Below are 111,644 nucleotides of genomic sequence, written 5' to 3'. Positions count from 1 at the left end.
CTTTCCGTTAGGCACCGACCAGATCGGCCGGGATATCCTGTCCCGCCTGATCTACGGCGCCCAGAACACGGTGGGCATCGCCTTTGCCACCACGGTGCTGGCCTTTGTCCTTGGCGGCACCTTCGGGTTCCTTGCCGCCACCCTGCGCGGCTGGATGGACCAGGCGCTGAGCCGACTGGTCGACGTGCTGATGGCGATCCCCTCGCTGATCTTCTCGCTCTTGCTGATCACCGTGGCCTCGGCCTGGGTGTCCGGCTTTGGCCTGACGGTGGCGATGGTGGTCATCATCGCGGTGATCGATTCGACGCGGGTGTTCCGCCTGGCGCGCGCCGTGGGCATGAACATCGTCGTGATGGATTACATCGAGGCGGCCAAGCTGCGCGGCGAGGGCCTGCCCTATCTCATCTTCCGCGAGATCCTGCCCAATGCCACCGCGCCCTTGCTGGCGGAATTCGGGCTGCGGTTCTGTTTCGTCTTCCTGACGATTTCCGCCCTTAGCTTCCTTGGGCTGGGCATCCAGCCGCCGCTGGCGGACTGGGGCACGATGGTCAAGGACCTCTCGGCCTTCATCAACTACGCCAGCTTTGCGCCGCTGGCGGCCAGCGTGCCGCTCTTGGCGGCGGGGGCCATCGCCCTGTTGACGGTTGCGGTGAATTTCGTCGTCGACTGGATGCTGAACCGCTCCTCGGGGCTGAAGGATTGAGCCATGTCTGACTTCCTTGTCGAAATGCGCGACGTTCGGATCGAGGGCCGCTCGGACGAAACCTGGATGCCGATCATCAACGGTGTCGACCTGACCCTGAAAAAGGGCGAGGTGCTGGGTCTCATCGGCGAATCGGGCGCCGGGAAATCGACGTTGGGCCTTGCCGCTATGGGCTTTTGCCGCGACGGGGTGCGCATCTCGGGTGGCAGCGTGATGTTCGACGGGATCGACCTGCTGGCCGCCAGTGCCGAGCAGAAGCGCCAGCTTCTGGGCAAGCGCATCGCCTATGTCGCGCAATCCGCCGCCGCCAGCTTTAACCCCGCACACAAGCTGATCGACCAGCACACAGAGGCGCCGGTGCAGCATGGCATTGCCGGCAAGGCTGAAAGCGCTGCCGACGGGGTGGAACTGTACCGCAAACTGCGCCTGCCCAACCCGGACGAAATCGGCTTTCGCTATCCGCACCAGGTCTCTGGCGGGCAGCTACAGCGGGCGATGACCGCGATGGCGATGGCCTGTCGCCCCGATCTGATCATCTTTGATGAGCCGACCACCGCGCTGGACGTGACCACCCAGATCGAGGTGTTGGCCAGCATCCGGCAGATTGTCGAGGAATTCGACACCGCCGCGATCTACATCACGCATGACCTTGCCGTGGTCGCGCAGATGGCCGACCGCATCAAGGTGCTGCTGAAAGGCGACGAGGTCGAAGAGGCCGACACGCGCACCATGCTCAGCGAGCCGACGCAGGAATATACGAAAAGTCTCTGGGCCGTGCGTGCCTTTGAACGGCCCGAGAAACCGCCTGTCGCCAGTGACGCGACGCCGGTGATTTCCGTTCAGGGGATCACGGCGGCCTATGGCACGGTGGACGTGCTGAGTGATGTCAGCTTTGACATCCACGCGGGCCGCACGGTGGCGGTGGTGGGCGAATCCGGTTCCGGCAAATCGACAACCGCGCGCTGTATCACCGGCCTTCTGCCGCCGCGCATCGGCACGATCGAGCTGGACGGCGAGCCCTTGCCGCTGGACTATCGCAAGCGCAGCAAGGAACAGCTGCGGCAGGTTCAGATGATCTACCAGATGGCGGATACGGCACTGAACCCGCGCAAATCCATCGGTGAGATCATCGGCCGCCCGGTCGAATTCTACATGGGCCTGCGCGGCGGCGCCAAGCGCAAGCGCGTGGCCGAGCTGATGGATCAGATCGAACTGCCCGCGGATCAATACATCGACCGCCTGCCCTCGGAATTGTCGGGCGGCCAGAAACAGCGCATCGGCATCGCCCGCGCCTTGGCCGCCGAGCCAAAATTCATCATCTGCGACGAGGTCACCAGTGCGCTGGACCAGCTGGTGGCCGAGGGCATCCTCAAACTGCTGGCCCGGCTGCAGGACGAGCTTGGCCTCAGCTACATGTTCATCACCCATGACCTGGCCACCGTACGCGCCATCGCGGACGAGGTTGTGGTGATGAAGGATGGGGTGGTGGTCGAACAGGGCCCGAAACGCGACATGTTCAAGCCGCCGCATCACGCCTATACAGATCTTCTGCTGTCTTCGGTCCCCGAGATGGACCCGGATTGGCTGACGAATCTGTTGAAGGAACGCGGAGTTGATAACATTGGCGATGCCGCAGTTGGTAAAATGTCGTAGGAATCGCCACAACGAGACAAGACCTGCCGGAAGACGACCCACGGCGGGCAATGACCAAGGGAGACTGACATGACCAGAATTAGCAGACGCGGACTTCTGACCACCGGCGCCGCTGCCGGTGTGCTCGCCGCCAGCGGCCTGCCGCTGCGCGCCCAGGCCAAGCGGGGCGGCCGCCTGCGCGCCGCTCTGTCGGGGGCCAACACCTCGGACAGCTGGGATGCCCGTACGCATTCCGACCTGTTCATGATCGCTTCGGCCCAGGGGTCGGTCTTTGACAACCTCACCGAGGTTGGCGCCGATGGCACGCTCAAGGGTGAGCTGGCCACCTCCTGGGAGGCGTCCCCGGATGCCAAGACCTGGACCTTCAACCTGCGTCAGGGCGTGACCTTCCACAACGGCAAGGCCTTCGGCGCGGATGACGTCATCGCCTCGTTGCAGATGCACGTGGCCGAGGGTGCGAAATCGGCGGCCAAGCCGATCATCGAATCCATCACCGAGATGAAGAAGATCACCGACCACCAGGTGCAGTTCACGTTGGAGGCCGGCAACGCCGACTTCCCCTACCTGCTGTCGGATTATCACCTGCTGATCTACCCGGCCGGCCAGATCGAAGAGGCCATCGCCAAGGGCATCGGTACCGGGCTGTACAAGGTCCAGAGCTTTGAGCCCGGCGTGCGCATGGTCGCGACGCGGGTCGACAGCCACTACAAGGACGGCAACGCCGGGTTCTTTGACGAGATCGAATATATCGCCGTCAATGACAACACCGCCCGGATGAACGCGCTGCTGACCGGCCAGGTCGACGCGATCAACCGCATCGACCTCAAGACAGAGGCGCTGCTCAAGGCGAACCCGATGGTGCGCATCCAGGAAGTGTCCTGCAACCAGCAGTACACCTTCCCGATGTTGACGGACGTGGCGCCCTTCAACGACGTCAACGTGCGCCGGGCGCTGAAATTCGCCATCAACCGCCAGGAGATGGTCGACAAGATCCTGCTGGGCCACGGTCGTGTGGGCAACGATACGCCCATCGGCCCCGCCAACCAGTATTTCGCCGCCGACATGGAGCAGAACAGCTACGATCCGGACAAGGCGAAGTTCTACCTCAAGGAGGCGGGTCTTTCGTCGCTGGACATCGACCTTTCCGCCTCCAGCGCGGCTTTCGAGGGCGCGGTCGACGCGGCGCAGCTGTACCAGGCCTCGGCCAAGTCTTCTGGCATCAACATCAACGTGGTGCAGGAACCGGCGGATGGCTACTGGTCGAACGTCTGGCTGAAAAAGCCCTTCTGCGCCTGCTACTGGTCAGGCCGTGCCACCGAGGACTGGATGTTCTCCAGCGCCTACGAGGAAGGCGTTCCGTGGAACGACACCCAGTGGGGCCGCGAGGACAGCGAGCGCTTCCAGGATCTTCTGGTCGAGGCCCGCGCCGAGCTGGACCCGACCAAGCGTCGCGAGATGTACACGGAAATGCAGCAGATCCTGCGCACCGATGGCGGTGTCGTGCTGCCGATGTTTGCCAACTACGTCCAGGCGGTGTCCAACAAGATCGCCAACCCGGAAAAAGTGGGCAATCTCTGGCAGATGGACAACGCCCGCATGGCCGAGCGTTGGTGGACGGCCTAAGCGCGCCCTCGTCCCGGGCCTGAACCGGGACCTCGTTGCATCAAACGAAACGCCCCGCAGGATCTGCGGGGCGTTTTTCATTGTGCGGCTTGGTGCGGCCTGGCGAATCCCGCCTTTGGATGGTCTTGCGGCTCGGTCCCTTGGCCCGTGTTCAAAGAACGTAGCGGCTCAGGTCTGTCGAGCGGGTCAGTTCGCCCAGGTGCTCTTCGACAAAATCCGCGTTCACCGTGACCTCGGCCCCGGCCTGGTCCGGCGCATTAAAGCTCAGTTCCTCGAAGACCCGTTCCATCACCGTATAGAGGCGCCGGGCGCCGATGTTCTCGACGCTGGTGTTCACCTCGGCGGCGATCTTGGCCAGGGCGGCGATGCCTTCCTCGGTAAAGCTGACCTTGACCTCCTCGGTCGCCATCAGCGCGGTGTACTGGCGGGTCAGGGCATTGTCCGTCTCGGTCAGGATGCGGACGAAATCCGCTTCGGTCAGCGCCCGCAGGTTCACCCGGATCGGCAGGCGGCCCTGGAGTTCGGGCAAAAGGTCCGAAGGTTTTGCGATGTGGAAGGCGCCCGAGGCGATGAACAGGATATGGTCGGTCTTGACCGCGCCGTGCTTGGTGCTGACCGTCGTGCCCTCGATCAGTGGCAGCAGGTCGCGCTGCACACCCTCGCGGCTGACATCACCGCCGCGCGCCTCTTGCCGGGCGGCGACCTTGTCGATCTCGTCCAGGAAGACGATGCCGTTCTGTTCCACGGACTCAAGCGCCGCCGCCTTGACGACCTCGTCGTCCAGCAGCTTGTCCGCCTCTTCGGAAATCAGCACCCCGTAGCTTTCGGCCACGGTCATGCGCTTGCGCGTCGTACGCCCGCCAAAGGCCTTTCCGAACATCTCGCCCAGGTTCATCATCCCCATGTTGGCGCCGGGCTGGCCGGGGATCTCCATCGTCGGAAAGGGAGAGCTTGTCTCGGCCACGTCCAGTTCGATTTCCGTGTCGTCCAGCTCGCCGTTCTTCAGCTTGCGGCGGAACATCTCGCGCGTGCCTTCGCGCGCGTCGGTGCCGGCAATGGCGGTGATGACCCGTTCTTCGGCGGCTTCATGGGCGCGCGCCTTGACCTCTTCGCGCATGTGCTCGCGCGTGTCGACGATGGCGGTGTCCACCAGGTCACGGATGATCTGTTCCACGTCGCGGCCGACATAGCCGACCTCGGTGAACTTTGTGGCCTCTACCTTGATGAAAGGCGCACGGGCCAGTTTCGCCAGGCGGCGGCTGATCTCGGTCTTGCCGACGCCGGTGGGGCCGATCATCAGGATGTTCTTGGGATAGACTTCGTCGCGCAGGTCGTCGGACAGTTGCTTGCGCCGCCAGCGGTTGCGCAGGGCCACGGCGGTGGCGCGCTTGGCCTCTTGCTGGCCGATGATGAAACGGTCGAGTTCCGAGACGATTTCGCGGGGGGTGAGGTCGGTCATGCGTCTTGTTCCTTGTGCCGCGCCAGAAAGCGTGGGTTTCGGCGTGAGATATACATGTGACGCCAGAATCCAAGCCCTTTCCGGGAACCGCCCCTGTCACCGGGGGGTTCCTGTCAAGGAAAGCGAGGGCGCGATGCGGGATACGGGCACGATGCAGGATCAGAAGGAGGTGGCGGCGCTCGGGCGGATCTGCATTGTTGCCAACCTGAAATCCGGGCGCAACTCGCGCGATGCGGCGGCGGTCGAGGCCGCCGCGCAGGTGCTGGGGGCAGAGGTGCTGGCCTGCACTCGTCCCGACCGACTGGGCGCGACATTGGACAAGGCCGTGGCAAACCGGCCCGACATGATCGTTTCCGCCGGGGGTGATGGCACCGCCGTCGCGACAGCGGGCAAGCTGCTGGGCACCGGGATCGCGATGGCGGTCCTGCCGCTGGGCACCTTCAATTATTTCGCGCGTGGCCTGGGGCTGGACCCGGACCCGGCCGAGGCCGCCCGCCAGATCGTGACGGGCCGGATCGAGCCGCGCAGGCTGGGACAGGTGAACGGGCAGATCTTTCTCAACAACGCCAGCGTGGGCGTCTATCCCCGTATCCTGAAAGAGCGCGAAGCGATCTATCGCCGCTGGGGTCGCCGCCGCCTGATGGCGCATTGGTCGGTGATCCGCAGTTTCCTGCGCTTTCGCCGTCCGATGCGGGTGCGTCTGGACACCGGCGACGGCGGTCATATCCGCAAGACGGCGCTTGTCTTTGTTGGACGCTCGGACTTTCAACTGGCGCGCTTTGGGCTGGCTGGCGGCGAGGCGATCAAGGCGGGCGGCTTTGCGGTGCTGGTGGTTCGCGCAGAAAGCCGGGGAGAGCTGTTCCGGCGGGTGGCCCGCCTTGCCGCAGGCGCGGTCGAGGAAGGCGTGGACTACGACCTGATCCAAGGCGATCGGCTGGACCTCGACCAGCCCGGAAAACGGCGGATGCTGTTGGCCTATGACGGGGAAAAACGCAAGATGGACGGGCCGTTGCGTTTTGCCATGACGGCGGAGGAATTGCGGCTGGTGATGCCGCGGGAGAGGGAATGAAGCGAATACTCCACCTGTCGGACCTGCACTACGGGCGCGCGCGGGAGGATCTGGAAGAGCCGCTGCTAGAGGTGATCGACCGGTTGAGGCCGGACCTGGTGGTGATCTCGGGCGATTTCACCCAGCGCGCGCGTCGGGGACAGTTTGCCCGCGCGCGCGCCTTTCTGGACCGTCTTGATCCGCCCTGGCTGGCGGTGCCGGGCAACCATGACACGCCGCTCGACAATCTGTGGCTGCGGATGGTCGCCCCGTGGCGGCGCTATCGTCGGGCCGTCCACCACGACCTGGAGCCGCGATATGCTGACGACGGCATGGTGGTGGTCGGCGTGAACACGGTCAACCGCTTTGCCTGGCAACGCGGGCGCCTGTCCGAACGGCGGATCACACGGGCCTGCGAGGGTTTCAACGCGGCAGGAGACCGAACGCGGGTCGCGGTGCTGCATCATCCGCTGCAACACGGTGCCGGGGTTCGGAAACGGTTGATGCAGGGGGCCGAGGCAGGGCTGAGGGGGTTTGCGGACTGTGGTGCGCAGATCGTCCTGTCGGGACATCTGCACAACACGGTGATCGCGCCGATGCGGGCCTTTCCCGAACTGCTCTTCGTGCAGGCGGGCACTTGCCTGTCCAGCCGCGTGCGGGGCGAACCCAACACCTTCAACCTGCTCGACCTCGACGGGCCGGACGTGCGGATCGCACGCTGGGCCGCGGACGACGCGGAATTTTTGGAAAGCGACGCCGTCAGCTATGTCCGGCGCGACGGCGTCTGGATTCGCAGCGGCTGAACCAGGTTCAGCCCAGGGTTTCCACGGTCAGGTTGCCATTGGTGTAGACACAGATGTCGGCGGCAATGGCCATCGCGGTGCGGGCGACCTCCTCTGCCGACTTGTCGGTGTCCATCATGGCGCGCGCCGCCGCCAGGGCAAAGTTCCCGCCCGAACCGATGGCCGCCACGTCATGTTCCGGCTCCAGCACGTCCCCGGCGCCGGTGATGACGTAAAGATCCTTGCCGTCGGTCACGATCAGCATGGCCTCGAGTTTCTGCAGGTACTTGTCGGTGCGCCAGTCCTTGGCCAGTTCGACACAGCCGCGTTGCAGCTGTCCCGGGGCAGATTCCAGCTTTTTTTCCAGCCGTTCCAACAGTGTGAACGCATCCGCCGTGGACCCGGCGAACCCGCAAAGCACGTCATGCCCACCGGGCGACAGACGACGCACTTTGCGCGCACTGCCCTTGATCACGGTCTGGCCAAGGCTGACCTGGCCATCGCCCGCGATGACAACCTGCCCGCCTTTGCGGACGCCGATGATCGTGGTGCCGTGCCAGCCGGGAAACTCGTCGGACATGAAAACGCTCCTTGTCGGTTGTGGCCCGATATGGGCCATGCCGCGCAAAACGACAAGGGCGCCCGAAGGCGCCCTTGCGAAGTCAAATGGTTACGCGGCTCAGATCGAGTCTTCGATCCAGCTCTGCAGCGCCGCCTTGGGGCGGGCACCGGCGAGGTTCGACACCGCCTGACCGTCCTTGAAGACAAACAGCGCGGGGATGCCGCGCACGCCCATCGCGGCGGCAGTGTTGGGGTTCTGGTCAACGTCGACCTTGGCGATCTTGACCTTGCCTTCCATCTCGGTCGCCAGCTCTTCGAGGGCGGGGCCGATCTGTTTGCAGGGGCCGCACCACTCGGCCCAGAAATCGACGACGACGGGGATGTCGGAATTCTTCACTTCGGCGTCGAAGGTGTCATCGGTGACGGCGACGGTGGCCATTGGGGAATCTCCTAAGGGTTTGAGGCAGCCTTTTCAGGTGTGGGAAGTTATGGAGGGGTCGCCAGCGCGTCAAGATGCGGCGGCCCGACCGAGTGCTTGTGTCACAAGATCGTGCGGCAGCGGCATATAGTGTGCGCTGGCGGTCCAGACCAGGGCAGTGTCGATATGCCGCCCGGGATAGACCTGTGCCAGCGCGGCGGCATAGGCTCCCATCTGGCGCAAGATCCCCTCTGGCACCTGCTCGGCGCTGGCGGGCACCGTGCGGTTGGACTTGAAGTCGACAGCGGTGATCCGGTCGGGCGCGATCAGCAGCCGGTCGATGATGCCATGCATCCGCCCCAGCCCTGGCAGATCGGCAGTGACGGGCACCTCGGCCAGCGCATCGGGGGCAAAGACCTGCGCCAGCGTGGGCGCCTCCAGCACCGCCAGCGCCTCGTCCCGGATCTCGGGCAGCAGGGGTGTGACAAGGATCAGATCGGGGTCACTTTCCATCTGCGTGCAGAGCGCGTCAGCGGCCCCGGCGCGGTGGTCCGTGGGCAGGGGTGCGAGGTTTTCCAGCAGGTGGTGCAAGGCGGTGCCGCGCGCCTTGGCCAAGTCCTCGGCATCGCCGGCGGCCCCGGGCAGCGCCTTGGCGCCGCCGAGGTCAGAGGGCGACAGGGATTTCGCCGCTGCCACCGGATCGGGGGCGGGGGCCAGCAGCGCGGCGGGCAGGTCCACCGGCGCGGGTGCGGGTTTCTCGGCCATGTCCAGCGGCAGGTGCGCCCAGTCCGACAATCCCAGCCGCAGCCCTTCGCCGCTGCCCAGGTCGCCAAAGTCGAACGTGAAACGCTCTGGCCCCGACTCCTCCATCCCGCGCGCGACCTTGTCGTACCAGGCTTCGCCGGATTTCCCCAGGTCGCCGGCGGCCGCGACGATCAGCCATTTCTCGGCCCGGGTCATGGCAACGTACAGCAGGCGGTCCTTTTCCTGCGCGGCCTTCTCCTTGGCCGCGTCGATCACTGCCTGCTGGCGCGGCGGCAAAGCGTCGGAGGCCGCCTTCCACATCGGGCCATGCTCGTCGGCGAACAGGTCGTCACGCAGCTTGGTGTCAGGCTCGGCGCAGTCGGGCAGGATGACCACGGGCGCCTCCAGCCCCTTGGACCCATGCACCGTCATCACCCGCAGCGTCTCCCCCGCGCTGTCCGGGGCGCGCTTGATCTTGAGGTTGTCCGACCGCGCCCATTCCAGGAACCCCGTCAGCGAAGGCACGGCGCTTTGTTCATAGGCCAGCGCCTGCTGCAGCAGCGCGTTGATCCCGTCCTCGGCCTCTGGCCCCAGCCGTCCGATCAGCAGGCGGCGGCCCTCGTGGCGGGTCAGGATACGGTCGATCAGGTCAAAGGGACGCAGGAAATCGGTCTGCCCGCGCAGATCGTCGAGCACGTGCAGCACCTCGGGGAAATCGTCGCGCCGGGCGCGCAGTTCCTCCCAGAGGTATTTCTTCTGCCGCCGGTGGGCGAGGTCGAACAGTGCCTGTTCCGACAGGCCAAACAGAGGTGAGCGCAGCAGGGTGGCTAGCGACAGGTCGTCCTCGGGCGTGGCCAGGAAACTGAGCAGGGCGATGATGTCCTTGACCGCAAGTTCCGCCATGACCTTGAGCACGTCGGCCCCGGCGATGGGCAGGTCCTGCTGTTTGCAGGCGCGGATGATCTCCTTGAACAGGCGCCCGCGTTTCTGGACGAGGATCAGGAAATCGCCCGCGTGCACGGGACGCGCGCGGTAGGTGCCGGTGTGGCCGACCTCCTCGGGCAGGGGGGTGCCGCTTTCAATGCTCTGCTTGATGAAATGCGCGATGCGCTGGGCCAGTTGCACGGTGTGATGCGTGGCGCTGGGCCGATCGACGGGTTCATGCCAGGCGCCGTCCTCTTCGTCGCCGACCTTCTCTACCAGCGGCCAGAGGTCGACCCGACCGGGCATGGCGTCCTTGAAGGCGCGGTGCCCATCCCCGACAAAGCCCGAGGCCTCGGCACCGCGAAAGGTGTTGTCGACCAGCCGCAGGATCGGCTCTGCCGAGCGGAAACTGTAATCGAGGCTCGCAGGCACCAGCGGCGCGTCGGTCCGTGCCAGGCGGTTCGCGAAATCGTCGCGCATCCGGTCGAATTCCGACGGATCGGCCCCCTGGAAGGAATAGATCGACTGTTTCTTGTCCCCGACGACAAAGATCGTGCGCCGGACGTCGGCCCGGGCGCCCTCACCGGCGGTGAATTCCTGCGCCAGCCGTTCGATCACCTGCCATTGCACCGGGGATGTGTCCTGCGCCTCATCGACAAGGATATGGTCGATGCCGCCATCCAGCCGGTACAGCACCCATTCCGCCACGCCGGGATCGCTGAGCAGGTCGCGCGCGCGGGTGATGAGATCGTCGAAATCCAGCCAGCCGCGGCGCTGCTTTTCGGCGTCGTAGTCGCGCAGGAAGGCGCCCGCGAAACCGTGCAAAGCCGTGTCGCGGTCGGCGGCGGCCAGCGCGCGCTGCATCGCAAGCGCATCCTCGACCCGCGCCGCCAATTGGTCCAGCGACTCGAAAAGATCGGCAGCCGCTTTGCGCACGCCCTTGGTGCCCAGCGTCTTCCGGATGGTGCCCGCCTGCGTCAGCAAGGCCGCCTGCACCTGCGCCAGCCCGGTGCGGTCCATCGCCTCGACGGCCCCCAGCTGGCCCGAGAGCGTCTGGTCGGTCTTGCCGCCCGTGGCGAGGATCTCTACCAGCGCCCCGAAAAGATCCAGCTCGGACCCCAGGAACACCTGGTCCAGCAGCGTATCCTCACCGTCCGTTTCGCGCAGACCATAGGCGGCGCGGATCTCGCCCGCCCCTTTTGGCGGGGCAAAGGCATCGCGGTGGCGGCAGACCTGCGCCGCGATGCTGTCCACGTCATCGCCCGAGACATAGGGCGAGATGGCGCGGATCAGATGCGCCTCCGGCCCTTCGGCCAGCCGGTCCAGCACCTCGGCGCGCAACAGCTCGGCGGCGCGATCCTCCATCTCCTGGAACTGGGGGGTGACGCGGGCCTCCAGCGGGAACCGCCGCAACAGGGACGCGCAGAAAGAGTGGATGGTCTGGATGCGCAGCCCGCCCGGCGTCTCGATGGCGCGGGCGAACAGCGTGCGTGCCTCGCGCAGGAAATCGCCCGACAGCTCCGTTTCGACGCCAAGGTCGCGCAGTTCGCCGCGCAGGGCGCCTTTGTCCAGCATCGCCCAGCTGCCCAGCCGCTTGAACAGGCGGTTCTGCATCTCGGAGGCGGCGGCCTTGGTATAGGTCAGGCAGAGGATGTGCGACGGATCCACCCCATCCAGCAACAGCCGCGCCACACGGTCGGTCAGCACGCGGGTCTTGCCCGACCCGGCGTTGGCGGCCAGCCAGGTGGAATGGCCCGGCTCGGCGGCACGTACCTGTGCCTCTGTCGCGTCATCCCGCCTCATGTCAGCACCTCCTTGACCGGCGCATCGGTCACGTCCCATTCGCCGTAACGCGCGAGGTGATCGAAATCCCCGGCATCGCTGTCCTTTTGCAGGGCACGGCGGGCGGTGAACCCGGTTTCGGCGGCGTGATAGGCGGTGATGAGGGCGACGAACTCCTGCCAGACCTGTTCGGGCGGCGCGTCCTCCAGCGGGGCCAGCACCTCACGCGGGTTCGAGGGCTGCAACGAGATGAAGACCGCGCGTTCCACATGCGGCGGGTCCAGCGGGGGAAATCCGCCCTCGTCCAGCATCGCTGCCTCCAAGAGCAGTTGCTTGTCAAAGGACCGCTGTTCCTTGGCCGAGGGCGCGGCGCCGGTCTTGTAGTCGTAGATATGCGCCCCGCCGCGCCCGTCGATGTCGATCCGGTCGGCGGTGGCGCTCAGGGTAAAGCCCAGCGCGGCGATCTCGCGGGTGCCCTTGATCTCGTACTTGCTGGGGGTGGCGCGGCCTTGTCGGTCCACCTCTGTCTCGACGAACCAGGGGGCGATGCGGGCCATGCGCGCCTGCCAGAGGGCGCGGACGGTGGGAAAGGGCACTTGGTCCGGGTCGCCGATGATCTGTTCGGCCAGAGCCATCAGACGCTCGGGCCGCAAGTCCAGCGGTTCTTCCTGCGTGGCTTTCACGAAGTCTTCCAGCACCTTGTGGGTGAGGATGCCGCGCATCAGCGCATCGGGCGCCTGCATCAGCGGATCCAGCGGCCGCAGTCGCAGGACGTGTTTGGCGTAGATGGCAAAGGGGTCACGCACCAGCCGCTTGATTTCCGTGACCGAGAGTTTCGCAGGCCTGGTCCCGGCGGGCGGCGCGGGCGAGGGGCGCGGCACCGGCGTGGCCTCGATCGGTGTTTCCGAGGCACGGGCCAGCGCCAGCCAGTGGTTGCCGCGCGCCTGCATGGCGGCGATGGTCTCCTTGCCGCCCTGCGCCTCCAGTCCGCGCATCAGGTTCAGCAGCCGGTTGACCCAGCGCGAGGGCACGGTTTCCGCCTCGTCCGATTTCAGCGACCGCGACAGCCAGACCTCTGGCGCACCGGCGGCCTGCTGAAAGTCATGTGCCGACAGGCCGATGCGCCGTTCGGGCAAGAGCAGCCCCGCCTTGGCCCGCATCTGCCGGTTCAGCCAGGGATCGGCGCCGGGCAGTTCCGGCCAGGCGCCCTCATTGAGGCCTGCAAGGATCACCAGGTCGGCATCCATGACCCGGGCCTCCAGCGTGCCCCAGATCAGGATATCCGGGTGCGGGGCGTCGCGGTCGCGCACCTCTTCGCGCGACAGGAGTGCGCCCAGCAGGTCGGCGAAATCGCGGGCGCTCATCTCGGCGCCATGCTCCGCCTCTCGTTCCAGCCCTGCCATGACGCCCTGCAGCTTGCGGCCCGCCGCCTCCTGCCACAGCCCGCCGGTCCCCTCGGTGCCCGACCCGGCACAGATGGCGCCTGCCAGCGCCAGCAGATCCGCGATCCAGTCCGCCAGCGGGCGTTTTCCGGACCGTTCTTGCCCGCAGAACCGTGCGCCCACCCAGGCCGCCCAGTCGCCCTGCGACCGCTTTTCGCCCCAGAGGGCAAGCGGTTCGGGCTGGGGATAGGGCATGCCCTTGCGGCGGATGAACAGTTCCAACTCGCGGGTATTCAGCAGGTGCGGCCCCCGGTCGGCCCCGCTGTGGGTCAGCGGATGCTTGAGCAGGGTCAGCAGCATTTCCGCTGTCAGCGGTTTGACAAACAGTTCCGCCACATGGCGTAGCAGCCGCCCGGGCGGGGTCAGCTGCGCAGGCGTGCCGCCGCTGTCGTCCGGCAGGATGTTCCAGCGGTCCAGTGCAGAGGTCACGCGCCGGGTCAGCATCCGGTCGGGGGTGATGACGGCGGCGCGCTGGCCTTCCGCCACCGCCTGCCGCAGGCGCAGGGCGATGGCCAGCGCCTCGTCCCGCTGGCTGGGAGCCTCCAAAAGGGTCACATCCTGCATCGCCGCGTCCAGCGGCGGCAGTGACGGTCCCTCGGACAGCCACTGGTGCGTGACCGGCGCGGGACGGAGGGCCAGCGACAACACGCGGTTGCGCACCGGGCTGGGCGGGGGCGTGTCGGTCCAGGGGCGGACTTGCCCCGGGGTCAGGTCCAGCGCCTGCATCAGCCGGGCAAAGCGGAACTGCGGGTGATCCTCGCCGGTCAGCGCGGTATCCAGCCGGTCCCAGACGTGATCGGGCGTATCGGTGTCAAAGCCGGGCAGGATCACCGCCCCTTGCGGCAGCCGCGCCACCGCCTCCATGAAGGCCGCCGTTGTCCCGCGCGATCCTGTGGACCCCGCGACAAGGATCGGGTGCTGCGGCGGGCTCTCCTGCCATTGCCGCAGCCGCAGATCCAGCGCGCGGCGGGCATAGGCCTGTGGGTCCGGCGCGCTGTCGGCCTCAAAATACTGTTGCACGATGCGCAGGAAGGTCAGCGCGCGTTGCCAGTGGCCGGACTGGTCCGAGACGTCGAGGTTTTCGATCACCTCGGGCGCCACGCCTTCGCCCTGCATTTCCTCCATCAGGGTCGCCAGGCTGTCGGCCAGGTCAAAAAGCGCCGCGCGCGGCGCAAGGTCGGGCGCCTGGTCCAGCAGTTTGGACACCAACCCCGTCAGTTCCAGCCGCCGGCGCAGCGGCGGCACCGGCGCGGGCAGCGCCGCCTTTGTCAGCGGGTCGGCCAGGTCGGTCACAAGGCGGATGCGTGGCAAGAGGCTGGCAGGACCCGTGTCGAAAACCTCGCGCAGGCGGCGGGCCATACGGTCGGAGTTGACGTAGATTTCCACCTGCGCCAGGGCCTCGGGCAGGGTATCGCCCAGACGGGCGCGCAGGCCCGCCACCAGTTCACTCGCAAAATCGGCGCCCGGCGGCAGGCCGAACAGGCGCGGTCCCGTGTCGTCAAACATTCAGCAGTCCTTCGGCCAGGGCGATGCCTTCGGGGTGGCCCACGTCGCACCATTGGCCCGGGTAGGTGAGGCCGCAGAGGCGACCCGTTTCCGCCTGCGCGTTCCACAGGCGATTGAGCGAAAAGGCTTTCTCGGGGATGGCATGCAGCCCCTCGGTCTTGATGATCTGCGCGCCGGTATAGACAAGATCGCCCTGCCGGGTCAGCTGCCCGTCCGGCTGCAGGCTGAAATCCCCCGGTGTTTTACGGCCCACGGCCCGGGCCAGCGGTACGCAGAGCAAGAGCGCATCCATCCGGTCCGGGTCCCATGCGGCGCGCAGCAGCTCCAAGGGGTTCGGACCGTTCCAGACGGCATCAGTGTTCAACGTGTATACAGGCTGTGTACCAAGTCTCGACAAGGCAAAACGCAAGCCGCCGCCGGTGTCGAGGATGTCAGGCTGTTCGACAGAGACATGCACGCCTGTCCCGTTCAGGTGCGCCGTGATCTGGTCCGACAGGTAATGCGCGTTCACGACGCGGGTCGGGATACCGGCGGTCAGCTCCAGCGCATGATCGAGCAGGGGTTGGCCTGCGACCTTGATCAGCGGTTTGGGGCGCGATGCCGTCAACGCGCCCATGCGGGTGCCGAACCCGGCGGCAAAGAGCATCACGGCGTCGGGCATCGGGACTTCAACCTTGTCAGGTGATCGGGGGTGGGCGCGGGCAGGGCAGCGTCGAGGATCTCTTTTACCGGGGACAGCAGCGGGTGCGAAAGATCGGTCTGCAGATGTCCCCAGACGCGCGGAATCAGGTCGATGTACTGCGGCTTGCCGCGCGTCGCGGCGAGGCGGGCAAAGACGCCGAGGATGCGCAGGTTGCGCTGGGCACCCAGCACCGCAAGCGACGTGCGGAAAGCCTCTTTCGCCTGGCCGGTGGCGGCGCAGTAATGCCGGATACAGGCCTCGGCGGTGTCCGCCCGCACATCGCGGCGCGCGTCCTGGATCAGCGACACGAGGTCATAGGCGCGGTGCCCCAGAAGCGCGTCCTGGAAATCCAGTAACCCGGCGCGTGCGGTACCGGAGCGATCGGGCAATACCAGGATGTTCTCGGCGTGGTAGTCGCGCAGCACCATGACATCGGCGGGTTGTGCGTGGGCCTCGAGCAGGGGGCGGAAGGCGGCGATGGCGTCGGGCAGACCCTTTGGCGCATGCGTGTAGTGGATGAAGGCAAGGTCGATCTGCCGGGCGAGGTGATCCGGAGTGGCGATGGGCAGGTCGGGCGCTGCCGGATGGCGGTGCAGTTCGATGAGCGCATCCGTCGCCAGCAGGTAGAGGTCCCGCTCAATCGCGGGAGTGTTGGCCAGCCGCGCGATCAACCCGTCGCCAAGATCCTCGATCAGCAACAGGCCGCTGGCGTTGTCCTCGGCCAGGATACGCGGCGCGCTGAGGCCCGCGCCTGACAGGTGCCGGGCAAGACGGGCAAAAAGCGCCACGTCGCCCTCGGGGTCCTGCATCAGGATGGCGGTTTTGTCCCCCCGAAACAGCCGTGTGTAGCGCCGGGCCGAGGCATCTCCGGCCAGCGCCTCTTGCCGGACGGCGCCCCATCCAGCGGCGTCGAGGAAATCGGTCACGCCGCCTGCTCCGCGATCAGCGCGTCCCAGCGCGGCGCCTCCCAGTCCAGGACCAGCGCGCGGGCGTCCTCGGCCGGTCCGGCGGTCAAGCTCAGACGCAGGGCGTCGCGCGGGGCCAGTTCTTGCAGCCGGTCGGGCCATTCGACAAGGCAGATGGCCGTTTCGAAGGCCTCTGTCAGGCCCAGTTCCACGCTCTCGTCCGGGCCGGTGAGCCGGTAGAGATCCGCGTGCCAGAGCTCTCCGGCGGTGGTGTCATAGATCTGCACCAGGGTGAAGGTGGGCGAGGGCACGTCCTCGGGCACCTCCAGCAGGGACTGGATCAGGCAGCGCGCGAAATGGGTTTTTCCGGCGCCGATTTCACCGGTCAGCAACAACACGTCGCCGGGTCGCAGACCGGCGCCGATGCGGCGGGCCAGGTCGCAGGTGGCCTCTGGTGTGGGCAGGGTGAGGGCGGTCTGGCGGGCTGTCATGGCGGCGAGGATACCGGCGCCCTGCCGGGACCTGCAAGCGGCTATCCCACCGCCTTTTGGCGATTGTCGGGCTGCGCCGATTCCTCTACCTGAACGGGCAGTCTGGTAAAGCGGACAAGGGTCGCCCCGGCGGCCACGGGCTGGACCCGGCAGCGCAGGATTTCACCGGATTTGCGGGTCAATTGCGCCTCCCAGCCCTGCCGGTCGCGCAGGGTCAGGACAAATTCGCGCAGGTTGGCCCAGATCGGGCTGGGCTGGCAATCCTGCTGCCATTCCTTGGTGGCGTCGACGATGGTGATCTCGGCAAAGGCGCTGTCGGGATCGCATTTCCACTGTGACCGGTAGGCGGCGTTGGAAAAGGTCAGCACACCCAGACGCGAGAAGACGGCCACCGCGTCCTCGAAACAATCCAGCACCGATTGCGTCAGTTCCAGTTCCGAGCGGAAGCGCCGTGTCAGCGAGATCTCGGCGCTGATGTCCTCGATCAGGAAGGCGACGGCGCCGTCAGGATGCGGGCGGCCGGTGATCTTGTAGGTGAGGCCCGAGGGCAGGTTCCAGGTCTCGCAATACCGGTCTTCGCGCGCGGCAGAGACCACGTCATAGAGCTTGTCCCGCCAGGAGGAGTAATTCTTGGGCTCTGGCATCATGCGGTTTTCCCGCATGTGATCGAAAAAGGACAGGAGGTTGGGCTTGGCCGACAGGAAATCCACGGGCAAATGTGTCAGGTCCACCAGCGCGGGGTTGAACAGCACCAGCTGCCGGTCACGGTCGAATACGGCAAGGCCGATGGGCAGGTGAGCAAAGGTCTTGGTCAGCGTCTGGACGAAGTTGCGCTGCGCCATTTCCGCGTTGACGAGACTGTCGATACTGGTGGCGTAATGCACCCAGCCGTGTTCGACCGGGCGCGAAACAACCTCCAGCCAGCGCTGCGGGTGATCCTCGGGCTTGATGCTGATACGGGTGCTGCGTTCGACGCGTTTGGCAGGCAGTTCGATGTCGATGGGGCAGGTGCCGTCGATTTCGTGCCCGGTGCTGTCGCACAGCTGTTCATAGGCTTCGTTGTACCAGATCAGCCGCCCGTGATCGTCGGTCTGCCAAAGCGCGTCCGGGGCGTTGCGCGACATTTCCGTAAGGCGGTGATACTCGTCGCTCTGGCAGCGGGCGCGAAAGAGGGTGGCGGCGCCGTCGGGTGTGCATTGCAGACGCAGGTGTAACCGGCTGCCCGCGGGATCGGCCCAAAGCTCGGCATTGGCCACACCGGGTGAATGCCAGTGCCCCGGTCGGTCCGGCAGGTCTGCGGGCAGGTCCGGGAATGCCGGCAACAGTGTTTCGCGCACCTCGTCCCAGCCCATGCCGGTCAGCACCGTGCGATCAAACAGCTCTGCCGCGTCCTGGGTAAAATCGACAACTTCGCCGTGTCGGAACAGCAGCACGGTTTCGGGTGTGCCGGAGTGCTGCAACTGCGAGCGGCGCGGGCGCAACGTGAACAGGATCAGGACGGCGGCCAACAATGCCGCGGCGGCACCGGCGCCGATTGCCAGAAATAAGAGATCCTCCAAGGTCCTGCCTCTTGTCCGTGTCCCGTTATCCGTGTCCCGCGGATTGATCTTGAGGTTGATTTTAGTTTGGTTAATTTCCCGTTAAGCGGAAAACATAAACGTTAAATTCACCTTAAATCTCAATTGGTCGGTTTTCTCCCAGCGCGGTGCCCGGCTTGGCGGCATCGGCAACGATCTTGCTATGCGGCCAGACCACCTCGACGATGGCCCCTCGGCGTTCGGACTGGTCCGAAAGCGCCGAGTAGGGGTCCGATCCGTTGGCAAAGCTCAGCTCTGCCCCGGTGCGTTCCAGCAGGGTCTTGGCAATGAAAAGACCCAGGCCCATGCCCTCGTATTCCGGTCGGGCGCGCTTTTCGCTTTCGCTGCGGCGGCGGCGCACGAAAGGATCGCCGATGCGGCCGATCAGGTGCTGGGGAAAGCCGCGTCCGTCATCCACGATGCGGATCGAGATCACGTCATCCGTCCACATCGCCTCGACCCAGACCTTGGTGCGGGCAAAATCGACGGCGTTCTGCACCAGATTGCGCAGCCCGTGGATCACCTCGGGGCGGCGCAGGATCTGCGGCTGGGTATAGTCGCCCCCGGGGCCCGGGCCGTCCTCGATCAGGATTTCCTTGCCACGGTCCTGGTGTGGTTCGGCGGCCTCGCGGATCACCTCGATCAGGGGCGCGTGGCGCATGTGCAGGTCGTCCTTGCCCGCCCGTCCCATGCTGCGCAGGATGTCGCGGCAGCGGTCGGCCTGTTCGCGGATCAGCAGGGCGTCCTCCTTGAGATCGACGAGGTCGGGGTGATCGTCCAGTTCCTCGGCCAGTTCCGACGAGGTCAGCTTGATCGTGGCCAGCGGCGTGCCCAGCTCATGCGCCGCCGCGGCCACCACGCCGCCCAGATCGTTCAGCTTTTGCGCCCGGGCCAGCGCCATCTGCGTTGCCGCAAGTGCGTCGGACATCGAGTTCATCTCGCGCGTGATGCGGCGCGAATAGACAGAGATAAAGACCAGCGCGATGCAGATTGCCGCCCACTGGCCATAGACGAAGATGTCGGGGATGCGCAGGATGAACCCCTGTTCGGTGCGCAGGGGCAGGTGGTAATAGACCATGCCCGTGACCAGCGCGAAGGCGGTGAAGCCCAGCAGAAAGGTCGACCGCAGGCTGAGCACCGCCGCCGAGACCGTGACCGGCGCCAGCACCAGCAGCGAAAACGGGTTGTGCAGCCCGCCCGTCAGGTACAGCAGGAAACACAGCTGCAAGAGGTCGAACATCACCATCATGAAGTTCTCGGTCTCGCTCAGCCGCTTGTTTTCGGGAAACACCGAAATCGCGATCAGGTTGCCGACGATCGAGACGCCCACGGCCAGGTAACACAGGCCCAGTTCCAGTTGCAGGTTGTAAAGGCGCTGCGCCAGCGTGATTGCGACCAGCTGGCCGATCACCGCGAACCAGCGCAACAGGATCATCGTGCGCAAACGGATCCAGTTGCTGCGCTGCTCGTCACCGATCAGTCCAAGATCGCCCTGCGCCATCTGCGCCCTTTCGTCCCTCTTGCGTCCAGCCCCTCAATGGATAGCTAAAGCTAAACCATTCCAGAGGAAGAAAGTCATGCAGCGTCTTGCCGCAATCGCCGCCTTCGCCGGTCTCGTCGCCGTCAGCGCCGGTGTCTGGGTCTACACTCAGCAGTCCGCGACAGCCGATCCCTTTGCCCAGTGCCGAACCAGCAAGATCGCCGGAGGCGCAGAAGCCATTGGCGGGCCTTTCGAGCTGTTGAACAAGAACGGCGAGACCGTGACCGACAAGGACGTGATCACAAAGCCAAGCCTGGTGTATTTCGGTTACACGTTTTGTCCCGATGTCTGCCCCTTCGACACCGCGCGCAACGCCGATGCCGTCGATGTGCTGGCAGAGCGGGGCTATGACGTGACCCCGATCTTCATTTCCATCGACCCCGAGCGGGACACCCCTGAGGTGGTCGGCGAATTCGCCGAGGTGATCCACGACAAGATGATCGGGCTGACCGGCTCTGCCGAACAGGTCAAGGCGGCAAGCAAGGCCTACCGGACCTACTATCGCAAGGAGACGGACGCGGACCCCGAATACTATCTCGTCGATCACTCGACCTTCACCTATCTGGTGCTGCCCGAGCAGGGCTTTGTCGAGTTCTTCCGTCGCGAGGTCACGCCGGAGCAGATGGCCGACCGCACGGCCTGCTTCATCGAGGCATCTTGACTTGTCCGGATGCGTTTGACCGCCGGGACTTAGCCCGCTAATACTCGTTTTCACGCAGTGGTGGCCGGAGGAAGTCTATTGGCGGAACGCAGCATCGAAGAACTGGGAGCTGACCGCTCATTGCTCCTGGTCGATGACGACGAACCTTTCCTGAGACGCCTCGCCAAGGCCATGGAAAAACGCGGTTTCGAGGTCGAGATGGCCGGATCCGTCGCGGCCGGCACGGCCATCGCCACCGCCCGGCCACCGGCCTATGCGGTGGTTGACCTGCGGCTGGAGGACGGCAACGGGTTGGACGTGGTCGAGGTGCTGCGCGAAAAGCGCCCCGACAGCCGCGTGGTCGTGCTGACAGGCTATGGCGCCATCGCCACCGCCGTTGCCGCGGTCAAGATCGGGGCGACGGACTATTTGTCGAAACCCGCGGATGCGACCGACATCACCAACGCGCTGCTGGCCAAGGGCGATGATCTGCCCCCGCCGCCGGAAAACCCGATGAGCGCGGACCGCGTGCGCTGGGAGCATATCCAGCGGGTCTACGAGCTTTGTGATCGCAATGTCTCGGAAACCGCGCGGCGGCTGAACATGCACCGCCGGACCCTGCAGCGGATCCTGGCGAAACGCTCGCCGCGCTAGGCGGTGAGGCTGGTCTTCAACCAATCCACGAAGGTGCGCACCGACGGTCTCACCGGGCCACTGGGCAGGATAACGTGATAGACCGCCCTGTGCGGGTACGTCAGGTCCAGTTTTACCAGCGACCCGTCGTCCAGGTGACGGCGCACAATGACATCTGTCGCCATGATTGCGCCGATGCCGCGCCGCGCCGCTTCGATTTCCAGTGAAATCTCGCCGATATTGCGGCGTTCCACCTTTTCCACGTCGATCCCGGTTTCCGCCAGCATGCGGGCGTCGGGGCGCTCTGGTGCTCCAAGGATCCAGGGCAGGTCCTGCGGTGGCGCAGAGGCCGCGAGGTCCGGCGAGGCGACGAAGATCGTTTCGCATTCGATCAGGGGCTCGCAGCGGTAGTCCGGCCAATCCTCGGGTGTCCCGATACGGATGCCGATGTCGAAGCCGTCGAAATCCACGGGCGAAAGGCAGGCGCCCGGCACAAAGGACACCGGAATTTCCGGGTGCGCGCACCAGAAGTCGCAGAGTTTCGGCAGGATGACCGCGTCCACGATAAAGGTGGTGGTTGTCGCGCGGATGCCACGGCTGGCCTCACGCTGTCGCAGACCGTCGATGCCATCCGCCAGCAGGGAAAATGCCTCGCTCATCGGTTTGGCCAGTTGTTGACCCGCCTCCGTCAGGATCAGGCCGCGCCCCTCGCGCTTTACCAGTTTTGCACCGATCTCTGATTCCAGCGACCGCACCTGCTGGGCCACGGCGGCAGGGGTCACATTCAGCGCGCGTGCGGCGGCGGAAAAGCCCTCCAGCCGCGCGGTCGCCTCGAAAGCGCGCAGGCTGGCAAGCGGTGGGAGGCGGTGCCAGTCGATCTCGACCATCTATTAGCTCCCCTTAAAGGTTGCAATAAATTCCTGACTCGGGATCGAGAGAAACTCAAGCTATTTATGGCCCTGGGCCGAAGGTGCCCCAGGAGAAAACGATGCTTCAGTTATCAGAAGACATGATGCGCGCAACGCGCCGCTACGATGCCGCTGGCCGTGGCATGCGCCGGGACATCGAACAGGAAGACGCCGCCATGAGACTGGCCATGACCCGGCCGGTCGGCTGGGTCCCGGGGGCGTGGCTGCGGTACGTCCTTGCCGGGGTGCGGGGGGCCGCTCCGCGCCCGGCACTGCACCGTCAGAGATCGTAACGTTTCAGAACTTTGTCGACGGTCAGGCCATCGTCCAGCCGGACGCCGCGCTTGGCCCCATAATCCTCGAACCCCCGGCTCTGATAGTAGGCCAGCCCGCCGGTGTTGTCGGCCCGGATGTTGGCACTGATCCAGCGATAGCCCAGCGCGCGGGCGGCATTTTCGGTTTCACGGAAAAGCGCCGAGCCGATGCCAAGCCCGGTCCGGCCCCGCCGCGCAAAGGTGGCGATCTGGGCGGCCTCATCCGGCAGGTCGTCCCCGGGTTCGATCCACTGGAATCCCAGCACCTCGCCGGCGTCATCCTCGGCCAGGTGCCAGGCGGCGCGGTCGGGACAAAGTGTCATCCAGTCCCGCATTTCCTCGGTGCTGATCGGGCGGGTCAAGGCGGTGGTGCCGCCCGCGGCGATGATCTCGTTCAACAGGTCGGCAAGGGGACGGGCGTCCAGCGGACCGGCGCGGCGTACGGAAATTGTCATCTGGGCATCTCCTGCAACAGGGCCGCGTGGCGGGCTGTGAAATCGGCGCGCACCTCGACCGGCGGGCGCAGGTGGATCGACAGGTCGGCGATCATGTCCATGTCCGGGGCGCCAAAGAACCTGTCCGCCTCGGCGCGGGTGAACCCGGCGATCTGCGTGGCTTCCATCCAGGCGCTGATGCGGTCGGCCTTCTTGATCTGCTTCTTCAGCCGCTGTGGCGTGATGGCGGGCAGGCCGAACCGGATGTGGATCGCGGCGGACAGCCGCTTGTCCAGCTCTTCGTAGTCGGGGCCCACGGCGGCCTTCACCGGTGAGATCATGTCGCCGATGACGTATTCCGGCGCGTCGTGCAGCAGCGCGGTCAGCCGATCCGCGACGCGCGCCTGCGGGCAGAGCCGTCCGAAAATCACCTCGACCAGTAGCGAATGTTCGGCGACCGAATAGGCATAGTCGCCACGCGTCTGCCCGTTCCAGCGGGCGACAAAGGCCAGCCCGTGTGCGATGTCCTCGATCTCGATGTCCACCGGCGTCGGGTCCAGCAGGTCCAGCCTGCGCCCCGAAAGCATCCGTTGCCAGGCTCGCGTCTGTTTCGCCATTCTCTTCCCCGGGGTCCTGCTGCGCGGCCCTGACTAAGACGCGAATTCCTGCTTGTAAATCGGGCGTCGGCCGGAACGTCACGGCCCTGCGGCGGAGTATGACATTGTACGCGCAGGCCTCTGGTGCTACCTGCTGGCCAGAGCATCGCCGCCCCCGACAAGGGGCGCGCCACCGCATTCGAAGGAACCGAGATGACCCAGGATTACATCGTCAAGGACATTGCACTGGCCGCGTTCGGCCGCAAGGAACTCGACATCGCTGAAACCGAAATGCCGGGCCTCATGGCGCTGCGCGAGGAATACGGCGAGGCGAAACCGCTGGTCGGCGCGCGCATCGTCGGATCCTTGCACATGACGATCCAGACCGCTGTCTTGATCGAAACGCTGACGGCACTTGGCGCCGATGTGCGCTGGGCCTCGTGCAACATCTTTTCGACCCAGGACCATGCCGCCGCCGCCATCGCCGAGGCCGGCGTGCCGGTCTTCGCGATCAAGGGTCAGACGCTGGAAGAGCACTGGGACTACCTCGACAAGTCGTTCATGTTCGAAGACGGCCCCAACATGATCCTCGACGATGGCGGCGACGCCACCCTGTATGTCCTGCTGGGCGCGCGCGCCGAGGCGGGTGAGGACATCATCGCCGTGCCGACCTCGGAAGAAGAGGAAGTCATCAAGGCGCAGATCAAGAAACGCATGGCGGCAAGCCCGGGCTGGTTCACCAAGACGCGCGACCAGATCATGGGCGTGTCCGAGGAAACCACCACCGGCGTCAACCGCCTGTACCAGCTGTTCCGCGACGGCCAGCTGCCCTTCCCGGCGATCAACGTCAATGACAGCGTGACCAAGTCGAAGTTCGACAACAAGTACGGCTGCAAGGAATCGCTGGTCGACGGCATCCGCCGCGCCACCGACACGATGATGGCCGGAAAGGTCGCCGTGGTCTGCGGTTACGGCGATGTGGGCAAGGGCTCTGCCGCGTCCCTGCGTGGCGCCGGCGCCCGCGTGAAAGTGACCGAGATCGACCCGATCTGCGCCCTGCAGGCGGCGATGGACGGGTTTGAGGTGACGACGCTGGAGGACGTGATTTCCACCGCCGACATCTTCATCACCACCACCGGCAACAAGGACGTGATCCGCATCGAGCACATGCGCGAGATGAAGGACATGGCCATCGTCGGCAACATCGGCCACTTCGACAACGAGATCCAGGTTGCCGCGCTGAAGAACCACAAGTGGACCAACATCAAGGAACAGGTGGACATGATCGAGTTGCCCAACGGGCACCGCATCATCCTGCTGTCCGAAGGCCGTCTGCTGAACCTTGGCAACGCCACCGGTCACCCGTCCTTCGTGATGTCGGCCTCCTTCACCAACCAGGTTCTGGCGCAGATCGAGCTCTACAAGAACGGCGACCAGTACGAGAACAAGGTCTACATCCTGCCCAAGCACCTGGATGAAAAGGTGGCTCGCCTGCACCTGGAACGGATCGGCGTCAAGCTGAGCGAACTGTCTAAGGACCAGGCGGATTACATCGGCGTGGCGCCCGAGGGCCCCTTCAAGCCCGAGCACTACCGCTACTAAAGGATCGCGCCATCCGGCGCCCGTGCAACCGCTGGCCGAAAGGCTGGCGGTTGTCTTTTTTCAGGCGCTGAATGCAACGCCTGCCAAAAGTTTCATCCAATCCAAAGGAAACGGGTTTGAGGATCTGGACGATTTGCCGTCTTGATAGATGCCTGTATGGAACGGCACCCTGACTTGGGCCGTTGCCGAATTGTTGCCATTGCAAGAAAGGTCCCGAATGTTCACCCGACGCCAGTTCGTTGCCTCTGCCGCCGCGCTGACCATGCCGGCAATCGCCCGTCCCGCCTTTGCCGCGCCCGGAGACTGGGCCCAGTGGGACGCCCAGGTGACGCCACCCGATTTCGATCTGGAAACGTCGAATCCCTGGGGTCTGCACCCGCGCTTTCTGCCGCGCAGGGTCTCTGCCAACCCGGGCCTGAAACCGGGCGACATCCACGTCGATGCTGTTGCGCGCTACCTTTACCACATCCAGGCCGACGGGACCGCGATGCGCTATGGGGTGGCGATCGGGCGTGACGGGTTATACGGGCCCGGTGTCTATACGATCAAGCGCAAGGCGAAATGGCCGCGCTGGACGCCCACCGACTCCATGATTGCCCGAGAGCCGGAGAAATATGCTGCCTGGGCAGAGGGTCAGCCCCCTGGCCCGGACAATGCGCTGGGGTCCCGTGCCCTGTATCTCTATGTCGGCAACCGGGACAGTTATCTGCGCATTCACGGCACACCCGCCCCGCGCTCTGTCGGGACACGGGCCAGCTCGGGCTGTGTGCGGATGGTGATGCCGCATATCAACTACCTGTACGAACAGGTCTCCAAAGGCGTGACCGCCTACCTGTATCCTACCGACGGTAGTCCGCTATAGGTCCGCGATGGCCGTGCCCGGAACCGGCACGGCCACTACGGATCCGATTTCAGGATTGAGGCCGCGTGCAGATCGGATTGCCTTCGCTGGTGCGCAGGGGCAATTCCGTCGTCTCGACCGGGCCGGTATGGGTGTACCAATAACACCCGTCTTCTGACCGCAGCCGCACCTTGGTCAGATCCTGATAAGGCGCGGCGATGGCGGCCACGGCTTCGGGGGCCGTGGACGTGGGGCCAGAGGGGCCGTCGCCTCCGGGGACAGGCTCGCAGGCAGAAAGCGCCACAAGGATGAGCGGGCTGGCGATCAAGGCTAAGGGTCGTGTCATGGCGGGATAATCCGGTACTGAGGTCACCCGGACAGTCGCATCCCGGTCCCCGGGCTTCAAGCCGCCTCGGACGGGGATGGGCCTTACCGCGACAAGGATGAGACATACCCCTCGCGGATCACCTGCGGGTCATAGGCCTTGCGGGCAAAGACCTCGCGCACCAGCGGTTCGAAATGCTCCAGCGGCAGGGTATCGTACTCGGGCTCGAAACTCGACTGGTCCCAGCGTTCGCAGAAGGCGGCGCAACTGTCGTAGCAGGGGTGGTCCTTGAACTGGTCGCGCGCGTTGCGGTCCCATCCGTAGTGATGGCCGTAGTAGAAGCTTTGAAAGATGCCGTGGTGTTCGACGACCCAGGCCACGTCCCAGCGAACGAAGGGGCGGATCACCTCGGCGGAAAACCGGTCATGGTTCTGTGGCGCCAGCCCGTCGCCCACATCATGCAAGAGCGCGCCGACGATCCAGTCGATATCGGCGCCGTCGCGTTCCGCGCGGGTGGCCGATTGCAGCCCGTGGGTCAGCCGGGTGATGCGATACCCTTCGAGCGTGACTTCGCCCTGGCGGCGCAATTCATCCAGCACCCGGTCGGGGGTCAGCGCCAGGTAGGGTTTTTCCAACCGTTCGAGAAGCTCGTAATCTTCCCGGGTGCCATCCTTCATCTGGGTAAAGCTGACGGTGCCGGTCTCGGTCATGCGGTGCCCTCCTGTGGTGAGGCGCCGGAACGGCGCCTGCCTGTCCCGATCTGGGCCCAAATTGCCACAGAGCGCAAGCTGACTTCACGGAATACCCTCCGCGCTCCGATCAGGGGGAAGAGAGAGGCCGCATTTCCCTTGCCAATAACGGGAATGTGCGGTCACCATGCGGATGCACGGTCGCTTTGGCCGCAAAACAGCAAGGACAGCGCCTGCGGAACGCGGCGCATGACACGAGGGAGTGAACATGGGACGTCGCGACGAACTGATCGCCAAATACGCCGAAGACCTGAAGAACAAGTGCGGCATGGACCCGGACATGGACCTGCTGACCAAGGTCACCATCGGCTGTGGTCCGGCCATCTATGACGCGGATGCCTCTACCGTTGCCTCGTCGCAGGAGAGCGAGCTTGAGACCGTCAAGGACAAGTTCCTGGTCAAGAAGCTGGGCCTTGCGGACGGTCCCGAGCTGATGGAGGCAATCAACAAGGTGGTCGACACCTACGGCAAGTCCGAGCGCAACAAGTATCGCGCCGTGGTCTACTACATGCTGACCAAGCATTTCGGCAAGGAAGCTGTCTACGGCTGAGCCGCAGCACCAGGATTTCTCTGGCACGGGGCCTCCGCATCGCGGGGGCCTTTGTTCTTTCCAGGGTCCTTTTCGGGGTGATGATCCTCTGCAATTGATTGAAATTGCAGGTAGTTCAGGATTGCCGGACAGCGGTGGACGCCGTAAGGTCCTTAGGACTGGCCAGAAAGGCCGGAACCGTAGATTTCATAACACATGTGGTGCGTAGGGAGCATGTGGGGTGGACGGAGGGTTTCGGTTTTTCCGGGACCCTCCGTTTCTGTTGAGGGGATGCGCACCCTGCTCAGAAGAGCGTCAGCACCAGTCCCATCAACCCGCAGGCCAGCGTCGCATAGCCGCCGTCGACCAGCGTGAGCGTCATGGGACGCATGGCATTGGCGTTGTTGAGCGCGATCCAGGGCGCGATCAGGAACAACCCGATCCCAAGGCCCGACACCAGCCCGGCCCCCGGCGTTTCGACGCCACTGGCGGCAAAGACATGGCGCATCATCCCGGCAACGACCACCTGCATGACAAACGTCAGGATCATGACCCGCGCACTCATGCTCCCCTTGGGGTTTCCGTCCGTGTCCAGTTCCACGCCAGAGGCGGTTTTCCAAGGCCCAGCAAGGGCCATGTACCAGACGGCCCCGGCCGCAAAGGCGACGATTGCGGCGGCAAGACTATTGACGAATTCCAGCATGGTCATTTCTCCGACGTGGTTTTTCCCGGTAAAATTGAGGCCTTAGATAAAAGGTTTATCCAAAAATCCTGTTTTTGCGCGGAATATGCTATAGTTTACAGTGAGCGAAATCTTGAGTCCCCGCAACTTTGACGAGCATTCACCATACCTGTTGACCTGAAATACTTCCCCGATCTGGACCTCGTGTGGATACGTCATAAAGGTGATGTCACGCGTTTTGAACTGCGTGAATTATTCGAGCGTTTACATGGGGAAAACGCGCCAGAGGCGCCGAGCAAGAACTTTACCGACCTGGCCCGGATCAAGGATGTGGAGTTCGGGTTCAAAGAGCTGCACTGGCATTCACTTCGCCTGCAAGAGCGGCTTCGCTCTCGCAACCAGAGGTTGATCGACTCGGTCCATGCCCCTGACGGTGTTTCTTTTGGACTTGCCCGAATCTACCAACAGGTCGTGGACCCGGACGGACCGCTGCAGGTCCATGTCCATGACGAGCGCAAACAGGCCCTTGCGGCGCTCGCCCTGCCACATATCCCGGAAGAACTGCTTTGACGCGGATCAGGCGGACAGGCCCGCCAGCCCGCAGATGACCTGCCATTCCTCTTCGGTGACCGGCTGGACAGACAGGCGCGAATTCTTCACCAGCACCATTTCCGCCAGCCGGGGATCTTCTTTGATCTGGTCCAGCGTGACCGGGGTCGTGGCGGATTCCAGCGCCTTGATGTCCACGCATTCCCAGCGATCGTCATCGGTGGTGCTGTCGGGATGGGCCTCGGCGATCACCTCGACCGTGCCGACAATCGCTTTTTCCTTTTGCGAATGGTAGAAAAACCCCCGGTCTCCCTTTTCCATCTCACGCATGAAATTGCGCGCCTGGTAGTTGCGGACGCCATCCCATTCCTCACCCGCGTCGCCCTTGGCCTGCTGGTCCTGCCAGGACCAGGTCGAGGGTTCGGATTTGAAAAGCCAGTAGCGCATCAGATCACCTTTTTCCACGCGGTCAGGGTGACGCTTTGGAACAGGCCGGCCTTGGAATAGGGATCGTTCGCGGCCCAGTCCTCGGCCGTGGCCTTGTCGGCCACGTCAAGGATCACCAGAGACCCGATCATCCCGCCTTCGTCGTCCAGCAGCGGCCCGGCCTGCGAGACGACCCCGGTGGATTTCAGGTAGTCCAGGTGCGCATCGCGGGTGTCCTTGCGGATCTGCAGGGCATCGGGTTTGTCGTGGGCGATCAGGGCAATCAGCATGTCATTCATCCTTGAGTGGTCGGGAAAGCAGGGTGTCCATCGCCTGGCGCACGGTCAGCCGGCCCTGTGACAGGTCGGCCACCACCGAACAGACGGGCAGGGGCAGGTCCAGGTCGATGGACAGGCGGGCGGCGGCGCGGGCGGTGGCGGCGCCTTCGACGGTCACGGAGGGGTCGAACGCTTCGCCCCGCCCCAGCGCCAGGCCAAAACGATAGTTGCGCGACCCGTCAGAAGTGCAGGTCAGCGTCAGGTCGCCCAGGCCAGAGAGGCCGGTCAACGTTTCTGGCTGCGCGCCCAGCCGGGCCGACAGGCGCATCATCTCGGCAAAGCCACGGGTCATCAGGGCCGCGCGGGCGCTGTCGCCCAGGCCCGCGCCGATACAGGCGCCGCAGGCGATGGCGATCACGTTCTTCAGCGCGCCGCCCAGTTCCGCGCCGATCATGTCGTCGCTGCGATAGAGCCGCAGGACCGGCGTCGACAGTTGTTCCTGCAGGGCCCGCCCCTTGGATTCGTCACCACAGGCCAGCGTCAGCGCCGTGGGCAGGCCGCGCGCGATGTCCCCGGCAAAGCTGGGGCCGGTCAGGACGGCGGGTACCGCGCCGGGTTGGTGCCGGGCGATCAGGGCCGAGGGGCCGACGCCCTCGGCCAGGTCGATCCCCTTGCAGCAGGCGACCAGCGCCTGCCCGTCCAGCGGCGTGGCAATCCGGTCCAGCAGCGTCGACAGTTGTTGCATCGGGACCGACAGCAACAGCGTGTCGCAGGTGGCGGCCCTATCCAGATCGCCTGCGACGGTCACGTTTTCCGGCAGGGTCACACCGGGCAGGCGCGGGCTTTGCCGCCTGTCCTGCAGCGCAGAGACGTCCCGCGCCCAAAGCGTCACCTCGCGCTTGCGCCCGAGTGCCACGGCCAGAGCCGTGCCAAAGGCGCCTCCTCCAAGGACTGCGATGCTCATGCCTTGGCGCCTTTCTTGCCAGAGCCGACCAGCGGCGCGGCGGATGTGTCCAGCGGCCAGCGGGGCCGTGCCGACAGGCTCATGTCATGGGTGACACCGGCGGCCAGCAATTCGCCACCGGCATAGGCGATCATCGCCGCGTTGTCGGTGCACAGCCGCAACGGCGGCGCCGTGAACCGCACACCGGTGTCCGCGCAAAGCGCCTGCAGCGATCCGCGCAGCGCCTGGTTGGCAGCCACGCCCCCGGCCACGGCCAGGGCGGGGTCCGCCGGGGTTTCCTGCAGGTAGAGCGCAATCGCCCTTCGCGCCTTTTCGGTCAGGACGTCCCGCACCGCCGCCTGGAACCCGGCACACAGGTCCGACACATCCTGCGCGTGCAAGCCACCCTGATCGGCGATCAACTGGTTGCGCTGCCGCAACAGCGCGGTTTTCAGCCCCGAAAAGCTCATGTCACAGCCGGGACGGTCCAGCAGCGGGCGGGGAAAACGGAACCGCCTTTCGTTGCCCTCGCGGGCACGCACCTCGACCGAGGGGCCGCCCGGTTGCGCCAGGCCCAAAAGGCGGGCGGTCTTGTCAAAGGCCTCTCCGGGGGCGTCGTCGATGGTGCCGCCCAGGCGGGTGAAATCCTGGGCGCCGCGCACGATCAGGAATTGGCAATGCCCGCCAGAGACCAGCAGCATCAGGTAGGGAAATTCCAGCCCGTCGGTCAGCCGGGGCGTCAGTGCGTGCCCGGCAAGGTGGTTGACCCCCACCAGCGGCACGCCCAGTCCCGTTGCCAGCCCCTTGGCCAGCATCACGCCCGACAGGACCCCGCCGATCAACCCCGGGCCGGCGGTCACCGCGACGGCATCGACCTGGTTCAGCGCCACGCCCGCCTGGGCCAGTGCCTCTTCGACACAAAGGTCGAGCCGCTCGGCATGGGCGCGGGCGGCGATTTCCGGAACGACGCCGCCGAAATCCGCGTGCAGGTCATTCTGACCTTTCACGACAGAGGCCAGCACCTCGCGCCCGCGCAGAAGCGCGGCGGCGCTGTCGTCACAGCTGCTTTCCAGTCCAAGGATCAGGGGAGAGGTCATCCGGCGTTCCCGTTGCGCTTTGCGGCGTCTGCAAGTACCACCCGTAAAGGCGCCCCACAATCCCGGAGGCCCATGCCCGACGCCCTGCCTGTTCTCCTGTTGACCCGGCCGCACGCCGCGTCAGAGCGTTTCGCCGCGCGTCTGCGGCAGGACGGGCTGCAATTCCGCACCGTCATCTCTCCGCTTTTCACTGTCGAGGTGACCGGGCCGCTGCCGGATGTGTCGCTGGCACGCGGGCTGATCTTTACCTCGGCCAACGGCGTCATGGCCTGGCAGGCGCTGGGCGGACGGACCGATCTGCCGGTGCTTGCGGTGGGACCGGCGACGGCACGCGCCGCCGAAGCGGCGGGGATGCGCGCGCAGGACGGGGGCGGCTCGGCAGAGGAGCTGATCCGCCATATCCTTGCAGGCAGGCCCGCGGCCCCGCTGGTGCATCTGCACGGGACCCATGTGCGCGGCGACATCGCCGCCCGGTTGAGCGCGGCAGGCATCCCCTGCACGGGCGCCGCGATCTACGATCAACCGCCTTGCCCCTTGAATGCAGAGGCCCGCGCGGCACTTTGTGGACAGGTTCCAGTGGTGGCCCCCGTGTTCTCACCCCGGACGGGTGAATTGCTGGCCAAGGAATGCGCAAAGGCGCCGCTTCTTGTCGCGGCGATGAGTCAAGCTGTGGTCAACGCGCTTTCGCCGCTGCATAAAAGGAACCTGAAAGTGGCCCAGCGGCCCGAGTCGGAGGCAATGAGGGAGGTTGTCTCGGACCTTCTGAACCGGGCGCTGGCAGGAGACTATTGACCCGGTCCATCTGCCCGGACCGATGAGTATTCGAGGGGAAGCAATATAGTGGCGAAGTCTAAGAAGGATACCCCGACCGACAAGGGTAGCGCCGAGGACAGCCTGCCCGAGGCGGACACCCTGACATCCGGCGCCGAGGATACGGCGGAGGACAGTCTTGCCGCTGCCGCCGGCGAGGACAGTCTGGACGGGACGGACCTGCCTGACGCAGAGGGCGGCGACAGCCTCGCGCCCGGTGATGACACCCTGTCCGCGGATATGACGGAAACCGGCGATCCCGCCGACACCGACCCGGATGCGGACCCCGCCGCGCCCGATGAGGATGTCCCGCACGAGGGCGGCGATGTCGCTTCGGGTGCCTCGGACGATACGCTTTCCGCCGAAGCCGCGCCTTTCGAGGACACGCTGGATGTGGCTGCCGCCCCACCGGCAGAGCCGCAGGTCGTCCGCGAGACCGTGGTCGAGCGCAAGGGCGGCTTTGTCCCCATGCTGCTGGGGGGCGTTGTCGCCGCCGGGCTGGGGTATGCCGCCGGGGCCTATCCCGACCTGCCCTTCATCGGGTCGCAATCCGCCGAAGAAGACCCCTTCGTCACCCAGACCCTTGCCGCACTTCGCGACCAGGACGGTCGGATCGTGGCGCTGGCCAAGCGCGCCGATGCCACGGATGACGCCATCGCGGCGGTTGACCTTGGCCCGTTGGGCACCAGCGTGACCGGGCTGGAAACCGGATTGGGCGCATTGAAGACGGACCTGACAGAGACTCAGGCCCAGCTGACCGGGCTTGGCACCCTGATCACCGACCTGGACCGCCGGCTGACCACGCTGGAGAAACAGCCGCTCAAGGATGCCGTCTCGCCCGAGACCGTGGCTGCCTACGAACGTGAACTGGAGGCGCTCAAGGCGCAGGTCACGGCGCAACAGGCCGACCTGCTGGCCGCGCAGAAGGAACAGCAGGCGGCGATGGATGCCGCGCGCAAGGAAGTCGAGGCGATGGCCGCCCGCGCCCGCGCCTCGGAACAAAGCGCCGAGGCCCGCGCGAAACTGGCCGCCAGCCGCGCTGCGCTGGCTGATCTGACGACCCGCGCGCGTGACGGCCAGCCCTATGCCGATCCGCTGGCGGTGCTGACCGGGAACGGCGTGGATGTGCCCGCGCCGCTGGTCGAAGGCGCCGAAGAGGGTCTGCCCACGGCCTCTGCCCTGATCTCGTCCTTCCCCGACGCTGCCCGCGATGCGCTGGCGGCGGCGCGGGCAAGCGGCGCGGATGGCGCCGAGGCGGGCAGCGTTGCCGGGTTCTTCCGCAGCCAGCTTGGCGCCCGCTCGGTCACGCCGCGTGAAGGGGACGACCCTGATGCGGTGCTGTCGCGGGCCGAGGCCGCGCTGCGCGGCGGCGACCTGGACACCACGCTTACGGAAATCGAAAGCCTGCCCGAGACGGCACGCGCTGAAATGTCAGACTGGGTGGCCCAGGCCACGCTGCGGCGCGATGCTCTCGCCGCCGCGGCCGATCTCTCCCAGCAACTGAACCAGGAATAAGGGTCGGCATCATGCTTTGGTCACTCATCAAGATCGTTGTCTTCGTTGCGCTGGTCGGCGCGCTGACCTTTGGCGCGGGCTACCTGCTCGAAAGCCAGGGCGGGGTGCAGATCACCGTTGCCGGGATGGAATACACGCTTGGCCCGCTGCAATCGGTCTTGGCCGCCATTGTCCTGGTCTTTGCCGTCTGGCTGTTCTTCAAGCTGTTCACCCTGATCATCGCCACGCTGAAATTCATCAACGGAGACGACACCGCGCTCAGCCGCTATTTCGACCGCAACCGTGAGCGCAAGGGATACCAGGCGCTCTCCGAGGGGATGATGGCGCTGTCGTCGGGCGAGGGGCGGCTGGCCATCGCCAAGGCCACCAAGGCCGAGAAATACCTGCACAAGCCGGAACTGACCGACCTCGTCACCGCGCAGGCGGCAGAGATGGTCGGCGACAACCGCAAGGCCGAGGAAGTCTACAAGCGCCTGCTGAAAAACGACACCACGCGCTTTGTCGGGATCCGCGGGATCATGAAGCAGAAACTGGCCTCGGGCGACACGGACACGGCGCTGCAGCTGGCGGAACGCGCCTTTGCGATCAAGCCCAAGCACGTCGAGGTGCAGGACACCTTGCTGCAACTGCAGGCCGAGAAACACGATTGGTCCGGCGCCCGCAAGACGCTGCAGGCCAAGCTGAAACACGGTGCCCTGCCGCGCGACGTCTACAAACGGCGTGACGCGGTGCTGGCGCTGTCCGCCGCCACCGACATCGACGATGCCGAGGCCAGCGGCAAGGCGGCAGAGATGGCGATCGAGGCCAACCGCGCCTCGCCCGACCTGGTGCCTGCCGCCGCGTTGGCCGCCCGCTCCTATATCGAACAGGGGCGCAAGCGCAACGCCACCAAGGTGCTCAAGAAGGCCTGGGAGGCGCATCCGCACCCCGATCTGGCCGCCGCCTTCGCCGAGATCGAGCCTGAGGAGACACCGGATCAGCGTATCCAGCGGTTTGTCCAGCTGACCCGCATTCAGCCGGATCACCGCGAGACCAAGCTGCTCAAGGCCGAGCTGAACCTCGCGGCCGAACACTTCCCCGAGGCGCGCCGCGCGCTGGGCGACCTGCCGGAGAAGGATCCGGATGCCCGCGTTCTGGCCATCATGGCCGCCATCGAAAAGGGCGAAGGCGCCAAGGATGCGGTGGTGCGTGGCTACCTTGCCAAGGCCCTGACAGCATCGCGCGGCCCGCAGTGGGTCTGTGACAAGTGCAACACGATCCACGCGGTTTGGACGCCGATCTGTTCCAACTGTTCGGCCTTCGACACGCTCAGCTGGACGACCCCGCCGCAGTCCGAGGTCGTGTTGCCGGCAGGGGCCGACATGCTGCCGCTGCTCATCGGCGGCGCGCTGGAGGACAAGAGCGAGGATGCCGGCGAAGAGGACGGGCCCGAGGTGATCGACGTGGGCCCCGAGGCGCCTGCCTCCGCCGCCCCGACCGATGCCAAAGCCCCGGATGCGGAACCCGAGGATGCCGAGGTGATCACGTCCGAAGAGCCGAAGAAGGAAGGCGCAAAATAGCCCTTCCCCTCGTGCGGCCCGTTTGCTATGAGGCCGCGCACTGAGACCGATCAGCCCCGCTTTGGGCGGCTTTGATCGGTGCAGGGAAGATGGCCGGTGTAGCTCAGCTGGTAGAGCACGTCATTCGTAATGATGGGGTCGTAGGTTCGAGTCCTATCACCGGCACCATTCTTCTCGACAGAGTGAACGGTTCAGATCAATTTGCGTGTATGTTGTTCCGCCTGCACGGAGGCATGGTCCGGCTGTTCCTTGCCGCCATGCCGTCTCGCGCCGCGCCATGTTGACCCTGTCTGTTTTTTCCAGCTCAAGGGGATTGGTTTTACAGGTTCGGTCATCGGGTATCCGATCCGGGCAGACATCCCCTGATCGGCTCTTTGTCTATGACAGGCCAGCGTGCCTCACCTGGCCTCGGAATGGCGGCTTGGCGGTTCGCCAAACCAGCGCGAGAAGGCGCGGGAAAAGGCCGTCTGATCGGAATACCCGAGGGAAAAGGCCACATCGCTTTGTGACAATGTCGGTCGTTTCAGCAGCGCCAGCGCCATCGACCGGCGGCAATCCTCGCGGATTTCATGAAAACATGTGTCTTCTGCCGCAAGGGCCCGGCGCAGCGTCCGTTCCGACATGCCCAGCTCGCAGGCGATTTCCGTCTGCCCGATCGAGCCCTGGCCGATCCGCTGCAGTATCACTTGCCGGACCCTGCGAGAGACGGGCAGGTGCCGCAAGTGGCTGGCCAGTTGCCGATCCGGCGCCGTGACGTCGCGTGGCACGCTGTGCATGGGGACACTCTCGGCGTCCGGCCGGGGCAGGCCCAGAAAGCGCGCCGGGAAGACCAGGTAATTCTCGCTCTCGTCGCAATGCGCACCGGTGCGGTTGTAGCGCTCAACCGAATGCGTCCCGCGATCCTGGGCATGTTCGAATCCGACATCCAGCAGCGCCTGTCGGTCCATCCCGAACCGCATGCAGACCGAATGAATCACGGCCAGGGTCAGTTCCGCATCCGCCCGCCGGGGCCAGATGTCAGGGTCGAGAATGCGGTAGCCAACCCGAACCTTGTCATCGTGGACCTTCATCGTCAGCGTGGTGTTGCTCTGGACCAAGGGTATCCCGTGGACAAAGCATCGCAGGGCGGAGCCAAGGGTCGGCGCCCGTACGATTGCATCGCCCATGACCCCGAGGCTTTCCAAGGGCAGCTGTTCCCCCGATTGCCAGGCCGATGGCACATCACCCTGTCTCGCGCGTTGTCGTTCCAGTCCCGATACGAAAGAGGTCAGGGGCACATCCGCGCCGGACGCCCGGGCAGTCGACAATGGCCCGGCAAAGACGAAACGGGAAACGGACGAAGAGATGACCGACGAGTCCATGCCAGTGCCTCATTGCTTTCTCTGCCAGTTCAAGGACTCCACAGTAGCATATTTCCTCGGCTGTCGCAGAATCCGTAATTTGGGAACCGCAGCACGCCACGCGGCAGTGTGCCGGTTTTGAAGAAAACTGCCAAAAAATCGGACAGGGTTGAAATCCACCGCTCAGATCGCCTGCACGAATCGTGCCGGTGACTCCGGAAATTCCGCGCCCGACTCTTCGACCGATAGGCGGAGCGTTCGGTCAAATGTCATGGCGCGCACAGGCCCGGCATGGGCGACGAAGACGCATATGGCGTCGCCGAGGTACGTATCGATCGCGGACAGGATGGTGCGGCAGCAGTCTGCGTCGATCTCGGACAGGCTCTCGTCGAAAATATAGACTTGCGAGGATCTCAGCAGCGCCCGCGCCAGCGTGATGCGCTGCAGCATTCCGCCCGACAGGTTGCAGCCGGTTTCCTGAAGATCCGTGTCCAGGCCATCCAGTCCCTGCGCCCAGTCCGCCAGGCCGACCACACCCAGCACCCGCCACAGCCCAGCATCATCCGGATCGTCGTTGCCCAGCCCCAGGTTGTCGCGCAGGGTTCCCCGGATCAGGCAGGGCCGTTGCGGCAGAAAGGTGATGACCCGGCGCAGGCTGGACGGGCTGAAGCCTTCGATATTCGTCCCGTCGATTTCGATGCGGCCTTCGGCCAGGGGACTTTCACCGATGATCGCCGCCAGCAGACGGGATTTACCGATGCCAGAGCGTCCGTCGATCAGCACCCGGTCGCCCGCGTCCAGCGTCGCGGTCAGTGGAACATGGGCGCCGTCCGGACCGCGCGCCTCGACAAAGGTCAGACGCTCGAACCGATCCGGGCATGCGGCCCCTGTGTCCGGCTCGGTGGCGTTTCGCACAACCGCGTCCAGCCGGTCCAGCGCCACGCGCGCCCGCGCTTGGGCATGATAAAGTCCCAGCAGGTTGCGCAGGGGCCCCGACATCATCGTCGCATAGGCCAGGAAGGCAACCAGCGAGCCAATCTGCCAGTCGCCCCGGATGACCAGCCATCCACCCACCAGCAAAACGACAGAGCGCATTACCGCCGTCAGCAACTGACCAACCGCGCTGACGCCCTCGGTCCAGAGCTTTTGCTGCGCCTGGGCATCGAACAGCGCAGACTGCTGCCGGCCAAAGCCGTGGACACGGGTCTCCAAGGCGCCAAGCGCCCTCAGCCCGCTGACCTGCATGAAACTTTCGGCGAGTTGCCCGTTCAGGCCGCCGCGTTCGGTGCGGACGGATTCGGCGCGCGCCTGCGTCCCGGGGCGCGCCCAGGACAGGAACCACAATTCGAAAGGCGCTGCCAGCAGCGGCAGCAGCGCAAGCCGCCAGTCCAGCAGGAACATCAGGACGATGCCGCCCGCCAGCCGAAACAGAGCCGTCACCGCGACCAGAACGGAATCGAACAGGAACTTCTGGATTTCTGCGGTGTCGCCGTCGATCCGGGTCTGGATTTCACCCACGGTCAAGGCGGGCATGGCGGAATTGCGGTTCAACGCGCAGCCCAGGATCGTCATCCGCAAATCGCCCAGCATCCGCATTGAGGCGCGTAGATGCTGCATGCCGTTGAAGATCCCCAGCGCCACCACGCCCAGCCCGACGGCAAAACTGACCGCCGCCCAGAATAGCAGCGCCCTCATGTCACCGCCCATGATCCCCTGGTCGATCACCGCCTTGGTGATCATTGGCGCGGCCAGCCCGGCCCCGGCGGCCAGCAGGGACAGAGCCAGAACCATCGCGGTGCTGGGCAGCGCCCGCGCCATGACCGGCGTCAACCAATCCGCCCCAAAGAAGGCGCGCCGGATCATCATGTCTGACAGCCTGTGCCGAAGCGTCATGCGCAGCGCCTTTCCCGGCCAACAAAAGCGGCCTCGTGCGCCAGTGTTGCCATGATCGCCGATGGTTCGCGTCCGTGGCCCCCGGCCAACAGTGCCGCAATGTGGCCGGTCAGGCGGGCCGCGCCAAGGCTGGCCCCCGCCATGCCCTGCCCGCCGCGTTCGGGCGAATTGCACCAGGCACCGAACAGATTGTCACGCAAGCGCGACACTTCTTCCCAGCCGCAGCGCGCATCGCCCGTCGCGGCGATCACCGATGGATACCCGGCGGGAAAGGGCGATGCCCCCTGCGCCGGATGCGCGGCGACCAGCACGACACCGGCGGAAATCGCCCGCGCCACCGCCTCGGCCAGAACCGCGCGGTCGGCGGCAAGGCCCAGGCTGAGGCCGACCACATCCACATCACCCGACGCAACCATCCAATCCAAAGCCGCGGCCACCCGCAGCGCCGAGGTGACAGCCCGATCGTCGAACACCTGCGCATGGCGCATCTGTGCCTCCGGGCAGGCCTGTAGGATGACCCGCTCTACCGCGCTGCCATGGCCCAAACGGTCAGGCCGGGCTGCAACAGCCCGGCCATCACCGTCAAAGCCCATCGCGTCGGCCCCGCGCAATTCGGCGGGGCCGCTGTCGATGATGCCGACCCGCACCATCACTCGTCGCGCTGGAAGATGCGGATGCTGGCCAGCGACATGGCGGCACCGCCCGGCATGTCCACCTGCCCTTTCTTTTCCAGCGTCTCGGCGTCGTAGGCGGCCAGGTCCGACAGCGCGCCACCCAGCCAGACGGTCTGCCCGTCCGACGAGACGTTGACCGAGTAATAGCTGTGCGGCAGCGGCACCCGCTTGATCGGCTCGCCGGTTTCAAGGTCAAAGCTTTCCAGCACGTTATAGGCGCCATAGGCGCGCGTCCGGTCCGGGTTGGCGGCGGTCGAGAAATAGAACACGTCCAGCGTGCGCACGTCGCGCATCTCCATCTCGCCGCTGCGCAGGTCCATGGTCAGCAGGCCAGTGCGATAGGCCTCTGGGTCCTCCAGACTCATGTCGCTGCGTGCCGTGTAAAAGGGCGTCACCAGCATGTCCGATGTTTCGAACTGGCTCCACGCGTCCAGCACGTCCGAAGGGTAATAGTTGGCGTCGGTCTTCCAGTCCTGGATCGGGTAGTCGTCCACGTGTTCGCCGGTCGCCACGTCAAAGACATGCATCGACCGGCCCAGCCCGTAGACCTTGCTGCCATCGGTCGAGAACATCACAACCGTGATCTGGCGCGGCACTTCAAAGGTCTTCAGCGTCTCCAGCGTCCCGGTGTCGATCAGCGACATCCGCGTCGGCAGCACCTCGAAATGTGACAGGTGCTTTTTCATCGGCGTCTCGAAGACGACCAGTTTGCTGCCATCCGGGGCAAGGTCCATGCCGAACATGGTCTTGACCTGCACGTCCTTCGTGCTCAGGTCGCGCCGCGCCACCGTCTCGCCCGTGGTCAGGTTCACCTTCACGATGCTTTCGGACTTGTTGACCGTGACATAGGCGAATTCGCCCGCCGCATCGACAACCGGGATCATCGGCGTCGGCCCGGCGTCTTGCAGGGTGATCACCTTGTCGACCGTCATTTCCTCGGCATCGACGATCACCAGCTTGTCGGGACGCGCCGGGGCCAGAAGGTAATCCTTGGCCGCCACCGGCGCCGCCAACAGAAGGCTGCCCGCCACGCACAAAAGGGGGAGTTTCGTCAGCATCTGTTTCATCATTTCGGCTCCGGAAAGACGGATTGCAGTTTGCGCCAGTCTTCGCCGACATTGTCGGCGCCCGCGCTCCAGTCCGGGTAGGTGTTCAGCGTGTCGGCCACCTGTGCGGGCCACCAGCAGGGGTCGGCGCAGCCGTACAGGTCCGCCTCCATCGGCTGGCACAGGTTGGACACCGCGCCAAAGGCGTCGACCTCCCAACCGGGATCGAAAGAGGTGGTGCAGCCGACCAGGCTGTTCATCGCCACAACCTCGTCTTCGCGGCCCTCGGCCTGCGCCTCGACAAAGGCCTTGGCCTTGGCATTCGCGGGGGTGAGATGTTTCATTGGGCAATCTCCTGAACGGTATCAGTGGCTTGGTCACGCGCGGGGTCGGGTTTCGACAGTCCCGGTTTCGACAGGCGCGGTTCCAGTTGCGAGCGAAAGAAATCCGGGTTGGCCTGCATGATGCGGACGTAGGATTCGACGCCGAAATCGACCCAGTCGCGCATCAGGTCGCAGTAGTGATAGACCGGCGCAAAGGCGTCGCCCTGCCGGGCATAGCTTTCGTGGTAACACCCCCCGGCACAGATCGACCGGATGTGGCAGGTCTTGCAGCCATAGGCCGACCGGTCCTGCGCGGTCTCGATGAAATCAGCCAGTTTCGGCACGTCGATGCCGGTGTCGACATTGCCATAGGTCGGCTCATCCGACCCGACAAAGCGGTGACACAGGTGCAGGTCGCCCTCCTTGTCCACCGCCAGCATCCCCAGGCCCGCGCCACAGGGCACCGCCTTTTTCGTGCCCTGCGCGATGTCGGTCAGCAGCTGATGCATGTTGGAAAAGCCGATGTTCTCGCCCCGGCAGGCGGCCTCTGTATAGCGGCGGCCCAGGGCCTTCATGTCCTCGAACACCCGTTTCAGCGCGCCGTCGTCCAGGTTGAACACCGCGATCGGGCCGGATGTGGCAGGGCCAAAGCCGACCTCGTGAAAGCCAAGGTCGTTCTTCAGGTGGTCATGGATGCCGATCACATCCGTCACGCCGCGCGTCAGCGTCACGCGCACGCCCACGGGCCGCGCGGTGTAACGTTCCAGGAGCATCCGCACCTTGCGTTCCACCACGTCATAGGTGCCCTTGCCGCCCACGGTCTTGCGGTTCTTGTCGTGCAGCGCCTTGGGCCCGTCCATCGAGACGGTCAGGGCAAAGCGATGCGCGTTGAACCAGTCGACCATCTCCTCGGTCAGCAGGGTGGCATTGGTGGTCAGGCTGAAATCCACCACCTTGCCCAGTTCCGCCGCGCGCGGCACCGCGTAGGCGACAACCTCGCGGATCAGCGGCATGTTCGACAGCGGTTCGCCGCCAAAGAACACCACGTTCACCCGGTCGCGGTCATGCGCCTGCTTCAGCAGCATCTCAAAGCTTTGCCGCGCGGTTTCGAACGCCATCTTTTCTCCCTTCGACGGGATGGCGAGGTCTTCCTTGTAGCAATAGGTGCAGGCCAGGTTGCAGCCCGTGTTCACGTTCAGAATGATCGTGGACAGCGGGATTTCCTCGACCTTGACGATCTTGCGCGGGACTTCGGGCTCTGCCGCGTCGCGCAGGATGTCGAGGTCAAGAAAGCTTTGCACGCAGTCCGACAGCTCTGACGGCGCGTGCTGCGCGCCCAGCGACTGCTGCATGGCCACGGCGTCAACCGCCGCGCTGCCGTGGAACAGGTCGTAGACGTCCTGCGACACCCGGTCGAGTTCGAACAGCGACGAGCTGGGCACATGCATCAGCATCGCGTGGCCATCCACGTCGACCCGGTGCGCATTGTGCTTGATTAGGGTCAGTTCTCCCATGATGCCTCCTCAGCGGATCGGGGTGTCGACAAAGCGCTGCACGGTTGCGTACAGATGCGCCTCGGCGGTCAGGGGGGTGGCACCGGCGTCATAGGTCGCGATGACCTTCAGGTTGCCGGTGTTGTTGGTGCCCATGAAGCGTTCGGGGTTCGGCCCCGCGTCGCCGGGGGTGAACAGGCCGGTTTGATCGATAGAGCCTGCGTATTTTGCATCCTGGATCGCGGCGGCGGCCTCGTCCCAGTTGTCGACGGCCCAGCTGACCTTGACCACGCCCAGCGGCAGATCGTCATCGGTGCCTGGTTCGCCATCCGGGCCATCGGTCCATCCCATCGCCTGGAACTGCGCCGGCACCTTGGGGATCGGGCCGCCGTTGCCGCCAACCCGCGCGATGGAGACCTCTGGCACGATGGAGATGCGATCAACGCCGTCATGCGCCACCAACTCGGCGGGCGCGGCCAGATCACCCAGCCCGATGGTCAGCGGCCCTTCGGCCTGTGCCGTCACCGACAGCACCACCTTGTTCGGCCCGCTTTCGATGACCTCTGCCGTCACGCCCTCGGGCAGGACCGGATCGCCGGTCAGCCCGCTGCCGATCAGCGTGACCTCGGTCGCCTTACCCACGGGGACGGAGGCCGGGTTCATCGCCAGGATCTGCGGCGCGGCCTCAGCAGGCAGCGCGCTCAGGCGTCCGCCCACCGGGTCCTGGTCGGCTACAAACCAGCGTCCCGACAGCGCGCCGTCCTGCAGCGCCATCACCTGCCGGATCATCACGTCACCGGATGTCAGCGTCGCGCGCCATTCGCCGGCGCCGTAGACGATCCCGCTGCCGGTATAGGTCTCTGACCCATCCGCGAAATCCAACGTCATACTGACGTCATAGCCGTCGTCGCTCGCCGTCAGGTCCAGCGTGCCGGAATAATCGCCCCGCCCCGGTTCATGTCCGGCCACGACATAGCTACCCGACAGATCGCCGGTGAAAGCCTCGGGCGTATCGCCCAGCGGGAAGGTTTCGGCCAGGTAGGGAATGATCTGCTCATTGGCGATGCCCCACCAGTCGCGGTCCCGCGCCAGCGCCTGATATTCAAGCGAGGGGAACTGCCCGAGGTGGAAGTTGATCAGGTGATCCCAGTCCTCTGCCGTGCGCCGCTGCAGCGCGACCCGGGCGTAGGAGTGACAGCGCCCGCAGGTCTCCGACATCAACTGGTCTGGTCCGGCATCCGACGCGACCGGCTCTTTTTCAAGGATGTAACGCCAGCCCTCAGTTTCGGCGATGGACAGCCCGCGGGTGTCGGAAAGATAGGTGACGATGGTCCGCCGTTCCTCTGGCGTAAGCGCGACATCGTGGTTGCGCATCATCCGCACCACCGTCATGTCCCAGGCTTCCGGCGTCTTGCGGACGGCGTCGATCCGTTCAATCGACCCGTCCTCTCTTGTCGCATGGCAGGTCGCGCATATGTTGCCTAGTATCTCCTCGCCGGACTGGGCAAAGGCGGGCATCGCGGTGCCTCCGCACAGGACCGCGCTGGCGGTTGTGAGTGAGAGGGCTAAGCGCTTTCTGGATGTCATTCTTGTGGTCCTCCGGCGGATCGAAAGGCCGTTTGCCTTCGATGTGGCTGTGATCCGCATAGGCTGGCGAAAAGCCCGGCAACGCGTCCTGACATTTCCGGCCACAGCGCGATTTTGGCCGGAAATGTCAGGACGGGCCGCCGTTCCGCCCGGTTCAGTGGTCACATGACAGGCAAGCCGGACATCACCGCGCTGACGCGGCCCGACATGATTGTGCTCGGCGGCGGGCCTGCGGGTGCGATTTCGGCCTGGCTGGCAGCCGGGGACGGGGTGCGCGTGCTGCTGATCGACCCGTGCAAGGCCTCGAATCGGATCGAGGGGCTCAGCCCCCGTCTTCACCGCTGGTTGCACGCCACCGGGATTGGCGACGGCGGGGCCGCGATTGGCCCCTTTCCGCGCTCCGTGGATTGGGGAAGTCAGCCGCAGGCCACCAATAGCGAACATGCTGTCGATCGTGACCGTTTCGATGCGCATCTGCGCCAGACCGCTCAAAAGGCGGGTGCGCATCTGCTGGAGGGCAGCGCAAAACTGTCTGGCAAGGAGGTCACGCTGCCGGATGGACGCTGCCTTGCGCCGCGCTGGATCGTCGATGCGAGGGGGCGTCAGGGTGGACCCAAAGACAGGGACGCCGCCCCTTTTGCAACCCTCTCGATCTGTGGTTGGTACAGGCAGTACGACGCGCGGCAGCCGGGCTTTGACATTGCGGCCTTGCCGGAGGGCTGGCTATGGCGTGCCACCCTGCCGGGAAACCGGACCTGGGCTCAGTTGACGACCGATGCGCGCAGCAGTTCCTCGATGGAGGACCGCCTGACGCGGGCACTCATCCGGACCGGGCTGTCCCCCGACCGGTTCACCCTGCAACTGCCGCTGGTTGCGCGCGCGTCGGCGCCGCTCTTGCCCGCGCCGATCACGGATCTCGACTGTTTGCCGGTGGGCGATGCGTTGGCCGCCATGGACCCGTTGTCCGGGCACGGGCTTTTCTGGGCGGTGTCCAGCGCCCTTGCCGTCGCTGCTGTACGTCGCACACGCACGGCCCGTCCCGGTTCGGAAACCGACGCGCTCTGCCGCCGTTTCCTGGCGGAACGCGCCAGTGAAACCTACCTGCGCAATGCCCGGATCGGGCGCGACTTCATCCGCTTGGAAGGCAGGTACAGGGTCGAGCCGTTCTGGACGGCGCGCCGGGATTTTCCTGACGAGGCCCCGATCCACGACACATCCGAGGGGTTCGAGGTTGTGGCATCGACGGTGGTGCGTGACGGCCTGCTGGAAGAGATGGACGTTCTGCGTACACCGCAATCGCCCGCCGGCATCGCCTGGCTCAATGGCGTTCCCGCTGTCGAGGCATGGCGTATGCTCGACGAGGGCAAGAGCCTGAATGACCTGGTGGCCCGCTGGGGCCGCGCCGCAGCTGCCTTGCCCGGGTTGTTTGCCCGCGAAGCCGCGGCAGGACCGGTCGCGTCCCAAGGCGGGGCGTAGCTTCGGGCCGCGCCCTCGGGAAGGCTCTGCCCGCTGTCGTTCAGAAGGCACGGGCCAGAGGGTCGAATCCTGTCACTCCGACTTGGTTTTTCGTGGATCCCGTTTCGGTCCTGTGGGGTCGAGTCAGCACCCCGCATCAAAGCGCAGGACCGCGAGGTGTTGCCTTGCGATGACCTTTAATTCGAATATACATGAATTATGGAAAAGATGGGTGCCATTGCCACGCTCTCTGCCCTGGCGCATGACGCGCGGATCGACGTGTTCCGCCTGCTGGTCAACGCTGGCCCCGAAGGTGTGACTGCAGGCCAGATCGCGGACCGGCTGAACATCCGTCCCAACACGCTGTCCAACAATCTCAACATCCTGTCCGGCGCGGGCCTTGTGCGGTCTTTGCGTGAGGGGCGGTCGGTGCGCTATTTCGCGAATTTCGATGCGATGCGCGGCTTGCTGTCCTTCCTGATGGAGGACTGTTGCGGCGGTCGGCCCGACCTTTGCCAGCCGATTCTGGACCGGACCACCTGTGCGCCGACGACGCCAGCCGACATGGAGGCAGACCAATGACCGACACAACCGCCGATCCCAAGATGGGCACCTTTGAACGCTATCTCAGCCTCTGGGTGGCGCTGGCCATGCTGGTGGGGCTGGGCATCGGCGTGATGACGCCCGGACTGGTGCAGGCCATCGCGGCGGCCGAGGTCGCCAGCATCAACCTCGTCGTTGCGGTGCTGATCTGGGCGATGGTCTACCCGATGATGGTCGGCGTGGATTTCGGTGCAATTTCCGGCGTGGCGCGTCAGCCGAAGGGGCTGATCGTGACGCTGACGGTCAACTGGCTGATCAAGCCCTTCACGATGGCGCTGCTGGCGGTCCTGTTCTTCGATGTCGTCTTTGCGCCCTGGATCGCGCCCGAGGATGCCGCGCAATACACCGCCGGGCTGATCCTGCTGGGGGCGGCGCCCTGTACGGCGATGGTTTTTGTCTGGTCGCAACTGACCCGGGGCGACGCGACCTACACGCTGGTGCAGGTTTCGGTGAACGACATCATCATGGTCTTTGCCTTTGCGCCCATCGTCGCTTTCCTGCTGGGCGTGACAGAGATATCGGTGCCTTGGGAAACGCTGGTTCTGGCGACGGTTCTATACGTCGTGCTGCCGCTCATCGCGGGATTGCTGACGCGGCGGGCGCTGGGCAGCCCTCAGGCGGTCGAGCGGTTCACCGCGCGGGTCAAACCCTGGTCGGTGGTCGGGCTGATCGCCACGGTGGCCATTCTCTTTGGCCTGCAGGGAGAGGTGATCCTGTCCCGGCCTCTGGTCATCGTCCTGATCGCCGTGCCGATCCTGGTACAAAGCTATGGCATCTTCGCGCTGGCCTATGGCGCGGCCTATGCGCTGAAGGTCCCGCACCGGATCGCGGCGCCCTGCGCGATGATCGGCACGTCGAACTTCTTTGAACTGGCGGTGGCCGTCGCCATCAGCCTCTTTGGCCTCAATTCGGGCGCGGCGCTGGCGACGGTCGTGGGCGTGCTGGTCGAGGTGCCGGTGATGCTGTCGCTGGTGGCCTTCGCCAACCGCACACGTGCCCGGTTTCCCGCCGCCAAAGCCTAGATCGAGGCGGTGATCCCGCCATCGACGAACAGCGTGTGCCCGTTGACAAAGCTGGAGGCGTCCGAGGACAGGAAGACACAGGCGCCCACCAGTTCCTCGACCTTGCCCCAGCGGCCCGCCGGGGTGCGTTTTTCCAGCCAGGCGGAAAACTCGGGGTCCTTGACCAGCGCCTCGTTCAGCGGCGTGTCGAAATAGCCCGGCGCGATGGCGTTGCACTGCAATCCGTGGCGTGCCCAGTCGGTTGCCATGCCCTTGGTCAGGTTGCCCACGGCGCCCTTGGTCGTCGTGTAGGGGGCGATGCCCGGACGGGCCAGCGAGGTCTGGACCGAGGCGATGTTGATGATCTTGCCGCGCCCGCGCCCGATCATGTGGCGCGCGCAGGCCTGCCCGACGTGAAAGACGCTGGCGACATTGGTCTGCAGCAGCTTTTCGAACATCTCGGCCGGGAAATCCTCCAGCGGGGTGCGGTACTGCATGCCCGCGTTGTTCACCAGGATGTCGATGGCGCCATGCTCGGCCTCGAACCCGTCGATGGCCGCGCGCACGCCCTCGTGGTCGGTGGCATCGAAGGCAAGCTCGTGGACCGTCGCGCCGGTGCCGCGCAGGGTCTCGGCGGCCTTGGCCAGTTTGCCCGCGTCGCGCCCGTTCAGGACGATCTCGGCGCCAGCCTCGGCCAGACCGCGCGCAAGGGCATATCCGATCCCCTGCGAAGATCCGGTGACAAGGGCGCGTCGGTCGGCAAGCGAGAAAAGCTGGGACATTGGGTCTCCTCCGGTCGTGTTTCGGGCGATAGCGCGCGCTTCGGACAGCGATGTCAACCCGCGCGGGGCTTGCATCCGGGCGCGGGGCGGGGTCATTGAAGGGGCCGGGCCTGGTCCGGCGCAAGGATCGGAAGGGAGCAGGGACCATGTCGACAGATGCACTCTCGTGGATTGCCGTGGACTGGGGAACCTCGCGGTTGCGAGTCTGGCCGATGGATGCGGAGGATCATCCGATGGAGCTGATCGAGTCCGACCGTGGCATGTCGCGCCTGACGCCCGACGCCTTCGAGCCGACCTTGCTGGATCTCCTCGGCGACCGTCTGCCGGATAGGGCCGTGCCGGTTGTGATCTGCGGCATGGCGGGCGCGCGGCAAGGCTGGGCAGAGGCGCCCTATGCCGCCATCCCCTGCGAGCCGCCGGTGCAGGGCATCCGCCCCCCGGTAGGCGACCCACGCCTGTCGGTGCAGATCCTGCCGGGGGTCCAGCAGGATCGCCCCGCCGATGTCATGCGCGGCGAGGAAACGCAGATCGCCGGGTTCCTTGCGCAGGAACCGCGCTTTGACGGCGTGCTGTGCCTGCCGGGGACTCATACGAAATGGGTTCACATCAGCGCGCGCGAGATCGTTTCCTTTCGGACCTTCATGACCGGAGAGCTGTTTGCCCTGCTGGGACAACAGTCGGTCCTGCGCCACACGATGACCGAAGAGGGCTGGGACGCAGAGGTCTTTGCCAGCGCAGTGGGCGACTCGCTGTCCCGGCCCGCCGGTCTTGCGGCTTCTCTGTTTACCCTGCGTGCCGATGCGCTCTTGCACGGGACCGGATCGGCGGCATCGCGGGCGCGCCTGTCGGGCCTCTTGATCGGGGCAGAGCTTGCCGCCGCGCGGCCCTACTGGCTGGGTCAGGAGGTCGTGATCCTGGGCGAGGACGCGCTTGCCACGGCTTATGCCACGGCGCTTGAACCGCAGGGGGTGCAGCCCCGGCTGTTGCCCGCCGGTGACATCACGCTGGCCGGCCTGACCGCCGCCTACCACCAGATGAAAGACCCGACATGACCCGAGAGCTTATCGCCATCCTGCGCGGCCTGACCCCGGACGAGGCCGCCCCCGTCACCGAGGCGCTGATTGCTGCCGGGATCACAAAGATCGAGGTGCCGCTGAACTCGCCCCAGCCATTCGAGAGCATCCGGCGGATGATTGCCCAGGCGGGCGATACCGCGCTCATCGGGGCCGGGACGGTGCTGGACCCGGTCGAGGTCGGGCAACTGGCGGCTCTGGGGGCGGGCATGGTCGTATCGCCCGATTGCAACCCGCGCGTGATCGTAGCGGCCAAGTCGGCGGGGCTCTTGTCCTATCCCGGCGTGTTCACCGCGACAGAGGCCTTTACCGCCCTGCGCAACGGCGCTGACGGGCTGAAGTTTTTTCCCGCGTTCAAACTGGGTCTCGACGGCTACTCGGCGCTCAAGGCGGTGCTGCCGACAGAGGCCGCTACCTATGCCGTGGGCGGTGTCGGGCCGGAGGATTTCGCCGACTGGCAAAAGGCGGGGATCACCGGGTTCGGTATCGGATCGAGCCTGTACAAACCGGGCCGGTCCGCAGGTGACGTCAAGGCGCGCGCCGACGACCTGGTGGCCGCCTACGATGCCGCCTGCGGGTGAGACTTGACAGTCAAGGCACGGAATGTACGTTATAACATAACGAAACGGGCGGAGGATCTTCGCCCCAATTGGAATGCCGTGTCGCCACATGCCGCCCCAGACCTCTGTTCCCGCCCAAGCAAGCGTCCCGTCCGAACACGGGCTCGGTGACACCAGGCGCAACGGCATGACAGGCGCGGTGTCCTGATGGCGCTGCCCCTGCAAATCTCTGACCTGGAGGTGCGGGCGGGTGCCCGGACACTGTTGAAGGTTGCGGATCTTTCCGCCCCGGCGGGTGCGCTGATCGGTATTCGCGGACCATCGGGCGCCGGGAAATCGACATTCTTGCACGCGCTCAGCGGTCTGATCGAGGCCCGCGGTCGCCTGTGCTGGGGCGAGGTCGATCTGATCCGCCTGCGGCCCGAAGGCCGGACCGCCTTTCGCGCCAAAAACATGGGTCTGATCTTTCAGGACTTCCTGTTGTTCGACGAACTGTCGCCGCAGGCCAATGCGGGGCTTGCGGGCCTTTTCCGGGTGCGCCACGACCGCCCCCCGATCAGCGCCCGCGCCGCCGAGGCGCTGGCACGCCTGGGTGTCCCGGAGGGCCGCCGCACGGTTGGGTCTTTCTCGGGCGGAGAGCGGCAACGGGTGGCGATCGCCCGGGCAATGGCGACCGATCCGGGCCTGCTGCTGGCCGATGAGCCGACGGCGAGCCTGGACCGCCGGGCCGCCGATACATTGATCGACGACCTGACCAGCCTTGTGCGCGCCAGCGGCAAAACCCTGATTGCGGTCAGCCACGACCCGCACCTGCTCGACCGGCTGGACCGCATCCTGACGATTGAGGACGGGCGGGTGACGGGTGATACAGGGGCGCAGGCGGCATGAGAGAGATTTGGGACGGCCTGCCGGTTCTGGCGCAGGATCTCATGAGCGCCGGGGCGCTTTTGCTGCCCTTGCTGGTGGTCGGGGGCGTTCTGCTGCGGGGGTTTCGCCCCTGGTCCCTGATCCGCGCGCTGATGTGGCGGTTTCGCTGGGCCAACCTGCTGTTTGTGCTGCTGATCGCGGTGTCGACGGGCATGGGCATCGGTCTGATCGCGCAGGAACGGGGGCTGCGGACCGGCAGCGCGCAGGCGGCGGAGAAATTCGACCTGGTGGTGACGGCGCCCGGATCGGAACTGACCATGATGCTGGCGGCGGTTTTCCTGCAACCCAGTGCGGTCCCCCTGCTGGACGGGGCGGCCTATGACCGGATCGCCAACCACCCACAGGTGCAGATCGCGGCGCCCGTCGCCTTTGGCGACAGCCACGACGGCGCGCCGGTGGTCGGAACCATCGCCGATTTCGTCACCTACCTCAGTGACGGCGAGATCGAGGGGCGGATATTCACCCGATCCGGTGAGGCCGTGGCAGGGGCGGCCATCGACCTGCAGATCGGCGACAGGTTCACGCCCGCGCACGGCCGCGGAGGCGGCGCTGACGCCGAGGCCCATGACGGAGTCCAGATAGAGATCGTCGGGCGCATGGCCCGCAGCGGTTCGCCCTGGGATCGCGCTATTCTGATACCTATCGAGACCGTCTGGGAGGTGCATGGGCTGGCCAATGGCCACCCCTTCGAAGAGGGCGACAGGATCGGTCCGCCCTTCGCCCCTGACCTGTTTCCGGGCACCCCTGCGGTGATCGTTCACGCAGACGAGCTCTGGGCCAACTACGCCCTTCGGTCGGAATTCACCGAGGCGGGTGAGACGATGGCCTTTTTCCCCGGCACCGTGCTGGCCGATCTCTACCGTGTCATGGGAGATGTGCGGCAGGCGATGTCGGTCATGTCCGTTGTGACCCAGGTGCTGGTGGCGGCCTCTGTCCTATTGGGGCTGTTCATCCTGACGCGCCTCTTCCAGCGGCAATTGGCCATGCTGCGCGCGCTGGGGGCGCCCCGCCGCTTTGTCATGGCGGTGGTCTGGGGCTATGGCGTCTCGCTCCTGCTGGCAGGAACGGTGCTTGGCCTTGCGTTCGGCTATGCCGCGGTCCTGGTCCTGTCGCGGATCGTGACCGAAAGGACGGATATTCTTGTGACCGCTTCGATCTCCTGGGCCGAGGTGACCCTGGCGCTGGGCTTTCTGTCGGCCATGTCTCTCTTGTCGCTTGTTCCGGCGCTTGTCGTTCTGACGCGCCCTGTTGTGGAGAATCTACGTCAATGAAACACCTGCTTGCCGCGCTGCTGATGATGGCGACCCCGGTTCTTGCCGAAGACGGGCATGACCATGATGCGCCGGCCCATGCCTTCGAGATCGGGGGGTTGGACATCCTGCATCCCTGGACCAATGCCACCGACCACGGCCCTGCGCTGCTTTTCATGGAACTGCACAACGAGGGCTCTGCCCCGGTCGAGATTCTGGGTGCGCGGCTGGACAGCGGTGTTGAAGGCCAGTTGGTGGGCTTTCGCATGAAGGGCGGCGAGATGGGGTTCGAGACGCTGCCGCCGATCCCTGTGGCCCCGGACCGGCAGCTGGCACTGGCGCCGGATGGGCTGGCGATCCGTTTTGACGGGCTGCAGGTGGCGCTGGAAGAGGGGCACCATTGGCAGGTGATCCTGATGACCTCGGCGGGGGAGCTGGAGATCGACGTCATGATCGAGGCAGATGACGCGCGCCAGCACAGTCACGCGGGTCACTCGCATTGAGGGGGCTTTAGGGGACGGGGGCGGACGCTCGTCCCGTCCTGCGGACGGAACAACGCCCCGCCCACCGTCCCTTTGGGTGTTCTTGTCTGTTTTTGCGTGCGATGACTTCCGTGCAGGGGTATTTTTCCCAAAACGAAGCCCGGGATGGCGTGACCTCTTGCCGATACATTTTGTATACTTTCGGTATGCAGGGTGTCATCAAGCGGAGGGGGAAACGCTATGAATGCCAGTCCTAAGGAGATCTGCCGCGAAGCCCTGCGTGAGCGGATCCTGTTGCAGGAACTGACCCCGGGGGCAGAACTGGACGAAGGCCGGATTGCCGCCGAATACGGCCTGTCGCGTACGCCGCTGCGCGAAGTCTTTCAGGTGTTGGCCGGTGAGGGATACCTGCGGCTGGAGGTAAATCGCGGCGCGCGGGTTGCCTCGTTGGAACTTGGCACGTTGCGCGCGTTCCTGCAGAGCGCGCCGTTGATCCTGGCCACGACGGCGCGGCTGGCGGCAGAGGTCCGGGGTGGCGAGGAGCTGGAGGGGTTGAAGGCGGCGCAGCTGCGGTTCCAGGCGGCCCTGGACAGCGGCGACGACGTGGCGGCGGGTCTTGCGGACCACGGGTTTCACGCCCAGGTCGGCGAGATGGCGGCGAATCCTTACATGCTGCCCGCGTTGAACCGGTTGCTGATCGACCAGACACGCCTGAGCCGTGGGCTTTACAGCCCGGGCACCAAGAAGGAACGCAAGCTGGTCAAGAAGGCCGTGCAGCAGCACGAGGCCCTGATTGCCGCCATCGAGAGCGGGGCGCCGGATCAGGCCGCTGACCTGACGCTGCAGCATTGGGAGCTGTCGCGCGGCCACCTGGAAGGCGCCCTGCGCCCCGATCCCTTGCCGATGGTTCCGGTGGCCCCGGGAGAGGGCGCCGCCTAACGCCCTTCGGCCAGATCCTTGAGGATCGGGCAATCGGGCCGGTCGTCGCCGTGGCAGGCGTGAACCAGGGTCGCCAGCGTGTCCCGCATCCCCTGCAACTGGGCGATCTTTTCGTCGATGCGGGTGAGGTGTTCCTCGGCCACGCGTTTGACGTCGGCGCTGGCGCGGTGATCGTCCTGGTACAGGCCGACAAGGACGCGGCAATCCTCGATCGAGAAGCCCAGTGCGCGGGCGCGCGCCAGAAAGGCCAGCTTGTGCAAGTCGCTTTCGCGGAAGGCGCGATAGCCGTTGGCATCCCGCGGCGGTTTCACGAGGCCGATGTCCTCGTAATAGCGGATCGTCTTGGCCGGCAGCCCGGCCCGGTCCGCGACCTCTCCGATATTCATGCGGTCACCTCGCGCGGCTGGGGCGCCGGGGCAGTGGCGGGGGCGTCGCCAAGCGCCCCCTTGAGCCCGCGCAGGCGCAGTGCGTTGGTCAGGACAAAGACCGAGGACAGCGCCATCGCGCCCGCCGCCAGCATGGGCGAGAGCATCATGCCGGTGAGCGGGTAGAGCAGGCCCGCCGCCACCGGGATCAGCGCCACGTTGTATCCGAAGGCCCAGACCAGGTTCTGACGGATGTTGCGCATCACGGCACGGCTGACGTGCAAGGCGTTCGCAGCCCCGGCGACCGCCCCGGAGGACAGCACCACGTCGGCACTTTCGATGGCCACATCGGTGCCTGTGCCGATGGCCAGACCCACATCGGCCTCTGCCAGCGCGGGGGCGTCGTTGATGCCGTCCCCCACGAAGATCACCGGGCCGAAACGCTCGCGCAGCGCGCGCACGGCGTCCAGCTTGCCTTCGGGCAGGATCTCGGCCTCGATCTGGTCGATGCCCAGGTCCGCGCCGATGGCCTCGGCCACGGGTCGCGCATCGCCCGAGATCATGGCCACGCGCAAGCCCGACTGTTTCAAGGCGTCCACGGCGGCGCGGGCGCCGGGCTTGATCCGGTCGGCCACGGCAAAGGCGCCCGCCAGCTTGCCGTCCACGGAGACCAGAACCGGGGTCTGGGCGGCGCGTTCCATCTGGTGCAGGACGTCGGAGAGCGGGGTAATGTCGACTGTCTCGCGCGCCATCAGCCGCGCGTTGCCGACCAGCACGGCGTGGCCCTCGACCCGGGCGCGCAACCCGTGTCCGGGAATGGCCTCGACCTCTTCGGGGGCCGGGGTGGCACCTGCGGCCTGTTCCAACGCGCGGGCGATGGGATGTTCCGACCCCTGTTCGGCGCCAGCGGCCAGGCGCAGCACCGTTTCCGCGTCAAATCCGGGTGCGGTTTCGCTGCGGACCAGTGCCGGGCGGCCTTCGGTCAGCGTGCCGGTCTTGTCGAAGGCGATCACCTTGGCGCCGTCCAGCCGTTGCAGCGCCTCACCCTTGCGAAAGAGGATGCCCAGTTCGGCGGCACGTCCCGTGCCCACCATGATGGAAACCGGCGTGGCCAGGCCCATTGCGCAGGGACAGGCAATGATGAGGACAGAGACACCCGCGACCAAGGCAAAGGTCAGGCCGGGACCGAAGAGCAGCCAGGCCAGGACCGTCACGGCGGCGATGGCCAGCACGGCGGGCACGAACCACAGCACGACCTTGTCGGCCAGCGCCTGGATCGGCAACCTTGCGCCCTGGGCCTGTTCCACCATCGAGACGATGCGCGACAGCACCGTGTCCGCCCCAACGGCTTCGGCCCGCACGCGCAAGGCACCGGCACCGTTGACCGTGCCGCCAATCACTTGCGCGCCTTCGGATTTCTCCACCGGGGCGGGTTCCCCGGTGACCATGCTTTCCTCGACAAAGGACCGGCCCGAGATCACCACGCCATCCGTGGCGATACGCTCTCCGGGGCGGACCTGCAGGATGTCGCCCTTTTGCAGCTCGGCAAAGGGAATCTCCTTGGTCCCGTTGTCGCGTTCGACCCGGGCCAAGTCGGGCCGCAGGTCCAGCAAGTGGCGGATGGCGGCGCCGGTGCGGCCCTTGGCCCGCGCTTCCAGCCAACGGCCCATGAGGATCAGCGTGACGATCACTGCCGCCGCCTCGAAATAGACGGCGCGGGCGGTTTCCGGCAGCAGCGCCGGGGCGAAAAGCGCGACCGAGGAATAGCCCCAGGCCGCCAGCGTCCCCAGCGCGACGAGCGAGTTCATGTCGGGTGTACCCTTCGCCAAGAGCGGCAGGCCGATGCGATAAAACCGGCGGCCCGGTCCTATCAGGACAAGTGTCGTCAGGACGAATTGCACTGTCCACCACAGGGTCTGTCCCAGCGTGGCGTCGATCCAGTGGTGCAGCGCAGGGACGAGGTGCCCGCCCATGACGCCCAGGAAAACGGGCAGCGTCAGGGCGCCCGCGATCAGGGTCTGGCGTTTCAGCGCCGCGGCCTCTTCGGCCTGGCGGGCCGTGGCGTCGGGCGTCTCGTCCGCGTCTATTGGCTTGGCCGGGTAACCTGCTCCGGTCACGGCCTCGGCCAGCACCTGCGGCGTGACGCTGCCTGCCAGCACCAGCGCCTCGGCGGTCTGGGCGGTCAGGTTCACCCGCGCCTCCAGCACGCCCGGTTGCGCGGCAAGGGCCTTTTCCACGCGCCCGACGCAGGAGGCGCAGCTCATACCCTCGATGCTCAGGCGGATGCGCTGTTCGGCTGCCGGATAGCCAGCCGTCTTCAGCGCGTCGCGCAGCGCCTCGGGGTCGGTATCGGTGTCAACAGTGGCCATGCGGTTGGCTAGGTTGACGTTTGCCTCTGTTACACCCGCGACGCCCTCAAGTGCGCGCGTGGCCCGACCGGCGCATCCGCCGCAGGTCATTCCGGTCACTTCGAATCGTAGTTCAGTCATGGTCGTGCCTCCTGAGACCGGATATGGGGGTTCCAGTCATGGGAAGGTAAAGACCCGACGCAAATTTTTTTCCTGGTTCAGCCCAGGCCGGTTTCCTGCGCGATTTGCGCGCGCGACTTGCGCGCCCGTTCGGTGGCGGATTTCAACTGGCCACAGGCGGCCATGATGTCCTCGCCCCGCGGCGTGCGGATGGGCGAGGCGTAGCCGGCCTTGTAGATGATGTCGGCGAATTTCTCGATCCGCGACCAGTCGCTGCGCTGGTAGGGGGAGCCGGGCCATTCGTTGAAGGGGATCAGGTTGATCTTGGCCGGGATGCCCTTGATGAGCTTCACCAGACGGCGCGCGTCCTCGTCCGTGTCGTTCACGTCCTTCAGCATCACGTATTCAAAGGTGATGCGTTCCGAGTTCGACAGCCGGGGGTATTCGCGCAGCGTATTCAGCAGCGTCTCGATGTTCCAACGCTTGTTGATCGGGACCAGCTTGTCGCGCACCTCATCGGTGGTGGCGTGAAACGAAACCGCCAGTTGACAGCCGATTTCCTCGGCGGCGCGGGCGATCTCGGGCACGACACCCGAGGTGGACAGGGTGATGCGGCGGCGCGACAGGGCGATGCCCTCGCCGTCCATCGCGATCTTCATCGCGTCACGCACGCCCTCGAAGTTGTAGAGCGGTTCGCCCATGCCCATCAGAACGATGTTCGACAAGAGGCGCGGGCCGTCCACGCCGGTGCCGGTGCCCGGTTCGGGCCATTCATCCAGGTCGTCGCGCGCCAACATGATCTGACCGACGATTTCACCGGCCGTCAGGTTGCGCACCAGTTTCTGCGTGCCGGTATGGCAAAAGGAACAGGTCAGCGTGCAGCCCACCTGAGAGGAAATGCACAGCGTGCCGCGATCTTCCTCGGGGATATAGACAACCTCGACCTCGTGCCCGCCCGCGATGCGGACAAGGTATTTGCGCGTGCCATCGGCTGAGACCTGGCGCGAGACCATCTCGGGCAGCGAAATCACGAAGTTTTCAGCCAGCAGCGCGCGATAGGGTTTGGCCAGGTTGGTCATGGCGTCGAAATCGCGCACGCCCCAGTGATAGAGCCATTGCCAGACCTGGTTGACCCGCATCTTGACCTGCTTTTCCGGCGTGCCGGCGGCCAGCAGCGCCTCGCGCAGTTGCGGGCGGGTCAGGCCGATGATGTTCATCGGTCCCTCCGGCAGCTTGCGGGGGACGGTCAAAAGATCCTGGGTGATGGGCGTCGTCGCAGTCATGCGAAAAGGCTCCTGTCTGGCGCGAAGCCCGCCGTATACAGGATTCGCGGGCAAAGCCAAAGGGCCGGATGACATTTCGTCACGCGGCCCCTGTTTCTTCTCTCTTCAAATACTCAACGGACGGCCGCAGGCCGTCCCGCCCCGATCAGGAGCAGCGCGCCTCGGCGTCGTCATAGGCGGCGGTGAATCCCAGCAGCGAGAAGGTGTCCTTGGTCGTCGTTCCGCGCGAGGAAACGGCGGATACCACGGCATCGGCACCACGCTTCATCGCGGTGATGATCTTGGTGTCATCCTGCGGCGTGGCCGGCCAGGCCCATTCGCCCTCGGTGTACAGCTCGAATTCGCTGTCACCGATCACCACGTTCACGGTCGACCCGTCCGCAAAGGGATAGCCGCCGGTAAAGGCGATCTGCCCGCTGACCCCTGCCTCGGGGCGGAAGAAGACCATCAAGAGGATCTCGCCCCGCGTGACGGCGACCACGCGGCCGTCCTTGGTGTTGACGCTTTCCTTGTAGGTGGTCACGGCCCAGCATTCGCGGGGCGTTTCCTCTTCGAACACCGACCAGTCCGTCATGGCGTCCACGCGCGCCGTACTGCTATCCTGCGCGCCTGCTGCAGCCGCGCTCAGCACAAGGGCAAGCGCGCCCAATCCCCGACCCAGACCTGACTTCATTCCTGCAGCCTCCAGCTGTCTCTACCTCGACTTCCGTACAGGGCCTGAATGTCCCGGATGGCCCGCGCACGAAAGGGTTTTTATCTCGACGGCGGGACAATAGCCTGAAAGAAGTCGGGCGTAAAAGCCCCGGTGGCAGATTATCGCTCAACTGTTGGAGGTCATTCATGACAGCGGTTCCCCTGGTCGAGGTTCATCGCGGCCCCGTGATCGAAAGCTGGCACTCCGGGCATGCCGTGATCTGCGAATCTTCGGGCGAAATCGTCGACGCCTGGGGCGACCCCAAGGCAGTGATCCTGCCGCGCAGTTCCGCCAAGATGCTGCAGGCGCTGCCGTTGGTGTCCTCGGGCGCGGCGCGGGAGGCGGGGCTGGGGACCGAGCGGCTGGCGCTGGCCTGCGCCTCGCACCAGGGGGCGCCGCTGCACGCGCGGCTGGTGGGCGAATGGCTGGCGGAGCGGGGGCTGACCGAGGGTGACCTGCTGTGCGGGCCGCAACCGTCGCGGGACAAGGACCTGCGGCTCTCGATGATCCGCGAGCGACAAGAGCCGGGGCGCGTGCTGAACAACTGCTCCGGCAAGCACACCGGCTTTCTGACGCTGACCCAGCACCTGAAGGCGGGGCCGGATTACGTCGATCCGGCGCATCCGGTGCAGATGGCCTGCCGCGAGGCCTTTGAGGAGGTGACGGGCGAGACCAGCCCGGGGTTCGGCATCGACGGCTGTTCGGCACCCAATTTTGCCACCACGATGACGGGCATGGCGCGGGCAATGGCGTTTTTCGCCGGGGCGGCGGGACGTGGGGATGCGCAGTCAAGGGCCGCCGCGCAGCTTGTCGAGGCGATGATCGCCCATCCCGTGCTGGTCGCGGGAGAGGGACGCGCCTGCACCCTGCTGATGCAGGCCGCGAAGGAACCTGTGGCGCTGAAAACCGGGGCCGAGGGCTATTTCATTGCCATCCTGCCCGCGCGGGGCCTGGGTGTGGCGGTCAAGATCGCGGACGGGGCGACGCGTGCCTCGGAATGCGTGATTGCGGCGCTGATGGTGCGGCTGGGGGTGATGGACGCGGACCACCCGGACGTGGCGCGCTTTCTGAACCCGCCGATTCGAAACTGGGACGGGCTGGTGACCGGGGAAATCCGCCCCGTGGCGGGGCTGGCCGGCTGAGCCGGGCGCCCGCGCAGGTGGGGTGAGGTCCCGGGTCAAGCCCGGGACTGGGTTGGTCAGGCGGTGACGAAATCGCCCCTGGCATAGCCTTGCAGGTACAGCAGTGCCGTCAGGTCGCCGTGGTTCACCCGCAGATCGCTTTGCGCCTGAACCGAGGGTTTCGCGTGCAGCGCCACGCCCAGCCCGGCGCGGGTCAGCATCCCGAGGTCATTGGCGCCGTCGCCCACGGCGATCACGTCGCAGGCGGAAATCCCGAGTTGGCCGGTGATCTCGTTCAGCGCCTGCACCTTGGCCTCGCGGCCCAGGATCGGGCGGCCGACCTCTCCGGTCAGTGCCCCGTTCTCGATCAACAGCGTGTTGGCGCGGTTCTCGTCAAAGCCAAGCAGGGCGGACACCCGCGCGGTAAAGGCCGTGAACCCGCCCGAGACCAGCACGCAATGCCCGCCTGCCGCATGCATCGTCGCCAGCAGTGTCTTGCCGCCGGGCATCAGGGTGATGCGGGTTTCGACCACCTTGTCGATCACCGATTCCGGCAGGCCCCTGAGCAGGGCGACCCGTTCGATCAGCGCGCCCTCGAAGTCCAGTTCGCCGTTCATGGCGCGGGCGGTGATCTCTTTTACATGGGCGCCGACACCGGCCTCTTCGGCCAGTTCGTCGATGCATTCCTGCTGGATCATGGTGCTGTCCATGTCTGCCAGCAGCATTCGCTTGCGCCGGTTCGCCTCGGGCAGGATGTTCAGATCGGCCATCTGGGCGATCGAGGTCCGGATCTCGTCGAGGTTGCCGGGCGTGGTGTCCAGCGGGAATTCCGCCGCCTCGTCCGGGGACAGCCAGCTGACCGTGCCGCCCCCCAGCGCGTTGCGCAGGCTGTCGACCAGCGCCGGGTCAAGCTGGCCGGGTTTGGCGATGAGAGAGGCGATCTGCATGGGGCGGCTCCATCCTTGGTCGCCGCGTTATTGTCATGGGCGGGCGCGGTTGGCCAGTGGCGAGGGGGGCGCTGCCCCCGTCTCCCTGCGGTCGACTCCCCCGGAAGTATTTTTGCAGAGAAGAAGCCAGGGGCGTTCAGGCAAAGCTGCCCTGGCAGAACCAGCCGGGCGAGACCGTGCCGCCGTGGGCGTAGAAGAGCCAGAGCCTTTCGCCCCGGTCAGTCTGCACCCGCCAGTAGTCGCGCGGGCCGGAGCGCCAGTCGGGATCGTCCAGCCACCATTCCGGGGCGATCCGTTCCGGGCCGGTCCGCCCTGTTGTCCGCCAGTCGCGTCCGCGCCAGCGAAAGCTTGTCGGCGGGCGGGGCGTGTCGGGGGCGGTGACAGGCTCGGGCCGCCAGAGCAGCAGCGGGCGGGCCACGGGGGGCGCGGGCCAGTCGCGCGTCGGTTGTGACCAGGCGGCGGCGAGGGTCTGCGCCGCCTTTTCCGGGATATGGCTGTCGGCGGGGGCGCGGCGGGTGATCGCCTCCATGCCCAGGCGGGCGCCGAGGCGGCTGACCAGGTCCTCGAGCGCGGCGCCGCCGTGGATGCGGCGGCTGCCCTGCTGCGCGGCCTCCAGGTGGCCGGCGCGGGTGCGGGCATGCAAGGGTTCATGCATCACCGCCTCCAGCCGCAGTATGTCGATGCCGGGACCGGCCTCGAGGTCGGGGATCTTGAGCCTTATCAGGGGCATGAGCCGGTGCGGCTGGTCGCTGGCCACGGCGCTGGTGACGGTCTGCCAGCACATCTGGTGGTCGCAGCGGTGCGCCTCGATCCGCAGGGACCGGGCGCCGCGCCCCCTGGCCTTCAGCGTGGTGCAGAGCCGGTCCGTCATGCGCGAGAGCGCCTCTGCCACGTCCTCCTCCAGCCCGATGGGATCGGGAAAGGACATGCGCAGGGCGAAACGATCCGGCGGGGCACTGGGAGAGACCGGCTCTGGCGCGGCGCCTGTGGCCTGGTCCAGCCGGTCGACGAGACCGCGCCCGAAGCGGCGCGCCAGCGGGGCGCGAGGCTGGCCCAGCAGGTCCCCTACGTTGCGCAGCCCGAGGCGGGAAAGCTGTTCGATGACACGGGGTTCCAGCCGCAGGGCCGCGATGGGCAGGGGAGAGAGCGCGCTCCATCCCTGGCCGGGGGGCGCGATGCGGCTGCCGATGCCCTGCGTGGCGGGGCGCTGTGGGGCGGTGCCGCCGCGGGTCCAGTGGCGGCGCTTGCCGGCGCGGGCGCGGGTGGCGGGGGCCTCCTGGTCGATGGCGTCGCCGGAGCGGGCGGGCGCGGCCTGCTGTTGCGAGAAACGTGCCAGCGCCCAGGCGGCGCCCAGCGTGTCGGCGATGCCGAAATGCACCGTCAGGCCAAGGTCGGCGCAGTCCTGCGTGACCTGGTGTGCCAGCTGTTCCTCACCGCCAAAGAGATGCGCGCAGCCGGTCAGGTCGATCACCAGCGCGTCGGGCGGTTCCACCGCGACCCAAGGCGAGAACTTGCCCGCCCAACGGTGCAGCGCGCCAAGAAAGTCTTTTTCCTGAATGGGTTGCGCCGGACGGGTGAGCAGGCCCGCGCACATGGCATGGGCGTCGCGCAGCGGCTGACCGGGGCGCAGCCCGGCCAGCGAGGCGGCCTGTGACAGCGCGCCCAGCACCTGTGCGGAGCCCTCTTGCGCGACGGTGGCAAAGGGCACCTCGGCCAGGTGGGGCTGGGCGCGGATCAGGCGTTCGGCGCCAAGGCGGGGAAACCAGAGCGAGAGGATACGGCGGTTGGGCATGGGGAATCGCGGGCAGCGTGTTCTTGTTATGTTCTAGCTTTCACACGGCGCGGAGTCGAGTCCGGGAGGCGGGGTTTCGAGAGCGCGCGGTGGGGTAACGGGGCGTACGCCGCAAGCGCAACACAAGATCTGGGGGGAGAGTGCGTACAAACCACAAGGCGGATGGCGGGCGTGGCCGCCGTCCCGCCGCTGCGAATCGTACAAAACGTACAAAAGGTACGGCGATTCCAGCGTTTTGTACAAAACGCGGCGCCCTGCATGGCGTCCTGGGGTCACGCGGGACGGAAATCCGGTTAACGGGTGCAAAGGCCGCAGGCGGGAAGGGGCATGGCCGGGACAGGCGGCGGCGGCGAGGGTGTCGCATTTGCCCCGCGTCCGGTCGCCGCCTGACCTTTGGGAAACCAAGGGTCGGACCGGGCGCCGGGAGCCGGGCGATCCGCCACAAAAAAGGCCCCTCGCGCGCTTGCGACGACCCCCGCTTTGCCTCAGAGTCCGCGCGATTACAAATCCACGGGAAGGATCGACGATGCGCACAAGAGCCGCAGTAGCCCTGGAAGCGGGCAAGCCGCTTGAGGTCATGGAAGTGAACCTGGAAGGCCCCAAGGCCGGCGAGGTCCTGGTGGAAATCAAGGCGACGGGGATCTGCCACACCGACGAGTTCACCCTGTCGGGCGCCGACCCCGAGGGGCTGTTCCCGGCGATCCTGGGCCACGAGGGCGCGGGCGTGGTGCTGGAGGTCGGCCCCGGCGTGACCTCGCTGAAGCCGGGCGACCATGTCATCCCGCTCTACACCGCCGAATGCCGCCAGTGCGAATACTGTCTCAACCCCAAGACCAACCTGTGCCAGAGCGTGCGCGCGACGCAGGGCCAGGGCCTGATGCCGGACGGCACCTCGCGCTTTTCCATGCTCGATGGCACACCGATCCTGCATTACATGGGCTGTTCGACCTTCTCGAACCACACGGTTCTGCCCGAGGTCAGCCTGGCCAAGATCAACCCCGACGCGCCCTTCGACAAGGTCTGCTACATCGGGTGCGGCGTCACCACCGGCATCGGCGCGGTGATCTATACCGCCAAGGTCGAGATCGGCAGCCGCGCGATCGTGTTCGGCCTGGGCGGCATCGGTCTGAACGTGATCCAGGGGCTGCGGCTGGCGGGGGCCGACCAGATCGTCGGCGTCGACCTGAACAACGACAAGAAGGCGATGGCCGAGAAGTTCGGCATGACCGATTTCGTCAACCCCAACGAGGTCGAGGGCGATCTTGTCCCCTACCTGGTGGACCTGACCAAGGGCGGCGCGGATTATACCTTTGACGCCACCGGCAACGTGAACGTCATGCGCACGGCGCTGGAAGCGGCGCACAAGGGCTGGGGCGAGTCGATCATCATCGGCGTGGCGCCCGCCGGGGCCGAGATTTCCACCCGTCCTTTCCAGCTGGTCACCGGCCGGGTCTGGCGCGGCACCGCCTTTGGCGGCGCACGGGGCCGGACGGATGTGCCGAAAATCGTTGACTGGTACATGGACGGCAAGATCGAGATCGACCCGATGATCACGCACACGCTGACGCTGGACGAGATCAACAAGGGGTTCGACCTGATGCACGCGGGTGAATCGATCCGCTCTGTCGTGGTTTACTGACCGGGGCGGCGGGGTGAACCCCGCCCTACGCGATTTGAAACGCCGGTCCCGGTTTGGGGCCGGCGTTTTGCGTTTGGAGTGTGGGAGGCGCTCGTGCAAGCCGCGCCATTGACGGGCCGCGGACTGGCGATCCTGGCCGTGGAATTCCTTGATTTATCCCGGCCAAGTCCGAAGAAGTTCAATGCTGTGCACCCAACCCAGGCAAATCGCCGGGCCGTGGGGGCGGCCCGGCAATGGCGCGGCGGCCTGCGGCCTTGAGTCCGCGCCGGGGCCATGAACCAACGTATCCCAGGCTGCGCCCTCCGCCATCTTTCCCTTCCCCAAAAACCGGCATACCTTGCCCCGAGACCAGCAAAGGACGACCCATGCGCAACAAGATCCGCGAGCTCTATGTCGGTGAGAGCGACCGGGCCCACAGGTTTCGCTACGCGCTGCTGGCCTTCGATCTGGGCACGATCCTGTTCGTGATCGCCACCTCATTCACCCATCACGGCCCCTTTGTCGAAGCGGTGGATGCTGTGTTCGGCGTCATCATCCTGGCGGAGTTCAGCGCGCGGTTCTGGATCTCGACCAACCGGGTGCGGCTGATGACGCGGCTGGTGACGCTCGCCGATCTGATCGCCATCGTGTCCTTTCTGGCGCCATTGGCGGGTGAGGGGCTGGGGTTCCTGCGGGTGCTGCGGACGCTGCGGCTGTTGCACACCTATCACTTGTCCGCCCAGCTAAAGCGCGACTTTGCCTATTTCCGGCGCAACGAGGACGTGGTGCTGGCGGTGCTGAACCTGGGCGTCTTCATCTTTGTGATGACGGGGCTGGTCTATGCGACTCAGTATACCCTCAACCCGCAGATCCAGAACTATGCGGATGCGTTGTATTTTACCGTGACGGCGCTGACGACGACGGGGTTCGGGGACGTCACGCTGCAGGGTCAGGTGGGGCGGCTGATTTCCGTCGTGGTGATGATCTTTGGCGTGACGCTGTTCCTGCGTCTGGTGCAGGTGCTGATCCGGCCCAACAAGGTGCGCGAGGAATGCGAACAATGCGGGCTGGTGCTGCATGACGCGGACGCGGTGCACTGCAAACATTGCGGCACGGTGATTCATATCCGGACAGAGGGGCAGGCATGAAGATCCGCGAGGCCGTCGAGGCGGACCGCGCGGCGGTCTGGACCATGCTGGAGCCGGTGTTCCGCGCGGGCGACACCTATGCCATCGACGCCGATATCCCGCGCGAGGCGGCGCTGGACTACTGGTTCGGCCCGGAGCGGCATGTCTTTGTCACCGAAGATGCGGGCGAGGTGCTGGGCACCTACTACATCGTGCGCAACCAGAAGGGCGGCGGCAGCCATGTCTGCAACTGCGGTTATGTCACCGCCCCGGCGGCGCAGGGGCGCGGCGTGGCGCGGGCGATGCTGGCGCATTCGCTGGACATCGCACCGGACCTGGGGTTCCGGGCGATGCAGTACAATTTCGTGGTCTCGACGAACCGGCGCGCGGTCCAGACCTGGCAGCGCGCGGGGTTCGAGGTGGTGGGGCGCCTGCCCGGCGCCTTCCTGCACCCGGATCAGGGATATGTGGATGCGCTGGTGATGTACCGCGAGTTGGGCGGAGCGGCAGAAAACCCCGGCTGAAAAGCCCGCGCGCTTCTGCCGCCCCGGTTCATTCCGCGGGTGGGGTGATTTCCAGCTGGACCGCCGCGTACCAGTCGGCGATCTGGCGGATTTCCCGATCAGAAAGATCGGCGGCGATCACGGACATGATCTCGTGTTCGCGCTTGCCGCGCTTGAACGCCTTGAGCTGGGTGTCGATGTAGATATTCGTCTCGGCGGCGAGATTGGGCGCGTCGAGCAACTGCGAGATGCCATCGACGCCGTGGCAGGACACGCAAAGCTGCGGTGCCTGCGAAGGATCGGCTCCGTCCGGCAGGGTCGCCTCGACCCCGTGTGACGCGTACCAGGCCGACACATCCGAAATCTGCTGTGCGCTGAGACCGGCGGCGACGACGCTCATCATCTCGTGTTCGCGTTGACCGGTCTTGAAGGCCATGAGCTGCGCTTCGAGGTATTCCTTGGGTTCGCCCCCGATATGCGGCGCGATGGGGATTGCGGCGTAGCCGTCGATCCCGTGACAGGTGCGGCACATGTTGGCGACCTTGCGCCCGGCGGCGGGATCGTCCGCGGCTGCGGGCAGGGCGGTGATCCCGGCGAGCATGAGCCCGCCGAGGATCGTTGCAAGAGGCAGCCGCATCATTCGGCGGGCTGCGGGTTGTAGGCGATGCGCCAGATCGCACCGGCAAAGTCGTCGGACACCAGCATGGAGCCATCCTTGAGGAAGGCGATGTCCATCGGACGGCCACGGTATTCACCGGTGCTGTCATCCAGCCATCCCTCGGCAAAGACCTCGGCACCGACGGCGTCGCCGTTCTCGTCAAGCTTGGTGAACATCACCCGCGCGCCGACCGGCGTCGTGCGGTTCCACGACCCGTGCTGCGCCCAGAAAATCCCGCCCTGGTATTCATCGGGGAAGGAATTGCCGGTGTAAAAGCGCATGCCGAGGTCGGCGGCATGGGCCGTCAGCTTGAGCTGCGTGTCCACGAACTCGACGCCCTCGGGGCGTGCCACATCCTTGTATTGCGGGATCTCGACACCGCCATTCACCCAGGGGAAGCCAAAGTGCTGGCCGGCGGCGGTCTGGCGGTTGATTTCGCCCGGCGGGATGTCGTCGCCCATGCCATCGACCTGGTTGTCGGTGAACCACAGGTCGCCGTTGGCCGGGTTGAAATCATGCCCGACAGAGTTGCGGATGCCGCGGGTGTAGACCTCGCGCCCGGTGCCGTCGGTGTTGATGCGGATGATGCCGCCAATGCCGTTCTCGTCGTACATCTCCAGCTTGTCGACCGGCTGAACGTTGTGGGGCTGGCCGAGCGAGATATAGAGCTTGCCGTCCGGACCCACGCGGCAGACGCGCGCGGTGTGGTTGAAGCTTTCTTCCTCTTCGGGAATCAGGTCGCCTTTGGCCACGACCACGCCAACCGCGGGATCTGGCCCTTCGAAGAAGAACTCGGCCGCCGGGAAGGTCAGGACCCGGTTGCGCTCGGCGATATACAGGAAGCCGTCGGGCGAAAAGCAGGGGCCGTTGGGGATGTCGAAGGTGACGGAGGGAGCGAAGTCCATCACCTCATCCGCGACGCGGTTGCGGTCGCGGTCGACGACGGACCAGACCTTGTCCTTGCGGGTGCCGACGAAGGTCACGGTGCCCTGGGGGGCCACTGCCATCGAACGGGCATCCGGCACCACGGCATAAAGACTGATCTCAAACCCGTCGGGCACGTTGATATGTTGCAGGATGCTGCGCAGCGCCTCGGCGCGGTCACCGTCCTGATCGATGTGGGTGAAAGTGGCATCGGTGCGCTGCATGTTGGACAGCTTGTCCATGTTGTCGTCTTGCGCCAGGGCGGGCAAGGCGGTCATGGATGCAAGAACAGCAGCAGAAACCAGTTTTCTGGTGGTCATAAATTCCTCCCAATTTCATCGGCTTTGTCAGCTTATTGTTGTGTGCATGGCGTGCTGACACACGGAGAAGTAACTCCATCGCTCTGTCGGTTGTCAACTATTCTTACCAATTTGCCGAGTTTCTTGCGGGCCATTGCGCCCGCCGCGTAATCCGGTCACGATGCGCGCATGTCCAATGATTCAAAGTTGCTGGCGGTCCTGATCGACGCCGATAATACCTCACCGAAATATACCAAGGCGATCTTCGACGAGATCGCGATCCTGGGCGAAGCAAGTGTCCGGCGGTGTTACGGCGATTTCTCCAGCCAGCAGATGGCGGGGTGGAACAGGGTGCAGGCCGAATTCGGATTGGTTCCGCACCACTCGCCCGCCAATACGGTAGGCAAGAACGCCAGCGACATCGCGCTGGTCATCGACGCGATGGACCTGATGCACACGGGCCGGTTCGACGGGTTCGTGCTGGTCAGTTCGGACAGCGATTTCACCCGGCTGGCCAGCCGCATCCGGGAACAGGGGCTGGATGTCTACGGCATGGGGATGCAGAAGACGCCGGACGCCTTCCGCAAGGCCTGCAAGCGCTTCATCTTCCTGGAAAACCTCGATTCGGCGCCAGAGAAGGCCTCTGGCGGGAAACCCAAGGCCAAGACCGATCTGACGCAGGCGCGCGACCTGATCTTCAAGGCGATGGAATCCATCGACCAGGACGACGAATGGTACCGTCTGGGCGACATCGGGCAGGTCATCACCGCCGCCAACCCGGATTTCGACACCCGCAGTTACGGCAAGCGCAAGCTGTCCGACCTGGTGGCGGAACTGAAGGTCTTTGAGACCAAGCGTAGCTCCAGCGGCAACCAGATGTTGTTGCGCCGGGTGGACTGAGCGAGCCGGATGATCTGCGTCAAGGCGGGTCGGGCGTGGCGGGACTACTTTTCCCGATGAGGGCGTTTCGCCTTCTGACGGAGGAGTAAGCATGTCCAAGTTTGTGAAAATATTCATGGGCGGTGCCATTGCGGTCGCGGCCCTGGCTGCCGGCGGCCTGCCGGCGGCGGCGGCGAACAGCTATGTCATGACCTGCCGCGGCGGTGGAGACATGGTTGCCGTGGTCGGGCAGCGGGTGTCAAACCCGCATGTGTTTGTCGAAATCACCTTCAGGCCGGGCACGACCGGGGCCGGTGTGCAGGCGCCCAAACCGGGGGAATGCACCTGGATCGATCGGGGTATGGGACCCGGCGAGCCGAACAAGATCCTGTTCAACGATATGGGTGTGGCCTGGACTCAGACCGCGTGCAACGCGTCGGGCTGCTCGCTCAGGACGCCTTCGGTGACCGCGGGGCGGTTTGTGACCTGGGTGCAGACCGGGCAGCCGTTTCAAGTCCATGTCTACAACGACAACAACGGTCACATGCTGGTGACGAAGGTCGGTCCCTGAAAAAGGCGGCGGACCGGGCGAGCGTGCTCTCCCGGTCCGCCCTGCGGGCCTCAGGGGTTGCCTGCGCGGCAATTGGCCAATCCGGCCTCGCGCATAAGCCAGCCGCCATCGGCCTGTGCGACGTTGTTTCCGGCCATGCACCACGTGTAATGCGCGTTGGGGTCGCTGTTCCAGACGGGTGGTTTGTATCCGCAGTTCATCTGGATCTGCTGCGCGTTCTGGATCACGGCCTGTTCGGCATAGTCGCGGCATTTGGCTTCGCGCGTGGGTAGCGGCTGGCCGGAGCCCGGCAATCCCGGATCGCGGCTGCCGGGGGTGGGAATTGCGCCGCCCACCTTGGGTGGCGGCGGGCCGCCAATGGCGCCGCCGACCGCGGGCGGAGCGCCGGCCGGCTCTCCCATCGAGATGGTGAATTCCACGGCAGCGGGGAAAACGGACAGTTTATAGTGGCCGTCGCCCACGACCCGTTTGCGCCGGCCAAAGGTCAGGTCGCGCTGGTTGCCAGTGGCCTGCGGGGTGCGCCCGGTCCGGTCGTTCGGCCAGAGTGTCAGGATCAGTGCGCGTTGCTGGGGGCTTGGGTTGAGGTCGGCCCAGTCCGTGTCGAAGTCGTCCTCTTCCCAGAAATGGAACTCGAACTCGACGACGGAAAACCGCGGCACATTCCGCAGCAGGACGCGATGGCGCATCCCGTAGCGCATGTAGCCTTCGTTGATAATGTCCAGTTCGGGGACGTCCTGGGTCCAACTGGTCTGGTCCTGGCAGAGGACCGGGCCGACCCAGCCAGGGCGGGCGGGGTCTAGCTGCCGGATCTTGGCATAGGCAAAGAACTGCAGTTCGAGTTTGTGGTCGATCTCTCCCTGACCGGAGGCGATGTCGAGCTGCTGAAGGTCAAAAACCATCGTGGCGTATTGATCCTGGACCGTCCGGGGGCAAGTGAGGATGAGGTCGGCCGCTGCCGCGGGCTGACCGGCCCCCAGCGCAAGACCCAAGAGGGTGGTGGCGGCGCACAGGTGTCGACGAAAAGGCGCGAGGGTGGGGCGCATATGGGATCTCCATTTGAAGAGCCTCAGCGTGACCCCTCGCGCCGTCGCGCACATTGACGTGGATCATGACGGCAGGAGGGTAGGCTATGGGGCGCCGATCCAGCCCGTCACGGTGGCGATCACCGCGCTGACGGTCAGGATGCTGACGGTGGTGGAAATCAGGATCGAGGCCGAGACGCGCTGCGGCGCGATGCCATAGTGCTGGGCCAGGATAAAGACGTTGCCCGCCACCGGCAGCGCGGCGGCAGAGACCGCGACGGCAGCGCGGTAGGCGTCGACCGGGAAGAAGACATAGACGCCCAATCCGACAAAGAGCGGGTGCAGCACAAGTTTGGCGAAACTCAGCCAGGCGGCGATCTGGATGCGCTCGGCGGATTTCGACGCCAGCGAGGCGCCGATGGCAAAAAGCGCGCCCGGCGTGGCGGCATTGCCCAGCGTCGTCAGAAAGCTGTTCGCCGCCTCGGGCACCGGCACCCCGCTGGCGGAGACGGCCAGACCCAGCCCGATGGAGACGATCATCGGATTCTTCAGCAGGCCCAGCAGCAGTTTCCACAGGATGCCCAGACCCATGTGCCCCTCGCGCGCGCCGGTCACCAGCAGCGTCAGCAGCGAGGAAAAGACGATCAGGTCGATGGAGAGGATCAGGATGATCGGCCCCACCGCCTCTTGACCCAGCAGCAGCGCCAGCATCGGCACGCCCAGAAATCCGGTGTTGCCGATGGCGGCGCATTGCGCCTCGATCGAGGCGGTGGGCACGTCCAGCCCGCGCAGGAAGGCCACGGCCATGCCCAGCCCCCAGGTGACGGCGGTGCCCCAGAGATAGGCGCTGGCCAGTCGCGGCTCGAATATCTCGTCAAAGCGCAGGTTGGCCGAGAACCGGAACAGCATCGCCGAGAGGGCAAAGAAAAAGACGAACTTGGTCAGCGCCGCGCTGGCCTCCTCGGAGAAGAACCGCGATTTCGCGGCGCCATAGCCCAGCCCGATCAGGCCGAAGAAGGGCAGTGTCTTGAGGAAGATATCCAGCATGTCGTTGCTGTAGCACGGAGGGCGGCGGGGTCAACGGCGATAGGTTTCACTCCGAAAGGTCTTCGAAGAAAGCTTCGTCAATTTCCTTGATATGCAGGACATCCTTGTCGCGGCACCCCACATTGTACTTGATCATGAGATGCGCCAAGTGGACCCCATCGATCAGGACTATTCGCGACCCCAGATCCTTGACCGTCCGCCGAGCGGATGGAGTGAATTGCGATGTCGTGACAAAGATTCCCTTTGTCGCCTTGTGAATGTTCAGGGCGCCAAAGAAGTCACGAATGTCACCGGCCCCGACGGTGTTGTCGGGGCCGTACCGCTTTGCCTGCAGGTATATCTGATCGACGCCAAGCGGGTCCTGGTCGATGACGCCGTCGATTCCATTGTCGCCGGATCTTCCAAGCGCCCTGCCTGCTTCTTGCGACGTGCCACCGTATCCCATCGCCAGGAACAGCTGGACGATCAGCTCTTCAAAAAACAAAGGGGTCGATTGACGGACCTGATCCAGCAGGCTGGCTGCCAGTGCTGCTTCGAGTTTCTTGTGGGCGGAAAGAAGCGTCTCGTCGGGGGTGTCCTCTTCATCCCGAGAGTCTTGTCGGACCTGTGTATTGTCTTCGGTCCTAGTCCGGGATTTGAAATCCTGGAAATCCTCGAATTGTTCGAGATACGCTGAGTTGATTGTTTGATCAGAGTTCAAAGCCTCTCTGCCGCGCTCGGTCAATTCATACCAGCCGCGTTTGATGTTCCGCACGAGGCCACCCTGTTTCAGGTAGCTGCGTGCCCAATGCACGCGGTTTGCGATGGTGGTTTGTTTTCCACTTGGAAGGCGCTGGGCGCGTTCCTCCGGGGTAAGCTGGAAGCGGTCGGCGATTTCATCCACCACATCGCTGATCTTGCGAGGTTCGTTGCGGGCGCATTCCAGAACGTCGCGCATCAAAGACTGGTAGTCGGGTATCATATCGGGCACCTGAAAAGTCACTTGTGGCAAGACTATTCGCTCTGACCCGGATACGAAAGCCGCAGTCCCGTTGACAGCCATGCCCCTCGCCCCGGATCATGACAGCATGACACCGGGCAAGGCCTTTCTGACGACAGAGGAGATTCGCAGTCTCTCGGCGCGCTCCGACCTTTGGGGCGTGGCGCTGTTGGCGCATTGCTGGGCCTTGATCCTGGGCGCCCTGGCGCTGTTCCTGTGGTGGCCGAACGTGCTGACATTCCTGCTGGCCCTCATGGTGATCGGCTCGCGGCAGCTGGGGCTGGCGATCCTGATGCACGAGGCGGCGCATAACGCGCTGTTCAAGTCGCGCCGCCTGAACGCATTCGCCGGTGTCTGGCTGTGTGGGGCGCCGATTCTGGCGGACCTGGCCAGCTACCGGCATTATCACCTGATGCACCACCGCCATACCCAGACCGAGAAGGACCCTGACCTGCGGCTGTCGAAACCCTTTCCGACCACCCGCGCGTCTTTGCGGCGCAAGCTGATCCGGGACATCACCGGGCAGACCGGCATCAAGCAGCGGTCGGCGCAGGTGATGTTCGCGCTGCGGCTGGTAGGCGAGACAGAGGGCGTGAGCAGTCAGGATCTTGCGCAGGCGTTCCACGGCCCGGTGCTGACCCGTGCGCTGGTGGCGAACGCGGTGCTCTTTGCGGTGTTCTGGGCGCTGGGCGGCTGGTGGCTGTGGTTTGCTCTGTGGCTTTTGCCGCTGCTGACATGGTTCCAGATGGTGCTGCGGATTCGCAATATCGCGGAACATGGTGCGGTCGACTTCTCGGAGGATCCCTTGCGCAATACGCGCACCACGCTGGCTGGCCCGCTGGAACGGCTGTTCCTGGCGCCCTACTGGGTGAATTACCACCTCGAACACCACCTGGTGATGCATGTGCCCGCGCATAACCTGCCGCGCCTGCATGCGATGCTGCGGGACAAGGGGGTGACGGGGCGGATGATGCTGGCGGATGGCTATGCGCAGGTGCTGCGCGATGCCTCGGCCCGGACGGCCTGATCGCCGCATGGGGTACAGACGGCACCAGTTCATGACCCTGCCCGCCGAGGGCCGCGCCGAGCTGTGGCGGCTGGGTGTCGGGCTGGTGCTGATCGTGGTGATCTGGTTCGCCCTGGCGCGCGGCGTGATCGCGGTGCTGGGCAGCCTGATGGAGGGCGACGCCTACCTGACGCTGCTGGACAACCTGCAGAGCGGAGAGACACCGGGCAGCCTGGCGCTGCTGCTGGGGTTGAGCGGGGCGCTGTGGGTGGCCGCGATGGCGGTGGCCGAGATCCTGCACAAGCGGCCGGGGCGCAGTCTGCTGGGTCCCTGGCCGTTGTTCTGGCGCGATTTCCTGCGGGTGACATGGGCGGTGGCGCTGCTGAACGTGGCGCTGTTGCTGTTGCCGCCCTGGGACCTCATGTCATCGACCGGGCCGGGCCTGCCGGTGAACGCCTGGATGCTGTTCCTGCCGGTGACGCTGGTGGTTCTGATTGTCCAGACCGGCGCGGAAGAGGTCTTTTTTCGCGGTTATTTTCAGTCGCAACTGGCGGCGCGGTTCCGGCATCCGTTGATCTGGCTGGGCCTGCCCTCGGTCGTTTTCGGCTTTGGCCACTACATGCCGGGGGTCTATGGCGGCAATGCGCTGCCGATCGCCGCCTGGAGCGCGCTGTTCGGGCTGGCGGCGGCGGACCTGACGGCGCGGGCGGGCAACCTTGGTCCGGCGATGGGGCTGCATTTCGTCAACAACTTCATGGCTTTCGCGGTGACCTCGATGCAGGGCGACATGTCGGGCCTGGCGTTGCGGCAGTTGCCCTTTGGCCCCGGGGACGAGGCGGCGGTGGCGGCGCTCTTGCCGCTGGACCTGGTGCTGATCGGGGTCAGCTGGCTGGCGGCGCGGGTGGCGCTGCGGCTATAGGGCGGCGTCGGGGCGCGGGTTTGCCAGCACAGGGGGCCTGACGCCTTTGGTTGATTGCAATTCCGGGGCGGCTTGCCTATTTCTCGCCCATCCTGAAACCCGCGCGAGCCCTGCATGAACTGGATCACCAACTACGTCCGTCCCCGGATCAACTCGATCTTTTCGCGCCGCGAGGTGCCGGAAAACCTGTGGTCCAAGTGTGACGGCTGCGGCACGATGCTGTTCCACCGCGAGATCAGCGACAACCTGAATGTCTGCACCAACTGCGGACATCACATGCACATCACGCCGCGCGACCGCTTTCTGTCGCTGTTCGACGGCGGTGTGTTCACCGAGGTCGCGGTGCCCGAACCGCTGGCCGACCCGCTGCATTTCCGCGACCAGAAACGCTATCCTGACCGCATGAAGGCCGCCCAGAAGGGCACCGGCGAAAAAGAGGCCATGCTGGTCGCCGCCGGAGAGATCGGGCGCACGCCCATCGTGGCCGCCGCGCAGGACTTCAGCTTTATGGGCGGGTCGATGGGGATGTATGTCGGCAACGCCATCATCGCCGCGGCGGAAGAGGCGGTAAAGCTGGGCCGCCCGCTGGTGCTGTTTTCCGCCGCCGGGGGCGCGCGGATGCAGGAAGGCATTCTGAGCCTGATGCAGATGCCGCGCACGACTGTGGCCGTGCAGATGCTGCGCGAGGCGGGGCTGCCCTATATCGTGGTCCTGACCCATCCGACGACCGGCGGCGTGACCGCCTCTTACGCGATGCTGGGCGACGTGCAGATCGCCGAGCCGAACGCGCTGATCTGTTTTGCCGGGCCGCGTGTGATCGAACAGACGATCCGTGAAAAGCTGCCCGAGGGCTTTCAGCGGGCGGAATACCTGCTGGAACACGGGATGCTGGACCGGGTGACGGACCGCCGCAAGATGCGCGAAGAGCTGATCGTCATCACCCGCATGCTGATGGGACTGCCGCCGGCGACCTGGGGCGACCTGCCCGCACCCGGCCCGGACGATCTGAAGCCCGCCGCCGCCGAGCCGAACGCGGCACTGGACGATTCCGCGGAGTAATCTCCGCCTTTTCGATAGGTTTCACGAAGATGACCGTAGTCGCGCCTGGGTCAGACCAGCTGTTGCAGCGCATGATGACGCTGCATCCCAAGATCATCGACCTGACGCTGGACCGGGTCTGGCAGTTGCTGGAGGCGCTGGACCACCCGGAGGAAAAGCTGCCGCCGGTGATCCACCTGGCGGGCACAAACGGCAAGGGGTCGACCCTGGCCATGCTCCGCGCGGGGATCGAGGCGGCGGGACAGACCTGCCATGCCTATACCTCGCCGCATCTGGCGCGATTTCACGAGCGAATCCGGCTGCGCGGCGAGCTGATTTCCGAACAGGCCCTGACCGAGGTGCTGGACGAATGCGTGACCGCCAACGGCGGCGCGTCGATCACCTATTTCGAGATCACAACCTGCGCCGCCATCCTGGCGATGAGCCGGGTTCCGGCGGATTTCGTCCTGCTGGAAACGGGCCTGGGCGGTCGGCTGGACGCGACCAACGTGGTTGCCCGGCCTGCGGCGACGGTGATCACGCCGATCTCGATGGATCATGAGCAATTCCTGGGCGACACGCTGGCGCGGATCGCGGGGGAAAAGGCCGGGATCCTCAAGCGGGGTGTGCCCTGCGTGGTCGGCCCGCAACCGGACGAGGTGCTGGAGGTGATCGAGGCGCGGGCCGAGGCGCTGGGTGCGCCGCTTTTGGCGCAGGGACAGCAATGGCACGCCTGGGAAGAACGTGGGCGGCTGGTGTTCCAGGACGAAAACGGGCTTTTGGATCTGCCGCTGCCGGTGCTGCCGGGCGCCCACCAGATCGAGAACGCGGGCGCGGCGCTGGCCGTGCTGCGCCAGCTGCAGCTGGGCGAGGCCGCCTATGAAGGCGCCATGGCCCGGGCGGACTGGCCCGCGCGGATGCAACGCCTGCGCAAGGGGCCGCTGGCCGAGATGGCGCCGGAGGCGGAACTTTGGCTGGACGGCGGGCACAACCCGGCGGCGGGCAAGGCGCTGGCCGCGCATCTGGGCGGCCTGCCCGAACGCCCGACCCACCTGATCTGCGGCATGCTGAACACCAAGGATGCGCGCGGGTTCCTGGGGCCTCTGGCGGCGGTGGCCGACAGCCTGACCGCGGTGAACATCCCCGGCGAGGCCAACACGCTGTCGGCCGAGGACACCGCCCGCATGGCCGAGGATGCAGGCCACAGGGCGCGCAGGGCCGAGGATGTGACCACGGCCCTGCGCGCCATCGTCTCGGAAACGTCCGAGGCGCGGGTGCTGATCTGCGGATCGCTTTACCTTGCCGGATCCGTCCTGCGCGGCGGGATGAGCTGACGCCGGGGCACCTGTCGCCCCGGACCAGGCCGAATCAGCATATTGATTCGGCTTGATTTCCCCAGAAAGTTGTAGGCCGCGAATCACTTTGGCTTGACTGATTCGCGGCGCTTTGCCTATATTTGGCTAAGCTGCCACGCCGAAACACACGGGGATGACGTGTTTCGCCGTATCTTGGGGGACATTCGTAATGCTGCACAAAATGCGCCGCGCATTTGCGCTCGGACTCTGCCTGCTTGCTGCGCCCGTGCTTGCCCAGGACGTCAAGATCACACCGGACGCGGCCTATCGGTCGGTCTGGGTCAATGGCGAGAATATCGTGATCGAGCGCATCCAGGATACCTCGCACCGGCTGGAAACCGAATTCACCAAGACCTCGCGGCCCTGTCCCCCGTTCTGCATCCACCCGATTTCCGCCGGCAAGGGCGTGACCACCGTGGGCGAGATCGAGGTGATGGATTTCCTGGAAACCAAGGTGTCCAAGGGGTCGGGCCTGCTGATCGACAGCCGCCTGCCGGAATGGTTCGCCAAGGGCACGATCCCGGGCGCGATCAACGTGCCGTTTTCGACGCTGGAGCCGGAAAACCCCTACCGTGATCAGATCCTTGAGGCGCTGGGCGCGCGCAAGCAGGGCCGCCGCTGGGATTTTTCGAACGCGCTGGATCTGCTGATGTTCTGCAACGGGCCCTGGTGCGACCAGAGCCCGCGCGCGATCCGCAACCTGACCGATGCGGGCTATCCGGCCGAGAAGATCCAGTATTACCGGGGCGGCATGCAGCTGTGGCTGTTGCTGGGCCTGACCGTCAAGGTTCCGGCCTGATGGCCGCGCAAGGAGGAGGGGGCGCCAGATGATCCGGATCATCCTGTTCAGCACCGCATTCGTGGCTGTGACCGCCGCCCTGATCGTGTTCCAGCCCGGCGCCGCGCATATCCGCGACCGGATGGCCGGAGAGCCGGACATGGTGACACGGGCCGCGACGACACCCGATCCGCTGCCCCGTGCGCTGGCCCGGTCGGTCGAGGCGCCGCAGGCGACGGGGCCGGACCCGGCGGGGGATGTGACGGCGGTCCTGTCCGCGCTGGTGCGCGAGGCGCAAAAGCCGACGGCCCCGGCGCCGCAACCGCAATCGGCGAACCCGGCGTTGGCGATTGCCGCTGCGGTCAAGGCCTCGCAGGGGGCGGCGGCAGGCGATCCGGTGGTGGCGACCGCGCTCTTGTCGCAACTGGGCAAGGCCCCGGCGGCGGGGGCCGAGGGGGACGCGCTGATGGCCATGACGCAGGATGTCCTGGCCAACCTGACCGGCGGCGCCAGGGGCGCGGGCGCGCCCCAATCCGGTGATTTGCAGACGCTGGTCGTGCAGGCCCTGCGGCAGGGGCAATCGGATGCCTACCTGGACGCGCTGCTGAACGAGGCGCGCGACAGTGGCCGGATCGCCGTGCCAGAGTCGCTGATCACCTCGGACGGCAAGGTGGACACCACGACCCTGCTGGCGACGCTGGTACAGCGGTCGGTGGGCGCCACGAAGGTTCCGGCGGACAGCGGGCTGGCGGGTGCCGCGCCGGACGTGAAGCGGCCGCGTGCCCGTCCCCTGGCCCGGGCCGAGGTCTACACCGTTCAGCCGGGCGACAGCCTGGCCGCGATTTCCTACCGCTTTTACGGCGACACGATGCAGTACACGGTGATCTATGACGCCAACCGCGACAAGATCACCACCCCAGACAAGATCCGGGCGGGTCAGCAGCTGACCATCCCGGTTTTGTGACCAAGAAGACTACAGGCAAGCAACGAGCATAAGACTGGGGCCGGTTCTGCCGGCCCCTTTTTTTGCCCTTTGTGAACTCTGTGTCAGGTCGACCATTCGGCGGCCTGCATCTCGCGCAGGCGGCTGGCGGTGCGTTCGAATTCGAAACTGCCCTCGCCCTCGACATAGAGCATTTCGGGCTGCGCGGCGGCGGAGGCGATCAGCTTGACCCGGGCCTCGTAGAGCGTGTCGATCAGGGTGACGAAGCGTTTGGCTTCGTTGAAGTTGCGGCGCGAGAGTTGCGGGATGTTCTCGATGATGAGTACCCGCACGCTTTCGGCCAGCTTGAGGTAATCGGCAGGGCCCAGCATTCGCCCGCAGAGGTCAAAGAAAGAGGCCCGCGCGACACCGTTGTGATAGCGCGGCAGGTCCACCTCGCGGCCCTTGACGTGCAGGGTCAGGGTCTCTTCCAGCCCGTGGGTCAGTTCCTCCCACAGGGCGTCGATCTGGCTGCGGGCCTCGGCGTCGGGGGGGGTGAAAAAGACCTGCGCCCCGGCCAGCCGGTCCTGCCGGTGGTCGCGGTCCGAGGCCAGTTCGCGCACCACCATCCGCTCTTTCAGGAAGTCGATGAAGGGCAGGAATAACTGCCGGTTCAGCCCGTCCTTGTAAAGATCGTCCGGCAGCCGGTTGGAGGTGGTGACTACGGTGGTGCCGCCGTCGAACAGCGCCTCGAACAGGCGGCCCACGATCATCGCATCGGCGATGTCGGTGATCTGCATCTCGTCAAAGGCCAGCACGCGGACCGCGTCGCTGATGTCCTTGGCAACCGGCTTGATCGGGTCCTCGGCGCCCTGGCTGCGCAGTTTGTGGATCGCGGCCTGGACCTCTTGCATGAAGGCGTGGAAATGCACCCGGCGCGCGGGCACGTCCAGCGTGTCGACAAAGAGATCCATCAGCATGGATTTGCCCCGGCCGACGCCGCCCCAGAGGTAGAGCCCCTGCGGCGCTTCGATGGTCTTTCTGAAGAAACCGCGCTTGACCGGCTGGGCGAGGTCCGCGCGCAGCCGTTCCAGTTCGGGCAGGACGGCGGTCTGCGCCTCGTCCGGCTTGATCTTTCCCGCCGCGACACGGGATTGGTAGAGGTCTGTGACAGTGGCCATGCCCTCGCATAGCCAATGCGCGGGGCCTTGTGTAGAGGCGCTGTGCGGCTTGTGGGCCAACAGGGGCACATGGCAGGGTCGTTCGACGCAGACAGAGTCAGGGGGAGAGGGAGATGGAGGACGAGGAGCGGCTGGCGGGTGAGCTGAGCGAGGTGCTGCGGCACGTCAAGATGAACCGCTGCGACGGGCTGTCCCTTCTGACCCTTTCGAACCCCTGGTTCCTGACCGATCTGCCCGACGGGCTGGCGCGGCTGGACTGGATCACCTGGCTGGACCTGGAGGGCACGCGGATCACAGACCTGGCGCCACTGGCCAGCCTGACACGGATGGAAAAGCTGGACTTGCGCGGGACGCCGGTCACGGACCTGTCGGCGCTGTCGGGCATGACCCACCTGCGCAACCTGTTCCTGGAAGGGACGGAGGTGGCCGACCTGGCGCCGCTGGCGGCTTGCGGTCGGCTGCGAGAGGTGTGGCTGGACGGCACCCACGTCACCGACCTGGCGCCCCTGGCGCGGTGCCGGGGGCTGCGCCAGCTGTCGATCCGGCGCACCGGGGTCACGGACCTGTCGCCGCTGAAGGGGCTACCAGAGCTTGCGGTGCTGGATCTGACCGGGTCACAGGTGCAGGATCTGCGCCCGGTCCTGGGCCTGCCCGCCCTCTGCGAAGGCGAGGGCGCGGTGGGCATTTCCTTTGAGGACACGCCTGTCGCCCTGCGTGACCGCGCGCTGGCGAGGATCGCCGAGACCGAGGATCCGGAGGTGCGGGCCAGCGACCTTGTCGATCACCTGACCGGGGGCGCGCGCCTGTCCGGCTGGCGCGGCGATGCATAAGGATTTCTGAACCGAACCATCACGCATTCGAGTTTGACGCGCGGCGGCGAACGCGCGACTTCTCTGCCTCTGTGTTCCCGGAGTTTATGTCATGCCCGCCCGCACCCCGCTGTTCAACCCGGTCCTGATCGTCGGCTGCATCATCATCCTGATCAGCTTTGCCATCCGGGCCAGTTTCGGTGTCTTCCAGATCCCGATTGCCGAGGAATTCGGCTGGGCCCGGGCCGAGTTCAGCCTGGCCATCGCGATCCAGAACCTGGCCTGGGGCATCGGCCAGCCGTTGTTCGGCGCCTTTGCCGAGCGGTTGGGCGACCGGGTGGCCATCGTGCTGGGCGCGGTGATGTATGCCATCGGTCTGGTTCTGTCGGGTCTGTCCGCCGATCCGTTTTCACTGCAGGCGCTGGAGGTTCTGGTGGGCTTCGGCATTGCGGGCACGGGCTTTGGCGTGATCCTGGCCGTGGTGGGCCGCGCCTCCAGCGCGGAGAACCGGTCGATGTCGCTGGCCATTGCCACGGCGGCGGGCAGCGCGGGCCAGGTGTTCGGCGCGCCGGTGGCAGAGGCGCTGTTGGGGGTGATGGCCTGGCAGATGGTCTTTTTCGTCTTTGCGGGCGCGATCCTTGCGGTGCTGCTGACACTGCCGCTGATGCGGGCGCCCGTGGCGTCCAAGGCCGAGATCGAGGAGAGCATGGGCGTGATCCTGCGCCGCGCCTTTCGCGACCCATCGTTTTCGCTGATCTTCATCGGGTTTTTCTCCTGTGGCTACCAGCTGGCCTTCATCACCGCGCATTTCCCGGCGCTGGTGACAGAGATGTGCGGGCCGATCGCGGTGGGCGGCACGCTGCATTCGCTGGGGGTGACGACGACCTCGGCGCTGGGGGCGGCCTCGATCGCCCTGATCGGGTTGTTCAACATCGCGGGGACGCTGACCGCGGGCTGGCTGGGCAATCACTTTCCGCGCAAGTACCTGCTGGCGCTGATCTATACCGCGCGCACGGTTGTGGCCGCCGCCTTTATCCTGATGCCGATCACCCCGGGCAGCGTGCTGGTCTTTTCCGCCGTGATGGGCTCGCTCTGGCTGGCGACGGTGCCGCTGACCTCCGGTCTTGTCGCGCATCTTTACGGGCTGCGCTACATGGGCACGCTTTATGGTGTGGTCTTTTTCAGCCACCAGGTCGGCGGGTTCCTTGGCGTCTGGCTGGGTGGGCGGCTGTACGACGTGACCGGCGATTACACGATGGTCTGGTGGATCGGCGTGGGTGTCGGCGCGCTGAGCGCCTTGGTGCATCTGCCGATCCGCGAGACCCGGGTCGCCGTGCCCGTGGCGGCCTGAGGCAGGGGGGCGCTGCCCCCCGGCTCTGCGAGCCTCCCCCCGGAGGTATTTTCAGCCCAAAGAAACACGGGACGGTCAGAGGGTGAGCGCGCGGGCGAGGTCTTTCGTGTGCGTGTAGGTCAGCCCGTGGCCGGCGCCGTCGATGACCTCTTGCCGGGCGGTGCGGTTCCACTGGGTCAGGGTGCCCAGGGCGCGCAGCGGGATCACCCGGTCCTCGCGGCCCCAGATGGCGGTGACGGGGATGTTGGTCCTGGCGATGGCGCGGTGTTCGCCTTCGAGCGGGTGACGCAGGACGCCGCGCAGGGAGGACAGCACCGACCGCAGAAAGCCGCGCCGGTCCAGCTGGGCTTGTTGCAGCTCCGTGATGCCCTGGACCGAGGAGGGCCGGGCGCGCTCTGCCTCGATCCCTGCGCGCAACTGGCGGGGATAGCCCATGTGGAACAGCCAGTCGCCCAGGACGGGCACGCCGGTGGTGAGCCGGGCAATCGGCCCGAGGTCATGGCCCATGCCGGCGGGCGCCACCAGCACCAGCCGGTGCACCCGGTCCGGATGCGCCGCGGCAAAGCAGGTGGCGATGGCGCCGCCCATCGAGTAGCCGATCAGGGTGACGGGCACGTCGATCCCCTGGTGCTCCAGCAGGTCCACGAGTTGCCGGGTGAAGAAGGCGCCGGTCTGGCGGCCGCGTGGCGCGTCGGAAAAGCCGCGCCCGTAGAGATCGTAGCTGAGCACCTGTGCCCCGGCGTTTGTGAGATGCGGGATCAACCCGCGCCAGACGAAGGAAGGGGTGGTCAGGCCGTGGACGCAGACCACGACGGGGGCATTCTCGGGGCCGGACCACTGGTAATGGGTGCGGCCCTGCGGGAGATCGGCGAACTCCCCGGGGGCCCGGGTCTGCAGCTCTGCGGGCTGTGTGCGGCGGATTTCGCGCCAGGCGGGCAGGGCGGCGGCGCCGAGGGCAGCAAGTGCCATCGCGCCGCCGATCAGGGTCATGCGGCCTGCCAGGCGTCGAGGATATAGCGCGCGCACATCAGGTCGAGATGGGCGCCGCCGCCGTTCTTGAACAGGGTGATCTCGTCCTCCGTGCGGCGGTGAAAGAGCTCTGGCGCATAGTAGTCGGCGACGATGTCATGGCCGGTGATCAGCCCGTTGGTGAAGGGGATCTTGAGTTCGCCGATATGGGCCAGCGTGGTGTCATAACTGTCCACGAACAGCCGGGCGCGGGTGATGGCGGTGTCGTCGGCCTCGCGCATGTCGGGGCGGTAGGCGCCGATCAGGTCGATGTGCTGGCCGGGGCGGAACCAGTCGCCCTTCAGCAGGGGATCGGTGCTCATGGTGGCCGAGGTGACGATGTCGGCGGCGCCCACCGCCTGTTCCAGGTCCTCGGCCCAGGCGATGCCGCGTTCTTCGGCAAAGGCGCGGGCCTTTTCCGGGGTGCGGTTCCAGACCGTGAATTCCGCCTCGGGGAAGCCGGCGGAATAGGCCTGATGCAGCGAGGCGCCCACGGTGCCGGCGCCGACGATCAGGATCTTGCGGCTGTCGGGGCGAGCCAGTTTCAGCGCGGCGGTCAGGCTGTCTCCGGCGGTCTTCCACTTGGTCACCAGGTGAAAATCCACCACGGCGCTCAGGCTGCCGTCCGCGTCGTCGAAGAGGTTCACCGCGCCGCCGATCATCGGCTTGCCCTTGTCCGGGTTGCCGGGAAAGACCGTGGCCGCCTTGACCGCGATCCCCAGCCCGTCGATCCAGGCCGAGCGGTTCAGCAGCGTGTCCTTGTCCCGGTAGAGGAAGACATCCTCGATTTCCGCCTTGGGGCGCTGGTGGCCCGCGTCGAAGGCCCGGGCAAGCCCCAGCCAGTCGAGGTTTTTCTCGCCCTCGTCGAAGGGAATGATGGTGGTCATTGCGCCTCGCTTTGTGTCAGCAGCCCTTCGGCGACGAGCCTTTCCGCCCAGCCGTCGGGGCCTGTGAAGTGATGGGTGTGCCAGCCGCGCGCGGCGGCGGCGGCGATGTTGTCGGCCCGGTCGTCGGTAAAGAGCAGCGCCGCGCCCGGAAGGCCAAGCCGGGCCTCGACCTGTTCATAGATCTCCGCTTCGGGCTTGATGACGCCCATGTGGCCGCTGACGAAAGCATGATCGAATTCGTTCAGGAAGTCATAGGCGGGGGTGGCGATGTCCCAGGTGCCGATGCCGAAGTTGGTCAGCGCGTGAACCGGTGTGCCCTTTGCCTTCAGCGCCCGCATCACGCGGACCGAGCGGGGAATGGCGGGTTTTGCCATTTCCAGCCAGTCGTCGTGCCAGAGGCGGATTTCATCGCCCCATTCCGGGGTCTTTTCGGCCCAGTCATAGACCGTGCCGCGAAAGTCGCCGCCCCGGTCGATCACGTCGTTCATGCCGTGCAGGTCGAGCTGGGCGAACATGGCGCGGCGGCGCGCCTCGCCGATGCGGGCGTCGTAGTAGCGTTCGGGCTGCCATTCGATCAGCACGTTGCCGATGTCGAAGATCACCGCCTCGATGGTCATTTTGCCTCTTTTCCTGCCTGCCGGACGGCCCGTTCCAATGCGTCGAGGAAACGGCTGCGGTCGGATTTTGTAAACCCCTTGCCAGAGCCCTGTCGAAAGGGATCGGCGGCGCGCAGGTCGCTCATCAGGTCGCGCATCGCCAGTTGCGCGCCGATATTGGCCGGCGTCAGGGCAGAGCCGTCCGGGCGCAGCACCAGGGCGCCCGCCTCGACGCATTTGGCCGCAAGGGGGATGTCATTGGTGATGACCACATCGCCCGGGCCGGACCGGTCTGCGATCCACTTGTCGGCCTCGTCGGGGCCGTCGGGGACGATCTGAAGGTTGACCAGCGGATTGCGCGAGGGGCGCAGCCCGCCGTTGGCCACCAGCACCATCGGCAGCTTGTGCCGGGTGGCGACGGTTTCGGCCTCTGCCTTGACCGGGCAGGCGTCGGCGTCGATGTAAAGCGTCATCGCGCGATTCCGCCCGGCAGGAGGTCCCGGCGCGGGGCCGGGACGGGGTCAGGCATGGAGCGCCTCGGAGTGGAAGGCAATGTGGTCTTCCATGAAGGTCGAGACGAAGAAATAGCTGTGGTCATAGCCTTTCTGCATCCGGAACACGCCGTCCTGACGACGCGCGGCCATCGCTTCGGCTAGGCATTCGGGTTTCAGCAGGTCGAGGAACTGGTCATCGCCGCCCTGGTCGATCAGCACCGGCCCGTCGAACCCCTTGTCCCGCATCAGCAGGGTCGAGTCATGCGGCGCCCAGGTGGTTTCATCCGCGCCCAGGTAGGCGCCCAGCTGCTTGCGGCCCCAGTCGCTGGCGGTGGGATGGGCGATCGGCGCAAAACCCGAGACGCTGGCGAAACGGCCCGGCAGGCCCATCGCAAGGGTCAGCGCGCCATGCCCGCCCATCGAATGCCCGGTGATCGCCTGCCGGCCCATGTCTAGGGCGAAATTCGCGCCGACCAGCGCGGGCAGTTCCTCTGCCAGGTAGTCCCACATGTTGAAATGCGGCGCCCAGGGGGCCTCTGTCGCGTTGACGTAGAACCCGGCGCCCTTGCCCAGGTCATAGGCCTCGTCGTCGGCCACGTCCTCGCCCCGGGGCGAGGTGTCGGGAAAGATCAGGGCCAGCCCGTGTTCGGCGGCCCAACCCTGCGCGCCCGCCTTGACCATCGCGTTTTCATGCGTGCAGGTCAGCCCCGAGAGATACCACAGCACGGGCACCGGCACATGTGCCGCCTCTTCCGGCAGGAACAGGCCAAAGGTCATGTCACATTTGCAGGCGTCGGAGGCATGCGTGTAAACGCCCTGAGTTCCGCCAAAGCATTTGTTTTCGGATACGGTCTTCATCGTGTCTCCCAGCGCGCCCGCCGGGGGCGCTTGTCATGTTCCGTAGCGTGCCATGAAGGTTTCGACGGCACCATCCACGACTCGTGCGATGTCGTCATCGCTGAAACTGGACTGAATGCCAAATATGATCTTGGGCCAGAGGTCCGCCTTGCAGAGCTCTGCGAACTGGTCCGAGGCCAGCGTCATGTCGTCGATCTTCAGCTCGCCCCGGTCGCAGGCGGCGGTCAGGTAATCGGTCATCACGCGGCGCATGATCATCGGCCCGCTCTGGTAGAACTGGCGGCCCAGTTCCGGAAAGCGGTCGGATTCGGCGACGCAGATCCGGAAGATCCGCTGCCCCATGTCCGAGTAGAGAAAGCCCAGGAACTTGCGCCCGGCGCGGGCAAGAACCTCACGCGGGGGGCGGGTGAGATCCATCGTCAGCAGGGCCTGGTCGGCCTGGTTGCGGCACTGGGCGCTGGCCACCTCGATGAAGAGCAGGCGCTTGTCGGGGAAATAGCTGTAGAGCGTCGCCTTGGAGACGCCTGCCTCGCGCGCGATGTCGTCGACGCTGGCGCCTTCGAAGCCGTCCCGCAAAAAGATCTCACGCGCGCCATCGACCACCTGGTCGAACTTGCGCCCTTTCCGGACCGCCGGTTGTGTGTTCATTGCGCCCCTCACTTTCGCGGCTCGATTATAGACTGCCCGGTTCAGTTTGGGCAAGGAAAGCGCGGGGTCACTTGCAGACCTGTTGTGACGCGCAGCCCTGCGAGGACACATCGGGGTGCGGCTGTGGCGCCGGGAAGGTGAGGTCGGGCAGGAAGACCGGCCCGACATCGGCCAGCGCGGGACCGGTAACAAGCGCAGCGGCAGCGGCGAGCGGAAGGAGGATGCGTTTCATGACTGGCTCCATCTCAAAAACGAACTGAACGGTTCAGATAAATAAACTATACGGTTCAGTTTGATTTGCAAGAGGGCGTATCGAATGCGGCAGATTGGCCAAGGGCAGGACTCCCCCCTTGCGCTCGGCGGAAAGCTGAATACTGTTTAGAATAATTCTAAAAAGGGACTTCACATGCTTTACATGGGAAATCGTCGGCGGTTCCGTGACCTCTCTGAACAGGAGGTGCTGGCGCTTGCCATCTCCTCGGAAGAGGACGACGCCAGAATTTATCGCAGCTTTGCCGAACGCCTGCGGGCCGACTTTCCGGACACGGCGGCGATCTTCGACGGCATGGCCGAGGAGGAAGACAGCCATCGCCGCGCCCTGATCGACCTGCACAGGGAGCGGTTCGGAGACGTGATCCCGCTGATCCGCCGCGAACACGTGGCCGGGTATTATGCCCGCCGCCCCGTCTGGTTGACCGAGAACCTGTCGCTGGAGCGTATCCGCGACGAGGCTGCCAGCATGGAACGCCAGGCCGAACGGTTTTACCACATGGCGGCACAGAACGCGCAGGATGCGGACACCCGCAAGCTGCTGGGCGATCTCGCCGCGATGGAGGCAAAGCACGAAGACACGGCGAACCAGCTGGAACAGGAACACCTGGGCGACGCGTCCCGCGACGAGGAAGACGACCGCGCCAAGCGGCAATTCCTGCTGACCTGGGTGCAGCCGGGGCTGGCCGGGTTGATGGACGGGTCGGTCTCGACCCTGGCGCCGATCTTTGCCACCGCCTTTGCCACGCATGATCCCTGGACGACCTTCCTGGTCGGGCTTGCCGCCTCGGTCGGGGCGGGCATCTCGATGGGCTTTACCGAGGCCGCCTCGGACGATGGCGAATTGTCGGGCCGCGGGTCGCCGACGAAACGCGGCTTTGCCTCTGGCGTGATGACCACGGTGGGCGGGCTGGGCCATGCGCTGCCCTACCTGATCCCGCATTTCTGGACTGCGACGACCATCGCCCTGATCGTGGTCTTTATCGAGCTTTGGGCCATTGCCTGGATCCAGAACAAGTTCATGGAGACGCCGTTCCTGCGCGCCACCTTCCAGGTGGTGCTGGGCGGGGCCTTGGTCTTTGCCGCCGGGGCCCTGATCGGGTCCGGGTGACGAGGGATCGGGACGGTGGGTCGCCGCTCTTTCAGCAAGCTGAAATTCGCCCCGCCCGCCGTCCCACCGGCCCCTTGTCCCAAGGGAAATGCTGGTTGAGCATTTCGTCAGAGAAGACCCCGCTTTTGTTTTGTCTCTCTGAAAATATTCGAAAACCGCGGCCTGCCATCGGGGCCTAAAGTGGTATACCAAGTGGCGCTTGACGCTTGTGCCGCTTTCAGGGCTTGGTTATTCCAAGAAAAACCCATTTCACGGGAGGAGCCAAGCCCATGCTCAAGCGTCCATTCGACAAGACCAAACTGCCCAGCCGCCATGTCACCGAGGGCCCGGCGCGCGCACCGCATCGGTCGTTCCTATATGCGATGGGGCTGAGCGAGGACGAGATTCACCAGCCGCTGGTCGGCGTGGCGACCTGCTGGAACGAGGCCGCGCCCTGCAACATCGCGCTGAACCGGCAGGCGCAGGCGGTCAAGCTGGGCGTCAAGGAAGCAAGTGGCACCCCGCGCGAGTTCACCACCATCACCGTGACCGACGGGATCGCGATGGGCCATGAGGGGATGCGTGCCTCGCTGGCCAGCCGCGAGGCTATCGCGGACACGGTGGAACTGACCATGCGCGGGCATTGCTATGATGCCATCGTCGGCCTGGCGGGCTGCGACAAGTCGCTGCCCGGGATGATGATGGCAATGGTGCGCCTGAACGTGCCGTCCGTCTTCATTTATGGCGGGTCGATCATGCCGGGCCGGTACAAGGGCAAGGACATCACCGTCCAGGATGTTTTCGAGGCCGTGGGCAAGCACCAGGCCGGCGCGAACAGCGATGAGGAACTGCGCGCCATCGAGAAGGCGGCCTGCCCCTCGGCCGGGGCCTGTGGCGGCCAGTTCACCGCCAACACGATGGCCTGTGTGTCCGAGGCGATCGGCCTGGCGCTGATGAATTCCTCGGGCGCGCCTGCGCCGTATGAAAGCCGCGACGCCTATGGCACCGCCTCTGGCATCGCCGCGATGCACCTGCTGGAACAGAACATCCGCGCGCGCGACATCGTCACCCGCAAGGCGCTGGAGAACGCCGCGCGTGTCGTCGCCTGCACCGGCGGGTCGACCAATGCCGGTCTGCACCTGCCCGCCATCGCGCATGAGGCGGGGTTGGAGTTCTTCCTGGACGATGTCTGCGAGATCTTCCGCGATACGCCTTACTTCGTCGACCTCAAGCCGGGCGGAAACTACGTCGCCAAGGATCTTTACGAGGCGGGCGGCGTGCCGGTGGTGATGAAGGAACTGCGCAAGGCGGGCCTGATCCACGAGGACTGCATGACCGCCAGCGGGCGTGCCATCGGGGAAGAGCTGGACCTGATCGAGCGCGAGGCCGACGGCAAGGTGATTTATCCGATCGAGACCCCGATCACCAAGACCGGTGGTGTCGTGGGCCTGAAGGGCAACCTTGCCCCGCAGGGCGCCATCGTCAAGGTCGCGGGCATCGCGGCGGAGGACCAGGTCTTTACCGGCCCGGCGCGCGTGTTCGAATGCGAAGAGGATGCCTTTGAGGCGGTCAAGATGCGCGGCTACAAGGAAGGCGAGGTCATCGTGATCCGCAACGAGGGCCCCGCTGGCGGCCCCGGCATGCGCGAGATGCTGGCCACCACGGCGGCGCTTTCGGGTCAGGGCATGGGCAAGAAGGTGGCCTTGATCACCGATGGCCGGTTCTCGGGTGCGACGCGCGGCTTTTGCGTGGGCCACGTGGGCCCCGAGGCGGCGCATGGCGGCCCGATCGCGCTGGTGCAGACCGGCGACGAGATCACCATCGACGCGGTGAACGGGGTCATCTCCGTCGACCTGACGGACGAGGAACTGGCCGCCCGCAAGGAGGCCTGGACAGGTCCCAGGGAGACGATCTACGCCTCCGGCTCGCTGTGGAAATACGCGCAACTGGTGGGCGAGACCTACAAGGGCGCGGTCACGCATCCCGGCGGTGCCGCCGAGAAACACGTCTACGCGGATCTCTGACCCGGTGGCGGCGCGCAGGCTGTTGATGTGCGCCGCCGGCGCGCTGGTCCTGGCGGGGTGCCTGAACACCCTGCCGCAGTCGACCCCCGATGGTGCCGATGCCGAGGCGCGCGCGGGCCTTGCGGCCTTTTTCGCCGGGGCAGGCGGGCCGCGTCGGGCGCCGCTGGCCAAGGCCAGCCTGGCGGGGGGCGACGTGGTGGTTGCCGGCCCCGATGGCTATTGCCTGGACCCGGACACCAAGCGCGCCGGGCCGGAACGTGGGTTCGCCGTGATCGCCTCTTGCCATATCCTCAGCGGCGGTCGGGCGGGGCGCCCGGTGGCACCTGTGCTGGTCACGGTCACGGTGGGGCCGCGCGGCGATACCACGGACCTGCCCACCCCGCAGGTGCTGGCGCAGGCGGCGGGGTCCGAGCTGCTGGATGGGGACACCCGGAGGAGCCGGGTCACGGCGCATCTGGCCAGCGGCGGCGACAGGATGTTCGAGGGCAGCGACCCGCGCTATTGGCGGGCGGCCTTCCTGCAGGGCGGACGGCTGGTGGGGCTGGCGCTTTACGCCCCGCGCGGCAGCGCGCTGGCGGGCGACAGGGGCGAGGCCATGTTGGGACGTGTGAGGGACAATATTGCACGTCTCAGCCCGAAGGCGGCCGGTACTGCACGGCCAAAACCGGCAAAGGGCGTGCTGGGGCGTTTATTCAATCGTTAGGATTTGCCAGAATAGTTTCCGATACGGAAACCATTCCCCGTGACCATCGCGGATTGGCGTGACAGGTCTGGGGTGAAAGAGAACACGGGGGCGACAGTGCAGGACTGGTTGGGCCGGGCAGGCTATGCCGCCATGCTGCGGCGCTGGACACGGCTGGCGCGTGCCGCGGCCGGGATGGATCTGGCCGAATTACGCCGCCAGCGGACACAGGCGCGGCGCTTGCGGTCGCGTCTGGACGAGGTCCTGCATGTCGCGGATGCGCGGCTGGCGCTGCCGCAGGTCGGCAACCAGTCCTTTCCGCGCCCCAGGGACTCGGACTGGGCCTGGCGCCCCGAGATCTGGAGCGGACCCTTGCCGGTTCAGGGCATCGCCGAGGTCCAGAGCAAGACCCGGCTGGGACAGGAGGCACGCCTGTTCCACGACTGCCCGCGCTCCGAGATGACGATGCGCCAGGTTCGCAACCGGCGCGCCGCCGATCTGGCCGCCTTTGGGCTGCAACTGGATGTCTTCGGTTTTTCAGGGTCTTACCTGTCGCTGGCGGTGGAACTGCCAGAGGCGGCGGCACAGGGGCTGACGAAACAGCACCTGATGCGGGTGGATACCATCGTCGAGATGGAGCGCCCGTTGGAAATCTTTGCCCGGCTGAACATCAAGCACGGGCCGAATACCGAACAGGTGGTCCGCGAATTGCCGCTGAACGCCGAGACCGTGCAGGTGGAATTCGACCTTGCCTATTCCCGCCTGAACGAAAAACGGGTCGAGAAGATCTGGCTGGACCTGATCTTTGAAGGGCCGCGGATGAACCAGGTCACCCTGCACGACCTGACTTTCAGCCGCCGTCGCAGGGCGGCGCTGTGACTGCCGGAGGGGCCAAGCCATGAGCATGTTCACATTGACCAAGACCCGGTTCCGAGACGGCCTGTGGGAGGGGCTGCTGGTGCGACAGGGGGCCGAACAGGCGCCCGAGATCCTGGCCAGCTTCGAGGATCGCCCGATCCACGGCGTCACCCTGACCGACACCGCCGAGGCGGGCCGCTGGGTTGTCGAGGTGCCGGTCCCGGTCGAGGCGCTGGGCGACGGGGTCAGCACCGTCCTGATCCGCGATGCGCGCGACGACACGGTGCTGGACAGTTTTACCCTGATCGCGGGAGAGGCGCTGGCAGAGGACATCCGCGCCGAGGTTGCGTTGTTGCGCGCCGAACTGGATCTTTTGAAACGCGCCTTTCGCAAACATTGCCGCGATACCGGTTGACCTGACGTCGGGTTCCGAGGGGCGATTGACCTTCGCCGCAGGCAGGTCCAGTGTTGCGACATCCCCGAAGGAGCCCCCATGTCCCCGCTGCGTGGCATCGCGCTGAAGCTGACCTCTGTTGTCCTGTTCACCATCATGGCCTCGCTCATCAAGGCGAGTTCCGCCCATGTGCCGACGGGCGAAGCGGTGTTTTTCCGTTCGTTTTTTGCCATGCCGGTGATCGTTGCCTGGCTGGCCATGCGCGGCGATCTCAAGACCGGGCTGAAGGCGAAGCACCCGGTGCTGCATGTCTGGCGTGGGTTGATCGGCGTGACGGCAATGGGCTGCGGTTTCGCCGCGTTGGGATTGCTGCCCTTGCCAGAGGTCACGGCGCTGGGCTTTGCCGCACCGATGCTGACGGTGCTTCTGGCCGCGCTGCTGCTGGGAGAGCGGCTGCGCCTGTTCCGCCTGTCGGCGGTCGTGCTGGGGCTGGTCGGTGTCTGCATCGTGCTTTGGCCCCGCCTGACGCTGGACGACGTGGACGATGCGGCCATGCTGGGGGTCGCCCTGGTGCTGACCTCTGCGGTGATGCGGGCGCTGGCGCAGATCCAGATCCGGCGCATGGTTGCGGTCGAGGAGACATCGGCCATCGTGTTCTATTTCTCGCTGACGGCGACGGGATTTTCCCTGCTGACACTGCCTTTTGGCTGGGTGATGCCGGAGGCGCATGTGCTGGCGATGCTGGTCGGGGCAGGGCTGATCGGCGGGGTCGCACAGATCTTTATCACCTCGGCCTATCGTTTCGCCGGGGCGGCGGTTGTGGCGCCCTTTGACTATGCCTCGATCCTTTTCGCGATCCTGTTCGGCTATTTCTTCTTTGACGAGGTGCCGACGGTGATGGTGCTGGTCGGCTCGGCCATCGTGATTGCGGCGGGCGGGATCATCATCTGGCGCGAACGCCAGCTGGGCATCCAGCGCGGCAAGGCCCGCCCCAACATGACCCCACAGGGGTGAGGCGCGGTCCGGGCGTAGCCCGGCAAACTCTCCAGTGGAGAGTTTGAGCGCCGAACGGGCGGAGCCTTGGCAAATACCTACAGATCGAAAGCCTCTGCCGTCAGGTAGGCCGGGGCCATGAGCAGGCGCCGACGCCCACCCAGTGGAAAGCGCGGCGGCGGGGTGGCCAGCCAATCCGGGGCGTCAGGGCGATCACCCAGGACATGATCCGCTGCCAGCCGCCCGGCATAGGAGCCCATCGCAACGCCGTTGCCGTGAAACCCAAGCGCGGCAATGAGGCCGGGATGGTCCGGCACCGGGCCGACGAAGGGCACGAGGTTGCGCATCAGGCAGACCAGCCCCGACCATTCATGCGTGATCTCCACACCCTTCCAGGCGGGAAAGAGCCGCGCGAAATCGGCCCGGATGCGGCGCGACAACCGCGCCTCGGCGCCCGGTGTGGCGCGCAGCCCGCCGCGCATGCCGAACAGGAACCGACCGTCCGGCAGTTTGCGGAAGTAGTGCAGCAAGAGCCGCGTGTCATAGGCCATCTGATCCGACCACCAGCCCGCCGCTTGCTGCTCCGCCTCGCTCAGCGGGCGGGTGACGATGACATTGGATTGCAGCGGCAGGGTGCGGGCGTGCATCCAGGGCGGCAGGGTTTCGTGGCTGTAGCCGTTGGTGGCCAGGATCACGGTGCGGGCGGTGACGGTGCCGCGCGCGGTGGACAGTCGCCAGCCGGCTGAGTGGCGGTTCAGATCGGCAACCGGGCTATTGGCGAACAGATGCGCGCCTGCCTCTGTTGCCTTGTGAGCCAGCGCCGCGTGGTATTTGCGCGGGTTCAGGGCAAAGCCGATGGGCAGGGTCAGGCCGCCATGCCAGGGTCCGCCGAGGCCTTGTGCGGCCAACTCCTCCGGACTGTGCAGTTTCGGCGTCACGCCGTAGGTGGTGGCAGTCTCTTCGGCCTCTGCGCGAAGTGCCTTGTAGGCGCGAGGCTTGTGGGCCAGCAGGGTTTCGCCCCGAGAATGCCGATCGACCTGCCAGCTGTGGCGGTCGATCAGCCCTTCGACATGGGCGACGGCGGCTTTCTCTGTCGTGGCCCAATCCTGCGCAGCCCCCGGCCCGAACCGCCGGTTCAACAGCGCGGCGGGGGCCTTGCTGCCACCCAGGCAGCAGAACCCGCCGTTGCGTCCCGAGGCGCCCCAGCCGGGGTGCTCGGCCTCCAGTACGGCGACAGAGGTGCCGCGCCCGGCCAGGTGCAATGCGGCGTTCAGCCCGGTAAAGCCGCCGCCGATCACGGCGACATCGACAGACAGGTCGCCGTCCAGCCTCGGCCAGTCCGCGGGCGCGACGGTATCGGCCCAGAAACAGGCCCCCTGCGGCCCGTAGGCCGCGGCTTCGTACAGGCGGCTCACGCGGTGCGCTGCGCGGCTTGTTCCTCGCGCCGACGCTGGACCGCCGCGCGTTTCGACACCAGCGAGGCGGTGATCACGCCAACCGTCACGATGCTGATGAGCAGGGTGGAGAGCGCGTTGATTTCCGGCGAGACCCCCAGCCGGACGGCCGAGAACACCTTGATCGGCAGCGTCGTGGCCCCCGGACCGGTGGTAAAGCTGGCGATCACGAGGTCGTCGAGCGACAGGGTAAAGGCCAGCAGCCAGCCCGAGATCACGGCGGGCGCGATGATCGGCAGGGTGATCAGGGTGAAGCTTTCGAAAGGCGAGGCGCCCAGGTCCAGCGCCGCCTCTTCCAGCGCCTGGTCAAAGGTGCTGAGCCGCGACGAGACCACGACCGAAACGTAGCACATGGAAAAGGTCGTATGCGCCAGAACGACGGTCAGAACGCCCCTGTCCAGCCCGATGCCGATGAACAGCAGCAGCAGCGACAGGCCGGTGATGACCTCTGGCATGACAAGCGGCGCGTAGATCATGCCGGAAAACAGCGTCCGCCCCGGAAAACGGCCCGCGCGGATCATGACATAGGCCGCCATCGTGCCCAAGACCGTGGCGATGGTCGAGGAAAAGAAGGCGACCTTGAGCGTGACCCATGCGGCGTCGAGGAATTCCTCGTTCTGCAAAAGCTCTCCGTACCACTTGGTCGAGAACCCCGCCCAGACCGTCACCAGCCGGCTTTCGTTGAAGGAATAGACCACCAGCAGGATCATCGGCAGGTAGAGAAAGGCAAAGCCCAGGGTCAGGGAGGTGGCGTTGAACCAGGAAAACCGTCTCATCGACCCGCCTCCCGCGCGTTTTCCTCGGACCGCTGGAACAACACGATCGGAATGATCAGGATCAACAGCAGCACCACGGCCACGGCGCTGGCCACCGGCCAGTCACGGTTCGAGAAGAACTCTTCCCACAGGACCTTGCCGATCATCAGCGTGTCCGACCCGCCCAGGAGCGAGGGGATGACGAATTCGCCGATGGAGGGGATGAAGACGAGGAAGCAGCCCGCCACGATACCGTTGCGCGACAGGGGGATGGTCACCAGCCAGAAGGCGGAGAACCGGGAAGACCCCAGATCCTCGGCCGCCTCCAGCAGGCTCTCGTCCATCTTTTCCAGCGCCGAGTAGATCGGCAGGATCATGAAGGGCAGGTAGGTGTAGACGATGCCGATATAGACGGCGGTATTGGTGTTGAGGATTGTCAGCGGTTCGCCGATCAGGCCGATCCCCATCAGGAACTGGTTGAGCACGCCTTCGGAGGACAGAATGCCGATCCAGGAATAGACCCGGATCAGAAAGCTGGTCCAGAACGGCAGGATCACAAGCATCAGCAAGGTCGGGCGCCATTCCTGCGGCGCGCGTGCCATGCCGTAGGCGATCGGATAGCCGACCAGCAGCGTGCAGAGCGTGGCAATGCCAGCGATACGGACCGAGCTGAGGTAAGCCTTCCAATAGAGATCGTCGGTGCTCAGGAAGGTGAAATTCTCGAAATCCAGTCCGGCGAAAAAGGCCCGTATCCCGGCCCAGCCTTCGTTGAGGTCCAGCTGTGGCGTATAGGGCGGGCGGGCCAGCGCGATGTCCGACAGCGAGATCTTCAGGACGATGATGAAGGGCACCAGGAAGAGGGCCAGCAGCCACAGGTAGGGAACGGCGATCAGGACGGCGCGGCGCATCATTCGTCCTTCAGGATGACGCCGGCGGTGGCGGTGAAGCTCAACCAGACCTCGTCTTCCCAGGTGATGTCTCGCCGGGAAATGCGGCGGGTGTTGGCGGCCTGTGCCTTGACCATGACGCCGCCTTCGATTTCGACGTGATAGGTCGAGATATTGCCCAGGTAGGCAATGTCGATGACCTTGCCCTTCAGCGTGTTGGGGGCGTCGGGGCGGGTCTTGGCAATGCCCAGTTTTTCGGGACGCAGGGCAAGGACGACCTTTTCGCCATCAAGCGCGGGATCGCCGTTTGCGGCCAGTAGCGCGGGCTGACCTTCGGACCAGTCGATTTCCAGCCCGCCGGGGGGAATGTCCTGCGGGTGCGCCGGGGTGGCCGGCGTCTCGGCGGCGGGGGTCTTGGCTGTTTCGGCGGCGCTGGGGGGCGGCAAGCGGCGCGGCTCTTCCTCAAGCCAGGTCCCGAAGATCGGGCTCAGGATGCGGTCGTGCAGGGCGCGACCCAGGGGATTGGGCTGAGGCCCGTCGGTTTTCGCGGCAGCCTCTTTCGCGACGGGGGCCGCAGGTGTCGTCTCTGGACTGGCCTGTTCCGGGGGGGGTGCCGCAGCTTCGGTTGCGGCCTGGGCGGGCCGCAACCGGGCGGTGCCTCGGATCAGGTTCACGTCACCGATGAAATCGGCCACGTAGACCGAGTTCGGCGCCTCGTAGATCACGTCCGGCGTGGCAACCTGGACGATGCGGCCCTCGTCCATCACCGCCACGCGGCTGGCCACGGTCATGGCCTCTTCCTGGTCGTGGGTGACGATGATGAAGGTGGTGCCGGTCTTTTCCTGGATGTCCATCAGCTCGAACTGCGTTTCCTCACGCAGTTTCTTGTCGAGCGCGCCCAAAGGTTCGTCGAGCAGCAGAAGCTTGGGCGCCTTGGCCAGGCTGCGGGCCAGGGCGACGCGCTGACGCTGGCCGCCGGAAATCTGGTGCGGTTTGCGTTGCGCAAAGCGCTCCAGCCGCGTCAGGCGCAGCATTTCCTTCACCCGCGCGTGGACCTCGTCCTTGGGCTTTTTCTCGCGGCGCAGGCCAAAGGCGATGTTGTCATAGACCGACAGGTGCGGGAACAGCGCGTAGCTTTGGAACATCATGTTCACCGCCCGTTTGTTCGGGGGGACATGGCCGATGTCGACGCCGTTCAGCAGGATCTGGCCTTCGGTCGGTTCCTCGAACCCGGCCAGCATGCGCATCAATGTGGTCTTGCCGCAGCCCGAGGGCCCCAGCAGGGCAAAGAATTCGCGTTCGTAAATGTCCTGGGTGAGGTCGTCGATGGCGGTGAAATCGCCGAAACGCTTGGTCACCCCCTTGAACTGGATAAGAGGTTTCGCCTCTGGATCGTTCCAGGGGGCAAAGTCGGATTCGGCCATGATATGTCACCACGCAGAAGGCGGACCGCGCCCGGGGACGCGGCCCGGATTTGGGCTCAGGTGCCCGATTTGATCTTGGTCCACAGGCGCGTCACGGTACGCTGAACGCGCGGCGGGAAGGGCGTGGTGGTGAAGGTGTTGTCCAGCGCGGCGGCACTCGGGTAGATCGCCGGATCGCCAATCACGTCCTCGGCCAGGTATTCCTGCGCGGCCTTGTTGCCGTTGGCGTAGTAGACGTAGTTCGACGCCGCCGCCATGTTCTGCGCATCCATGATGAAGTTCAGGAAGGCATGGGCGCCTTCGGGGTTCGGTGCGTCGACCGGGATGGCCATCTGGTCGAACCACATCTGCGCGCCCTCGTCCGGGGCGTAGTAGCCGATGACCACGCCGTTGTCGGCCTCGGCGGCGCGGTCGCGCGCCTGCAGCACGTCACCCGACCAGCCCACGGCCACGCAGATGTCGCCGTTGGCCAGCGCGTTGATGTACTCCGAGCTGTGGAATTTCTGGATATAGGGGCGGATCGGCAACAGCACCTCTTCGGCGCGGGCGATCACGTCGGGATCGTGGCTGTCGGGGTCCTCGCCAAGATAGTTCAGCGCGGCCGGGATCATCTCTGCCGGGGCGTCCAGCATGTGAATGCCGCAATCCGCCAGTTTCTCCGCGTTCTCTGGTTTGAAGATCAGGTCCCAGCTGGAGATCGGCGCATCCTCGCCCAGGATCTCCTTGACCTTGCCCTCGTTCACGCCAAGGCCGGTGGTGCCCCACATGTAGTTGATGGAATATTCGTTACCGGGGTCGTATTTCGCGGTCCGGTCCGAGATCACATCCCACATGTTGTCGATGTTGGGCAGCTTGGACTTGTCCAGCTTCTGGAAGGCCCCGGCGGTGATCTGGCGCTGCAGGAAAGTGCCTGTGGGCACCACCACGTCGTAGCCCGATCCGCCTGCCAGCATCTTGGTTTCCAGAACCTCGTTGCTGTCGAAGACGTCGTAGATCAGTTCGTAGCCGGTCTCCTGCTCGAATTTCTCCAGCAGGCTCTCGTCGATGTAGTCAGACCAGTTGTAGACGCGCACCTCCTCGGCGGCGGCCATGCCGGCGGCCAGCGCAAGGGACGCTGTTATCGTCACGAGTGTCTTGGTCATGTTATTCTCCCGGTTGGTGGCGGGGGGTCTTTTGCGCCCCGTCCCCAAATTTTGATCATAAGTTGCGCTGTCGTGCAACTTCGGCGATGTTTCCACGGCCTGCTGTCCTGCGCAAGGGATGGCGAAAGCGGTGTGGCCCGGGGGGACGGCGATGGTGGAAAATGCAGCAGAGGCACGGAGGCAGGCGGGGATACCGGCGCACGAGCAGGTGTATCGCAGCCTGCGCGAGTCGGTGCTGTTCGGAACGCTGGCGCCGGGAGAGCCGGTGACGATCCAGGGGCTTGTCGAACGGCTGGGCGCAGGGATGACACCCGTGCGCGAGGCGATCCGGCGGCTGACGGCCGAGGGCGCGTTGCAGGCTCTGGGGAATCGGCGGATCGAAGTGCCGGTGCTGGGGGCGGCGGCCATAGAGGAGCTGACCGAGGCGCGGCTGGCGCTGGAGCCGCGGCTGGCGATGCGGGCCGCGGAGCGGGCGGCACCGGAGGACGTGGTGCGGCTGTCAGAGATCGACACGCGGCTGGACCGGGCGATCCTGCGCGGGGACATCGAAGGCTACCTGCGCGAGAATCATGCCTTTCATTCCGTGCTGAACGATGTTGCGCAGGCCCCTGTGATGAAGGCGCTGACGGAATCGCTCTGGCTGCGGTTCGGGCCGTCGCTGCGGGTGGTCTGCGGCCAGATGGGGACGCGCCACCTGCCCGATTGCCACAAGGACCTGGTGCGCGCGCTGGAGGCGCGGGACGGGGCGGCGGCGGCGCGGGCGATCGAGCAGGACGTGGCGCAGGGGATGGAAATGATCCTGCAAAGCCTCTGAGCGGGACGCCGGACGGACGCTCCTGCGCTGCGCGCAGATCGCCCCGCCCGCCGTCCCGCAAGGCGCGTCTCGGAGGCAGAAACTGAACCGTTCAGTCTGTACGTTTTGTACAAAACGTACATCGTTTTCAGCGTTTTGTACAAACGGGTAGGGGATTGTTAACCTTGCCATGCCGGGGGACTGCGCCTGGCATGGAGGGGGGGGGCCGGTTGCCCTTGCTGCGCAAGGAAACCTTGGCCAACGGTCGCGCAAGACGGGGCTTGCGGAAGGTGTCGCGCCTGGCATGGAGGGGGGTGGCCGGTTGCCCTTGCTGCGCAAGGAAACCTTGGCCACCGGTCGCGCAAGACGGGGCTTGCGCGACCTGATTCGATTGACTTCCAGAAATTTGATCATATTCTGCGCCCGACCAATATCCGGAGGCCGCGCATGACCCTGCTTACCCCCAATTCGCCCACCGAGGACCTGCAGGCGCTGGACGCCGCGCATCACCTGCATCCCTTCACCCACGGCGATGAGCTGGCCGCGAAGGGCGCGCGGATCGTCACCCGGGCCGAGGGCTGCTGGCTGACCGACAGCGACGGCAACCGCATCCTGGACGGGATGGCGGGCCTGTGGTGCGTCAACATCGGCTATGGCCGCAGCGAACTGGCCGATGCGGCGCATCGCCAGATGCTGGAACTGCCCTATTACAACACCTTCTTCCAGACCTCGCATGTGCCGGCGCTGAACCTGGCCGCCAAGCTGGCGGAGCTGGCGCCGGGCGATCTGAACCACGTCTTCTTTGCCTCCTCGGGGTCCGAGGCGAATGACACCAACCTGCGGCTGGTGCGGACCTACTGGGAGGAAAAGGGCGAACCCGAGCGGCAGGTCATCATCTCGCGCTGGAATGCCTATCATGGCTCGTCCGTGGGATCGGGCAGCCTTGGCGGCATGAAGGGGATGCACGCGCAGGGCGGCATGCCGATCCCCGGCATCCACCATATCGACCAGCCGAACTGGTGGAGCGAGGGCGGTTATACCACGCCCGAGGCCTTTGGCCTGGAACGGGCGCAGGCGCTGGAAACCGCGATTCTGGAAATCGGGCCGGAGAAGGTTGCTGCCTTCATCGCCGAGCCGATCCAGGGCGCGGGTGGCGTGATTGTCCCGCCCGAGACCTACTGGCCCGAGATCCAGCGCATCGCGAAGAAATACGGCATCCTGCTGATCGTGGACGAGGTGATCTGTGGTTTCGGCCGCACCGGCAACTGGTTCGCCAGCCAGACCTACGACATCCAGCCCGATATCATGACCGTGGCCAAGGGCCTGTCGTCGGGCTATCAGCCCATCGGTGCCTCGATCGTCACCGATGAGGTGGCCGGCGTGATCGCGAACACCGAGTTCAACCACGGCTATACCTATTCCGGCCATCCGGTCGCCTGTGCCGTGGCGCTGGAAAACCTGCGTATCCTCGAAGAAGAGGGCATCGTCGACCGCGTGCGGGACGAGACCGCGCCCTATCTGAAAGAGCGTTTCGAGAGCCTGGCCGACCACCCGCTGGTGGGCGAGGTCAAGATCGTCGGCATGATGGGCAGCCTTGCGCTGACCCCGGACAAGGCGACGCGCGCGCCCTTTGCCGAGCCGGGCACCGCCGGGCTGATCTGCCGGGAACGCTGTTTCGCCAACAACCTGATCATGCGGCACGTCGGCGACCGCATGGTGATCTCGCCGCCGCTGGTGATCTCGAAGGACGAGATCGACACGCTGGTGGACCGGGCGCGCAAGAGCCTGGACGAGGCGCTGGCACAGCTGAAGGCCGAGGGGCTGATGAGGGTTGCGGCCGAGTAGGCCCGGAGAGCCGGGAGCCCGGTGGCGGCGGGGTAAACCCCGCCCTACGGGATGCGCGAAGGGCGGTCACGAGATCCCTTGCGCGGACTCAAGGCCGTAGGCCGCCGCGCATTGCCGGGCCGCCCGCACGGCCCGGCGATATGGTGAAGCCGGGCCCACAGCTTTGAGCACCTTCGGACTTGGCTGCCAGAAATCGAGGGATTCCAACGCCGGGATCGCCGACCCGCGGCCCGTCAAGGCGCGGCTCCGGTCCGTCGGCTTGGCCTGCGAGAGCGCGCGGGGTTCCCCGGTCAGCTCTTGATCCAGACCTTTGCCGTCTCGAACTCGTCGGCGGTGAAGAACCGGGTGTCGGCGCCGCTGAGGGTGCGCAGCGCCCGTTCGCCCAGCCTTTGCCAGGCGGACTTGCCGACAATCGCCGCGCGGTCGATCAGGCGGTAATGGTCGCGCACCACCTTGAGGTGTTCAAACAGCGCGCCCAGCCCTTGCCAGCCGTCGAAATCGCGCGCGTCGATCAGCAGGCGAAAGCGGTCATTGGCGCGGATGAAGGCATCCAGATCTCCGGACTCGGCCTCGTAGATCGAACTGTCGAGCTGGCCGCGCAACTGGATGTGCAACACGCCGTCGCCAAGATCGACCTGGTGAATCGCGCCCAGCGATTCGGACATCCAGCGGCGGGCGTCCTCGGCCTGGTCCGTCGGAAAGACGCGCACGGGGCAGGGCATCAGGACCGACAGGCCGGTGACGGCGCGGCGAATCCAGGGCTTGTCCGTGACCACCGCCAGCCGGTCGAATCCGCGCCAGTGGCGCAGGCCCATGCGCGCGTCGTCGAACAGGGCGCCAAGGGTGAAATCCTGGAAATCCGCGCCGAAGATCACCAGGACGCGAATCCGGTCGTGTTCCTCGATGGCGGCCTCCAGCGCGGGGACAAGGGTCTGTTCATAGTCCTTGTCGCTCACGACGCCGGTAACATGGACCTCGTAGAGACCCGGGTGGCCGGTGGTCTTTACCTCGATCATGACAGTCTCCCTGAATGGTGTGACGCCAGTCTAGGGCCACGCGTGACCGGCGCCTTGACGCAGGTCACGCGTGGCGCGGGCCGGTCAGCCGGTGACGCGCTGCGGTGCGCCGGTGGCCATGTTGGTGCCGACATAGGGCTGTTTCGCCGTCTTCCAGGCGCCGAAACCGCCCTCCATGTGGGCGATGGTCTTGATCCCGGCGTCGATGGCCGCGCGCGCCACGCGTTCCGACCGCACCCCGGACCCGCAGTGAAAGACGATACGCTTGTCCGACTGGCCGGGCAGGGCGTCGGGCTTGAAGAAGGCCAGCGGCATCAGCAACGCGCCTTCGATATGTTCGAACATGTATTCCTGGGGGGTGCGCACGTCGATCACGACAATCGATCGGTCGGCAATACCCTTGGCGACCTCGTCGACGGTCCATGTCTCGAAAGTCGCGTCGCCCACGGTTTCAGTCTTCATCTCCTGGCTCCTTGGCGGCTGGTGTGGCTTTACCGGGCGGTGTGTGCCCCGGGTCTCGACATTCAGATAGTCGAATGTCAGCGCGTTACAACAGGAGAGGCTGTGGGGAAGGGGCCGCAGGGCGGCGTCATGGAGGGCGGGGCATGTGCCGCCGTCCAAAGGATCCGGAACCGCGCCGGGCGGTCTGGATCGGTCTGGCCCCGGCCCGCCGCCGGGGCTTTTGCGGTCAACCGGCCTTCGTGATCGCCGATACGGGGCGGAAGAAGGTCTTGGCGAAGGTTTCGCCATAGAGGGCGCAAATGGTTTCGAAGGTGATCAAGGGAACTGGCACGACTGCCTCCATTGGTTTGTGTGACAGAATTACTAAAGCAATTTTATTTCAATGAAAAGCGCTAACGGGTTCAACTTATTACCGACCTTCGTCGTAATTCGTGATCCGGCGGAGTGGGAAAGCCTCTGACGCCCCTTTTCAGAATCGCTCAGATCCTGCTAAGTCTTGTGGGGTGAATACGCAGGACCGCAATATCCGCCCGCTCATCCGACAGCTGGACGAGGCCGCCATCAACCGCATCGCCGCTGGCGAGGTGGTGGAACGGCCTGCGTCGGCGGTCAAGGAACTGGTCGAAAATGCCATCGACGCGGGGGCCCGCCGGGTGCGTGTCGACATCGCCGACGGGGGCAAGACGCTGATCCGGGTGAGCGATGACGGCTGTGGCATGACACCCGAGGACCTGCCGCTGGCGCTGTCTCGGCATGCGACCTCCAAGATCGACGGCAGCGATCTGCTCAACATCCACTCTTTCGGCTTCCGGGGGGAGGCGCTGCCCTCGCTGGGGGCGGTGGGCCGTCTCACGGTCCAGAGCCGCGCGCAGGGGGCCGAGGGCGCCGAGATCGGCGTATCCGGGGGCGTGGCGGGTGCTGTGAAGCCCTGTGCGCTGAACGCCGGGACGGTCGTCTCGCTGCGCGACCTCTTTTATGCGACGCCAGCGCGGCTGAAGTTCCTGCGGTCGGATCGGGCCGAGACGATGGCCATTTCCGACACGGTAAAGCGGCTGGCGATGGCGGAACCCTCGGTCGGGTTCACCCTGCGCGACGTGAGCGGGGGGCAGGAGCGGGTGAGTTTCCGCGTCGACCCGGAAACCGGTGACCTGTTCGACGCGCTGCGCGGGCGGCTGGCGCGGATCATGGGGCAGGAGTTCGTCGAGAACGCCCTGCCCATCGACGCCGAGCGCGAAGAGGTGCGGCTGACCGGATACGCGGCGCTGCCCACCTATTCGCGCGGGTCCGCCGTGGCGCAGTTCCTGTTCGTCAACGGCCGCCCGGTGCGGGACAAGATGCTGATCGGCGCCCTGCGCGGGGCCTACCAGGATTTCCTGTCGCGTGACCGGCACCCGGCGGTGGCGCTGTTTGTCGATTGTGACCCGCACCGGGTGGACGTGAACGTGCACCCGGCGAAATCCGAGGTGCGGTTCCGCGAGCCGGGCGTGGTGCGCGGGCTGATCGTCTCGGGCCTGCGGCACGCGCTGGCCGAGGCGGGGCACCGGGCCTCGACCACCGTGGCGGGGGCGACGCTGGGCGCGATGCGGCCCGAACCGGCGGGAGCACGGGTCTATCAGATGGACCGGCCCTCTATGGGGGCGCGGCAGGCGTCTTATGCGGCGCAATCGCCGGGGTTTTCGGACTTTTCGGGCGGCTATTCCGGCCGCGTGGTGGAGCCTGCCTCCTATGGGCAAGAGGTCCCGGATCAGGTCCGGGACGGCGTTGCGCAGAGGCCTCCCGCCCCGGAACACGGCGAGGGGGACGGGGTTTCTTTGCCCCTGGGCGCCGCGCGGGGCCAGGTGCATGAGAATTACATCATCGCCCAGACCGAGGATGGCGTGGTGATCGTGGACCAGCATGCGGCGCATGAACGGCTGGTCTATGAAAAGCTCAAGCACCAGATGGCGGAAAAGGCTGTGCCCGCGCAGGGGCTCTTGATCCCCGAGGTGGTGGACCTGTCCCCCGACGATGCGGCCCGTCTTTTGGCGCGGGCCGATGACCTGGAGCGTATGGGCCTCAGGATCGAACCTTTTGGTGCCGGAGCAATTGCCGTGCGCGAAACCCCGGCGATCCTGGGTGAGGTCAACGCCGAGGCGCTGGTGCGCGATATTCTGGACGAACTGTCGGACACCGGCGACAGCGGGTTGTTGCAGGAACGGATCGAGGCGATCCTGTCGCGCATGGCCTGTCATGGGTCTGTGCGGTCTGGCCGCGTGATGCGGGCCGAGGAGATGAACGCCCTCTTGCGCGAGATGGAGGCGACGCCGCATTCCGGCCAGTGCAACCACGGGCGGCCCACCTACGTCGAGTTGAAACTGTCGGATATCGAGCGGCTGTTCGGGCGCACATGATCGAGATTGGCGGAGTCCAATACAGCCTGGACGATCCTTTGACGCTGGCCGCGCTGGGCGGTGGCGCGGTCATCCTGCTGATGCTGCTTCTGCTGGTGCTGGCGGTCCGCGCGGCAGGGCGCGCGGCGCGGGCCAGCGCGCCGGTGCTGCAACATGTCAGCCACCTGTCGCACCGGGTACAGGGCCTGTCCGAGGGGCAGGAACGTCTGGCCGGAGGGCTGCATCATGTGACAGAGGCGCAGGCCAGCAGCCAGACCGCCATGCTGGAGCTGATGGAGCGGCGGTTGGCCGAAGTGCAGGAGCGCATGGGGGAATCGCTGCACGGGTCGGCCCGGCGCACGGCGCGCTCTTTGGGCGAATTGCAGGAACGCTTGCAGGCCATCGACAAGGCGCAGGCCAATATCACCAAGCTGTCGGGCGACGTGCTGAGCTTGCAGGACATCTTGTCGAACAAGCAGACTCGCGGCGCCTTTGGCGAGATCCAGCTGCGCGAGATCGTGAGCAAGGCGCTGCCGTCGGATGCCTATGCCTTGCAGGCCACCCTGTCGAACGGGCGGCGGGCCGATTGCCTGATCCACATGCCGCAGCCGCCGGGGCCCATCGTCGTGGACGCCAAGTTCCCGCTGGAGGGCTACGAGGCGCTGATGCAGGCCGAGGGCAAGGAGATGCGGGCGCGCGCGGCGCAGGCCTTTCGCCTGTCGGTGCGCAAGCATATCCGCGATATCGCCGCTCGCTACATCATCGAGGGCGAGACGGCCGAGGGCGCGCTGATGTTCCTGCCGTCGGAGGCGGTCTACGCCGAGTTGCACGCGCGGTTTCCCGAGGTGGTGCGCGAGGGGTTCGAGGCGCGGGTCTGGATCGTGTCGCCCACCACCTGCATGGCGACGCTGAACACCCTGCGCGCGGTGCTGAAAGACGCGCGGATGAAGGAGCAGGCGGGCGCGATCCGTCGCGAGCTGGCGCTTCTCTATGGTGATGTCGAGCGGCTGACGGGCCGCGTGGCCAACCTGGACCGGCATTTCGGCCAGGCGTCGCGGGACATCGAGGAAATCAAGATCAGCGCCGACAAGGCGGGCCGGCGTGCGCACCGGCTGGACCAGTTCGACTTTGAAGAGGTCGAGACGCCGAACATGCCGGTCCTGCGGCTGGGCGACCCGGCGGAATAGGGATCTTTGTGCGCGGGGCTTGGTTCTGCCCGAAGGGTGCCAAATTCCCGCCCTTTCCGCCCTCTAGTCTGGCGGCATGAGTGACAAGGACATGATCGATTTCCGCAGCACGGATCATTGGCCCCGAAAGAAGCGGCGGCAATGGCTGTTCCTGTCGGTTCTGGCGGGCCTCACGGTGCTGTCCTGGGGGCTTGTCCTGACGCGCGAGACGCCGGCGCCGGCGGAGCCGGGGGCTGCAATAGTGGACGCGCATCGCTAGGGGCGCGGGGTCTCACTCACATCGCCCGGTTTGAATGTGGTCAGACCGGTTGAACCGAATGCGGTTCAGCGCGTTATACTCAAAGAGAATCGCGGGGTTGCGCAGGATTTCGGACGTGGTCGACAGACACCGCGCCGCGATCCCGCCCGCGTGGCACCGCCCCAATACCGGGGCGGGACGAGGTGTCGGATGCGCGTGGGAGGTTGTTTAGTATTAAACAAAGTGCCATGCGCTGGATGCATGGATGTTATGCGGCTACGCGCCTGCCGCAAGGGCACGCGGGCTGGTAAACCCCTTTCGACCGTCGGGAGGACGGGGAGAGGCGGGGCGAAAGCCGGTTGCACCCCAAGACCAAACCTGATTGTTCAAGATTAAACCAATCGCGCCGCGCCGGGCGCAGAAAAGGGAAGAGGGCATATGAAAGATACCCCCCAGGACGTCGATCCCGTCGAAAGCCAGGAATGGCAGGACGCGATCGAGGACGTGATCGAGCGCGACGGGGCCGACCGCGCGCACTACTTGCTGGACAAGGCGGTGCAGCGGGCGCGGGCCGCGGGGGCAAAGCTGCCCTTCTCGGCCACCACGCCCTACCAGAACACCATCTCGCCGGATGACGAGATCGAGATCCCCGGCGACACCGAGATGGAATGGCGTATCCGCACCATCAACCGCTGGAACGCGATGGCGACGGTGGTCAAGCGCAACAAGGAATCGAGCGAATACGGCGGTCACATCGCGTCGTTTGCCTCTTCCGCCGCGCTGTATGATATCGGCCTGAACCACTTCTGGCGCTCGAAATCCGCGATCCACGGCGGCGACCTGGTGTTTTTCCAGGGCCACGTGATCCCCGGCATCTATGCGCGCAGCTTCATGGAAGGCCGCCTGTCCGAAGAGCAGATGAAGAATTTCCGCTCCGAAGTGTCGGGCAGCGGACTGTCGTCCTATCCCCACCCCTGGCTGATGCCGGACTACTGGCAGTTCCCGACCGTCAGCATGGGCCTTGGCCCGCTGATGGCGATCTACCAGGCGCGGTTCATGAAATACCTCGAGAATCGCGGGCTGATCGAAAAGCAGGACCGCAAGGTCTGGGCCTTCCTTGGCGATGGCGAGATGGACGAGCCGGAAAGCATCGGCGCCATCCACCTGGCCGCGCGCGAGGGGCTGGACAACCTGATCTTTGTCATCAACTGCAACCTGCAGCGTCTGGACGGGCCGGTGCGCGGCAACTCCAAGATCGTGCAGGAGCTTGAAGGCAACTTCCGCGGCTCCGGCTGGGACGTGATCAAGCTGCTCTGGGGCCGGGGCTGGGACGAACTGCTGGAACAGGATACCTCGGGCAAGCTGCGGCAGCTGATGGACGAGACAATCGACGGCGACTACCAGACCTTCAAGTCCAAGGACGGCGCCTATATCCGCAAGCATTTCTTCGGCAAGTACCCGGAGACCGCGGAGCTGGTGAAGGACTGGACCGATGACCAGATCTGGGCGCTGCGCCGGGGCGGGCACGATCCGAAAAAGGTCTACAACGCCTTCAAGCGCGCGACCGAAGCCGAGGGTCAGCCGACCGTCCTGCTGGTCAAGACCGTCAAGGGCTACGGCATGGGCACCGCCGGTGAGGGGCAGAACACCACCCACCAGCAAAAGAAGATGCAGCTGGATCAGCTCAAGGCCATGCGCGACCGGTTCAAGATCCCGGTCACGGATGAAGAGCTGGAAAAGGACATTCCCTTTGTCAGCCTGAACAACGCGCAGAAAGCCTATCTGGCCGAGCGCCGCAAAGAGCTGGGCGGGTCCTTCCCGAAACGTTCGACCGAGGCGCCCAAGCTGGAAATCCCCGGACTGGACAAGTTCAAGGGACAGCTGGAATCGACCGGCGACCGCGAAATTTCCACCACGATGGCCTTTGTCCGCATCCTGACCACGCTGTTGCGCGACAAGCAGGTGGGCAAGCAGGTGGTGCCGATCGTGCCCGATGAATCGCGGACCTTCGGCATGGAAGGCCTGTTCCGCTCGGTGGGGATCTACAACCCGAAGGGCCAGCAATACACGCCCGAAGACCGGGAGCAGATGTCCTACTACAAGGAATCCGAGAACGGGCAGGTGCTGCAGGAAGGCATCAACGAAGCCGGTGCAATGGCGGACTGGATCGCGGCGGCGACCGCCTACAGCAACCACGGCGTTCCGATGATCCCGTTTTACATCTACTATTCGATGTTCGGCTTCCAGCGGATCGGCGACCTGGCCTGGGCGGCGGGCGACAGCCGCGCGCGCGGCTTCATGCTGGGCGGCACCGCGGGGCGGACCACGCTGAACGGCGAGGGCCTGCAGCACGAGGACGGCCACAGCCATATCCTTGCCAGCACGATCCCCAACTGCATCAGCTATGATCCGACCTTCTCTTACGAGGTCGCGGTGATCGTGCAGCACGGGCTGCAGCGGATGTTCGTGGATCAGGAGGACGTGTTCTTCTACCTCACCCTGATGAACGAGAACTATCAGCATCCCGACATGCCGATGGGCGCCGAAGAGGGCATCATCAAGGGGCTGTACCGTTTCCGCAAGACGGCCAACCCGGCCAAGAAACACGTCAACCTGATGGGCTCGGGCACGATTCTGGTGCAGGCGATCAAGGCCGCCGAGATGCTGCAGGAGGATTTCGGCGTGACGTCCGATATCTGGTCGGCGACCTCGTTCAACGAACTGGCGCGCGATTGCCAGGACGTGGCGCGGCACAACCGGCTGAACCCCTTTGCCGAGCAGAAGACGTCCTTTGCGGCGCAGACGCTGGCGAACATCACCGGGCCGACCATCGTGGCCACCGACTATATGAAGACCTACGCCGAGCAGATCCGGGCCTGCGTGCCGGGGCGCTACACGGTGCTGGGCACGGACGGTTTCGGCCGGTCGGACAGCCGCGTGAACCTGCGGCGCTTCTTTGAGGTGGACGCGGGCCATATCGCCGGGGCGGCGATGGTGGACCTTTGGCGCGAGGGGGCTGTTTCGGACAAGGATCTGGAGGCAGCGCTGAAGAAATACGACATCGACGGCGGCAAGCCGAACCCGCGTCTGGTCTGATACGGCGCACGAGGAGACAGGAAATATGACCGTAGAAGTAAAAGTGCCGGATATCGGCGATTTCAACGATGTGCCGGTGGTGACGGTCCTGGTGAGCGTGGGAGACACGATTGCCGAGGAAGACCCGATCGTCGAACTGGAGTCGGACAAGGCGACGATGGAAGTGCCCTCCTCTGCCGCGGGCGTGGTGAAGGAGATCAAGGTGTCCGAGGGCGACAAGGTGTCCGAAGGCGCGGTGATCCTGATTGTCGAGGGCGAAGGCGCCCCGGCGGCCAAGGAAGAGCCCAAGGCAGAGGCCCCCAAGTCCGAGGCGCCCAAGGGGGCCCCGGCGGCGGCGCCTGCGCCCGCACCGGTGACGGATGCCGGGTTCTCCAAGGTGCATGCCTCGCCCTCCGTTCGGGCCTATGCCCGCCGGGTCGAGGTGGACCTGAACAAGGTGAACGGGTCGGGCCGCAAGGGCCGCATCCTGCGCGAGGACGTGGAAAAGGCGCTGAAATCGCAGACCGTTCCGGCGGCTGCCGCTGGCGGCGCCGTCTCCGGTGGCATGGGCATCCCGCCGATCCCGGCGGTGGACTTCTCCAAGTTCGGGCCCGTGGAAGAGGTGGAGATGAGCCGGATCAAGAAGATCTCCGGCCCCGCGCTGCACCGGTCCTGGCTGAACATCCCGCATGTCACGCATAACGACGAGGCGGATATCACCGAGCTGGACAAGTACCGCAAGGAAATGGACACGATGGCCAAGGAAGAGGGCTATCGCGTGACCCTGCTGTCCTTTGTCATCAAGGCCTCGGTTTCGGCCCTGAAAACCCACTGGGAGTTCAACTCGTCCATCCATCCGGACGGTGACAAGCTGATCAAGAAGGATTTTTACAACATCGGTTTCGCGGCGGACACGCCCAACGGACTGATGGTGCCGGTGATCAAGGACGCGGACCGCAAGGGGCTGGTCGACATCTCCAAAGAGTTGATGTCGCTCAGCAAGGCCGCGCGCGAGGGTGAGCTGAAGTCCAAGGACATGCAGGGCGCGACCTTCACCATCTCGTCGCTGGGCGGGATCGGGGGCACCTCTTTTACCCCCATCGTGAACGCGCCCGAGGTGGCGATCCTGGGCCTGACCCGGTCCAAGATGGCCCCGGTCTGGAACGGCGAGGAATTCGTGCCGCGCCTGATGCAGCCCTTGTCGCTGTCTTATGACCACCGTGCCGTCGATGGTGCCTTGGCCGCGCGCTTTGTCGTGACGCTCAAGACGCTGCTGGGCGACATGCGCAAGTTGATGTGGTGAGGGGAAAAGAAATGGATGTCAAAGTACCCGATATTGGTGACTTTTCGGAAGTTCCGGTGGTCGCCATCCTCGTCAGCGTGGGCGACACGGTCAGCGAGGAAGATCCGCTGATCGAACTGGAAAGTGACAAGGCCACGATGGAAGTGCCCTCACCCGCTGCGGGCAAGGTCGTGGAGATCAAGGTCTCTGAAGGTGACAAGGTCGGCGAAGGCTCGGTGATCCTGGTGTTGGAAGGGGCGGATGCCAAGGAGGAGGCGCCGAAAGACGAGGCGCCCGCTGCAGAGGCGCCGAAATCCGTGACCGCCACCGGCAGCGCCAGCGGCCCCGGCGATGTGCATGCCGAGGTGGTTGTGCTGGGCTCTGGCCCGGGCGGCTATTCGGCGGCTTTCCGCGCCGCCGACCTTGGCAAGAAGGTGGTCATGATCGAGCGCAACCCGACGCTGGGCGGGGTCTGCCTGAACGTCGGCTGCATCCCGTCGAAGGCGCTCTTGCACGTCGCCAAGGTCATCACCGAGGCCGAGGAGATGGGGTCGCACGGGATCAGGTTCGCCAAGCCCGAGATCGACCTAGATGAGCTGCGCGGCTTCAAGGATGGTGTTGTCGGCCAGTTGACCGGCGGGCTTGACGGGCTGTCGAAGGGCCGCAAGGTGCAGATCGTGCGCGGCACCGGGACATTCACGGGGCCGAACATGATCGAGGTGCAGGGGGACGAGGGGACCAAGACCGTTTCCTTTGACCAGTGCATCATTGCCGCCGGATCGGAACCGGTCGCCCTGCCCTTTATCCCGCATGACGACCCGCGCGTGATCGATTCCACCGGCGCGCTGGAACTGGCCGACATCCCCGAGCGGATGCTGGTGCTGGGCGGCGGGATCATCGGGCTGGAGATGGCCTGTGTCTACGACGCGCTGGGATCCAAGATCACGGTTGTCGAACTGATGGACCAGATCATTCCGGGGGCCGACAAGGACATCGTCAAGCCGCTGATGACCCGCATCAAGGGCCGCTACGAGAACATCTTTCTCAAGACCAAGGTGACAGCGGTCGAAGCCTCGGAGGAGGGTCTGAAAGTGACCTTTGAGGACGACAAGGGCGAGAGCTTTTCCGATACCTTCGACAAGGTGCTGGTGGCCGTGGGGCGCAAACCCAATGGCAAGCTGATCGGCGCCGAGAAGGCGGGGGTCGCCGTCGACGACCGGGGCTTTATCGCTGTGGACAGCCAGCAGCGGACCGGAGTGAACCACATCTTTGCCATCGGTGACGTGGTGGGCCAGCCGATGCTGGCGCACAAGGCGGTGCACGAGGGCAAGGTGGCGGCCGAGGTCTGCGCCGGGGAAAAGCGGCATTTCGATGCCAAGCTGATCCCCTCCGTCGCCTATACGGACCCGGAAGTTGCCTGGTGTGGGCTGACCGAGACCGAGGCCAAGGCCAAGGGTGTGAAGTACGAGAAGGGGATGTTCCCCTGGGCGGCTTCGGGCAAGTCCCTGTCCAACGGGCGCAGCGAGGGCATCACCAAGCTGCTCTTCGATCCCGAAGACGACCGGGTGATCGGCGCCTGCATCGTGGGCACTAACGCGGGCGACCTGATCTCGGAGGCGGCCCTGGCCATCGAGATGGGCGCGGATGCGGTGGACTTGGGCCACACGATCCACCCGCACCCGACGCTATCGGAGACGGTGAACTTTGCCGCCGAGATGTTCGAAGGCACGATCACCGATCTGATGCCGCCGAAGAAGCGCAAGAAGTGACGGGCCAATAGGCCTGATGGAAAGGGGCGGCGCTGGCCGCCCCTTTTTTGTTGGGGATCGCGGGGACGGGACTGTTTGCGGCTTACGCCGCAAAAGCGCCCGCCCGCCGACCCTTTGGACAGGCTGCGCCTGTTTCTTCGCTTCCGGAGTCACCAAGGAACAAGCATCGCCTGTTTCCCTGCACCCTCCCTCGCTCTTTCGGGCCTGAGCCGGTCGTCTCCGAGTCGCAAGGGCAAGCCGCGCGGAGCGCGGGGCTGCGCCCCCTTGCGACTCGGCGCCGTCTGGCTCTGATCGGCCTCAAGCGAGGGAGGGCTCCGGGGAATAGGCTGGGCACGGGTCTGCCGAAGGCTGCGAAACCGCCGGTGGAGGTCTTGAGCTGTGAAAAGGCGGAGCCCGGGCCTGGAGGAGGGGCCCGCGAGCGCGGCGTGTCAGATGTCGCTGGCGATCTGGGCGACCGCGTCGCCACGGCTGACCCGGCCCGGAACGCGTTTTGCGAGGAGAAAACCTGCCAAGGGCGACAGAACCTCGATCGGTTCTGCCCAGGGTCTGAGCGGGTCGTGGATCTGTCCGAGAGGGTCTCCTGCGGCGACCGGGTCGGCAATCTGCTTGAAAGGCTCGAAAATGCCCGGGTCATAGGCATAGACCGAACCCCGGGCCTGCACCTCTCTTGTACCCTGCGCGGGGTCGGGCCTGTAGTCGGGCAGCATGTCGAGGGCGTGCAGGACTGTCGGCGGGTAGAGCAGCGAGGAGCCGCCGGAATGCAGGTCGATCAGGACATCCGACCGGGGAA

At 65.7% G+C, this 111,644-nt stretch carries 106 protein-coding genes, 1 tRNA gene and 2 pseudogenes (2 of these 109 running past the window's edge); 53 read left to right on the top strand and 56 right to left on the bottom strand.

What is annotated here, in order from left to right; translation table 11 throughout:
* The 3 genes from KZZ07_RS02335 to KZZ07_RS02325 all read left to right on the top strand — a co-directional run.
* Positions 1-703, top strand: partial view of an ABC transporter permease gene (locus KZZ07_RS02335; protein ID WP_219512008.1) — the 3' portion only. 494 nt of this gene lie to the left of the window's left edge; only the last 703 of its 1,197 coding nucleotides appear in the window; its start codon lies off the left edge, out of view; it ends in the stop codon at positions 701-703.
* 3 nt (positions 704-706) lie between these two features.
* Positions 707-2,356, top strand: coding sequence for an ABC transporter ATP-binding protein (locus KZZ07_RS02330; protein ID WP_219512007.1), 1,650 nt, complete (start codon positions 707-709; stop codon positions 2,354-2,356).
* 69 nt (positions 2,357-2,425) lie between these two features.
* Complete coding sequence (locus KZZ07_RS02325; protein WP_219512006.1) at positions 2,426-3,979, top strand: ABC transporter substrate-binding protein; 1,554 nt, start codon at positions 2,426-2,428, stop codon at positions 3,977-3,979.
* Positions 3,980-4,130: 151 nt separating this feature from the next.
* On the opposite strand, the gene hslU is transcribed toward KZZ07_RS02325, so the two are convergent.
* Positions 4,131-5,438: an ATP-dependent protease ATPase subunit HslU gene (gene hslU / locus KZZ07_RS02320; protein WP_219512005.1), complete on the bottom strand. Its 1,308-nt coding sequence runs from the start codon at positions 5,436-5,438 to the stop codon at positions 4,131-4,133.
* A gap of 151 nt (positions 5,439-5,589) precedes the next feature.
* Between hslU and KZZ07_RS02315 the strand changes: the two genes are divergently transcribed.
* Both KZZ07_RS02315 and KZZ07_RS02310 read left to right on the top strand, forming a co-directional pair.
* A complete protein-coding gene (locus KZZ07_RS02315; RefSeq protein WP_219512004.1) occupies positions 5,590-6,507 on the top strand; it encodes a diacylglycerol/lipid kinase family protein in 918 nt (305 codons plus the stop codon).
* Positions 6,504-7,289: a metallophosphoesterase family protein gene (locus KZZ07_RS02310; RefSeq protein WP_219512002.1), complete on the top strand. Its 786-nt coding sequence runs from the start codon at positions 6,504-6,506 to the stop codon at positions 7,287-7,289. The genes KZZ07_RS02315 and KZZ07_RS02310 overlap by 4 nt, the downstream gene beginning before the upstream one ends.
* Before the next feature lie 7 nt (positions 7,290-7,296).
* Here the strand turns inward: KZZ07_RS02310 and hslV are convergent, their stop codons facing one another.
* From hslV to regB, 9 genes are all read right to left on the bottom strand, one after another.
* Positions 7,297-7,848, bottom strand: coding sequence for an ATP-dependent protease subunit HslV (gene hslV, locus KZZ07_RS02305; protein WP_219512001.1), 552 nt, complete (start codon positions 7,846-7,848; stop codon positions 7,297-7,299).
* A gap of 99 nt (positions 7,849-7,947) precedes the next feature.
* Positions 7,948-8,268, bottom strand: coding sequence for a thioredoxin (trxA, locus tag KZZ07_RS02300; RefSeq protein ID WP_219512000.1), 321 nt, complete (start codon positions 8,266-8,268; stop codon positions 7,948-7,950).
* Between the two features lie 69 nt (positions 8,269-8,337).
* Positions 8,338-11,718: a double-strand break repair helicase AddA gene (gene addA / locus KZZ07_RS02295; protein WP_219511999.1), complete on the bottom strand. Its 3,381-nt coding sequence runs from the start codon at positions 11,716-11,718 to the stop codon at positions 8,338-8,340.
* Positions 11,715-14,645: a double-strand break repair protein AddB gene (addB, locus tag KZZ07_RS02290; protein ID WP_219511998.1), complete on the bottom strand. Its 2,931-nt coding sequence runs from the start codon at positions 14,643-14,645 to the stop codon at positions 11,715-11,717. Before addB ends, addA begins: the two co-directional genes overlap by 4 nt.
* A complete protein-coding gene (locus tag KZZ07_RS02285; RefSeq protein WP_219511997.1) occupies positions 14,638-15,306 on the bottom strand; it encodes a nucleotidyltransferase family protein in 669 nt (222 codons plus the stop codon). Before KZZ07_RS02285 ends, addB begins: the two co-directional genes overlap by 8 nt.
* The gene (locus tag KZZ07_RS02280; RefSeq protein ID WP_219511996.1) at positions 15,291-16,253 is read right to left on the bottom strand and encodes an aminoglycoside phosphotransferase family protein; all 963 of its coding nucleotides are present in this window, start codon (positions 16,251-16,253) and stop codon (positions 15,291-15,293) included. Before KZZ07_RS02280 ends, KZZ07_RS02285 begins: the two co-directional genes overlap by 16 nt.
* Complete coding sequence (gene tsaE / locus KZZ07_RS02275; protein WP_219511994.1) at positions 16,250-16,723, bottom strand: tRNA (adenosine(37)-N6)-threonylcarbamoyltransferase complex ATPase subunit type 1 TsaE; 474 nt, start codon at positions 16,721-16,723, stop codon at positions 16,250-16,252. Before tsaE ends, KZZ07_RS02280 begins: the two co-directional genes overlap by 4 nt.
* Positions 16,724-16,764: 41 nt before the next feature.
* On the bottom strand, positions 16,765-18,282 hold the full coding sequence (locus KZZ07_RS02270; RefSeq protein ID WP_219511993.1) for a PAS-domain containing protein: 1,518 nt from the start codon (positions 18,280-18,282) through the stop codon (positions 16,765-16,767).
* A gap of 112 nt (positions 18,283-18,394) precedes the next feature.
* Positions 18,395-19,801 carry a sensor histidine kinase RegB gene (regB, locus tag KZZ07_RS02265; RefSeq protein WP_219511992.1) on the bottom strand — a complete coding sequence of 469 codons (1,407 nt, stop codon included), beginning with the start codon at positions 19,799-19,801 and terminating at the stop codon, positions 18,395-18,397.
* Positions 19,802-19,877: 76 nt separating this feature from the next.
* On the opposite strand from regB, the gene KZZ07_RS02260 reads away from it, so the two are divergent.
* Positions 19,878-20,501, top strand: coding sequence for an SCO family protein (locus tag KZZ07_RS02260; protein ID WP_219511991.1), 624 nt, complete (start codon positions 19,878-19,880; stop codon positions 20,499-20,501).
* 78 nt (positions 20,502-20,579) lie between these two features.
* Positions 20,580-21,134, top strand: coding sequence for an ActR/PrrA/RegA family redox response regulator transcription factor (locus KZZ07_RS02255; protein ID WP_043142704.1), 555 nt, complete (start codon positions 20,580-20,582; stop codon positions 21,132-21,134).
* On the opposite strand, the gene KZZ07_RS02250 is transcribed toward KZZ07_RS02255, so the two are convergent.
* On the bottom strand, positions 21,131-22,000 hold the full coding sequence (locus tag KZZ07_RS02250; protein WP_219511990.1) for a LysR family transcriptional regulator: 870 nt from the start codon (positions 21,998-22,000) through the stop codon (positions 21,131-21,133). The genes KZZ07_RS02255 and KZZ07_RS02250 overlap by 4 nt on opposite strands.
* A 101-nt stretch (positions 22,001-22,101) precedes the next feature.
* Between KZZ07_RS02250 and KZZ07_RS02245 the strand changes: the two genes are divergently transcribed.
* Positions 22,102-22,314, top strand: coding sequence for a hypothetical protein (locus KZZ07_RS02245; RefSeq protein WP_219511989.1), 213 nt, complete (start codon positions 22,102-22,104; stop codon positions 22,312-22,314).
* Here KZZ07_RS02245 and KZZ07_RS02240 read toward each other — a convergent pair.
* Positions 22,302-22,790 carry a GNAT family N-acetyltransferase gene (locus KZZ07_RS02240; RefSeq protein WP_219511988.1) on the bottom strand — a complete coding sequence of 163 codons (489 nt, stop codon included), beginning with the start codon at positions 22,788-22,790 and terminating at the stop codon, positions 22,302-22,304. The genes KZZ07_RS02245 and KZZ07_RS02240 overlap by 13 nt on opposite strands.
* On the bottom strand, positions 22,787-23,386 hold the full coding sequence (locus KZZ07_RS02235; protein ID WP_219511986.1) for an HD domain-containing protein: 600 nt from the start codon (positions 23,384-23,386) through the stop codon (positions 22,787-22,789). The genes KZZ07_RS02240 and KZZ07_RS02235 overlap by 4 nt, the downstream gene beginning before the upstream one ends.
* A 192-nt stretch (positions 23,387-23,578) precedes the next feature.
* Between KZZ07_RS02235 and ahcY the strand changes: the two genes are divergently transcribed.
* Complete coding sequence (gene ahcY, locus KZZ07_RS02230) at positions 23,579-24,967, top strand: adenosylhomocysteinase (RefSeq protein WP_219512253.1); 1,389 nt, start codon at positions 23,579-23,581, stop codon at positions 24,965-24,967.
* A gap of 217 nt (positions 24,968-25,184) precedes the next feature.
* Positions 25,185-25,829, top strand: coding sequence for a L,D-transpeptidase (locus tag KZZ07_RS02225; RefSeq protein ID WP_219511983.1), 645 nt, complete (start codon positions 25,185-25,187; stop codon positions 25,827-25,829).
* A gap of 49 nt (positions 25,830-25,878) precedes the next feature.
* Here the strand turns inward: KZZ07_RS02225 and KZZ07_RS02220 are convergent, their stop codons facing one another.
* Together KZZ07_RS02220 and KZZ07_RS02215 are read right to left on the bottom strand one after the other, a co-directional pair.
* The gene (locus tag KZZ07_RS02220; protein WP_219512263.1) at positions 25,879-26,154 is read right to left on the bottom strand and encodes a hypothetical protein; all 276 of its coding nucleotides are present in this window, start codon (positions 26,152-26,154) and stop codon (positions 25,879-25,881) included.
* Positions 26,155-26,237: 83 nt separating this feature from the next.
* Positions 26,238-26,843 (bottom strand): HD domain-containing protein, encoded by a 606-nt coding sequence (locus KZZ07_RS02215; protein ID WP_255564107.1) that lies wholly within the window; start codon positions 26,841-26,843, stop codon positions 26,238-26,240.
* A 247-nt stretch (positions 26,844-27,090) separates the two neighbouring features.
* Between KZZ07_RS02215 and KZZ07_RS02210 the strand changes: the two genes are divergently transcribed.
* Positions 27,091-27,432, top strand: coding sequence for a DUF2853 family protein (locus KZZ07_RS02210; protein ID WP_219511981.1), 342 nt, complete (start codon positions 27,091-27,093; stop codon positions 27,430-27,432).
* Positions 27,433-27,715: 283 nt separating this feature from the next.
* Here the strand turns inward: KZZ07_RS02210 and KZZ07_RS02205 are convergent, their stop codons facing one another.
* Positions 27,716-28,111: a DUF1761 domain-containing protein gene (locus KZZ07_RS02205; RefSeq protein ID WP_219512250.1), complete on the bottom strand. Its 396-nt coding sequence runs from the start codon at positions 28,109-28,111 to the stop codon at positions 27,716-27,718.
* 186 nt (positions 28,112-28,297) lie between these two features.
* On the opposite strand from KZZ07_RS02205, the gene KZZ07_RS02200 reads away from it, so the two are divergent.
* Entirely contained in the window at positions 28,298-28,663 is a 366-nt protein-coding gene (locus tag KZZ07_RS02200) for a hypothetical protein (RefSeq protein WP_219511979.1), read from the top strand.
* Positions 28,664-28,669: 6 nt separating this feature from the next.
* Here the strand turns inward: KZZ07_RS02200 and KZZ07_RS02195 are convergent, their stop codons facing one another.
* From KZZ07_RS02195 to tsaD, 4 genes are read right to left on the bottom strand one after another with little or no spacing between them, the layout of a single operon-like run.
* On the bottom strand, positions 28,670-29,089 hold the full coding sequence (locus tag KZZ07_RS02195) for an EVE domain-containing protein (RefSeq protein ID WP_219511977.1): 420 nt from the start codon (positions 29,087-29,089) through the stop codon (positions 28,670-28,672).
* A complete protein-coding gene (locus KZZ07_RS02190) occupies positions 29,089-29,358 on the bottom strand; it encodes a YciI family protein (protein WP_219511976.1) in 270 nt (89 codons plus the stop codon). The genes KZZ07_RS02195 and KZZ07_RS02190 overlap by 1 nt, the downstream gene beginning before the upstream one ends.
* Before the next feature lies 1 nt (position 29,359).
* Positions 29,360-30,310, bottom strand: coding sequence for an NAD(P)H-dependent glycerol-3-phosphate dehydrogenase (locus tag KZZ07_RS02185; protein WP_219511973.1), 951 nt, complete (start codon positions 30,308-30,310; stop codon positions 29,360-29,362).
* Positions 30,307-31,386: a tRNA (adenosine(37)-N6)-threonylcarbamoyltransferase complex transferase subunit TsaD gene (gene tsaD / locus KZZ07_RS02180; protein WP_219511972.1), complete on the bottom strand. Its 1,080-nt coding sequence runs from the start codon at positions 31,384-31,386 to the stop codon at positions 30,307-30,309. Before tsaD ends, KZZ07_RS02185 begins: the two co-directional genes overlap by 4 nt.
* Positions 31,387-31,458: 72 nt before the next feature.
* Between tsaD and KZZ07_RS02175 the strand changes: the two genes are divergently transcribed.
* The 4 genes from KZZ07_RS02175 (at position 31,459) to KZZ07_RS02160 (ending at position 35,438) form a co-directional block, all read left to right on the top strand.
* Positions 31,459-32,178, top strand: a complete 720-nt coding sequence (locus tag KZZ07_RS02175) for a uroporphyrinogen-III synthase (protein WP_219511970.1) — start codon at positions 31,459-31,461, stop codon at positions 32,176-32,178.
* Between the two features lie 48 nt (positions 32,179-32,226).
* Positions 32,227-33,711: a COG4223 family protein gene (locus KZZ07_RS02170; protein ID WP_219511968.1), complete on the top strand. Its 1,485-nt coding sequence runs from the start codon at positions 32,227-32,229 to the stop codon at positions 33,709-33,711.
* Between the two features lie 11 nt (positions 33,712-33,722).
* Positions 33,723-35,270: a heme biosynthesis protein HemY gene (locus tag KZZ07_RS02165; protein ID WP_219511966.1), complete on the top strand. Its 1,548-nt coding sequence runs from the start codon at positions 33,723-33,725 to the stop codon at positions 35,268-35,270.
* Positions 35,271-35,362: 92 nt separating this feature from the next.
* Positions 35,363-35,438, top strand: a tRNA-Thr gene (locus KZZ07_RS02160).
* Between the two features lie 230 nt (positions 35,439-35,668).
* On the opposite strand, the gene qhpR is transcribed toward KZZ07_RS02160, so the two are convergent.
* From qhpR to peaA, 7 genes are all read right to left on the bottom strand, one after another.
* Positions 35,669-36,631: an AraC-like transcriptional regulator QhpR gene (gene qhpR, locus KZZ07_RS02155; protein WP_219511963.1), complete on the bottom strand. Its 963-nt coding sequence runs from the start codon at positions 36,629-36,631 to the stop codon at positions 35,669-35,671.
* 162 nt (positions 36,632-36,793) lie between these two features.
* Complete coding sequence (locus KZZ07_RS02150) at positions 36,794-38,503, bottom strand: ABC transporter transmembrane domain-containing protein (RefSeq protein WP_219511961.1); 1,710 nt, start codon at positions 38,501-38,503, stop codon at positions 36,794-36,796.
* Positions 38,500-39,153 (bottom strand): subtilisin-like serine protease QhpE, encoded by a 654-nt coding sequence (qhpE, locus tag KZZ07_RS02145; RefSeq protein ID WP_219511959.1) that lies wholly within the window; start codon positions 39,151-39,153, stop codon positions 38,500-38,502. The genes KZZ07_RS02150 and qhpE overlap by 4 nt, the downstream gene beginning before the upstream one ends.
* Complete coding sequence (gene peaD, locus KZZ07_RS02140) at positions 39,153-40,235, bottom strand: quinohemoprotein amine dehydrogenase subunit beta (RefSeq protein WP_219511957.1); 1,083 nt, start codon at positions 40,233-40,235, stop codon at positions 39,153-39,155. The genes qhpE and peaD overlap by 1 nt, the downstream gene beginning before the upstream one ends.
* Before the next feature lie 8 nt (positions 40,236-40,243).
* On the bottom strand, positions 40,244-40,567 hold the full coding sequence (gene qhpC, locus KZZ07_RS02135; RefSeq protein ID WP_219511955.1) for a quinohemoprotein amine dehydrogenase subunit gamma: 324 nt from the start codon (positions 40,565-40,567) through the stop codon (positions 40,244-40,246).
* Positions 40,564-42,060, bottom strand: a complete 1,497-nt coding sequence (gene peaB / locus KZZ07_RS02130) for a quinohemoprotein amine dehydrogenase maturation protein (RefSeq protein ID WP_219511953.1) — start codon at positions 42,058-42,060, stop codon at positions 40,564-40,566. The genes qhpC and peaB overlap by 4 nt, the downstream gene beginning before the upstream one ends.
* A gap of 9 nt (positions 42,061-42,069) precedes the next feature.
* On the bottom strand, positions 42,070-43,557 hold the full coding sequence (peaA, locus tag KZZ07_RS02125) for a quinohemoprotein amine dehydrogenase subunit alpha (protein ID WP_255564106.1): 1,488 nt from the start codon (positions 43,555-43,557) through the stop codon (positions 42,070-42,072).
* Between the two features lie 234 nt (positions 43,558-43,791).
* Between peaA and qhpG the strand changes: the two genes are divergently transcribed.
* The 3 genes from qhpG (at position 43,792) to arsB (ending at position 46,706) form a co-directional block, all read left to right on the top strand.
* Positions 43,792-45,102, top strand: coding sequence for a flavin-dependent monooxygenase QhpG (qhpG, locus tag KZZ07_RS02120; RefSeq protein WP_255564105.1), 1,311 nt, complete (start codon positions 43,792-43,794; stop codon positions 45,100-45,102).
* A 198-nt stretch (positions 45,103-45,300) separates the two neighbouring features.
* Positions 45,301-45,663, top strand: a complete 363-nt coding sequence (locus tag KZZ07_RS02115; RefSeq protein WP_219511950.1) for an ArsR/SmtB family transcription factor — start codon at positions 45,301-45,303, stop codon at positions 45,661-45,663.
* Positions 45,660-46,706, top strand: coding sequence for an ACR3 family arsenite efflux transporter (arsB, locus tag KZZ07_RS02110; RefSeq protein WP_219511948.1), 1,047 nt, complete (start codon positions 45,660-45,662; stop codon positions 46,704-46,706). The genes KZZ07_RS02115 and arsB overlap by 4 nt, the downstream gene beginning before the upstream one ends.
* Here arsB and KZZ07_RS02105 read toward each other — a convergent pair.
* Positions 46,703-47,467 (bottom strand): SDR family oxidoreductase, encoded by a 765-nt coding sequence (locus KZZ07_RS02105; protein WP_219511946.1) that lies wholly within the window; start codon positions 47,465-47,467, stop codon positions 46,703-46,705. The two genes, arsB and KZZ07_RS02105, sit on opposite strands and share 4 nt — an antisense overlap.
* Positions 47,468-47,613: 146 nt before the next feature.
* On the opposite strand from KZZ07_RS02105, the gene KZZ07_RS02100 reads away from it, so the two are divergent.
* From KZZ07_RS02100 to KZZ07_RS02075, 6 genes are all read left to right on the top strand, one after another.
* On the top strand, positions 47,614-48,519 hold the full coding sequence (locus KZZ07_RS02100) for a 2-dehydro-3-deoxygalactonokinase (RefSeq protein ID WP_219511944.1): 906 nt from the start codon (positions 47,614-47,616) through the stop codon (positions 48,517-48,519).
* The gene (locus KZZ07_RS02095) at positions 48,516-49,121 is read left to right on the top strand and encodes a 2-dehydro-3-deoxy-6-phosphogalactonate aldolase (protein ID WP_219511942.1); all 606 of its coding nucleotides are present in this window, start codon (positions 48,516-48,518) and stop codon (positions 49,119-49,121) included. The genes KZZ07_RS02100 and KZZ07_RS02095 overlap by 4 nt, the downstream gene beginning before the upstream one ends.
* 186 nt (positions 49,122-49,307) lie before the next feature.
* A complete protein-coding gene (locus tag KZZ07_RS02090) occupies positions 49,308-49,988 on the top strand; it encodes an ABC transporter ATP-binding protein (protein WP_219511940.1) in 681 nt (226 codons plus the stop codon).
* On the top strand, positions 49,985-51,298 hold the full coding sequence (locus tag KZZ07_RS02085; RefSeq protein WP_219511938.1) for an ABC transporter permease: 1,314 nt from the start codon (positions 49,985-49,987) through the stop codon (positions 51,296-51,298). The genes KZZ07_RS02090 and KZZ07_RS02085 overlap by 4 nt, the downstream gene beginning before the upstream one ends.
* A complete protein-coding gene (locus tag KZZ07_RS02080) occupies positions 51,295-51,780 on the top strand; it encodes a copper chaperone PCu(A)C domain-containing protein (protein ID WP_219511936.1) in 486 nt (161 codons plus the stop codon). Before KZZ07_RS02085 ends, KZZ07_RS02080 begins: the two co-directional genes overlap by 4 nt.
* 219 nt (positions 51,781-51,999) lie before the next feature.
* Positions 52,000-52,698, top strand: a complete 699-nt coding sequence (locus KZZ07_RS02075; RefSeq protein ID WP_219511934.1) for a GntR family transcriptional regulator — start codon at positions 52,000-52,002, stop codon at positions 52,696-52,698.
* Here the strand turns inward: KZZ07_RS02075 and cueR are convergent.
* The 4 genes from cueR to KZZ07_RS02055 form a co-directional block, all read right to left on the bottom strand.
* A complete protein-coding gene (gene cueR / locus KZZ07_RS02070) occupies positions 52,695-53,084 on the bottom strand; it encodes a Cu(I)-responsive transcriptional regulator (protein ID WP_219511932.1) in 390 nt (129 codons plus the stop codon). The genes KZZ07_RS02075 and cueR overlap by 4 nt on opposite strands.
* Positions 53,081-55,552, bottom strand: coding sequence for a heavy metal translocating P-type ATPase (locus KZZ07_RS02065; protein WP_255564104.1), 2,472 nt, complete (start codon positions 55,550-55,552; stop codon positions 53,081-53,083). Before KZZ07_RS02065 ends, cueR begins: the two co-directional genes overlap by 4 nt.
* Positions 55,553-55,629: 77 nt before the next feature.
* Positions 55,630-56,814, bottom strand: a complete 1,185-nt coding sequence (rlmN, locus tag KZZ07_RS02060) for a dual-specificity RNA methyltransferase RlmN (RefSeq protein WP_219511930.1) — start codon at positions 56,812-56,814, stop codon at positions 55,630-55,632.
* Between the two features lie 145 nt (positions 56,815-56,959).
* Positions 56,960-57,487 carry an invasion associated locus B family protein gene (locus KZZ07_RS02055; protein ID WP_219511928.1) on the bottom strand — a complete coding sequence of 176 codons (528 nt, stop codon included), beginning with the start codon at positions 57,485-57,487 and terminating at the stop codon, positions 56,960-56,962.
* Between the two features lie 167 nt (positions 57,488-57,654).
* Here KZZ07_RS02055 and KZZ07_RS02050 point away from each other — a divergent pair, with 167 nt between their 5' ends.
* Positions 57,655-58,650: an asparaginase gene (locus KZZ07_RS02050; RefSeq protein WP_219511926.1), complete on the top strand. Its 996-nt coding sequence runs from the start codon at positions 57,655-57,657 to the stop codon at positions 58,648-58,650.
* 56 nt (positions 58,651-58,706) lie between these two features.
* On the opposite strand, the gene serB is transcribed toward KZZ07_RS02050, so the two are convergent.
* A complete protein-coding gene (gene serB / locus KZZ07_RS02045; protein ID WP_219511923.1) occupies positions 58,707-59,576 on the bottom strand; it encodes a phosphoserine phosphatase SerB in 870 nt (289 codons plus the stop codon).
* A gap of 136 nt (positions 59,577-59,712) precedes the next feature.
* Positions 59,713-61,368: a Y-family DNA polymerase gene (locus tag KZZ07_RS02040; RefSeq protein WP_219511921.1), complete on the bottom strand. Its 1,656-nt coding sequence runs from the start codon at positions 61,366-61,368 to the stop codon at positions 59,713-59,715.
* 526 nt (positions 61,369-61,894) lie between these two features.
* Here KZZ07_RS02040 and KZZ07_RS02035 point away from each other — a divergent pair.
* From KZZ07_RS02035 to KZZ07_RS02025, 3 genes are all read left to right on the top strand, one after another.
* Positions 61,895-63,007, top strand: coding sequence for an S-(hydroxymethyl)glutathione dehydrogenase/class III alcohol dehydrogenase (locus KZZ07_RS02035; protein ID WP_219511919.1), 1,113 nt, complete (start codon positions 61,895-61,897; stop codon positions 63,005-63,007).
* Positions 63,008-63,372: 365 nt separating this feature from the next.
* Positions 63,373-64,134, top strand: coding sequence for a potassium channel family protein (locus KZZ07_RS02030; protein WP_219511917.1), 762 nt, complete (start codon positions 63,373-63,375; stop codon positions 64,132-64,134).
* Positions 64,131-64,637 (top strand): GNAT family N-acetyltransferase, encoded by a 507-nt coding sequence (locus tag KZZ07_RS02025; RefSeq protein WP_255564103.1) that lies wholly within the window; start codon positions 64,131-64,133, stop codon positions 64,635-64,637. Before KZZ07_RS02030 ends, KZZ07_RS02025 begins: the two co-directional genes overlap by 4 nt.
* A gap of 28 nt (positions 64,638-64,665) precedes the next feature.
* Here KZZ07_RS02025 and KZZ07_RS02020 read toward each other — a convergent pair whose 3' ends face one another.
* Together KZZ07_RS02020 and KZZ07_RS02015 are read right to left on the bottom strand one after the other, a co-directional pair.
* Entirely contained in the window at positions 64,666-65,256 is a 591-nt protein-coding gene (locus tag KZZ07_RS02020) for a c-type cytochrome (RefSeq protein ID WP_370631055.1), read from the bottom strand.
* Positions 65,253-66,518: a PQQ-dependent sugar dehydrogenase gene (locus KZZ07_RS02015; RefSeq protein WP_219511915.1), complete on the bottom strand. Its 1,266-nt coding sequence runs from the start codon at positions 66,516-66,518 to the stop codon at positions 65,253-65,255. The genes KZZ07_RS02020 and KZZ07_RS02015 overlap by 4 nt, the downstream gene beginning before the upstream one ends.
* Positions 66,519-66,686: 168 nt before the next feature.
* Here KZZ07_RS02015 and KZZ07_RS02010 point away from each other — a divergent pair, with 168 nt between their 5' ends.
* Together KZZ07_RS02010 and KZZ07_RS02005 are read left to right on the top strand one after the other, a co-directional pair.
* Positions 66,687-67,397: an NYN domain-containing protein gene (locus KZZ07_RS02010; RefSeq protein WP_219511913.1), complete on the top strand. Its 711-nt coding sequence runs from the start codon at positions 66,687-66,689 to the stop codon at positions 67,395-67,397.
* A gap of 115 nt (positions 67,398-67,512) precedes the next feature.
* A complete protein-coding gene (locus KZZ07_RS02005; RefSeq protein WP_219511911.1) occupies positions 67,513-67,947 on the top strand; it encodes a hypothetical protein in 435 nt (144 codons plus the stop codon).
* Between the two features lie 50 nt (positions 67,948-67,997).
* On the opposite strand, the gene KZZ07_RS02000 is transcribed toward KZZ07_RS02005, so the two are convergent.
* The 3 genes from KZZ07_RS02000 to KZZ07_RS01990 all read right to left on the bottom strand — a co-directional run bounded on the left by KZZ07_RS02000 (position 67,998) and on the right by KZZ07_RS01990 (position 70,977).
* Positions 67,998-68,990 (bottom strand): hypothetical protein, encoded by a 993-nt coding sequence (locus tag KZZ07_RS02000; protein ID WP_219511908.1) that lies wholly within the window; start codon positions 68,988-68,990, stop codon positions 67,998-68,000.
* A gap of 84 nt (positions 68,991-69,074) precedes the next feature.
* Complete coding sequence (locus KZZ07_RS01995; protein ID WP_219511906.1) at positions 69,075-70,016, bottom strand: AEC family transporter; 942 nt, start codon at positions 70,014-70,016, stop codon at positions 69,075-69,077.
* Positions 70,017-70,062: 46 nt separating this feature from the next.
* Complete coding sequence (locus tag KZZ07_RS01990) at positions 70,063-70,977, bottom strand: restriction endonuclease (protein ID WP_219511904.1); 915 nt, start codon at positions 70,975-70,977, stop codon at positions 70,063-70,065.
* A gap of 106 nt (positions 70,978-71,083) precedes the next feature.
* On the opposite strand from KZZ07_RS01990, the gene KZZ07_RS01985 reads away from it, so the two are divergent.
* The 6 genes from KZZ07_RS01985 to KZZ07_RS01960 all read left to right on the top strand — a co-directional run bounded on the left by KZZ07_RS01985 (position 71,084) and on the right by KZZ07_RS01960 (position 77,055).
* Positions 71,084-72,022 carry a fatty acid desaturase family protein gene (locus tag KZZ07_RS01985; protein WP_219511902.1) on the top strand — a complete coding sequence of 313 codons (939 nt, stop codon included), beginning with the start codon at positions 71,084-71,086 and terminating at the stop codon, positions 72,020-72,022.
* A 7-nt stretch (positions 72,023-72,029) separates the two neighbouring features.
* Positions 72,030-72,920 (top strand): CPBP family intramembrane glutamic endopeptidase, encoded by an 891-nt coding sequence (locus KZZ07_RS01980; RefSeq protein ID WP_219511900.1) that lies wholly within the window; start codon positions 72,030-72,032, stop codon positions 72,918-72,920.
* A gap of 114 nt (positions 72,921-73,034) precedes the next feature.
* A complete protein-coding gene (gene accD / locus KZZ07_RS01975) occupies positions 73,035-73,979 on the top strand; it encodes an acetyl-CoA carboxylase, carboxyltransferase subunit beta (protein WP_219511899.1) in 945 nt (314 codons plus the stop codon).
* 29 nt (positions 73,980-74,008) lie between these two features.
* A complete protein-coding gene (locus KZZ07_RS01970; protein WP_219511897.1) occupies positions 74,009-75,292 on the top strand; it encodes a bifunctional folylpolyglutamate synthase/dihydrofolate synthase in 1,284 nt (427 codons plus the stop codon).
* A gap of 190 nt (positions 75,293-75,482) precedes the next feature.
* The gene (locus KZZ07_RS01965; protein WP_219511895.1) at positions 75,483-76,112 is read left to right on the top strand and encodes a rhodanese-like domain-containing protein; all 630 of its coding nucleotides are present in this window, start codon (positions 75,483-75,485) and stop codon (positions 76,110-76,112) included.
* A gap of 28 nt (positions 76,113-76,140) precedes the next feature.
* Positions 76,141-77,055, top strand: a complete 915-nt coding sequence (locus KZZ07_RS01960; RefSeq protein WP_219511893.1) for a LysM peptidoglycan-binding domain-containing protein — start codon at positions 76,141-76,143, stop codon at positions 77,053-77,055.
* A gap of 83 nt (positions 77,056-77,138) precedes the next feature.
* On the opposite strand, the gene zapE is transcribed toward KZZ07_RS01960, so the two are convergent.
* Positions 77,139-78,194: a cell division protein ZapE gene (zapE, locus tag KZZ07_RS01955; RefSeq protein ID WP_219511892.1), complete on the bottom strand. Its 1,056-nt coding sequence runs from the start codon at positions 78,192-78,194 to the stop codon at positions 77,139-77,141.
* 113 nt (positions 78,195-78,307) lie between these two features.
* Between zapE and KZZ07_RS01950 the strand changes: the two genes are divergently transcribed.
* A complete protein-coding gene (locus KZZ07_RS01950) occupies positions 78,308-79,024 on the top strand; it encodes a leucine-rich repeat domain-containing protein (RefSeq protein ID WP_219511890.1) in 717 nt (238 codons plus the stop codon).
* 91 nt (positions 79,025-79,115) lie between these two features.
* On the top strand, positions 79,116-80,354 hold the full coding sequence (locus tag KZZ07_RS01945) for an MFS transporter (protein ID WP_219511888.1): 1,239 nt from the start codon (positions 79,116-79,118) through the stop codon (positions 80,352-80,354).
* Between the two features lie 75 nt (positions 80,355-80,429).
* Here the strand turns inward: KZZ07_RS01945 and KZZ07_RS01940 are convergent, their stop codons facing one another.
* From KZZ07_RS01940 to KZZ07_RS01910, 7 genes are all read right to left on the bottom strand, one after another.
* Positions 80,430-81,344 (bottom strand): alpha/beta fold hydrolase, encoded by a 915-nt coding sequence (locus KZZ07_RS01940; protein ID WP_219511887.1) that lies wholly within the window; start codon positions 81,342-81,344, stop codon positions 80,430-80,432.
* The gene (locus KZZ07_RS01935) at positions 81,341-82,249 is read right to left on the bottom strand and encodes an ornithine cyclodeaminase family protein (protein ID WP_219511885.1); all 909 of its coding nucleotides are present in this window, start codon (positions 82,247-82,249) and stop codon (positions 81,341-81,343) included. Before KZZ07_RS01935 ends, KZZ07_RS01940 begins: the two co-directional genes overlap by 4 nt.
* Positions 82,246-82,866: an HAD family hydrolase gene (locus tag KZZ07_RS01930; protein WP_219511883.1), complete on the bottom strand. Its 621-nt coding sequence runs from the start codon at positions 82,864-82,866 to the stop codon at positions 82,246-82,248. The genes KZZ07_RS01935 and KZZ07_RS01930 overlap by 4 nt, the downstream gene beginning before the upstream one ends.
* Positions 82,863-83,318 carry a YaiI/YqxD family protein gene (locus KZZ07_RS01925; RefSeq protein WP_219511881.1) on the bottom strand — a complete coding sequence of 152 codons (456 nt, stop codon included), beginning with the start codon at positions 83,316-83,318 and terminating at the stop codon, positions 82,863-82,865. Before KZZ07_RS01925 ends, KZZ07_RS01930 begins: the two co-directional genes overlap by 4 nt.
* 48 nt (positions 83,319-83,366) lie before the next feature.
* On the bottom strand, positions 83,367-84,197 hold the full coding sequence (gene fghA / locus KZZ07_RS01920; RefSeq protein WP_219511879.1) for an S-formylglutathione hydrolase: 831 nt from the start codon (positions 84,195-84,197) through the stop codon (positions 83,367-83,369).
* Between the two features lie 33 nt (positions 84,198-84,230).
* On the bottom strand, positions 84,231-84,845 hold the full coding sequence (locus tag KZZ07_RS01915) for a TetR/AcrR family transcriptional regulator (RefSeq protein WP_219511877.1): 615 nt from the start codon (positions 84,843-84,845) through the stop codon (positions 84,231-84,233).
* A gap of 67 nt (positions 84,846-84,912) precedes the next feature.
* Positions 84,913-85,077 (bottom strand): hypothetical protein, encoded by a 165-nt coding sequence (locus tag KZZ07_RS01910; RefSeq protein WP_219511875.1) that lies wholly within the window; start codon positions 85,075-85,077, stop codon positions 84,913-84,915.
* A 174-nt stretch (positions 85,078-85,251) separates the two neighbouring features.
* Between KZZ07_RS01910 and mbfA the strand changes: the two genes are divergently transcribed.
* The 6 genes from mbfA to KZZ07_RS01880 all read left to right on the top strand — a co-directional run bounded on the left by mbfA (position 85,252) and on the right by KZZ07_RS01880 (position 91,177).
* Positions 85,252-86,226: an iron exporter MbfA gene (gene mbfA / locus KZZ07_RS01905; RefSeq protein WP_219511873.1), complete on the top strand. Its 975-nt coding sequence runs from the start codon at positions 85,252-85,254 to the stop codon at positions 86,224-86,226.
* Between the two features lie 269 nt (positions 86,227-86,495).
* Positions 86,496-88,229, top strand: coding sequence for a dihydroxy-acid dehydratase (ilvD, locus tag KZZ07_RS01900; RefSeq protein WP_219511871.1), 1,734 nt, complete (start codon positions 86,496-86,498; stop codon positions 88,227-88,229).
* Between the two features lie 25 nt (positions 88,230-88,254).
* Entirely contained in the window at positions 88,255-88,932 is a 678-nt protein-coding gene (locus KZZ07_RS01895) for a dihydroxy-acid dehydratase (protein ID WP_219511869.1), read from the top strand.
* Positions 88,933-89,004: 72 nt separating this feature from the next.
* Entirely contained in the window at positions 89,005-89,790 is a 786-nt protein-coding gene (locus tag KZZ07_RS01890; protein WP_370631053.1) for a DUF6478 family protein, read from the top strand.
* A gap of 19 nt (positions 89,791-89,809) precedes the next feature.
* Positions 89,810-90,184 (top strand): hypothetical protein, encoded by a 375-nt coding sequence (locus tag KZZ07_RS01885; RefSeq protein WP_219511867.1) that lies wholly within the window; start codon positions 89,810-89,812, stop codon positions 90,182-90,184.
* 78 nt (positions 90,185-90,262) lie between these two features.
* Positions 90,263-91,177, top strand: coding sequence for a DMT family transporter (locus KZZ07_RS01880; protein ID WP_219511865.1), 915 nt, complete (start codon positions 90,263-90,265; stop codon positions 91,175-91,177).
* A gap of 77 nt (positions 91,178-91,254) precedes the next feature.
* Here KZZ07_RS01880 and KZZ07_RS01875 read toward each other — a convergent pair whose 3' ends face one another.
* The 6 genes and pseudogenes from KZZ07_RS01875 to KZZ07_RS01855 all read right to left on the bottom strand — a co-directional run bounded on the left by KZZ07_RS01875 (position 91,255) and on the right by KZZ07_RS01855 (position 96,818).
* Positions 91,255-92,571, bottom strand: a complete 1,317-nt coding sequence (locus tag KZZ07_RS01875) for an NAD(P)/FAD-dependent oxidoreductase (RefSeq protein WP_219511863.1) — start codon at positions 92,569-92,571, stop codon at positions 91,255-91,257.
* Positions 92,568-93,386, bottom strand: coding sequence for an ABC transporter permease (locus tag KZZ07_RS01870; RefSeq protein ID WP_043146005.1), 819 nt, complete (start codon positions 93,384-93,386; stop codon positions 92,568-92,570). Before KZZ07_RS01870 ends, KZZ07_RS01875 begins: the two co-directional genes overlap by 4 nt.
* Positions 93,383-94,273: an ABC transporter permease subunit gene (locus KZZ07_RS01865; protein WP_219512243.1), complete on the bottom strand. Its 891-nt coding sequence runs from the start codon at positions 94,271-94,273 to the stop codon at positions 93,383-93,385. Before KZZ07_RS01865 ends, KZZ07_RS01870 begins: the two co-directional genes overlap by 4 nt.
* A complete protein-coding gene (locus KZZ07_RS28255; RefSeq protein ID WP_484173283.1) occupies positions 94,273-94,926 on the bottom strand; it encodes a TOBE domain-containing protein in 654 nt (217 codons plus the stop codon). Before KZZ07_RS28255 ends, KZZ07_RS01865 begins: the two co-directional genes overlap by 1 nt.
* A pseudogene (locus KZZ07_RS28250) lies at positions 94,903-95,676 on the bottom strand (ABC transporter ATP-binding protein); the annotation flags it as partial. The gene KZZ07_RS28255 and the pseudogene KZZ07_RS28250, both read right to left, overlap by 24 nt.
* Positions 95,677-95,732: 56 nt before the next feature.
* Positions 95,733-96,818 (bottom strand): polyamine ABC transporter substrate-binding protein, encoded by a 1,086-nt coding sequence (locus KZZ07_RS01855; protein ID WP_219511859.1) that lies wholly within the window; start codon positions 96,816-96,818, stop codon positions 95,733-95,735.
* A 151-nt stretch (positions 96,819-96,969) separates the two neighbouring features.
* On the opposite strand from KZZ07_RS01855, the gene KZZ07_RS01850 reads away from it, so the two are divergent.
* Together KZZ07_RS01850 and KZZ07_RS01845 are read left to right on the top strand one after the other, a co-directional pair.
* A complete protein-coding gene (locus tag KZZ07_RS01850; RefSeq protein WP_219511858.1) occupies positions 96,970-97,632 on the top strand; it encodes a GntR family transcriptional regulator in 663 nt (220 codons plus the stop codon).
* Positions 97,633-98,058: 426 nt separating this feature from the next.
* Entirely contained in the window at positions 98,059-99,456 is a 1,398-nt protein-coding gene (locus KZZ07_RS01845; RefSeq protein WP_219511857.1) for an aspartate aminotransferase family protein, read from the top strand.
* Between the two features lie 290 nt (positions 99,457-99,746).
* Here the strand turns inward: KZZ07_RS01845 and KZZ07_RS01840 are convergent, their stop codons facing one another.
* Positions 99,747-100,472 carry a SpoIIAA family protein gene (locus KZZ07_RS01840; protein WP_219511856.1) on the bottom strand — a complete coding sequence of 242 codons (726 nt, stop codon included), beginning with the start codon at positions 100,470-100,472 and terminating at the stop codon, positions 99,747-99,749.
* A gap of 84 nt (positions 100,473-100,556) precedes the next feature.
* Positions 100,557-100,934: a rhodanese-like domain-containing protein gene (locus tag KZZ07_RS01835; RefSeq protein ID WP_219511855.1), complete on the bottom strand. Its 378-nt coding sequence runs from the start codon at positions 100,932-100,934 to the stop codon at positions 100,557-100,559.
* A 503-nt stretch (positions 100,935-101,437) separates the two neighbouring features.
* On the opposite strand from KZZ07_RS01835, the gene mutL reads away from it, so the two are divergent.
* From mutL to lpdA, 6 genes and pseudogenes are all read left to right on the top strand, one after another.
* Positions 101,438-103,324 carry a DNA mismatch repair endonuclease MutL gene (mutL, locus tag KZZ07_RS01830; protein ID WP_370631052.1) on the top strand — a complete coding sequence of 629 codons (1,887 nt, stop codon included), beginning with the start codon at positions 101,438-101,440 and terminating at the stop codon, positions 103,322-103,324.
* Positions 103,321-104,490, top strand: a complete 1,170-nt coding sequence (locus tag KZZ07_RS01825) for a DNA recombination protein RmuC (protein ID WP_219511854.1) — start codon at positions 103,321-103,323, stop codon at positions 104,488-104,490. Before mutL ends, KZZ07_RS01825 begins: the two co-directional genes overlap by 4 nt.
* 76 nt (positions 104,491-104,566) lie before the next feature.
* A complete protein-coding gene (locus tag KZZ07_RS01820) occupies positions 104,567-104,749 on the top strand; it encodes a hypothetical protein (protein ID WP_219511853.1) in 183 nt (60 codons plus the stop codon).
* 417 nt (positions 104,750-105,166) lie between these two features.
* The gene (gene aceE, locus KZZ07_RS01815; RefSeq protein WP_219511852.1) at positions 105,167-107,824 is read left to right on the top strand and encodes a pyruvate dehydrogenase (acetyl-transferring), homodimeric type; all 2,658 of its coding nucleotides are present in this window, start codon (positions 105,167-105,169) and stop codon (positions 107,822-107,824) included.
* A 10-nt stretch (positions 107,825-107,834) separates the two neighbouring features.
* Positions 107,835-109,106, top strand: a pseudogene (gene aceF, locus KZZ07_RS01810) (dihydrolipoyllysine-residue acetyltransferase); the annotation flags it as partial.
* Positions 109,107-109,117: 11 nt separating this feature from the next.
* Positions 109,118-110,854, top strand: coding sequence for a dihydrolipoyl dehydrogenase (gene lpdA / locus KZZ07_RS01805; protein WP_219511850.1), 1,737 nt, complete (start codon positions 109,118-109,120; stop codon positions 110,852-110,854).
* Positions 110,855-111,282: 428 nt separating this feature from the next.
* Here the strand turns inward: lpdA and KZZ07_RS01800 are convergent, their stop codons facing one another.
* Positions 111,283-111,644: the 3' portion of a M14 family metallopeptidase gene (locus tag KZZ07_RS01800; RefSeq protein ID WP_219511848.1), read on the bottom strand. It continues 394 nt past the right edge of the window; the window shows 362 of its 756 coding nt (coding positions 395-756); the start codon falls outside the window, past its right edge; it ends in the stop codon at positions 111,283-111,285.

The sequence above is a fragment of the Mameliella sp. CS4 genome (assembly GCF_019392335.1).
Taxonomy (GTDB): domain Bacteria; phylum Pseudomonadota; class Alphaproteobacteria; order Rhodobacterales; family Rhodobacteraceae; genus Antarctobacter.
Note: the sequence above shows the minus strand (reverse complement) of the source record. Positions and strands in the feature narration are given on the sequence as shown.

Coding starts and splice junctions, on each gene's coding strand:
- KZZ07_RS01945 (WP_219511888.1), top strand. CDS start 79,116: ATGCCCGCCCGCACCCCGCTGTTCAACCCGGTCCTGATCGTCGGCTGC.
- KZZ07_RS02015 (WP_219511915.1), bottom strand. CDS start 66,518: ATGACCACCAGAAAACTGGTTTCTGCTGCTGTTCTTGCATCCATGACC.
- KZZ07_RS01915 (WP_219511877.1), bottom strand. CDS start 84,845: ATGAACACACAACCGGCGGTCCGGAAAGGGCGCAAGTTCGACCAGGTG.
- KZZ07_RS01935 (WP_219511885.1), bottom strand. CDS start 82,249: ATGACCACCATCATTCCCTTCGACGAGGGCGAGAAAAACCTCGACTGG.
- KZZ07_RS02105 (WP_219511946.1), bottom strand. CDS start 47,467: ATGTCCCAGCTTTTCTCGCTTGCCGACCGACGCGCCCTTGTCACCGGA.
- KZZ07_RS01965 (WP_219511895.1), top strand. CDS start 75,483: ATGCTGCACAAAATGCGCCGCGCATTTGCGCTCGGACTCTGCCTGCTT.
- KZZ07_RS01825 (WP_219511854.1), top strand. CDS start 103,321: ATGATCGAGATTGGCGGAGTCCAATACAGCCTGGACGATCCTTTGACG.
- KZZ07_RS02035 (WP_219511919.1), top strand. CDS start 61,895: ATGCGCACAAGAGCCGCAGTAGCCCTGGAAGCGGGCAAGCCGCTTGAG.
- peaA (WP_255564106.1), bottom strand. CDS start 43,557: ATGCCCGCCTTTGCCCAGTCCGGCGAGGAGATACTAGGCAACATATGC.
- addB (WP_219511998.1), bottom strand. CDS start 14,645: ATGTTTGACGACACGGGACCGCGCCTGTTCGGCCTGCCGCCGGGCGCC.
- KZZ07_RS01985 (WP_219511902.1), top strand. CDS start 71,084: ATGACACCGGGCAAGGCCTTTCTGACGACAGAGGAGATTCGCAGTCTC.
- cueR (WP_219511932.1), bottom strand. CDS start 53,084: ATGAATATCGGAGAGGTCGCGGACCGGGCCGGGCTGCCGGCCAAGACG.
- KZZ07_RS02025 (WP_255564103.1), top strand. CDS start 64,131: ATGAAGATCCGCGAGGCCGTCGAGGCGGACCGCGCGGCGGTCTGGACC.
- qhpG (WP_255564105.1), top strand. CDS start 43,792: ATGACAGGCAAGCCGGACATCACCGCGCTGACGCGGCCCGACATGATT.
- KZZ07_RS01885 (WP_219511867.1), top strand. CDS start 89,810: ATGAGCATGTTCACATTGACCAAGACCCGGTTCCGAGACGGCCTGTGG.
- KZZ07_RS02185 (WP_219511973.1), bottom strand. CDS start 30,310: ATGAGCATCGCAGTCCTTGGAGGAGGCGCCTTTGGCACGGCTCTGGCC.
- rlmN (WP_219511930.1), bottom strand. CDS start 56,814: ATGACTGCGACGACGCCCATCACCCAGGATCTTTTGACCGTCCCCCGC.
- KZZ07_RS02115 (WP_219511950.1), top strand. CDS start 45,301: ATGGAAAAGATGGGTGCCATTGCCACGCTCTCTGCCCTGGCGCATGAC.
- KZZ07_RS02215 (WP_255564107.1), bottom strand. CDS start 26,843: ATGACCGAGACCGGCACCGTCAGCTTTACCCAGATGAAGGATGGCACC.
- KZZ07_RS01845 (WP_219511857.1), top strand. CDS start 98,059: ATGACCCTGCTTACCCCCAATTCGCCCACCGAGGACCTGCAGGCGCTG.
- peaD (WP_219511957.1), bottom strand. CDS start 40,235: ATGCTGACGAAACTCCCCCTTTTGTGCGTGGCGGGCAGCCTTCTGTTG.
- KZZ07_RS01865 (WP_219512243.1), bottom strand. CDS start 94,273: ATGCGCCGCGCCGTCCTGATCGCCGTTCCCTACCTGTGGCTGCTGGCC.
- KZZ07_RS02285 (WP_219511997.1), bottom strand. CDS start 15,306: ATGCCCGACGCCGTGATGCTCTTTGCCGCCGGGTTCGGCACCCGCATG.
- KZZ07_RS02165 (WP_219511966.1), top strand. CDS start 33,723: ATGCTTTGGTCACTCATCAAGATCGTTGTCTTCGTTGCGCTGGTCGGC.
- qhpC (WP_219511955.1), bottom strand. CDS start 40,567: ATGAAACATCTCACCCCCGCGAATGCCAAGGCCAAGGCCTTTGTCGAG.
- hslU (WP_219512005.1), bottom strand. CDS start 5,438: ATGACCGACCTCACCCCCCGCGAAATCGTCTCGGAACTCGACCGTTTC.
- KZZ07_RS01870 (WP_043146005.1), bottom strand. CDS start 93,386: ATGAGACGGTTTTCCTGGTTCAACGCCACCTCCCTGACCCTGGGCTTT.
- KZZ07_RS02250 (WP_219511990.1), bottom strand. CDS start 22,000: ATGGTCGAGATCGACTGGCACCGCCTCCCACCGCTTGCCAGCCTGCGC.
- KZZ07_RS02065 (WP_255564104.1), bottom strand. CDS start 55,552: ATGACTGAACTACGATTCGAAGTGACCGGAATGACCTGCGGCGGATGC.
- KZZ07_RS01925 (WP_219511881.1), bottom strand. CDS start 83,318: ATGACGCTTTACATCGACGCCGACGCCTGCCCGGTCAAGGCAGAGGCC.
- KZZ07_RS02000 (WP_219511908.1), bottom strand. CDS start 68,990: ATGCGCCCCACCCTCGCGCCTTTTCGTCGACACCTGTGCGCCGCCACC.
- KZZ07_RS02080 (WP_219511936.1), top strand. CDS start 51,295: ATGAAACACCTGCTTGCCGCGCTGCTGATGATGGCGACCCCGGTTCTT.
- ilvD (WP_219511871.1), top strand. CDS start 86,496: ATGCTCAAGCGTCCATTCGACAAGACCAAACTGCCCAGCCGCCATGTC.
- KZZ07_RS02150 (WP_219511961.1), bottom strand. CDS start 38,503: ATGACGCTTCGGCACAGGCTGTCAGACATGATGATCCGGCGCGCCTTC.
- KZZ07_RS01960 (WP_219511893.1), top strand. CDS start 76,141: ATGATCCGGATCATCCTGTTCAGCACCGCATTCGTGGCTGTGACCGCC.
- KZZ07_RS02040 (WP_219511921.1), bottom strand. CDS start 61,368: ATGCCCAACCGCCGTATCCTCTCGCTCTGGTTTCCCCGCCTTGGCGCC.
- ahcY (WP_219512253.1), top strand. CDS start 23,579: ATGACCCAGGATTACATCGTCAAGGACATTGCACTGGCCGCGTTCGGC.
- zapE (WP_219511892.1), bottom strand. CDS start 78,194: ATGGCCACTGTCACAGACCTCTACCAATCCCGTGTCGCGGCGGGAAAG.
- accD (WP_219511899.1), top strand. CDS start 73,035: ATGAACTGGATCACCAACTACGTCCGTCCCCGGATCAACTCGATCTTT.
- KZZ07_RS02210 (WP_219511981.1), top strand. CDS start 27,091: ATGGGACGTCGCGACGAACTGATCGCCAAATACGCCGAAGACCTGAAG.
- KZZ07_RS02240 (WP_219511988.1), bottom strand. CDS start 22,790: ATGACAATTTCCGTACGCCGCGCCGGTCCGCTGGACGCCCGTCCCCTT.
- KZZ07_RS02330 (WP_219512007.1), top strand. CDS start 707: ATGTCTGACTTCCTTGTCGAAATGCGCGACGTTCGGATCGAGGGCCGC.
- KZZ07_RS02260 (WP_219511991.1), top strand. CDS start 19,878: ATGCAGCGTCTTGCCGCAATCGCCGCCTTCGCCGGTCTCGTCGCCGTC.
- KZZ07_RS02220 (WP_219512263.1), bottom strand. CDS start 26,154: ATGACACGACCCTTAGCCTTGATCGCCAGCCCGCTCATCCTTGTGGCG.
- KZZ07_RS02100 (WP_219511944.1), top strand. CDS start 47,614: ATGTCGACAGATGCACTCTCGTGGATTGCCGTGGACTGGGGAACCTCG.
- lpdA (WP_219511850.1), top strand. CDS start 109,118: ATGGATGTCAAAGTACCCGATATTGGTGACTTTTCGGAAGTTCCGGTG.
- KZZ07_RS01910 (WP_219511875.1), bottom strand. CDS start 85,077: ATGAAACGCATCCTCCTTCCGCTCGCCGCTGCCGCTGCGCTTGTTACC.
- KZZ07_RS02010 (WP_219511913.1), top strand. CDS start 66,687: ATGTCCAATGATTCAAAGTTGCTGGCGGTCCTGATCGACGCCGATAAT.
- KZZ07_RS01880 (WP_219511865.1), top strand. CDS start 90,263: ATGTCCCCGCTGCGTGGCATCGCGCTGAAGCTGACCTCTGTTGTCCTG.
- KZZ07_RS01835 (WP_219511855.1), bottom strand. CDS start 100,934: ATGAAGACTGAAACCGTGGGCGACGCGACTTTCGAGACATGGACCGTC.
- KZZ07_RS01820 (WP_219511853.1), top strand. CDS start 104,567: ATGAGTGACAAGGACATGATCGATTTCCGCAGCACGGATCATTGGCCC.
- hslV (WP_219512001.1), bottom strand. CDS start 7,848: ATGTCCGACGAGTTTCCCGGCTGGCACGGCACCACGATCATCGGCGTC.
- KZZ07_RS02030 (WP_219511917.1), top strand. CDS start 63,373: ATGCGCAACAAGATCCGCGAGCTCTATGTCGGTGAGAGCGACCGGGCC.
- arsB (WP_219511948.1), top strand. CDS start 45,660: ATGACCGACACAACCGCCGATCCCAAGATGGGCACCTTTGAACGCTAT.
- KZZ07_RS02050 (WP_219511926.1), top strand. CDS start 57,655: ATGACAGCGGTTCCCCTGGTCGAGGTTCATCGCGGCCCCGTGATCGAA.
- mbfA (WP_219511873.1), top strand. CDS start 85,252: ATGCTTTACATGGGAAATCGTCGGCGGTTCCGTGACCTCTCTGAACAG.
- KZZ07_RS02095 (WP_219511942.1), top strand. CDS start 48,516: ATGACCCGAGAGCTTATCGCCATCCTGCGCGGCCTGACCCCGGACGAG.
- KZZ07_RS01980 (WP_219511900.1), top strand. CDS start 72,030: ATGGGGTACAGACGGCACCAGTTCATGACCCTGCCCGCCGAGGGCCGC.
- KZZ07_RS01855 (WP_219511859.1), bottom strand. CDS start 96,818: ATGACCAAGACACTCGTGACGATAACAGCGTCCCTTGCGCTGGCCGCC.
- KZZ07_RS02310 (WP_219512002.1), top strand. CDS start 6,504: ATGAAGCGAATACTCCACCTGTCGGACCTGCACTACGGGCGCGCGCGG.
- qhpR (WP_219511963.1), bottom strand. CDS start 36,631: ATGGACTCGTCGGTCATCTCTTCGTCCGTTTCCCGTTTCGTCTTTGCC.
- KZZ07_RS02325 (WP_219512006.1), top strand. CDS start 2,426: ATGACCAGAATTAGCAGACGCGGACTTCTGACCACCGGCGCCGCTGCC.
- KZZ07_RS02085 (WP_219511938.1), top strand. CDS start 49,985: ATGAGAGAGATTTGGGACGGCCTGCCGGTTCTGGCGCAGGATCTCATG.
- KZZ07_RS02195 (WP_219511977.1), bottom strand. CDS start 29,089: ATGCGCTACTGGCTTTTCAAATCCGAACCCTCGACCTGGTCCTGGCAG.
- KZZ07_RS02225 (WP_219511983.1), top strand. CDS start 25,185: ATGTTCACCCGACGCCAGTTCGTTGCCTCTGCCGCCGCGCTGACCATG.
- KZZ07_RS02175 (WP_219511970.1), top strand. CDS start 31,459: ATGCCCGACGCCCTGCCTGTTCTCCTGTTGACCCGGCCGCACGCCGCG.
- KZZ07_RS02315 (WP_219512004.1), top strand. CDS start 5,590: ATGCAGGATCAGAAGGAGGTGGCGGCGCTCGGGCGGATCTGCATTGTT.
- KZZ07_RS02190 (WP_219511976.1), bottom strand. CDS start 29,358: ATGCTGATTGCCCTGATCGCCCACGACAAACCCGATGCCCTGCAGATC.
- trxA (WP_219512000.1), bottom strand. CDS start 8,268: ATGGCCACCGTCGCCGTCACCGATGACACCTTCGACGCCGAAGTGAAG.
- KZZ07_RS01995 (WP_219511906.1), bottom strand. CDS start 70,016: ATGCTGGATATCTTCCTCAAGACACTGCCCTTCTTCGGCCTGATCGGG.
- KZZ07_RS02075 (WP_219511934.1), top strand. CDS start 52,000: ATGAATGCCAGTCCTAAGGAGATCTGCCGCGAAGCCCTGCGTGAGCGG.
- KZZ07_RS02020 (WP_370631055.1), bottom strand. CDS start 65,256: ATGATGCGGCTGCCTCTTGCAACGATCCTCGGCGGGCTCATGCTCGCC.
- KZZ07_RS02245 (WP_219511989.1), top strand. CDS start 22,102: ATGCTTCAGTTATCAGAAGACATGATGCGCGCAACGCGCCGCTACGAT.
- KZZ07_RS02005 (WP_219511911.1), top strand. CDS start 67,513: ATGGGCGGTGCCATTGCGGTCGCGGCCCTGGCTGCCGGCGGCCTGCCG.
- KZZ07_RS01850 (WP_219511858.1), top strand. CDS start 96,970: ATGGTGGAAAATGCAGCAGAGGCACGGAGGCAGGCGGGGATACCGGCG.
- KZZ07_RS01895 (WP_219511869.1), top strand. CDS start 88,255: ATGTGCGCCGCCGGCGCGCTGGTCCTGGCGGGGTGCCTGAACACCCTG.
- KZZ07_RS01930 (WP_219511883.1), bottom strand. CDS start 82,866: ATGACCATCGAGGCGGTGATCTTCGACATCGGCAACGTGCTGATCGAA.
- peaB (WP_219511953.1), bottom strand. CDS start 42,060: ATGGGAGAACTGACCCTAATCAAGCACAATGCGCACCGGGTCGACGTG.
- KZZ07_RS02090 (WP_219511940.1), top strand. CDS start 49,308: ATGGCGCTGCCCCTGCAAATCTCTGACCTGGAGGTGCGGGCGGGTGCC.
- qhpE (WP_219511959.1), bottom strand. CDS start 39,153: ATGGTGCGGGTCGGCATCATCGACAGCGGCCCCGCCGAATTGCGCGGG.
- tsaE (WP_219511994.1), bottom strand. CDS start 16,723: ATGACAGCCCGCCAGACCGCCCTCACCCTGCCCACACCAGAGGCCACC.
- KZZ07_RS01950 (WP_219511890.1), top strand. CDS start 78,308: ATGGAGGACGAGGAGCGGCTGGCGGGTGAGCTGAGCGAGGTGCTGCGG.
- KZZ07_RS01840 (WP_219511856.1), bottom strand. CDS start 100,472: ATGATCGAGGTAAAGACCACCGGCCACCCGGGTCTCTACGAGGTCCAT.
- regB (WP_219511992.1), bottom strand. CDS start 19,801: ATGGCGCAGGGCGATCTTGGACTGATCGGTGACGAGCAGCGCAGCAAC.
- KZZ07_RS02235 (WP_219511986.1), bottom strand. CDS start 23,386: ATGGCGAAACAGACGCGAGCCTGGCAACGGATGCTTTCGGGGCGCAGG.
- KZZ07_RS01940 (WP_219511887.1), bottom strand. CDS start 81,344: ATGACCCTGATCGGCGGCGCGATGGCACTTGCTGCCCTCGGCGCCGCC.
- serB (WP_219511923.1), bottom strand. CDS start 59,576: ATGCAGATCGCCTCTCTCATCGCCAAACCCGGCCAGCTTGACCCGGCG.
- KZZ07_RS01970 (WP_219511897.1), top strand. CDS start 74,009: ATGACCGTAGTCGCGCCTGGGTCAGACCAGCTGTTGCAGCGCATGATG.
- tsaD (WP_219511972.1), bottom strand. CDS start 31,386: ATGACCTCTCCCCTGATCCTTGGACTGGAAAGCAGCTGTGACGACAGC.
- KZZ07_RS02055 (WP_219511928.1), bottom strand. CDS start 57,487: ATGAAGTCAGGTCTGGGTCGGGGATTGGGCGCGCTTGCCCTTGTGCTG.
- fghA (WP_219511879.1), bottom strand. CDS start 84,197: ATGAAGACCGTATCCGAAAACAAATGCTTTGGCGGAACTCAGGGCGTT.
- KZZ07_RS01990 (WP_219511904.1), bottom strand. CDS start 70,977: ATGATACCCGACTACCAGTCTTTGATGCGCGACGTTCTGGAATGCGCC.
- addA (WP_219511999.1), bottom strand. CDS start 11,718: ATGAGGCGGGATGACGCGACAGAGGCACAGGTACGTGCCGCCGAGCCG.
- aceE (WP_219511852.1), top strand. CDS start 105,167: ATGAAAGATACCCCCCAGGACGTCGATCCCGTCGAAAGCCAGGAATGG.